This window comes from Allobosea sp. AAP35, from assembly GCF_001295925.1.
GTDB lineage: Bacteria > Pseudomonadota > Alphaproteobacteria > Rhizobiales > Beijerinckiaceae > Allobosea.
The window spans coordinates 57125-167654 of record NZ_LJHQ01000018.1 but is presented as its reverse complement, the minus strand read 5'-3'; the positions used below and the strand labels follow the sequence as shown (position 1 = coordinate 167654).

At 66.7% G+C, this 110530-nt stretch carries 111 protein-coding genes and 1 tRNA gene (1 of these 112 only partly in view); 54 read left to right on the top strand and 58 right to left on the bottom strand.

Annotated features, from left to right (window positions below):
• Positions 1-139: 139 nt before the first annotated feature.
• Positions 140-1720, top strand: coding sequence for a glucan biosynthesis protein D (locus tag IP69_RS07670; protein ID WP_248306751.1), 1581 nt, complete (start codon positions 140-142; stop codon positions 1718-1720).
• A gap of 7 nt (positions 1721-1727) precedes the next feature.
• Here the strand turns inward: IP69_RS07670 and IP69_RS07665 are convergent, their stop codons facing one another.
• Together IP69_RS07665 and IP69_RS21365 are read right to left on the bottom strand one after the other, a co-directional pair.
• On the bottom strand, positions 1728-1985 hold the full coding sequence (locus IP69_RS07665; protein ID WP_054142213.1) for a BrnA antitoxin family protein: 258 nt from the start codon (positions 1983-1985) through the stop codon (positions 1728-1730).
• Positions 1945-2235, bottom strand: coding sequence for a BrnT family toxin (locus IP69_RS21365; protein ID WP_349236290.1), 291 nt, complete (start codon positions 2233-2235; stop codon positions 1945-1947). The genes IP69_RS07665 and IP69_RS21365 overlap by 41 nt, the downstream gene beginning before the upstream one ends.
• Positions 2236-2324: 89 nt before the next feature.
• On the opposite strand from IP69_RS21365, the gene IP69_RS21785 reads away from it, so the two are divergent.
• The 8 genes from IP69_RS21785 (at position 2325) to IP69_RS07630 (ending at position 9242) form a co-directional block, all read left to right on the top strand.
• Positions 2325-2474 (top strand): hypothetical protein, encoded by a 150-nt coding sequence (locus IP69_RS21785; protein ID WP_156323338.1) that lies wholly within the window; start codon positions 2325-2327, stop codon positions 2472-2474.
• A 17-nt stretch (positions 2475-2491) separates the two neighbouring features.
• Positions 2492-3226 (top strand): zinc ABC transporter ATP-binding protein AztA, encoded by a 735-nt coding sequence (gene aztA / locus IP69_RS07660; RefSeq protein WP_054142282.1) that lies wholly within the window; start codon positions 2492-2494, stop codon positions 3224-3226.
• Between the two features lie 223 nt (positions 3227-3449).
• Positions 3450-4280, top strand: coding sequence for a metal ABC transporter permease (locus IP69_RS07655; RefSeq protein WP_054142281.1), 831 nt, complete (start codon positions 3450-3452; stop codon positions 4278-4280).
• 37 nt (positions 4281-4317) lie between these two features.
• Positions 4318-5262 (top strand): metal ABC transporter substrate-binding protein, encoded by a 945-nt coding sequence (locus tag IP69_RS07650; RefSeq protein ID WP_054142212.1) that lies wholly within the window; start codon positions 4318-4320, stop codon positions 5260-5262.
• A 195-nt stretch (positions 5263-5457) separates the two neighbouring features.
• The gene (locus IP69_RS07645; RefSeq protein WP_054142211.1) at positions 5458-6420 is read left to right on the top strand and encodes a GTP-binding protein; all 963 of its coding nucleotides are present in this window, start codon (positions 5458-5460) and stop codon (positions 6418-6420) included.
• A 126-nt stretch (positions 6421-6546) separates the two neighbouring features.
• Positions 6547-7557 (top strand): WD40 repeat domain-containing protein, encoded by a 1011-nt coding sequence (locus IP69_RS07640; RefSeq protein WP_054142210.1) that lies wholly within the window; start codon positions 6547-6549, stop codon positions 7555-7557.
• Between the two features lie 8 nt (positions 7558-7565).
• Positions 7566-7844 carry a hypothetical protein gene (locus tag IP69_RS07635; protein WP_054142209.1) on the top strand — a complete coding sequence of 93 codons (279 nt, stop codon included), beginning with the start codon at positions 7566-7568 and terminating at the stop codon, positions 7842-7844.
• Positions 7845-8090: 246 nt separating this feature from the next.
• Entirely contained in the window at positions 8091-9242 is a 1152-nt protein-coding gene (locus IP69_RS07630; protein WP_054142208.1) for a crosslink repair DNA glycosylase YcaQ family protein, read from the top strand.
• A 91-nt stretch (positions 9243-9333) separates the two neighbouring features.
• On the opposite strand, the gene rpoH is transcribed toward IP69_RS07630, so the two are convergent.
• The 4 genes from rpoH to IP69_RS07610 form a co-directional block, all read right to left on the bottom strand.
• Positions 9334-10230 carry an RNA polymerase sigma factor RpoH gene (rpoH, locus tag IP69_RS07625; protein ID WP_054142207.1) on the bottom strand — a complete coding sequence of 299 codons (897 nt, stop codon included), beginning with the start codon at positions 10228-10230 and terminating at the stop codon, positions 9334-9336.
• A 214-nt stretch (positions 10231-10444) separates the two neighbouring features.
• Positions 10445-11488, bottom strand: coding sequence for an RluA family pseudouridine synthase (locus tag IP69_RS07620; RefSeq protein WP_054142206.1), 1044 nt, complete (start codon positions 11486-11488; stop codon positions 10445-10447).
• 64 nt (positions 11489-11552) lie between these two features.
• Positions 11553-13391 carry a heme biosynthesis HemY N-terminal domain-containing protein gene (locus IP69_RS07615; protein WP_082359115.1) on the bottom strand — a complete coding sequence of 613 codons (1839 nt, stop codon included), beginning with the start codon at positions 13389-13391 and terminating at the stop codon, positions 11553-11555.
• A 16-nt stretch (positions 13392-13407) separates the two neighbouring features.
• The gene (locus tag IP69_RS07610; RefSeq protein ID WP_054142205.1) at positions 13408-15597 is read right to left on the bottom strand and encodes a uroporphyrinogen-III synthase; all 2190 of its coding nucleotides are present in this window, start codon (positions 15595-15597) and stop codon (positions 13408-13410) included.
• Between the two features lie 407 nt (positions 15598-16004).
• Here IP69_RS07610 and tsaD point away from each other — a divergent pair, with 407 nt between their 5' ends.
• The 4 genes from tsaD to IP69_RS07590 all read left to right on the top strand — a co-directional run bounded on the left by tsaD (position 16005) and on the right by IP69_RS07590 (position 18913).
• Positions 16005-17075: a tRNA (adenosine(37)-N6)-threonylcarbamoyltransferase complex transferase subunit TsaD gene (gene tsaD, locus IP69_RS07605; RefSeq protein WP_054142204.1), complete on the top strand. Its 1071-nt coding sequence runs from the start codon at positions 16005-16007 to the stop codon at positions 17073-17075.
• A complete protein-coding gene (locus tag IP69_RS07600; RefSeq protein ID WP_054142203.1) occupies positions 17076-18074 on the top strand; it encodes an NAD(P)H-dependent glycerol-3-phosphate dehydrogenase in 999 nt (332 codons plus the stop codon).
• 12 nt (positions 18075-18086) lie between these two features.
• On the top strand, positions 18087-18419 hold the full coding sequence (locus IP69_RS07595; protein WP_054142202.1) for a hypothetical protein: 333 nt from the start codon (positions 18087-18089) through the stop codon (positions 18417-18419).
• 86 nt (positions 18420-18505) lie between these two features.
• Positions 18506-18913, top strand: a complete 408-nt coding sequence (locus tag IP69_RS07590) for an EVE domain-containing protein (protein WP_054142201.1) — start codon at positions 18506-18508, stop codon at positions 18911-18913.
• 20 nt (positions 18914-18933) lie between these two features.
• Here IP69_RS07590 and IP69_RS07585 read toward each other — a convergent pair whose 3' ends face one another.
• Complete coding sequence (locus IP69_RS07585) at positions 18934-20049, bottom strand: DUF2235 domain-containing protein (RefSeq protein ID WP_054142200.1); 1116 nt, start codon at positions 20047-20049, stop codon at positions 18934-18936.
• A gap of 219 nt (positions 20050-20268) precedes the next feature.
• Between IP69_RS07585 and acs the strand changes: the two genes are divergently transcribed.
• On the top strand, positions 20269-22218 hold the full coding sequence (gene acs, locus IP69_RS07580) for an acetate--CoA ligase (RefSeq protein ID WP_054142199.1): 1950 nt from the start codon (positions 20269-20271) through the stop codon (positions 22216-22218).
• A 165-nt stretch (positions 22219-22383) separates the two neighbouring features.
• Here the strand turns inward: acs and IP69_RS07575 are convergent, their stop codons facing one another.
• Positions 22384-22827, bottom strand: coding sequence for a RidA family protein (locus tag IP69_RS07575; protein WP_082359112.1), 444 nt, complete (start codon positions 22825-22827; stop codon positions 22384-22386).
• Between the two features lie 204 nt (positions 22828-23031).
• On the opposite strand from IP69_RS07575, the gene IP69_RS21360 reads away from it, so the two are divergent.
• Positions 23032-23781: an AprI/Inh family metalloprotease inhibitor gene (locus IP69_RS21360; RefSeq protein WP_156323337.1), complete on the top strand. Its 750-nt coding sequence runs from the start codon at positions 23032-23034 to the stop codon at positions 23779-23781.
• A 30-nt stretch (positions 23782-23811) separates the two neighbouring features.
• Here IP69_RS21360 and IP69_RS07565 read toward each other — a convergent pair whose 3' ends face one another.
• From IP69_RS07565 to IP69_RS07555, 3 genes are all read right to left on the bottom strand, one after another.
• The gene (locus IP69_RS07565; RefSeq protein ID WP_054142198.1) at positions 23812-24426 is read right to left on the bottom strand and encodes a GNAT family N-acetyltransferase; all 615 of its coding nucleotides are present in this window, start codon (positions 24424-24426) and stop codon (positions 23812-23814) included.
• 179 nt (positions 24427-24605) lie between these two features.
• Entirely contained in the window at positions 24606-25214 is a 609-nt protein-coding gene (locus IP69_RS07560) for a glutathione S-transferase family protein (protein WP_054142197.1), read from the bottom strand.
• Positions 25215-25293: 79 nt separating this feature from the next.
• Positions 25294-26268 (bottom strand): LysR family transcriptional regulator, encoded by a 975-nt coding sequence (locus IP69_RS07555; RefSeq protein WP_054142196.1) that lies wholly within the window; start codon positions 26266-26268, stop codon positions 25294-25296.
• A 113-nt stretch (positions 26269-26381) separates the two neighbouring features.
• Here IP69_RS07555 and IP69_RS07550 point away from each other — a divergent pair, with 113 nt between their 5' ends.
• Positions 26382-26987 (top strand): FMN-dependent NADH-azoreductase, encoded by a 606-nt coding sequence (locus IP69_RS07550; protein ID WP_054142195.1) that lies wholly within the window; start codon positions 26382-26384, stop codon positions 26985-26987.
• 255 nt (positions 26988-27242) lie between these two features.
• On the opposite strand, the gene IP69_RS07545 is transcribed toward IP69_RS07550, so the two are convergent.
• On the bottom strand, positions 27243-27485 hold the full coding sequence (locus IP69_RS07545) for a DUF2312 domain-containing protein (RefSeq protein WP_054142194.1): 243 nt from the start codon (positions 27483-27485) through the stop codon (positions 27243-27245).
• A 286-nt stretch (positions 27486-27771) separates the two neighbouring features.
• On the opposite strand from IP69_RS07545, the gene IP69_RS07540 reads away from it, so the two are divergent.
• From IP69_RS07540 to pyk, 3 genes are read left to right on the top strand one after another with little or no spacing between them, the layout of a single operon-like run.
• Positions 27772-29052, top strand: coding sequence for a DUF4147 domain-containing protein (locus IP69_RS07540; protein ID WP_054142193.1), 1281 nt, complete (start codon positions 27772-27774; stop codon positions 29050-29052).
• Positions 29049-29492 (top strand): DUF1036 domain-containing protein, encoded by a 444-nt coding sequence (locus tag IP69_RS07535; protein WP_054142192.1) that lies wholly within the window; start codon positions 29049-29051, stop codon positions 29490-29492. Before IP69_RS07540 ends, IP69_RS07535 begins: the two co-directional genes overlap by 4 nt.
• A gap of 11 nt (positions 29493-29503) precedes the next feature.
• A complete protein-coding gene (gene pyk, locus IP69_RS07530; protein ID WP_054142191.1) occupies positions 29504-30943 on the top strand; it encodes a pyruvate kinase in 1440 nt (479 codons plus the stop codon).
• Positions 30944-30946: 3 nt separating this feature from the next.
• Here pyk and IP69_RS07525 read toward each other — a convergent pair whose 3' ends face one another.
• The 5 genes from IP69_RS07525 to ykgO all read right to left on the bottom strand — a co-directional run bounded on the left by IP69_RS07525 (position 30947) and on the right by ykgO (position 33508).
• Complete coding sequence (locus IP69_RS07525) at positions 30947-31228, bottom strand: BrnA antitoxin family protein (protein WP_054142190.1); 282 nt, start codon at positions 31226-31228, stop codon at positions 30947-30949.
• The gene (locus IP69_RS07520) at positions 31206-31511 is read right to left on the bottom strand and encodes a BrnT family toxin (RefSeq protein WP_054142189.1); all 306 of its coding nucleotides are present in this window, start codon (positions 31509-31511) and stop codon (positions 31206-31208) included. Before IP69_RS07520 ends, IP69_RS07525 begins: the two co-directional genes overlap by 23 nt.
• Before the next feature lie 63 nt (positions 31512-31574).
• Complete coding sequence (locus IP69_RS07515; RefSeq protein ID WP_082359107.1) at positions 31575-32549, bottom strand: alpha/beta hydrolase; 975 nt, start codon at positions 32547-32549, stop codon at positions 31575-31577.
• A gap of 34 nt (positions 32550-32583) precedes the next feature.
• Positions 32584-33222 (bottom strand): tetratricopeptide repeat protein, encoded by a 639-nt coding sequence (locus IP69_RS07510; protein WP_197279733.1) that lies wholly within the window; start codon positions 33220-33222, stop codon positions 32584-32586.
• Between the two features lie 160 nt (positions 33223-33382).
• Positions 33383-33508, bottom strand: a complete 126-nt coding sequence (gene ykgO / locus IP69_RS07505) for a type B 50S ribosomal protein L36 (protein WP_038363015.1) — start codon at positions 33506-33508, stop codon at positions 33383-33385.
• 303 nt (positions 33509-33811) lie between these two features.
• Between ykgO and IP69_RS07500 the strand changes: the two genes are divergently transcribed.
• Entirely contained in the window at positions 33812-34021 is a 210-nt protein-coding gene (locus IP69_RS07500) for a hypothetical protein (RefSeq protein ID WP_054142187.1), read from the top strand.
• Positions 34022-34045: 24 nt separating this feature from the next.
• Here the strand turns inward: IP69_RS07500 and obgE are convergent, their stop codons facing one another.
• Positions 34046-35089 (bottom strand): GTPase ObgE, encoded by a 1044-nt coding sequence (obgE, locus tag IP69_RS07495; protein ID WP_054142186.1) that lies wholly within the window; start codon positions 35087-35089, stop codon positions 34046-34048.
• Between the two features lie 126 nt (positions 35090-35215).
• Positions 35216-36082 carry a LysR family transcriptional regulator gene (locus IP69_RS07490; protein ID WP_054142185.1) on the bottom strand — a complete coding sequence of 289 codons (867 nt, stop codon included), beginning with the start codon at positions 36080-36082 and terminating at the stop codon, positions 35216-35218.
• A 172-nt stretch (positions 36083-36254) separates the two neighbouring features.
• Here IP69_RS07490 and IP69_RS07485 point away from each other — a divergent pair, with 172 nt between their 5' ends.
• The 4 genes from IP69_RS07485 (at position 36255) to IP69_RS07470 (ending at position 41854) form a co-directional block, all read left to right on the top strand.
• Positions 36255-37175: a DMT family transporter gene (locus IP69_RS07485; RefSeq protein WP_054142184.1), complete on the top strand. Its 921-nt coding sequence runs from the start codon at positions 36255-36257 to the stop codon at positions 37173-37175.
• Positions 37176-37288: 113 nt separating this feature from the next.
• Positions 37289-38215 (top strand): hypothetical protein, encoded by a 927-nt coding sequence (locus IP69_RS07480; protein WP_156323336.1) that lies wholly within the window; start codon positions 37289-37291, stop codon positions 38213-38215.
• Positions 38216-38414: 199 nt separating this feature from the next.
• On the top strand, positions 38415-40649 hold the full coding sequence (locus IP69_RS07475; RefSeq protein WP_054142182.1) for an EAL domain-containing protein: 2235 nt from the start codon (positions 38415-38417) through the stop codon (positions 40647-40649).
• Between the two features lie 149 nt (positions 40650-40798).
• Positions 40799-41854 carry an ATP-binding protein gene (locus IP69_RS07470; RefSeq protein WP_054142181.1) on the top strand — a complete coding sequence of 352 codons (1056 nt, stop codon included), beginning with the start codon at positions 40799-40801 and terminating at the stop codon, positions 41852-41854.
• 568 nt (positions 41855-42422) lie between these two features.
• On the opposite strand, the gene IP69_RS07465 is transcribed toward IP69_RS07470, so the two are convergent.
• From IP69_RS07465 to IP69_RS07455, 3 genes are read right to left on the bottom strand one after another with little or no spacing between them, the layout of a single operon-like run.
• On the bottom strand, positions 42423-45650 hold the full coding sequence (locus IP69_RS07465) for an efflux RND transporter permease subunit (RefSeq protein WP_054142180.1): 3228 nt from the start codon (positions 45648-45650) through the stop codon (positions 42423-42425).
• 14 nt (positions 45651-45664) lie between these two features.
• Entirely contained in the window at positions 45665-46852 is a 1188-nt protein-coding gene (locus IP69_RS07460) for an efflux RND transporter periplasmic adaptor subunit (RefSeq protein ID WP_197279732.1), read from the bottom strand.
• A gap of 56 nt (positions 46853-46908) precedes the next feature.
• Complete coding sequence (locus tag IP69_RS07455) at positions 46909-47538, bottom strand: TetR/AcrR family transcriptional regulator (RefSeq protein WP_197279731.1); 630 nt, start codon at positions 47536-47538, stop codon at positions 46909-46911.
• A gap of 263 nt (positions 47539-47801) precedes the next feature.
• Here IP69_RS07455 and IP69_RS07450 point away from each other — a divergent pair, with 263 nt between their 5' ends.
• Together IP69_RS07450 and IP69_RS07445 are read left to right on the top strand one after the other, a co-directional pair.
• The gene (locus IP69_RS07450) at positions 47802-48593 is read left to right on the top strand and encodes a glutamine amidotransferase (RefSeq protein ID WP_054142177.1); all 792 of its coding nucleotides are present in this window, start codon (positions 47802-47804) and stop codon (positions 48591-48593) included.
• Positions 48590-49831: an FAD-dependent oxidoreductase gene (locus IP69_RS07445; protein WP_082359102.1), complete on the top strand. Its 1242-nt coding sequence runs from the start codon at positions 48590-48592 to the stop codon at positions 49829-49831. Before IP69_RS07450 ends, IP69_RS07445 begins: the two co-directional genes overlap by 4 nt.
• A 120-nt stretch (positions 49832-49951) precedes the next feature.
• Here IP69_RS07445 and IP69_RS07440 read toward each other — a convergent pair whose 3' ends face one another.
• The 7 genes from IP69_RS07440 to secA form a co-directional block, all read right to left on the bottom strand.
• Complete coding sequence (locus IP69_RS07440; protein ID WP_054142176.1) at positions 49952-50737, bottom strand: succinate dehydrogenase iron-sulfur subunit; 786 nt, start codon at positions 50735-50737, stop codon at positions 49952-49954.
• Positions 50738-50741: 4 nt separating this feature from the next.
• A complete protein-coding gene (locus IP69_RS07435; RefSeq protein ID WP_197279730.1) occupies positions 50742-51053 on the bottom strand; it encodes a virulence factor in 312 nt (103 codons plus the stop codon).
• 135 nt (positions 51054-51188) lie between these two features.
• Positions 51189-53021, bottom strand: coding sequence for a succinate dehydrogenase flavoprotein subunit (gene sdhA / locus IP69_RS07430; RefSeq protein WP_054142175.1), 1833 nt, complete (start codon positions 53019-53021; stop codon positions 51189-51191).
• A 4-nt stretch (positions 53022-53025) separates the two neighbouring features.
• Entirely contained in the window at positions 53026-53418 is a 393-nt protein-coding gene (sdhD, locus tag IP69_RS07425; protein ID WP_054142174.1) for a succinate dehydrogenase, hydrophobic membrane anchor protein, read from the bottom strand.
• A gap of 11 nt (positions 53419-53429) precedes the next feature.
• Positions 53430-53825: a succinate dehydrogenase, cytochrome b556 subunit gene (gene sdhC / locus IP69_RS07420; RefSeq protein ID WP_054142173.1), complete on the bottom strand. Its 396-nt coding sequence runs from the start codon at positions 53823-53825 to the stop codon at positions 53430-53432.
• A gap of 153 nt (positions 53826-53978) precedes the next feature.
• Positions 53979-55052 carry a MaoC family dehydratase gene (locus tag IP69_RS07415; RefSeq protein WP_054142172.1) on the bottom strand — a complete coding sequence of 358 codons (1074 nt, stop codon included), beginning with the start codon at positions 55050-55052 and terminating at the stop codon, positions 53979-53981.
• A gap of 233 nt (positions 55053-55285) precedes the next feature.
• Positions 55286-58054 carry a preprotein translocase subunit SecA gene (gene secA / locus IP69_RS07410; protein WP_054142171.1) on the bottom strand — a complete coding sequence of 923 codons (2769 nt, stop codon included), beginning with the start codon at positions 58052-58054 and terminating at the stop codon, positions 55286-55288.
• A gap of 419 nt (positions 58055-58473) precedes the next feature.
• Here secA and IP69_RS07405 point away from each other — a divergent pair, with 419 nt between their 5' ends.
• On the top strand, positions 58474-59304 hold the full coding sequence (locus tag IP69_RS07405) for a peptidylprolyl isomerase (protein ID WP_248306756.1): 831 nt from the start codon (positions 58474-58476) through the stop codon (positions 59302-59304).
• A gap of 63 nt (positions 59305-59367) precedes the next feature.
• On the opposite strand, the gene IP69_RS07400 is transcribed toward IP69_RS07405, so the two are convergent.
• A complete protein-coding gene (locus tag IP69_RS07400; protein ID WP_054142169.1) occupies positions 59368-59739 on the bottom strand; it encodes a helix-turn-helix transcriptional regulator in 372 nt (123 codons plus the stop codon).
• A 12-nt stretch (positions 59740-59751) separates the two neighbouring features.
• Complete coding sequence (locus tag IP69_RS07395; protein WP_054142168.1) at positions 59752-60006, bottom strand: type II toxin-antitoxin system RelE/ParE family toxin; 255 nt, start codon at positions 60004-60006, stop codon at positions 59752-59754.
• A 121-nt stretch (positions 60007-60127) separates the two neighbouring features.
• On the opposite strand from IP69_RS07395, the gene argJ reads away from it, so the two are divergent.
• From argJ to IP69_RS07375, 4 genes are all read left to right on the top strand, one after another.
• The gene (gene argJ / locus IP69_RS07390) at positions 60128-61378 is read left to right on the top strand and encodes a bifunctional glutamate N-acetyltransferase/amino-acid acetyltransferase ArgJ (RefSeq protein WP_054142167.1); all 1251 of its coding nucleotides are present in this window, start codon (positions 60128-60130) and stop codon (positions 61376-61378) included.
• An 80-nt stretch (positions 61379-61458) separates the two neighbouring features.
• Positions 61459-62373: a DMT family transporter gene (locus IP69_RS07385; RefSeq protein ID WP_054142166.1), complete on the top strand. Its 915-nt coding sequence runs from the start codon at positions 61459-61461 to the stop codon at positions 62371-62373.
• A 13-nt stretch (positions 62374-62386) separates the two neighbouring features.
• Complete coding sequence (locus IP69_RS07380; protein ID WP_054142276.1) at positions 62387-62893, top strand: hypothetical protein; 507 nt, start codon at positions 62387-62389, stop codon at positions 62891-62893.
• Positions 62871-63311: a (deoxy)nucleoside triphosphate pyrophosphohydrolase gene (locus tag IP69_RS07375; RefSeq protein WP_054142165.1), complete on the top strand. Its 441-nt coding sequence runs from the start codon at positions 62871-62873 to the stop codon at positions 63309-63311. The genes IP69_RS07380 and IP69_RS07375 overlap by 23 nt, the downstream gene beginning before the upstream one ends.
• Positions 63312-63379: 68 nt before the next feature.
• Here IP69_RS07375 and IP69_RS07370 read toward each other — a convergent pair whose 3' ends face one another.
• Positions 63380-64432 carry a DUF2125 domain-containing protein gene (locus IP69_RS07370; RefSeq protein WP_054142164.1) on the bottom strand — a complete coding sequence of 351 codons (1053 nt, stop codon included), beginning with the start codon at positions 64430-64432 and terminating at the stop codon, positions 63380-63382.
• Between the two features lie 140 nt (positions 64433-64572).
• Here IP69_RS07370 and IP69_RS07365 point away from each other — a divergent pair, with 140 nt between their 5' ends.
• On the top strand, positions 64573-65133 hold the full coding sequence (locus tag IP69_RS07365) for a gamma-glutamylcyclotransferase (protein ID WP_054142163.1): 561 nt from the start codon (positions 64573-64575) through the stop codon (positions 65131-65133).
• A gap of 173 nt (positions 65134-65306) precedes the next feature.
• On the opposite strand, the gene IP69_RS07360 is transcribed toward IP69_RS07365, so the two are convergent.
• The 5 genes from IP69_RS07360 to ftsE all read right to left on the bottom strand — a co-directional run bounded on the left by IP69_RS07360 (position 65307) and on the right by ftsE (position 69341).
• Entirely contained in the window at positions 65307-65768 is a 462-nt protein-coding gene (locus tag IP69_RS07360) for a hypothetical protein (protein ID WP_054142162.1), read from the bottom strand.
• Positions 65769-65914: 146 nt separating this feature from the next.
• A complete protein-coding gene (locus tag IP69_RS07355) occupies positions 65915-66682 on the bottom strand; it encodes a lysophospholipid acyltransferase family protein (protein ID WP_054142161.1) in 768 nt (255 codons plus the stop codon).
• A gap of 50 nt (positions 66683-66732) precedes the next feature.
• Positions 66733-67515, bottom strand: coding sequence for a YdcF family protein (locus tag IP69_RS07350; RefSeq protein ID WP_197279729.1), 783 nt, complete (start codon positions 67513-67515; stop codon positions 66733-66735).
• A gap of 205 nt (positions 67516-67720) precedes the next feature.
• Complete coding sequence (locus IP69_RS07345) at positions 67721-68695, bottom strand: FtsX-like permease family protein (RefSeq protein WP_248306750.1); 975 nt, start codon at positions 68693-68695, stop codon at positions 67721-67723.
• Positions 68682-69341, bottom strand: a complete 660-nt coding sequence (ftsE, locus tag IP69_RS22325; RefSeq protein ID WP_054142160.1) for a cell division ATP-binding protein FtsE — start codon at positions 69339-69341, stop codon at positions 68682-68684. Before ftsE ends, IP69_RS07345 begins: the two co-directional genes overlap by 14 nt.
• Before the next feature lie 228 nt (positions 69342-69569).
• Here ftsE and IP69_RS07335 point away from each other — a divergent pair, with 228 nt between their 5' ends.
• The 3 genes from IP69_RS07335 to IP69_RS07325 all read left to right on the top strand — a co-directional run bounded on the left by IP69_RS07335 (position 69570) and on the right by IP69_RS07325 (position 71476).
• On the top strand, positions 69570-70379 hold the full coding sequence (locus tag IP69_RS07335; protein ID WP_054142159.1) for a DUF3426 domain-containing protein: 810 nt from the start codon (positions 69570-69572) through the stop codon (positions 70377-70379).
• Positions 70380-70536: 157 nt separating this feature from the next.
• Positions 70537-71097 carry a hypoxanthine phosphoribosyltransferase gene (gene hpt, locus IP69_RS07330; protein WP_054142158.1) on the top strand — a complete coding sequence of 187 codons (561 nt, stop codon included), beginning with the start codon at positions 70537-70539 and terminating at the stop codon, positions 71095-71097.
• 4 nt (positions 71098-71101) lie between these two features.
• A complete protein-coding gene (locus tag IP69_RS07325) occupies positions 71102-71476 on the top strand; it encodes a response regulator (protein WP_054142157.1) in 375 nt (124 codons plus the stop codon).
• 9 nt (positions 71477-71485) lie between these two features.
• Here IP69_RS07325 and IP69_RS07320 read toward each other — a convergent pair whose 3' ends face one another.
• The gene (locus IP69_RS07320; RefSeq protein ID WP_054142156.1) at positions 71486-72010 is read right to left on the bottom strand and encodes a TspO/MBR family protein; all 525 of its coding nucleotides are present in this window, start codon (positions 72008-72010) and stop codon (positions 71486-71488) included.
• Between the two features lie 140 nt (positions 72011-72150).
• On the opposite strand from IP69_RS07320, the gene IP69_RS07315 reads away from it, so the two are divergent.
• Positions 72151-73305, top strand: a complete 1155-nt coding sequence (locus IP69_RS07315; RefSeq protein ID WP_054142155.1) for an aminotransferase class V-fold PLP-dependent enzyme — start codon at positions 72151-72153, stop codon at positions 73303-73305.
• 110 nt (positions 73306-73415) lie between these two features.
• Here IP69_RS07315 and IP69_RS22110 read toward each other — a convergent pair whose 3' ends face one another.
• Both IP69_RS22110 and IP69_RS07305 read right to left on the bottom strand, forming a co-directional pair.
• A complete protein-coding gene (locus tag IP69_RS22110; protein WP_054142154.1) occupies positions 73416-74000 on the bottom strand; it encodes a glycoside hydrolase family 19 protein in 585 nt (194 codons plus the stop codon).
• 271 nt (positions 74001-74271) lie between these two features.
• Positions 74272-74793 carry a cysteine dioxygenase family protein gene (locus tag IP69_RS07305; RefSeq protein ID WP_054142153.1) on the bottom strand — a complete coding sequence of 174 codons (522 nt, stop codon included), beginning with the start codon at positions 74791-74793 and terminating at the stop codon, positions 74272-74274.
• 186 nt (positions 74794-74979) lie between these two features.
• On the opposite strand from IP69_RS07305, the gene IP69_RS07300 reads away from it, so the two are divergent.
• Entirely contained in the window at positions 74980-75459 is a 480-nt protein-coding gene (locus tag IP69_RS07300) for an Lrp/AsnC family transcriptional regulator (protein ID WP_054142152.1), read from the top strand.
• A 109-nt stretch (positions 75460-75568) separates the two neighbouring features.
• On the opposite strand, the gene IP69_RS07295 is transcribed toward IP69_RS07300, so the two are convergent.
• Together IP69_RS07295 and IP69_RS07290 are read right to left on the bottom strand one after the other, a co-directional pair.
• The gene (locus IP69_RS07295) at positions 75569-76255 is read right to left on the bottom strand and encodes an OmpW family protein (RefSeq protein WP_054142274.1); all 687 of its coding nucleotides are present in this window, start codon (positions 76253-76255) and stop codon (positions 75569-75571) included.
• A gap of 160 nt (positions 76256-76415) precedes the next feature.
• A complete protein-coding gene (locus IP69_RS07290; protein WP_054142151.1) occupies positions 76416-78041 on the bottom strand; it encodes a peptide chain release factor 3 in 1626 nt (541 codons plus the stop codon).
• Positions 78042-78194: 153 nt separating this feature from the next.
• Between IP69_RS07290 and IP69_RS07285 the strand changes: the two genes are divergently transcribed.
• The 3 genes from IP69_RS07285 (at position 78195) to IP69_RS07275 (ending at position 82281) form a co-directional block, all read left to right on the top strand.
• Entirely contained in the window at positions 78195-79877 is a 1683-nt protein-coding gene (locus IP69_RS07285; RefSeq protein WP_054142150.1) for a HAMP domain-containing methyl-accepting chemotaxis protein, read from the top strand.
• 140 nt (positions 79878-80017) lie between these two features.
• Positions 80018-81427, top strand: a complete 1410-nt coding sequence (locus IP69_RS07280) for an amino acid permease (protein WP_082359092.1) — start codon at positions 80018-80020, stop codon at positions 81425-81427.
• Positions 81427-82281: a class I SAM-dependent methyltransferase gene (locus tag IP69_RS07275; protein ID WP_248306749.1), complete on the top strand. Its 855-nt coding sequence runs from the start codon at positions 81427-81429 to the stop codon at positions 82279-82281. The genes IP69_RS07280 and IP69_RS07275 overlap by 1 nt, the downstream gene beginning before the upstream one ends.
• Before the next feature lie 34 nt (positions 82282-82315).
• Here IP69_RS07275 and IP69_RS07270 read toward each other — a convergent pair whose 3' ends face one another.
• The 3 genes from IP69_RS07270 to IP69_RS07260 form a co-directional block, all read right to left on the bottom strand.
• Positions 82316-83107 (bottom strand): ABC transporter permease, encoded by a 792-nt coding sequence (locus IP69_RS07270; protein ID WP_054142149.1) that lies wholly within the window; start codon positions 83105-83107, stop codon positions 82316-82318.
• Positions 83104-84030, bottom strand: coding sequence for an ABC transporter ATP-binding protein (locus tag IP69_RS07265; protein ID WP_054142148.1), 927 nt, complete (start codon positions 84028-84030; stop codon positions 83104-83106). Before IP69_RS07265 ends, IP69_RS07270 begins: the two co-directional genes overlap by 4 nt.
• Positions 84031-84364: 334 nt before the next feature.
• Positions 84365-85027 (bottom strand): hypothetical protein, encoded by a 663-nt coding sequence (locus tag IP69_RS07260; protein WP_054142147.1) that lies wholly within the window; start codon positions 85025-85027, stop codon positions 84365-84367.
• Positions 85028-85202: 175 nt separating this feature from the next.
• Between IP69_RS07260 and IP69_RS07255 the strand changes: the two genes are divergently transcribed.
• From IP69_RS07255 to IP69_RS07240, 4 genes are all read left to right on the top strand, one after another.
• Positions 85203-86498 (top strand): DUF3422 domain-containing protein, encoded by a 1296-nt coding sequence (locus IP69_RS07255; protein ID WP_054142146.1) that lies wholly within the window; start codon positions 85203-85205, stop codon positions 86496-86498.
• Between the two features lie 194 nt (positions 86499-86692).
• Positions 86693-87061, top strand: coding sequence for a transporter (locus IP69_RS07250; RefSeq protein WP_054142145.1), 369 nt, complete (start codon positions 86693-86695; stop codon positions 87059-87061).
• Between the two features lie 121 nt (positions 87062-87182).
• On the top strand, positions 87183-88187 hold the full coding sequence (locus IP69_RS07245; protein ID WP_054142144.1) for an NAD(P)-dependent oxidoreductase: 1005 nt from the start codon (positions 87183-87185) through the stop codon (positions 88185-88187).
• On the top strand, positions 88184-89635 hold the full coding sequence (locus tag IP69_RS07240; RefSeq protein WP_082359090.1) for an aminotransferase class III-fold pyridoxal phosphate-dependent enzyme: 1452 nt from the start codon (positions 88184-88186) through the stop codon (positions 89633-89635). The genes IP69_RS07245 and IP69_RS07240 overlap by 4 nt, the downstream gene beginning before the upstream one ends.
• Positions 89636-89819: 184 nt before the next feature.
• On the opposite strand, the gene IP69_RS07235 is transcribed toward IP69_RS07240, so the two are convergent.
• From IP69_RS07235 to IP69_RS07205, 7 genes are all read right to left on the bottom strand, one after another.
• Complete coding sequence (locus IP69_RS07235; protein ID WP_054142142.1) at positions 89820-90113, bottom strand: hypothetical protein; 294 nt, start codon at positions 90111-90113, stop codon at positions 89820-89822.
• A gap of 134 nt (positions 90114-90247) precedes the next feature.
• A complete protein-coding gene (locus IP69_RS07230) occupies positions 90248-91558 on the bottom strand; it encodes an FAD-binding oxidoreductase (protein ID WP_054142141.1) in 1311 nt (436 codons plus the stop codon).
• Complete coding sequence (locus IP69_RS07225; RefSeq protein ID WP_082359088.1) at positions 91558-92448, bottom strand: UbiA family prenyltransferase; 891 nt, start codon at positions 92446-92448, stop codon at positions 91558-91560. Before IP69_RS07225 ends, IP69_RS07230 begins: the two co-directional genes overlap by 1 nt.
• Before the next feature lie 300 nt (positions 92449-92748).
• Positions 92749-93648 carry a DUF533 domain-containing protein gene (locus tag IP69_RS07220; protein WP_054142139.1) on the bottom strand — a complete coding sequence of 300 codons (900 nt, stop codon included), beginning with the start codon at positions 93646-93648 and terminating at the stop codon, positions 92749-92751.
• A 151-nt stretch (positions 93649-93799) separates the two neighbouring features.
• Complete coding sequence (locus IP69_RS07215; RefSeq protein WP_054142138.1) at positions 93800-94594, bottom strand: AprI/Inh family metalloprotease inhibitor; 795 nt, start codon at positions 94592-94594, stop codon at positions 93800-93802.
• A gap of 2 nt (positions 94595-94596) precedes the next feature.
• Positions 94597-95565 (bottom strand): 2-hydroxyacid dehydrogenase, encoded by a 969-nt coding sequence (locus tag IP69_RS07210; protein ID WP_054142137.1) that lies wholly within the window; start codon positions 95563-95565, stop codon positions 94597-94599.
• A 186-nt stretch (positions 95566-95751) separates the two neighbouring features.
• Complete coding sequence (locus tag IP69_RS07205; protein WP_054142136.1) at positions 95752-96516, bottom strand: FadR/GntR family transcriptional regulator; 765 nt, start codon at positions 96514-96516, stop codon at positions 95752-95754.
• A gap of 262 nt (positions 96517-96778) precedes the next feature.
• Between IP69_RS07205 and ugpC the strand changes: the two genes are divergently transcribed.
• From ugpC to IP69_RS07180, 5 genes are all read left to right on the top strand, one after another.
• A complete protein-coding gene (gene ugpC / locus IP69_RS07200; RefSeq protein ID WP_054142135.1) occupies positions 96779-97852 on the top strand; it encodes a sn-glycerol-3-phosphate ABC transporter ATP-binding protein UgpC in 1074 nt (357 codons plus the stop codon).
• A 70-nt stretch (positions 97853-97922) separates the two neighbouring features.
• Positions 97923-99224, top strand: a complete 1302-nt coding sequence (locus tag IP69_RS07195; protein ID WP_054142134.1) for an ABC transporter substrate-binding protein — start codon at positions 97923-97925, stop codon at positions 99222-99224.
• Between the two features lie 130 nt (positions 99225-99354).
• Positions 99355-100317, top strand: a complete 963-nt coding sequence (locus IP69_RS07190; RefSeq protein WP_054142133.1) for a sugar ABC transporter permease — start codon at positions 99355-99357, stop codon at positions 100315-100317.
• The gene (locus tag IP69_RS07185) at positions 100310-101221 is read left to right on the top strand and encodes a carbohydrate ABC transporter permease (protein ID WP_054142132.1); all 912 of its coding nucleotides are present in this window, start codon (positions 100310-100312) and stop codon (positions 101219-101221) included. The genes IP69_RS07190 and IP69_RS07185 overlap by 8 nt, the downstream gene beginning before the upstream one ends.
• 166 nt (positions 101222-101387) lie before the next feature.
• Positions 101388-102281 carry an NAD(P)-dependent oxidoreductase gene (locus IP69_RS07180; protein WP_054142131.1) on the top strand — a complete coding sequence of 298 codons (894 nt, stop codon included), beginning with the start codon at positions 101388-101390 and terminating at the stop codon, positions 102279-102281.
• Positions 102282-102297: 16 nt separating this feature from the next.
• On the opposite strand, the gene IP69_RS07175 is transcribed toward IP69_RS07180, so the two are convergent.
• Positions 102298-103374 carry a LacI family DNA-binding transcriptional regulator gene (locus tag IP69_RS07175; RefSeq protein ID WP_082359085.1) on the bottom strand — a complete coding sequence of 359 codons (1077 nt, stop codon included), beginning with the start codon at positions 103372-103374 and terminating at the stop codon, positions 102298-102300.
• 104 nt (positions 103375-103478) lie between these two features.
• Here IP69_RS07175 and IP69_RS07170 point away from each other — a divergent pair, with 104 nt between their 5' ends.
• Positions 103479-104390: an NAD(P)-dependent oxidoreductase gene (locus IP69_RS07170; RefSeq protein WP_054142129.1), complete on the top strand. Its 912-nt coding sequence runs from the start codon at positions 103479-103481 to the stop codon at positions 104388-104390.
• Positions 104391-104417: 27 nt separating this feature from the next.
• Here IP69_RS07170 and IP69_RS07165 read toward each other — a convergent pair whose 3' ends face one another.
• On the bottom strand, positions 104418-105161 hold the full coding sequence (locus tag IP69_RS07165; protein ID WP_054142128.1) for an aspartate/glutamate racemase family protein: 744 nt from the start codon (positions 105159-105161) through the stop codon (positions 104418-104420).
• Between the two features lie 208 nt (positions 105162-105369).
• Here IP69_RS07165 and IP69_RS07160 point away from each other — a divergent pair, with 208 nt between their 5' ends.
• The 3 genes from IP69_RS07160 (at position 105370) to IP69_RS07155 (ending at position 106940) form a co-directional block, all read left to right on the top strand.
• A complete protein-coding gene (locus IP69_RS07160; protein WP_054142272.1) occupies positions 105370-106488 on the top strand; it encodes a PHB depolymerase family esterase in 1119 nt (372 codons plus the stop codon).
• Positions 106489-106584: 96 nt separating this feature from the next.
• Entirely contained in the window at positions 106585-106755 is a 171-nt protein-coding gene (locus tag IP69_RS21780) for a hypothetical protein (protein WP_156323334.1), read from the top strand.
• The gene (locus tag IP69_RS07155) at positions 106752-106940 is read left to right on the top strand and encodes a hypothetical protein (protein ID WP_054142127.1); all 189 of its coding nucleotides are present in this window, start codon (positions 106752-106754) and stop codon (positions 106938-106940) included. Before IP69_RS21780 ends, IP69_RS07155 begins: the two co-directional genes overlap by 4 nt.
• A gap of 39 nt (positions 106941-106979) precedes the next feature.
• On the opposite strand, the gene IP69_RS07150 is transcribed toward IP69_RS07155, so the two are convergent.
• Positions 106980-107064, bottom strand: a tRNA-Leu gene (locus tag IP69_RS07150).
• Between the two features lie 221 nt (positions 107065-107285).
• On the opposite strand from IP69_RS07150, the gene IP69_RS07145 reads away from it, so the two are divergent.
• Positions 107286-107810, top strand: a complete 525-nt coding sequence (locus IP69_RS07145; RefSeq protein ID WP_054142126.1) for a disulfide bond formation protein B — start codon at positions 107286-107288, stop codon at positions 107808-107810.
• 10 nt (positions 107811-107820) lie between these two features.
• Here IP69_RS07145 and IP69_RS07140 read toward each other — a convergent pair whose 3' ends face one another.
• The 3 genes from IP69_RS07140 to IP69_RS07130 all read right to left on the bottom strand — a co-directional run.
• On the bottom strand, positions 107821-108378 hold the full coding sequence (locus tag IP69_RS07140; RefSeq protein WP_054142271.1) for an HNH endonuclease: 558 nt from the start codon (positions 108376-108378) through the stop codon (positions 107821-107823).
• Positions 108379-108683: 305 nt separating this feature from the next.
• Positions 108684-109580, bottom strand: a complete 897-nt coding sequence (locus tag IP69_RS07135; protein ID WP_082359083.1) for a 3-hydroxybutyryl-CoA dehydrogenase — start codon at positions 109578-109580, stop codon at positions 108684-108686.
• 97 nt (positions 109581-109677) lie between these two features.
• Positions 109678-110530, bottom strand: partial view of an FAD-binding protein gene (locus tag IP69_RS07130; protein WP_054142125.1) — the 3' portion only. The gene runs 95 nt beyond the window's last position; 853 of the gene's 948 nt are visible here — the last part of the coding sequence; its start codon lies beyond the right edge, outside the window; the stop codon is at positions 109678-109680.

The following is a 110530-nucleotide window of genomic DNA, read 5'->3' as shown; positions in this document are numbered from 1 at the left end:
CACGACCCGTCCTTGCCGGTTGCCCTTGCCGCTGGGACAGGCTAGCCCGATTTCAGCCCTGACGGTGCCGCCGTCGCCAGCCCAGCGAGCCTCGCCCGCCATGCATCCTCGTGCCAGACCGCCCCGTCCCGACCGCCGCATGCTGCTGGCCGGCGCCAGCGCGACAGCCGCTTTGGCCGCGCTCGGCTTTTCTCCGGAGGCGCTGGCGCAGCAGGGTCTGCGGCTCGGCGCGACCGAGGCTTTCAGCTTCGATGCGCTGAAGGCGAGAGCACGTGATCTCGCAGCCCAGCCTTATCAGGCGCCGCCGAGCCCGCGCCCCGACGTGCTCGAGCGGATCGACTATGACGGTCATGGCAAGATCCGGTTCAAGCCCGAAATGGCGCTGTGGGCGGACGGGCCCTCGCCCTGGCCAGTGACCTTCTTCCATCTCGGTCGCTATTTCCAGAAGCCGGTGCGGATGCATGTGCTCGATGGCGGGCAGGCACGCGAGATCGTCTATGACGAAAGTTATTTCGAGATGCCGGCGGATTCGCCGGCGCGCGAACTGCCCGCTGGCGCGGGCTTCTCCGGCTTCCGTTTTCAGGAGAGCCGCACGGGACATCCCGGCCGCAAGGGCGAGAAGCTAGACTGGCAGAAGAACGATTGGGTCGCGTTTCTCGGGGCTTCCTATTTCCGCGCCATCGGCGAACTCTATCAGTATGGCCTCTCGGCGCGCGGACTGGCGATCGACCCGGCCGTCGGCGGCAAGGCGGAAGAGTTTCCCGACTTCACCCATATCTGGCTGGAGACGCCTGCGCCCGGGGCCGAGCATGTCATGGTCTATGCGCTGCTCTCGGGGCCGAGCGTGGCGGGCGCCTATCGCTTCCGCATGCATCGCGGCAAGGGCGTGACGATGGAGATCGAGACCGAGATCCATCTGCGCCGGGATGTCGAACGGCTGGGCATCGCACCCTTGACCTCGATGTACTGGTATTCGGAGAAGGCCAAGGCGACCGCCGTCGACTGGCGGCCCGAGGTGCATGATTCCGATGGTCTGGCGCTCTGGACCGGCACGGGCGAGCGTGCCCTTCGGCCGCTCAACAACCCTTCGCGGACGATGGCGTCCTCCTTCGTTGACGAAAACCCGCGCGGATTCGGGCTGATGCAGCGCGATCGCGAGGTGGCGCATTATCTCGACGGCGTGTTCTACGAGCGCCGGCCGAGCCTCTGGGTCGAGACGCAAGGCAACTGGGGCAAGGGCGCCGTCCAGCTCATCGAGATCCCGACCGACGACGAGATCCACGACAACATCGTCGCGATGTGGGTGCCGGCCGGGCCGGCTAAGGCCGGCGCTTCCTATGCCTTCCGCTACAGGCTCCACTGGCTTGCCGACGAGCCCTTCCCGACCCCGCTCGGCCGCGTCGTCGCAACGCGGCTGGGCAATGGCGGCCAGCCCGGGACAGTCCGGCCAAAGGGCGTGCGCAAGTTCATGGTCGAGTTCAGAGGGGCGGCGCTGGAGAATATTCCCTTCGGCGTTAAGCCCGAAGTCGTGCTCTCGGCCTCGCGTGGGACGTTCTCCTACATCTTCGCCGAAGCCGTCCCCAACGACGTGCCAGGCCACTGGCGGGCGCAGTTCGACCTCACTGTGGAGGGCAGTGACCCCGTCGAGATGCGCTGCTTCTTGAAGGCGGGCGACACGGTGCTGACCGAAACCTGGCTGTATCAGTACCTGCCGTTCTGAGGCGGGTTTACCCGGCCTTGCGCAGCGCCTCGTTGATCCGCGCTTGCCAGCCGGGGCCGGTCGCCCGGAAGCGTTCGATGATATCGGCATCGAGCCGCAAGGTGATCTGTTGCTTGGGTGTCGCGACCTTGGGCCTTCCCCGGCCACGACGGATCAGGACGCCGTTATCGTGAACATCAGCGTCATCGAACCATTCATCGGTCAATTCGGGCACGTCGTCGGGGTCAACCCAGGCGGCTTTGGTATCGCGCTTGTTCTCGCTCATTGGCTTTCCTCATACTGATGATGCGGCGCGCGTGGCCACGATCAGTCCAGACGATGACAACGATCCGGCCGTCGAGCCGACCGACTGTGATGAAGCGTTCCTCCCCATAATCGATCCAACGATCTGGCTGCGTGAACGTCCTGCCGGCGAAAACCTCGGCGGCTCTGGCGAAATCCAGCCCGCGCTCCTGTAGCGTTGTGTCCCGCTTGGTTCTGTCGAAGACGATGTCCACGAATATATGTAACTCCATTAAATGTTTTCGGCAAATTGCGTTACCGGTTTCCACACGCCGCCAGGCCGGACTTGCCCATCGGGCCGCGTAACATTATATCATCGCGTATGGCCCGGCCCCACACGCACCCGATCTCCCACGCCGTCCCGGTCGATCCGGGCTGGTCGCTGCTGCGCCTGTCGGCGCCGGCGCGCATCGGCCTGGCCGCTGGCATCGTCGCGCTGCTCTGGGTGGCGACCTTCGCCGTCATCCTGTGAAGAAGGTCGCCAACCCATTGTCCGCCATTCGTCTCACCGATCTGACGCTGGGTTATGACCGTCACCCTGCCGTGCATCACCTGTCGGGCGAGATCGCCACGGGCAGCCTGACGGCGATCGTCGGCCCCAATGGCGCCGGCAAATCCACCCTGCTGAAGGGCATTGCAGGCGCGCTCTCGCCGCTTGATGGGCAGATCGCCTTGGCTACGGGGCGGCGCCTGGCCTATCTGCCACAGCAGGCCGAACTCGACCGCTCCTTCCCGATCCATGTCTACGATCTCGTCGCCATGGGTTTGTGGAACCGGGCCGGCATCTTCGGCGGCATCGGGCGCGGCGCCGCGGCCAAGATCGAGGCGGCGATTGCCGCCGTCGGGCTCGCCGGTTTCGAGCGTCGTCCCATCGTAGCTTTGTCCGGCGGGCAGATGCAGCGGGCGCTGTTTGCGCGGCTTTTGCTGCAGGACGCTGACATCATCCTGCTCGACGAGCCCTTTACGGCGATCGACGCGCGCACCACCGCCGATCTCCTGGCCCTGGTCCAGCGCTGGCATGGCGAAAGCCGCACCGTGGTCGCCGTGCTGCATGATATCGAGACGGTGCGCCGCGCCTTCCCGCAGACGCTGCTGCTGGCGCGCGAGACGGTGGCCTGGGGCGAGACCGGCGAGGTGCTGACGGCGGCCAACCTGCTCAAGGCGCGCCGCATGGTCGAAGCCTTCGACAGCCACGCTGCACCCTGCGAGCGCGACGCGGCTTAGGTCTTTCTCTGACGTCCACCCTCGTTCAAGACAAGGACGCCGTCATTCCGGGCGCAGCGCAGCGGAGACCCGGGATCCATCATAGGGCAACGACGGCGCTCTAGGATGGCTTCCGGATCGGCGCCGCTTCGCGGCTTGTCCGGAATGACGGGGTCGGGAAACCACGCTGTTGATCGCGCTCCTCTACGACCTCTTCATCGGCCCCTTCGCCGAATTCGATTTCATGCGCCGGGCGCTGGTCGGCGTCGTCGCTCTGTCGGTGTCGGGCGGCGCGATCGGCGTGTTCCTGATGCTGCGGCGGATGAGCCTGACCGGCGATGCGATGGCGCATGCGATCCTGCCGGGCGCCGCGATCGGCTATCTCGTCGCCGGGTTCTCGCTACCGGCGATGACGTTGGGCGGGCTTGCCGCCGGCTTTGCCGTGGCGCTCGCGGCCGGCGCCGTGGCGCGCGTCACGGTGATCAAGGAGGATGCGTCGCTCGCCGCCTTCTACCTGATCTCGCTGGCGCTGGGCGTCACCATCGTCTCGCTGCGCGGCTCGGCGGTCGATCTTTTTCATGTCCTCTTCGGCAATGTGCTGGCGCTCGACGACGACGTGCTGATCCTGCTGTCGGGCGTCGCGACGGTGTCGCTGCTCAGCCTGGCGGCGCTCTATCGGCCGCTGGTGATGGAATGCGTCGATCCGGGCTTTTTGCGCTCGGTCAGCCGGTCGGGCGGCGTCGTGCATCTGACCTTCCTGGCGCTGGTGGTGCTCAATCTGGTCGCGGGCTTCCACGCACTGGGCACGCTGCTCGCGGTCGGCCTGATGATGCTGCCGGCGGCGGCGGCGCGGTTCTGGACCGCCGACATCACCCGGCTGATCCTGCTCGCCAGCGGCTTTGGCATGGTCGCTGGCTATGCCGGGCTGGTAGTGTCCTATTCGGCCGGCAGCAATCTCCCGGCGGGGCCGGCGATCATCCTGGCCGCGGGGGCGCTCTATCTCGGCTCGCTTCTGATCGGTTCGCAAGGCGGGTTGCTGCGACGGCTCTTGCCTCGGGCGCATCTTCGGGCGTAGTAATGTTATAGTGTTTCATAACTTGCCGGAGATACCCATGCCGAACCGTCGCGCGCTCCTCGGAGCCCTGGCCGCCGGGCTGCTCCTCGCCCAGGCCCCGCTCGCCGCCATCGCCCAGGACAAGCTGCCCGTCGTCGCCAGCTTCTCGATCCTCGGCGATTTCGTGAAGGAGGTCGGTGGCGATCGCGTTGCGCTGACCACGCTGGTCGGCCCCAATGGCGACGCCCATGTCTATTCGCCGACGCCCGCCGATGCGAAGGCGATGGCCGGCGCCAAACTGATCGTCGTCAACGGGCTGAAATTCGAGGGCTGGATGACCCGGCTGATCAAGTCATCGGGCGCCAAAGCGACCGTTGCGACCGCGACGTCCGGCGTCACCCCGCTCGAGACCGAGGACGACCATGGCCACGGCAAGAAGGACCATGCACATGGCCATGATCATGGTGGGGTCGATCCGCATGCCTGGCAGAGCGTCGCCAATGCCAGGATCTATGTCGCCAACATCCGCGACGCGCTGGTGAAGGCCGATCCCGCCGGCAAGGACACCTATGAAACCAATGCCACGCGCTATCTGGCGCAGCTCGAGACGCTCGATGGCGAGATCCGCGCGGCGATCGCGCGCATCCCTGAGGACCGGCGCAAGGCGATCACCTCGCATGACGCTTTCGGCTATTTCGTGAAGGCCTATGGCATCCAGTTCATCGCGCCGCAGGGCGTCTCGACCGAGGCCGAGGCCTCGGCGCGCGATGTCGGCCGCATCATCCGGCAGGTGAAGGCGCAGAAGGTGCCGGCCGTGTTCCTCGAAAATGTCACCAATCCGCGGCTCGTCGAGCAGATCGCGCGCGAGAGCGGCGCCAGGCTCGGCGGGCGGATCTATTCCGACGCGCTTTCCGATGCATCGGGCCCGGCCGGGACTTACATCGCGATGATGAAACACAATATAACGCAGATCGAAAAGGCGCTCGCCGCCGGCCCGGCCTGACCGCCGGCTCTCACATTCCAGCCCTCATCCTGAGGAGCCGCGAAGCGGCATCTCGAAGGATGGTCCAGAGCGCGCTGGAGCATCCTTCGAGACGAAGCCTTACGGCTTCTCCGCAGGATGAGGGCTGGAGGTGTCTCAAGCCGGGGCGCGAGGAGCGGCCCGGCACTGCCGTTTGAAGAACCAAGGGTCACACCCATGTCCGAGAAAATTCCCGTCACGGTGCTCACCGGCTATCTGGGCGCCGGCAAGACCACGCTTTTGAACCGCATCCTCACCGAAGATCACGGCAAGAAGTTCGCCGTCATCGTCAACGAGTTCGGCGAGGCCGGCATCGATGGCGACCTCGTCGTCGGCGCCGACGAAGAAATCTTCGAGATGAACAATGGCTGCATCTGCTGCACCGTGCGCGGCGATCTGATCCGCATTCTCGACGGGCTAATGAAGCGCAAGGGCAAGTTCGACGCGATCATCGTCGAGACAACAGGGCTGGCCGATCCGGCCCCGGTCGCGCAGACCTTCTTCGTCGACCAGGATGTCGGCGACGCCACCAAGCTCGATGCCGTCATCACGGTGACCGACGCGAAGTGGCTGAAGGACCGGCTGATGGATGCGCCCGAGGCCAAGAACCAGATCGCCTTTGCCGACGTCATCGTCCTCAACAAGGTCGATCTGGTGACGCCCGAAGAGCTCGCCTCGGTCGAGGCCGCGATCCGCGCCATCAACCCCTATGCCAAGCTGCACAAGACGACGCGCTGCGACGTTCCGATCGATCAGCTGCTCGACCGCAACGCGTTTGATCTCGACCGCATCCTCGACATCGAGCCGGATTTCCTCGAATCCGGGCATCACCATCATCATTCCGACGCCGTGCGCTCGATGTCCTTCACGATTCCCGGCGATGTCGACCCTGAGAAGTTCATGCCCTGGATCAATGATGTCAGCCAGGCGCAGGGGCCCAACATCCTGCGCTCCAAGGGTATCCTCGCCTTCAAGGACGAGCCGCGCCGCTTCGTCTTCCAGGGCGTGCACATGATCCTGGACGGCGATCTCCAGCGCGACTGGAAGGATGGCGAGACCCGCAGCTCGCGCCTCGTCTTCATTGGCCGCGACCTCAACGAGAACGAGCTGCGTCAGGGTTTTGAGGCCTGCGCGGCGTGAGCCGTCTACGTCATGCTTGGGCTTGACCCGAGCATCTCCTGCCAGAGATTCTCGGGTCTCCGCTTCGCTGCGCCCGAGAATGACGGTGCGGTTCCCATGACAAACAGGCTGCGCTAGACCCCGCCCATGAACACGACCACCGCCCCCGTCTCGCTGCGCGAGCATGTCGTCCCCGTCGAGGCCGGCGCGCATGTCGTCGGTGCTCATTGGCTCAAATCGACGCTCGCGCTCGCGCTGGCCGATGGGCGCGTGCTGCGCTGGACCGACGGAGTGCTCGACTCGGCCGAGGTCCATGCCGGCGGCATTCTCTGCACCTGCAGCGATGGCGAGCGGCTGATCACCGGCGGCGATGACGGGCGGGTGGTCGCGACGACGGCCGATGGCGCCTCCACTGAAATCGCCCGCGACGCGAAGCGGCGCTGGATCGACGCGGTGGCGCTCTCGGGCTCCGGCAGCCTCGCCTGGAACACCGGCAAGACCGTCCATGCCCGTGACGACAAGGGCAGGCTACGCTCGCTCGATGTCGGCACGACGCCCCAAGGCCTCGTCTTCGCGCCGAAGGGTTTTCGGCTGGCAATCGGCCAAATGAACGGGGTCAGCCTCTGGTATCCCGCGACCGAAGCCAAGCCGGAATTCCTGGAATGGAAGGGCGCCCATCTCGACGTGATGTGGTCGCCGGACGGGCGCTTCGTCGTCTCCTCGATGCCGGAGAACGCGCTGCATGGCTGGAAGCTCGGCGACAAGCCGACGCATATGCGGATGACCGGCTATCCGGCCAAGCCGCGCTCGCTGTCCTGGTCGCATGACGGCCTCTGGCTCGCTTCCAGCGGGGCGGATGCTGCGATCGTCTGGCCGTTTCAGGGTGAGGGCCCGCAGGGCAAGGCGCCGCGCGAATGCGGCGCCCGCCACGCCAAGGTCACCCGCGTCGCCTTCCACCCCCGGGCGCTGGTGCTGGCGGTCGGCTATGACGATGGCTGCATCCTGATGATCCGGCTGACCGATGCCTCGGAGCTCTTGGTGCGCCCGGCGCTGCGCGACAGCGGCATCACCGCCTTCGCCTGGGACAAGGGCGGCAAGCGCCTCGCCTTCGGCACGGAAGACGGCATGGCCGGCGTGCTGACGCTGCCGGCGGCGTAAGAACGGCGATGCGCTTCGGCCTCTTCGGCAAGGGCGGGCCCGACAAGGCGCAGGCCGCCGAGCAATCCGGACGGATCAAGGCGCTGATGCGGGAGATCGCCGGGCTGCCCGAGGCCGCCGCCATGGCGGTCAACGAAATCATCTGCGCGGATCCGGCCTGTCCCGGCACCGAGACGGTGATCCTGGTGATGAACCCGGGTGAGAAGACGAGGGCGTTCAAGCTGGCCATGGCGATGGCGGAGGTGACCCCCGAGGCGCTGCGGGAGGCGGTGTCGGGCGGCGCTTGATATGGTGGCGGCCGCCATCTGAGGATCTCGCACAACGGCGCCGTCATCCTGGGCGACCAAAGGGCGACCGGGATCCATCATGGGGCACCGTCGGGCCCTACGATGGATCCCGGCCTGCGCGGCTGCGTCGCTGGTCCAGGATGACATGAAGCCGTAACTGCCGCGAGGTCGCCAGCCTGCTGACAGAACGCTGGACGGTGCGGGTTAAACTCCGGCAGCATTCAAAAACGCCTCGGATCGCCCGCCATGCCACCCCGCCCACCCAAGACGATCACCCTCTCGCGAGACGAGGCGCGGCGTCTCTGGCTGCAGGCCCAGCGGCTCGATACCCGCGAACCCTTCGGCTCGGGGCCCGAGGCGACGAAGGCGGCTGTCGAGCATCTCGGCTATGTCCAGATCGACACGATCAACGTGATCGAGCGCTGCCACCATCATATCCTGTTCAGCCGCATCCCGACCTATGAGCGGGGCGATCTCGCGCAGGCGCAGTCCGTCGATAAGAGCGTCTTCGAATACTGGACGCATGCGCTCTCCTATGTGCCGGTGCGCGACATTCGCTTCCATCTCGGGGAGATGAAGGCGCATCGCGATGAGCCCAAGCGCTGGTCGGCGGTGGGCGGGAGGGAGGAGGCGCGTAAGCTGCTCGGCCGCATCCGCAGGGACGGGCCGCTGACCATCCGCGACATCGACAGCGATGTGCTGGTCGAGAAGGCGCATCTCTGGGCGAGCAAGAAACCCTCCAAGGGCCTGCTGGAGCGCGCCTTCTACGATGGCGACCTCGTGATTCCGGCCCGCGCCGGCATGCTCAAGACCTATGAGCTGACCGACCGGCATTTCGGCTGGGACAAGCGGCCGACGCCGGCCTCGGAGCGGCAGGTCACGGCCTACAGGCTCGACCGCGCGCTGCGAGCCCAAGGCGTCGTCAGCCTCGATTCAATCTGCCATCTCGATGCGCCCGGCAAGGCGGCGGTGGCGGAGCTGATCGAGGCGCGGGTGAAGCGCCGGGATCTGATGCCGGTCGCAATCGCGGACTCGATTGTGCCGCACTGGATGCCGCGTGAAGGGCGCGAGCCTGCCGCGCCGCAGCCCGATCTCGTCCACATCCTCTCGCCCTTCGATCCGCTGATCATCCAGCGCAAGCGGCTGAAACTGTTCTTCGGCTATGCCCACGCTTTCGAGGCCTATCTGCCGAAGGAAAAACGCATCTTCGGCTATTTCGGCCTGCCCGTGCTGATTGGCGACGCGGTCGTGGCGGTGCTCGACCTGAAAACCGACCGCCAGGCGGGGCGGCTCCTGATCCAGCAATGGAGCTGGCTGGAAGGGCAGGAGACGCCGGAGCGGAAGGCGTTGATCGAGGCGGAGCTGGAGCGTTTCGAGCGGTTTCAGCTGGCCCGCTGAAGCATTGACGCAGTCCACCCTGGGATCGCAGAACAGCAAAAAGGGCGCAGAAAACCGCGCCCTCCGTCGCTCGTTACGGGATGAAAACCGCTCAGGCCGCCGGCAGCGCTGCGCGCGGGGATTCGATCCGCGTCAGCGCCTTCTTGACCGCATCCTGAACCTTCTCGAAGGCGCGGACCTCGATCTGGCGGACACGCTCGCGCGACACCCCGAACTCCTCCGAAAGCTGCTCGAGCGTGATCGGATCATCGGCCAGGCGCCGTGCCTCGAAGATGCGCCGCTCGCGCGGGTTCAGCACATCGAGCGCCTCGCGCAGGGCCGAGTGGCGGTTGTCGGCCTCCTCGGAATCCGCGAGCCGACGCTCCTGGCTCTCGCTGTCATCGACCAGCCAGTCCTGCCATTCGCCCTCGCCATCCTCGCGCAGCGGCGTGTTCAGCGACGCGTCGCCGCCGAGACGGCGGTTCATGTCGATGACGTCCTGCTCGTTGACGCCAAGCTTGGTGGCGATGGTTTTGACCTGCTCGGGGCGCAGATCGCCTTCGCCCAGCGCCGAGATCTTGCTCTTGGCCTTGCGCAGGTTGAAAAACAGCTTCTTCTGGTTGGCGGTGGTGCCCATCTTGACCAGCGACCAGGAGCGCAGGATGTATTCCTGGATCGAGGCCTTGATCCACCACATCGCATAGGTCGCCAGCCTAAAGCCCTTGTCGGGTTCGAAGCGCTTGACCGCCTGCATCAGGCCGACATTGCCTTCCGAGACGACCTCGCCGATCGGCAGGCCGTAGCCGCGATAGCCCATGGCGATCTTGGCCACGAGCCGCAGATGGGAGGTCACGAGCTTGTGCGCCGCGTCACGGTCGCCATGTTCGCGCCAGCGCTTGGCCAGCATGAATTCCTGATTCGGTTCCAGCATCGGGAACTTGCGAATCTCGTCGAGGTAACGCGAAAGTCCGCCTTCGGCGGACAGCACGGGCAGCGAAGCACTCGCCATGCTCGTTCTCCTTCACGGGCCCCCGCATCGCGGCAGACCCACCGCGCGATCAACCTTCGCGCAGGTTCGGATGTCATGATCAGGCCTAACGCCGCAACCATCCATAAGGTTCGGTCGGGCCGATCACTTGCGGCGCCCCCTTGGCCATCCGCATCCGATCCTCAGTATATGCCAAGAGAGCTTGGCGGAAACTAGGCAGCGAGGCCAGATCCGCTCACAGAGCCGCGAGCGCAGCTTGCAGATTTGCAAACTCGGCCGGCAAATCCGACTCAAACAGCATCTCTTCGCCGGTGACCGGATGCTCGAAACCCAGCAGGGCGGCATGCAGGGCCTGGCGCCCGAGCGCCGTCAGCGCGTCGCGCGCCGTCTGCGGCAAGCGGCTCGACTTGGTCGCGAAGCCCGAGCCATAGAGCTGATCCCCAAGCAGGGGATGGCCGAGATGGCTCATATGAACGCGGATCTGATGCGTGCGGCCCGTTTCCAGCCGGCATTCGACCAGGCTCGCCAGCGGTTCGGTCTCCTCGCCGCCCTTGAGCAGCGGCGGATAGCGCTCGATTACGGTGAAATGCGTGATCGCCTCGCGCCCGCGATCCTCGCCGACGACCATCATCTTCTCGCGGTTCTTGTTCGAGCGCTCGATCTGCGTGGTGATCGTGCCATGCGGCCGGCGCGGAAAGCCCCAGACGATGGCGAGATAGGCCCGCTGCAGCGGCCCGGTGCGGCCATGATCGGCGAACTGCTTCGCCAGCCCCTGATGCGCCTTGTCGGTCTTGGCGACGACGAGCAGCCCGCTCGTGTCCTTGTCGAGGCGGTGGACGATGCCGGGCCGCCGCACGCCACCGATGCCCGAGAGGCTCATCCCGCAATGGGCGATCAGCGCGTTCACGAGCGTGCCGTCCTCGTGCCCCCCGGCAGGATGGACCACGAGACCGGCCGGCTTGTCGATGACGATGAGGTGGTCGTCCTCATAGACGACATCGAGCGGAATATCCTGCCCGACGGGGTCTGGCGGGCGCGCGGCCGGAATGACGAGCGCGATCTCGTCGCCCTCGACGACCTTGCGCTTGCCATCGGGAACGACGACGCCGTTGAGGCGCACCCCGCCTTCCTTGATCACCTGTTGCAGCCTTGCCCGCGAGATTTCGCTGGCGAGCATGGCGAGCGCCTTGTCGAGGCGTTCGCCGGCCTGTTCGGCGGCAACATGCAGGAGGGTTCCGGCGCCGATCGGCGCCGCTTCAGGGTTCGTCTCGGCTGTCATGCCCGACGCTATAGGCCGGGCGGGCGCTCGCCGCACGCGTTTTCACGTTCCAGCAGGCGCGGCCTCACCCGAACAGACGGAACTTGCCCTTCTTCTCCTCGACCGGCGGCGCCTCGTCGGGTCCCGGATCGTCTGGCGCGTGCGACACCGGGAAGATCACCGGTTTGGGCCGGGTATCGGGCACCGGCTCCGGATCGGGCATCCTGGATTCGGTCTTCGCCGGGGTTTTGGGGTCGATCTTGCTCTCAGTTTTGGTCTCAGTTTTTGTCTCGGTTCTTGGCTCGAGCTTGGGTTCGGGCTTCGCATCTGCTCCTGTCGCCGTACCGGCGACCGGATTGAGCCCGACCACCGGATCGGGTTCGGCGACCGGGGTGACGCTTGGCTTCGGCTCCTCCGGCGGATGAGCCGGGGCGGGCGGGGGCGATTGCGCAGCGACGGGCGGCATGGGTGCCGTGGGCTCCGGCGCGGGGGCAGGGGCAGGCGGCATTGCGGCGGGAGGCGGCGCGACGGCCGTGACGACAGCGGGCTCGGGTTCGGGCGGCTCTGCCCGCGCCTCGATCAGCGGGGTCGAATCGTCGAGATCGGCCAGAACGTCGTCGAGCGCCGGGGCATGGCTGCCCAGCGTCGCCGGCGGCACCGTCCAGACGAAAGCGTCGAGCCGGCCCGAGATCGGCGAGACCGGCATCCAGATGTCGGAGACCAAACCGTCAGCGACCCAGGCGGCATCGCGCGGCGCGCGCGTCGCCCGCGACAGCCATTCGCGCACACGGCCGGCTGCACCATGTTCGGCCTCTTCGAGTTCGGCCATCAGCAGACAGACCCGCACCGAGGCGCCGCCGGCCAGAAGCGGCTTCAGCGCCTGTCGCGCTTTCTGGAAATCGCGGGCATGGATCGCGGCGCCCGCCAGCGCCAGCACGCCTTCAGGATCGGAGGGGCGCAGCCGCGACAGGGTGGTCGCCCGGGCCAGCCGGTCCTGCGCGCTGTCGCCGGGGCGGACATCGAGATAGGCGGCGGCAAGATCGGGATGCGAGACCTCCTTCCAGGCGGTCTCCAGAAGCTTGACGGCCTTGCGGATGTCGCCGCGCTCGCTGAGCATCCGCCCGGCCAGCGTCGCCGCCGGCGTCAGGCCGGGAGCGAGCTTGACCGCCTCCAGAGCCGCGGCAAGCGCCTTCTCCGGCTCGCGCCCCCGTGCCTCCAGCGCCTCGGCGGCGAGCAGCACCGCGCGCTGGCGCTTGGCGTCGGCCTTGTCGGCGAGCCGAAGCGCGGCGCGGCGCTCGACCGCGGTGCGGGCCGCCGGCCAGTCCCCGGCGCTGGTGTGGAAATCGAGCAGAGCGTCATTGGCCCAGGCCAGCGAGGGCGAGCGCCGCACGGCATCATCGGCGAAGGCGCGCGCGGCGGCCATGTCGCCCCGGCGCTTGGCCTCGACGAACAGCCCGCGCAGGCCCAGAACCCGCGTCTCGGGCTTGTCGAGCATGGTCTTGAAAGCGGCTTCCGCGCGACCCCGATCGCCGGAGAGCTGGGCGGCCTGCGCCTCCAGCAGCAGCGTCAGCGGTTCGTTGCCGGCATAGCGGCGGGCATCGACGGCATGGCGGCCGGCCGCGATCGGATCGCCCGCGCCGATGGCAACCATGCCGCGCGAAACCGCCTCGAACCCGCGCGCCCGGCGACGCGCCCGCGAGGCGAAACTGAACGCGCTCGGCAGCCCGAGCACGAAACGCAGCAGACCCCAGCCCAGCATCGCCAGCAAGGCGAGCATGACCACGCCGATCGCGGCGATCGCAACGCTGGTCTCGACCCGGTAACCCTGCCAGAGCACGGAGACCTCGCCCGGCCGGTCGGCGAGCCAGACGGCGCCGATGGCGAGCGCGGCGAAAACGGTGAGATAGAGCAGTACGCGAACCATGAACCTCTATCCTCCGTCAGCCGGCCACGCCGAGCGCGGCCACCGCATCCTGTGCGATCTTCGAAATGGCAGCATCGGCCTCGCCCCGCTTGCGCAGGGCCTCGCCGAAATCGGCGCTGTCGCGCCGCGCCGGCTCGGGCAACTGCCCCCACAGCGCGGCCGCGGCGGCGTTGTCACCCCGCACGATCGCGTTTTCGAGCCGGATCGGCAATGTCGCGGCATCGTCCACGCGCGTCTCGCCGACCGGGCGGATGCTCACCACCCGGCTTGCGAGCCCCATCAGCCGCTCCTGCCAGCCGGCCGAGGCCGGCATCAGCTCGCGAGCAAACAGCGCCCGATGCGTGCGAAGTTGCGCCAGCAGCGCGTCTTTCGTCGGGGCGCCCGAAGCCGCCACCGCCTCCAGTGCCGCGACCTGTTGCGACGCGCCGCCGCCCTTGGCCAGTGCCGCGACATCGCTGGCGAAGGGCTGGCCCGATTCCAGCGCCACCCGGACACGCTGCGCCAGAACGACGCGCGCGGCGGCGAGCGCCTGCGGGCTCGGCGCAGCGGCGGCCTTGGCGAGGCTCTCGACCGTGCCGATCCGGGCTGAATTCTGCTCCAGCCTTTGGCCGATCGCGCTGGTGGCGGCTTCGGCCCGTTTGGCCTGTTCGCTGAGCCCCGCAATCGCACCCGCGTCGGGAGCCTGGGCGCGCGCGATCTCGCCGGCGCGCACTGTCGCGGCCTCGGCCGCTGAATTAGCCTTTGCCGCGGCCTGCGACGCGGCCGTGGCCTTCCGGTCGAGATCGGCGGTGCTGGTCTGCAGGGCATCGAGGCGGCTCTGCAATTGGGCGACCTGCTCGGGCGTGACGGACGGCGTGGCGCGGCTCATCGCGAACAGGACCACGCCGGCACCGACAAGACCGCCGACGAGACCCGCCAGCGCGAGCGACGGCAGCCGGGACCTGGACGGTTCGGGTTGAGGCGCGGGCTTCGGCTCGGAGCCGACACCGTCCGAGCGCGTCGCCCCGACAGATGGGGTCGATGTGGCAAGCCGGGTCTGCTCGGCTGCGGGCGTCGCCCCGGATGGCCCGGTCGACGCCAGGTGCTCGGTGGGAGAGGCCGATGCGTCCTGACCTGACCCGTCGCTCGGCCCACCGGCGAATTCCTGCGGCAGGGCTTCTGTCGGAAGCACCGCCTCGGGCGGGACGCCGGGGCCGATCTTGGGACCGGAGGCGCTGTCTGGGGTTGTCTGATCATCGGTGACCGGTGGCGTGGTGTCGTCCGTGGTCACCACATCTTGGGGGACCTCGTGCGCCGTCGCATCGATCGTCGGCGGGGTCCGGCCCGATCGGCCGGCGCGGCCCTTCGACGAGCCGCCCCGCCTGGTCCCGGAATCGGGGCGCGAAGAGGGGGCTGCACTGTCCTTCGGCGTCTCGGGATCGTTCATCGCATCCTTGTCCGTCTCGAGGCCAGCCGACGCAACCCCGCCTTTTGTAACATCCGCGCTCAAACGATGGCGAGCCGACACTTGGTCCAGCGCCGCCAGCAGCGCTGCCTCCTCGGGATATTCGGCCACCAGCACGGTGCTCGCGCCCGCCGAGATCAGCGGGCCCGCGACATCCGCCGAGAGCGTGACATGGGTGAGATCGAGCAGCGCCTCCGCGACGCCGGCTTCCCGCGCCAGTGCGAGGCATGTCCTGACGCCGCGCGTCGAATAATGCAGGGCTCCGTCGGCCCCGCCCTCGCGCAGGGCTTCCCGTGCTGCTTCCGGGAAGCTCGTGACAGCCTGCGCCTCATAGGCCACCCAGGTCGCGATCTCGAAGCCGGCCGCCGCCAGCCTGTCGCCGACATCGTCATGCCGGTCGCGTCCGACGATCAGCAGAAGCCGGGCGGGGGCGGCGAGATTGTCGCCGATCAAGGCAACCAGATCGTCGCGATTGCCTTTTGCGCTGTGCGCAGCGGCAAACCCAGCCTCGCGCGCCTTGGCGGCCGTGCGGTCGCCCACCGTGAAGACCGGCAGGTCGTGCCGGTCGACAGAAAGTTCGCCAAGCGCGGGCACCGCGTTGCCGCTGGTCAGCACGATTGCGGAAAACGACCCGTCGGGCGCCGGCTCCGGCAGACGAAGAATCTCGAACAGCGGGGCAACGATCGGCTCATGGCCATGGGCCCGGATTGCCGCTGCGGTGCGCTCGGACTCGGCCGGCGGGCGGAACACGAATATGCGCATGCGATCTCTCCTTGCCCTCCACCGGCTGCGCGGCAGCAACCTCGGCCACGCGCGCCCGACAGAGGACCTTGCTCGGCACCACCGCCGGTCGCGACAGTTCCTGGCGCATCAATCCCGCGTCAGGCGCCAAGGCGCAAGCCGGTGCGTGCGCGCAGCCTTGCAGCGAGGCGATCGACCTGAGTATGCCACCCCGTGACAAAGCCCCGACGCAAGCTTGTGTTCCCCGCGCGGATCAGCTGCCGCGTTGCGCAATCGACCGATCGGCCGGCCCGCTGCAGACCCAAGCCCCCATCCGCCCCTTGGCCTTCTGCGCGCGGGCGTTATAGGAAGGACGTCCCGGCGCAGGATCGCGGGCGATTGCGCTCTGGCTCCTGTCCCTCCCGCTCCCGAGACCTCATCGACCGATCATGCGCGTTTTGGGAATTGAGACGACCTGCGACGAGACCGCGGCCGCCATCGTGTCGGTCGAGCGCTCGGGCGAGGTCAAGATCCTCTCGAACGAGGTGCTGAGCCAGATCGCGGCCCATGCAGCTTATGGCGGCGTCGTGCCGGAAATCGCCGCGCGCGCCCATGTCGAGGCGATCGACCGCATCGTCGCCCGCGCCTTCGAAACCGCCGGCCTCAAGCCGGCCGAGATCGATGCCGTGGCGGCCGCAGCCGGCCCGGGCCTCGTCGGCGGCGTCATGGTCGGGCTGACGACGGCCAAGGCGATCGCGCTGGTCACGGGCAAGCCCTTTATCGCCATCAACCATCTCGAGGCCCATGCCCTGACGGCGCGGCTGACCGACGACCTCGCCTTTCCCTATCTGCTGCTGCTCGTCTCGGGCGGGCACACGCAGCTTCTCGCCGTGCGCGGCGTCGGCGATTATCTCAAGCTCGGCGGCACCATCGACGATGCTGTCGGCGAAGCCTTCGACAAGATCGCCAAGATGCTGGGCCTGCCCTATCCCGGCGGCCCTTCGGTGGAACGCGAGGCGCTGAAGGGCGATCCGGAGCGCTTCGACTTTCCTCGGCCGATGAACGGCCGGCCCAATCCCGATTTCTCGCTGTCGGGTCTCAAGACGGCGGTGCGGCTGGTGGCCGAGCGCATCGCGCCCTTGTCGGATCGCGATGTCGCCGATCTCTGCGCCTCCTTCCAGGCGGCGGTCGTCGATGTGCTGGTCGATCGCACCCGGGCGGGCCTGCGTGCGTGCGCTGCTGCGGGTATCACTCCCTCGACGCTGGTCGTCGCCGGCGGTGTCGCCGCCAATCAGCCGATCCGGCGCGGCCTGACGCGGCTTGCCACGCAGGCCGGGCTGCCGATGGTCGCACCGCCGCTGCCGCTCTGCGGCGACAATGGCGCGATGATCGCCTGGGCCGGGCTGGAGCGGCTGCGTCTCGGCATGATCGACGATATGAGCGCGCTCGCCCGCCCGCGCTGGCCGCTGGACGAATTGCGCCCGCAGGCGACCCCGCCCGCGTCCGCCCCCGTGTCGTAGATGACCGTCGCTGGCGATTTCGGCACGATCGGTCTTGTCGGCGCCGGGGCCTATGGCGCGGCGCTCGCTCTGGCCGCCGCGCGCGCGCGCCGCAAGGTCGTACTCTGGGCGCGCGATGCGGAGACGGTCGCGGCGATCGAACGGACCCGGGAGGCGCCCCGCCTGCCCGGCGTCGCGCTGCCCGAAGCCGTAACCGCGACGACCTCGCTGGCTGCCCTGGCGACGACCGATGCGCTCGTGGTGACCGTGCCGACCCAGAGCTTGCGCGAGGTCTGCGAAGCGTTGGCCGTTATCCTGCCGAGCGGCCTGCCGGTGGTTTCGGCGGCCAAGGGTATCGAGCAGTCGACCGGGCTGTTCACCACCCAGGTGATCGCGCAGGCCTGTCCGGGCGCGCGGCCCGCCATCCTCTCGGGGCCGAGCTTTGCGGTCGATATCGGCCAAGGTCTGCCCACGGCGGTGACGCTGGCCGCCACCGACCCCGATCTGGCGCGGGCGCTGGCCGAGGCGCTGAGTTCGCCGGCCTTCCGCATCTATCACAGCGCCGATCCGCGCGGCGTCGAGATCGGCGGCGCGGCCAAGAACGTGCTCGCCATCGCGGCGGGTATCACCATCGGCCTTGGGTATGGCGAAAGCGCGCGGGCCGCCCTGGTGGCGCGCGGCTTTTCGGAGCTGCGCCGCTTCGGCGAGGCCCATGGCGCCCAGGGCGAGACCCTGATGGGCCTGTCGGGGCTGGGCGACGTCGTGCTCAGCTGCGCCTCGCCGCAATCGCGCAACTTCGCCTTTGGTCTTGCGTTGGGGCAGGGACGCAATGTCGCGGATGCGGCCGGCGGCAAGCTGGCGGAAGGCGCCTTCACAGCCTCGATCCTCGCCAGCATGGCGCGTGAGCGCGGCATCGAGATGCCGATCGCGGAAGCGGTCGCCGGCATCATCGCCGGAGCGAGCGGCGTGCGCGAGGCGGTCACGGGCCTGCTCGCCCGGCCGCTGCGCGCGGAACTGTAGAGGGAGATAGCGATGGCAGGCGACTGGTCTGATCTGACGAAGCGCGTGGCGAAGGGCATCGCCGAGGTGCGCAAGACCACGGGCTCCGAACTGGTGGCCGAGAGCCTGCCGGTGGCGCTGGCGGGGCGCGTGCCGGCCGGCCCCGTGATCCAGCATCGTCGCCGCCGGGCGGAGGGCACGCACCGCTTCGTGCTGATCCTGCCCTTCGGCGAGGGTGAGGTCAGGGTCGAGCTCGAGCCGAAGGACTATGCCTCGCTGACCCGCGAGATGGTGCGCTTCTGGAACGAGCAGGGGCAGGAGGCGTCGAAGCCGCCGGTCGCGCAGGAAGAGGCGGGCGGCGAATAGCGAGTGGCGATAGGAGCCATCTTGCTTTTCCATTCGCCATTCGCCACTCGCTATTCGCCGTCTTCTTCCGATCATAGAGCGCACCCATGGCCCACTGGCTCGTCAAATCAGAACCCTCGAAATGGTCCTGGGAGCAGCAGGTTGCGGCCGGGCCTGAAGGCACGCACTGGGACGGGGTCAAGAACCACACCGCCAAGCTCAACCTGATGGCGATGAAGCTGGGCGAGCAGGTCTTCTTCTACCATTCCAACGAGGGCTTGGAGGTCGTCGGCATCGTCGAGGTGATCAAGGAAGCCTATAACTGGATTCCCGGCGAGCCCTGGGTGCTGGTCGATTTCAAGGCCGTGAAGCCGCTGCCCAAGCCCGTGACGCTGGCGCAGGTCAAGGCCGAGCCGAGCCTCGAGACCATGGCGCTGGTCAAATCCTTCCGGCTTTCGGTGCAGCCCGTCACCGACGCCGAATGGGATATCGTCTGCAAGATGGGCGGGCTCTGAAACGCCTCCGCGACCCATCCTTACAAGGTTGGATCAAAGTAATAATCAGCGACGCGCGGATGATCGCGTAGCGCCTCGGGGCGGTAGCGCGGGTGATGCGCTTCATACCGGCGTTCGATGTCGTCGCAGAGTCGGTCCCGGTCAGGGTGGAGCTTCAAGACGAAGCCGCTGCGGTCCCGCTTGAGCCAGAACCGGCCCCAGCCGGTGCGCTCGTCATGGTCCTGGCCCGTAACGGATGCCGCGAACCGATAGGCGCCGGGGTCGAACCGGATGCCGACCAGCGGTTGCGCGCACCGGTCGATCATCCAGGCCAGCGCCAGATCCGAAAGCGCCCGGTCCTCATAGCCGCCGCCGACATCCGAATGCGATCCCGGGAACCAGACCTGGTCGATGGTTTGCGCCGGGTGGCGCTCGTCCTCGTCCCAGGGCACGGGCGCGAAGATGCGGCGGTCCTCATCGACCGCCAGCGCCTGAAAGCCGAACGGAATCAGCGGGTTGAGCTTGGCGTCGTGGAAGCGGTGGCGCAGCGGGTTCAGCAGATCGACGACGCCGGGGAGCCCGAGTGCGGCGACCGTGTCGAAGACGCCCACGACATGCACCGGTGCATCGCGGCAGGCATAGCGCCCGCGAAAGGCCAGGGCCTTGGCGCGGCGCTCTTCCGCGCCCCGGGGACCGTAATGGGTCTGGTAGATGGCGATGGCCTCGTCGAGCAGCTTGGCCCGCAATGCCGTTGCCGCCGGCGTGTCCTGCGTGATGTCGAGCCCGTCCTGCACGCGGCCGGGAATGCCGCACAGCATCACCGCCGAGGCGAGACTGCGCACCGTATAGGCACCCCGGCTGAAGCCGAACACGGCGATGCGCGCATCGTCGCTCCAGTTGCGGACCAGAAAATCGTAGCACTCATGGATGTTGCGGGTGATGCCCAGGCCCGTGGCCTTGTCGACGAGGTTGCGCGCCCAAATCGCCCAGTCGAGCCGCTTTCCCGGCTCGGTGCCGACGCCGGGATCGTAGAAGCAAAGCTGTCCCGGGATTTCGCGCGCCCATTCGTAGAGCCTGAAGACATTGGTCGCTCCGTCTTCGATGCGGACCCCGCGCTGCCCCGTGCCGTCCGAAAAGATGCAGATGGTTCTTGCCATCACAGCCCCCTGCCTGGTGCGGCCAGCCTAACGCATGGCCGCAAAAATGCAATCATAGGTTGAGATATGGCGTCGGGGATGCTTGGCTCTCCCCCGAAAGTGCGAGGCCGCTCGGCTTGCTGCGGAGCGCCCGGGGCTTATGATGTCGCGAGCCAACAAGAGGGCGGGGCGCTTGCGTCGGAACCGTCCAAACGGCCCAAGTCTGGGGAAGCGCCTGCCATGACCGAGATCATCTACGATGTGCCCGCGAGTTGGGCCAAGACGGCCTGGGCGAGCGACGCCAGCTACAAGGAGATGTACGCCGCCTCGATCAACGACCCGGACGTCTTCTGGGGCGAGCAGGGCAAGAGGATCGACTGGTTCAAGCCCTACACCAAGGTGCGCAACGCCAGCTACAAGCCGGGCGAGGTCTCGATCAAATGGTTCGAGGACGGCACCACCAACGTCGCCTATAACTGCATCGACCGGCATCTTCCGACGCGCGCCCATCAGACCGCGATCATCTGGGAGGGCGACGACCCCTCCGAGTCGAAGGCGATCACCTATGGCGAGCTTTACACCGAGGTCTGCAAGTTCGCGAACGTGCTGAAGGCGCGCGGCGTCGAGAAGGGCGACCGCGTCACCATCTACCTGCCGATGATCCCGGAGGCGGCCTACGCGATGCTCGCCTGCGCCCGCATCGGCGCGATCCATTCGGTGGTGTTCGGCGGCTTCTCGCCGGATTCGCTGGCGAGCCGCATCGAGGATTCCGATTCGAAGATCGTCATCACCGCCGATGAGGGCCTGCGCGGCGGCCGCGCCGTTCCCCTGAAGAAGAACGTCGACGCCGCCGACGACAAGGTCAAGGGCGGCATCGGTACGGTGATCGTGGTCAGGCGCACCGGCGGCCACGTCACCATGCGGGAGGGGCGCGACGTCTGGTATCACGAGGAGGCGGCCAAGGCCTCGGGCCATTGCCCCCCTGTCGAGATGAACGCGGAGGACCCGCTCTTCCTGCTCTACACCTCGGGCTCGACAGGCAAGCCCAAGGGCGTGCTGCACACCACCGCAGGCTATCTCGTCTACACTTCGATCACCCACCAGTATGTCTTCGACTACCATGATGGCGAGGTCTACTGGTGCACGGCCGATGTCGGCTGGGTGACCGGCCACAGCTACATTCTCTACGGCCCGCTCGCCAACGGCGCGACGACGCTGATGTTCGAGGGCATCCCGACCTATCCGACGAATTCGCGATTCTGGGAGGTCATCGACAAGCACAAGGTCAACACCTTCTACACCGCCCCCACCGCGATCCGCTCGCTGATGGGCGCCGGCGAGGAGCCGGTGAAGAAGACCAGCCGCGATTCCCTGCGCCTGCTCGGCTCGGTCGGCGAGCCGATCAATCCGGAAGCCTGGGAGTGGTATCACCGCGTCGTCGGAGACCGCCGCTGCCCGATCGTCGACACCTGGTGGCAGACCGAGACCGGCGGCATCCTGATCACGCCGCTCCCGGGCGCGACGAAGCTCAAGCCCGGCTCGGCGACGCGGCCGTTCTTCGGCGTCAAGCCGGAGATCGTCGATGCCGAGGGCAAAGTGCTGGAGGGGGCCTGCGAGGGCAATCTCGTCATCGCTGAGAGCTGGCCCGGCCAGATGCGCACGGTCTATGGCGACCACAAGCGCTTTGAAGAAACCTATTTCGCGACCTATCCGAACAAGTATTTCACCGGCGATGGCTGCCGGCGCGATGCCGACGGCTATTACTGGATCACCGGCCGCGTCGACGACGTCATCAACGTCTCGGGCCACCGCATGGGCACGGCCGAGGTCGAATCGGCGCTGGTCGCGCATCCGTCGGTCTCGGAGGCCGCCGTTGTCGGCTATCCCCACGACATCAAGGGCCAGGGCATCTACGCCTATGTCACGCTGATGACCGGCGAGCAGCCGAGCGAGGCCCTGCGCAAGGATCTCGTCGCCTATGTCCGCAAGGAAATCGGCCCGATCGCCTCGCCGGATCTGATCCAGTTCGCGCCGGGCCTGCCCAAGACCCGCTCCGGCAAGATCATGCGCCGCATCCTGCGCAAGATCGCCGAGGACGAGTTCGGCACGCTGGGCGACACCTCGACGCTGGCCGACCCCGCCGTGGTCGAGGATCTGATCGAAAACCGCCAGAACAAGCGGGCGGGGTGATACCCGCCGGATCTCCTGCGCCGTCATCCTGGGCAAGCCGCGCAGCGGCGCAGCCCGGGATCCATCATAGGGCTCCGTCGCTGCCTTATGATGGATCCCGGGACGACCTGCGGTCGCCCAGGATGACGGGGTGGGAACTGGCAGGTTGTGTGACCGAGCCGCTCCTCACATCGCCGCTGCCAGCACCTCGATCTCGACCTTGAAGGCCGGCAGGGTGAAGCCCGAGACGATCATCAGCGTCGAGGCGGGGGGCGGCGTCGCGACATGGGCGTCGCGGGATTCCATATAGCCCTTCATATGGGCGCGGTCGGTGACATAGGCGTTGATCCTGATGATGTCGGAAAGGCCCATGCCGGCTTCCGCCAGGATCGCGGCGATATTGGCGAAGCACATATCGGCCTGGGCGCGCACATCCTCGGGGATCGTGCCGTCGACCGCCACGCCGAGTTGTCCCGAGCAGGCGACCAGCCGATACCCCGCCGGCACCGCCATGCCGTGGCTGTAACGCGCGAAGGGCGCGGCGATGGACGCCGGAGCGAGCGGGCTCAGGCCGGACGGATGTGCGGCGGGCGGATCTGAGACGAGCGGATCTGAAACGAACGGATTCATGGGCGATCTCCTGCAAGGTCGCGACTATGCCCCGCCGCTTCGCGCGGAACCAGATCGCGCCCGGCGGGTTCGCAACCCGATCGGCCTGCGCTAGGAAGGTGCGGGCCGATCATGCTCATGTCACGTTCACGAGGATGGGCTAAAAGCACAATCGGCCACGAAACCGTCAGGCCGCACCGCAGGATCGATCGGAACAGAGGCTTCATGACCAAGCAGACCACCACCCTGGCCATGACCCTGAAGGCCGCAGGCCTGCTGCCGCTGCTGGCGCTCACGGCCTGCGCCGGTTCGCAGCGCTTCGTCGGTGGGCCGGGCCCTGGCCCGGGCCAGGGCTCCGGCTATGGCCAGCCGACGCTGCCATCCGCGCCGCCGATCAGCTCCGCCCCGGTGACCTCCGAGCCGCTGCCGCCGCCGGGTGGCTACCCGCAGACGGGTGGCTATCCTCAGACAGGGGCCTATCCGCAAACCGGCGGCTATCCCGTCGCCTCTGCCCAGCCCGGTGCACTGCCGCCGCCGCAGGACCCCTATTACAACCCCTCGGCCCCGGGCATGCCGCAGGAGACGCCGGCCCCGGTGGCACCGCAGCCCAGCGAGATCCCGACCCTGCGCGGCGGCGGCGGCCAGATCGCCACGCTCGGCGCTGGCACGAACACGGCCCGGCCTGCCGTGTCCTCGCGCGATGGCGTCATCGGCAACTGGACGGCCAAAGAAGCGACCGGCAGTTCCTGCCGCATTCAGCTGTCGAGTTCGCCCGCGCTCGATCTCTACCGGGCCAATGCCGCCGGCTGCGCCAACCGCGACCTGCAGCGCGTCACGGCCTGGGATTATCGCGACGGCGAGGTCTATCTCTACCAGCAGGGCGGCACTGTGGTCGCACGTTTGCGCACCAGCGGCGGCGGGGCGATGGACGGCGCCGTGACGAAATCGGGCGCCGCGCTTTCGCTCAGCCGGTAAGGCAACTCACAGCCTGCCGCACATTCGGGCTCACGCTCCCGGGGCGCGTCCCAGGAAGGCGGGGCGCCAGAAGCGGCGCTGCATCGCAACCGCCATCGCGGCAAAGCCGCGTGCGGTGTCGATCGCCTCGTCGAGGATGGTGAAGGGTGTCGCGGCGCCTGTGGCGATGACGCCTTCGACATCGGCATAGCCGCCGGCGAGATCGGCCTCGAACTTGCGCGCCATGCGCCGCATCGCAGCGTTTTCCGGCAGGCAGGTCATGTAGAGCGTGCGAATGCCGCGGTTGCGGGCTGCGGTGATCAGACGTTGGAATAAGGCTGCGCCGATCCCGCGCCGGCGCCAGTCGCGCTCGACGCTGAAGGCGGCCTCGCCCGTCTGCGCGACGATATCTTCGAGCCCACGCAACTCGGCCGCGCCACGAACGTCGCCATTCTCGATATAGGCGTAGACCAGCCCGCCGACACCGAAGGTCGTCGTGGCATAGGTCTCGAGAAAGTCGTCATTCACCGCAGTGCCAAAGCGTTCGCGACGGGTCGCGTCGTCGAGCCTCAGCAGATGGGCCTTGAAGAGGTCGCGTTCCGTGGGCCAGAGCCGGCGGACTTCGCCCTGACCGGTCGTCGCGCCGGCCTTCTTTAAAGATGTCACTGTATCATCTCCTGCGAACAGCGCTGGATGCGCGCGGCCGACCAGGAGGCGAATCGTCCCTAACTCGCCTGCAAATTGGCGCTTTACCCCTGAATTGCAAGAGGGCGGGCGCAGGGCGCAGCAGCATCTGTGGGCAGGGTGACGAGTCAGACGCTCCACGTGCCTTCGGTGAACGGACGCTATTGGCGGTCGATCGGCCAGGCCTTGAACACGTCGAGCGCTTCGCAGGCCTGCGCCTGGGCGGCCAGAGCCGGCCAGCGCACCGTCGGCGCAAAGTCTGGAATGACGAAGCGGCAGAAACCCCAGGCGATGGCGGCGGCGATGTCGCAGGGCAGAAGCTCCGGCCCGGCCGTCAGTTCGCTTCGCCCGGCCGCCGCATCGAGCAGATCGAGCGCGGTGTGAAGCTGGGCGACGATGCGCTCCTGCCAGGGCGCGTAGCGCTGCGCTTCCGGCCGCTTGCGCTCGTATTCGATGGCGACGGCCTTGTCGGCGGCAATAATGCCGATGCCGGTGAGCGCCAGATCGCGCGTGCGCGCGCCATGATCGACAGGGCGCAGCGAACGGCCGGCGATATCCTCGAAATGCTGGATGATCAGCAGGGATTCGCTGATCGCGGTGCCGTCATCGGCCACCAGAGTCGGCGCCTTGATCAGCGGGTTGATCGCGCGGAACTCATCCATATGCCGAAAGACCGAGACCGAGCGGTGCTCGAACTCAAGACCGAGAAGCGTGCCGGTCACGGCGGCGCGGCGAACATAAGGGCTGTCGAGCATTCCAACGAGCAGCATCGGTCATCTCCATGGCGGGCTGACGGAAAAGTGCCGGCAACTGCGCGCAAAGCCACGCCAAATCGCGTGATGGCGAGGATCACGCCGGTTGATGCGCGCTTTGCTCAAGGGGCGACGAGCCGCCTGTGAGGCCATGCTCCCGCAGCGCGATCTGGCAGGGGTCCCAATAGGGCGCGCCGCCGAAGCGCTCGACCAGAAGATCGATCAGCACCCTGACCTTGCCCGGCACATAGGCGCCGGGCGGGCGCACCACATAGAGCCCGTGTTCGGTCATGGGGTATTGCCACAGCAGCGGCTCGAGAGAGCCATCGCGGATCGCGTCGCTGGCGATGAAGGTCGGCAATTGCACGAGGCCGAGACCGGCCTTCGCCCATTCCAGCAAAGTCTCGCCGCTGTCCGCGCGCAGCCGCCCCTCCGGACGAACCGAAACCCGGCGCTTGCCGGCCTGGAAGGTCCAATCAAGGGAACTGGTTCCGGTGTAGAGCAGGCATTCATGCCGGGTGATGTCGGCGGGGCTGAGCGGTCGCCCCTTCCTTGCCAGATAGTCGATGCTCGCCAGGATGACGGCGTGAACCGGCGCGATCTTGCGCGCGACGAGGCTGGAATCCTTCAGTGTGCCGATCCGGATCGCGGCGTCGAAACGCTCGCCGATCAGATCGACATAGCGGTCGCTGGCCTCGACATCGATCTCCAAGAGAGCATGGCGGGAGGCAAGTTCGCCCAGCAACGGCGCGACATGCCGGTTGCCGAAGGTCAGCGGCATCGACAGGCGCAGACGACCCGCGACCCCGCCCGCCGCCTGCGCGATGGATTCGCGTGCCTCGACGAGATCGGCGAGGATGCGCTCGCCGCGCGCCTTGAATTCGAGCCCGGCCTCGGTCGCCACCACGCCGCGCGTCGTCCGGCTCAGCAGCCTCGTGCCGAGATCGGCCTCGAGCCGCGCGATCCGGCGGCTGACGACCGATTTGGCCAGGCCGAGATGATCGGCGGCACGGCCGAAGCCACCGCTCTCGACCACGGCGATGAAGCTGCGAATGTCGTCGAGCTCCGACATTGCGTTCCCCTGAGAGCAACAGTCTGGTGCGATTTATAGCGGTTCTGTTGCTGAAGTCGAACCTCCATCTTGCCCGCTATCGAGCCCCTTTCAAGATTTTGAGGTCAGTCATCATGTCCAGCCTTCTCGTCATCAACAGCAGCGCCTCGGGCGCCGCCTCCGTCTCCAAGCAGCTCATCGATGAGACGGTCGCCCGGCTGCGCGGCCAGAACCCGGCGCTGACGGTCGTCGAGCGCGATCTCGGCACCAGCCCGGTGCCGCATCTCGACGCCGATTCCACCGCCGCCATCCGCGGGGCCGAGCCCGCCAACCCGGCCCAGGCGGCGGCGAAGCAGCTTTCCGACACGCTGGTGGCCGAGTTGAAGGCAGCCGACGTGATCGTCATCGGCGCGCCCATGTATAATTTCGGCATTCCCTCGACGCTGAAGGCCTGGTTCGACCATGTGCTGCGCGCCGGCGTGACCTTCAAATATGGCGAAGCCGGCCCGGAAGGGCTGCTCACGGGCAAGCGCGCCATCGTCGTCGAAAGCCGCGGCGGGCTCTACAGCTCGGGCCCGGCCCAGCCGATGGACTCGCAGGAGCCGCATCTGCGCACGCTGCTGCGCTTCATCGGCATCGCCGACATCACCTTCGTGCGCGCCGAGAAGCTGGGCTTCGGCCCCGAGGCGCGCCAGCAGGCGATCAACGACGCGCAGGCCGAGCTCGCCAAGGTCGCCTGAGCGCCGCACTGCCTTCCCGAACGAAAACGCCCGCCCGGAAAACCGGAGCGGGCGTTTTGATGTTCACGTCCCACATCCAGACCGTCATTCCGGACAAGCCGCCCCCGGGTCCTGCCTTCGGCAGGCGCGAGGACAGGCTCTGCGGCGCCGCTCCCGAATCCATCCTAGAGTACCGCCGGTGCCCCATGATGGATTCCGGGCCTGCGCTTCGCTTGCCCGGAATGACGGTAGAGGATGCTCGTTCGGCGGATGCCCTCAGGCGCTCTCGCCGACGGCCTGCAGATAGAGGTCGAGGATCGCCTCCTCCTCGGCGCGCTCATTGGCGTCGCGCTTGCGGATGGCGATGACCTTGCGCAGCACCTTGACGTCGTAGCCATTGCCCTTGGCCTCGGCATAGACCTCCTTGATGTCGTCGGCGATGGTCTTCTTCTCTTCCTCGAGCCGCTCGATGCGCTCCACGATGCTCTTGAGCTGGTCGCCCTGAACCGGTTCGTCCATCTGATATCCTTCTCGGTGATGGCGTTGAAATGTCTGGATGGGGAGATTTGGCCGCAGGGTTCGCACCGGGCGGGCGTCGCCGTCAAGCCGCGACCGGGCGGTGGCAACATCTCTCAACAGCCGCGTGCCGCCGAGCGACAGGAGCCGCACCGGGCAGGCGACGAAAGCCTGATGACGCGCGGCGCCCCCGCGCCTAGAACGAGTCACGCGGTCGAAACGATCGACGAAGACAACCACCGGGCAAAACGGGGCGGCCTTGCAGCGATCCAACGACCAGACGCAGCGGATGCGCACAGAGGCACGCACGATCTTCGACGCCGCCGTGGCGAGGGCCCACCCGGCCGGCTGCCTGCCGGGCCATCTGCCACCTCCGCCCGCGCGCGGCCGCCTGATTCTGCTGGCAGCCGGCAAGGCCGCCGGCAGCATGACCGCGCTGGCTGAAGCGCATTATCTCGATGCGGGTTTTCCGGCCGAGCGGCTCGTCGGGCACGCGGTGGCGCGGCACGGCTACGAGACGGCCACGCGCCAGATCCCGATGGTCGCGGCAGGCCACCCCGTGCCCGACCAGGCCAGCCTCGACAGCGCGACGCGCGCGCTCGAACTGGCGGCCTCCGCCACGACTGAGGATCTCGTGCTAGTGCTGCTCTCGGGTGGCGGCTCGGCCAATTGGGTCGCGCCGGCCGGCGGCCTCACGCTCGCCGAAAAACAGGCGGTCAACAAGGCGCTGCTGCGCTGCGGCGCGCCGATCGGCGAGATGAACATCGTGCGCAAGCGCCTGTCGCGCATCAAGGGCGGGCGGCTGGCGCTGGCGGCGGCGCCGGCCCGGCTTCTGACGCTGGCCATCTCCGACGTGCCCCATGACGAGCCGACGGCGATCGCGTCCGGCCCCACCGTCCCCGACCCCACGACGATGAGCCAGGCCCGCGCCATCGTCTCGCGCTATGGTCTCGCTCTGCCCACGGCGGCAAGCGCGCTGCTGGACGACGACGCCAGCGAGACGCCCAAGCCCGGGCACTCCGCCTTCGCCGGCAGCGAGTTCCGCATCATCGCGCGGCCGCGCGATGCGATCGCGGCGGCTCATGATGCGGCCGTTGCGGCAGGCTACGAGGTCCATGATCTCGGGCCTGACCTCGAGGGCGAGGCGCGCGACGTCGCCGCCAGCCATGCAACGCTGGCTCTGGCGCTGAAGCGCGAGGGCCGTCGCGTTGCGATCCTGTCGGGGGGCGAATTCACCGTGACCTTGCGCGGCACCGGTCGGGGCGGGCCCAATCAGGAGTATGCCCTGGCGCTCGCCATTGCCCTTGGCGCCGAGCCCGGCATCGTCGCGCTTTCGGGCGACACCGACGGCACCGATGGCGGCGGCGGCGAAGCGACCGATCCCGCCGGCGCGATCATCGACGACACCACGCTGGCGCGCGCCGCGGCGCTTGGCCTTGATCCTGCCAGATGCCTCGCCGACAACGATTCGACCGGTTTCTTCGCCCCGCTGGGCGATCTGCTGGAAACCGGCCCGACCCTGACCAATGTCAATGATTGCCGCGTGATCCTGATCGAACCCCAGCCATGAACGCCATCCAACGATCGCTCCTGCGAATCGCCCTGCCGCTCGCCGGGCTGCTGGCGGGTGCGGCTCCCGCCCTTGCGGATCTGCGCATGTGCAACACCACGCCCAGCCGTGTCGGTGTGGCGATCGGCTATCGCGACGCCCAGGGTTGGACCACCGAGGGCTGGTGGAACATCGGGCCGCGCGCCTGCGAGACCCTGCTGCGCGGCACGCTGGCGGCGCGGTTCTATTACGTCCACGCCGTGGATTACGACCGTGGTGGCGAATGGACCGGCAAATCCGTCATGTGTACCCGCAACAAGGAATTCACGATTCGCGGGATAGAGGACTGTCTGGCGCGCGGCTATGAGCGCGCCGGCTTCTTCGAGGTCGACACCGGCGAGCAGAAAAGCTGGACGATCCAGCTCACCGACACCACCGGCGGCGCGCCCGCGCGGCCCTGAGGGATAGTGACATGAAGCGCGAACGCCGCATCAAGATCATCGCCACGCTGGGACCCGCCTCGGCGACGTCCGAGATGTGCGGCAAGCTGTTTCAGGCCGGCGTCGATGTCTTCCGCATCAATATGAGCCATACCGCGCGCGAGACGCTGCCCGAGAAGGTCGCCATGCTGCGGGCGCTGGAGACGCAGTTTCGCCGCCCGGTCGGCATCCTGGCCGATCTCCAGGGCCCCAAGCTGCGCGTCGGTGCCTTCGGCGGCGATGGCGGGGTGACGCTGGAGAACGGCGCCCGCTTCACGCTCGATTCCGATCCCGCGCCCGGCACGATCGAGCGCGTCCATTTGCCCCATCCCGAGATTCTGAGCGCGCTCGAACCCGGCCACACGCTGATCCTCGACGATGGCAAGCTGCGCCTCACGGTCGAGACAGCCAGCCCGACGCAAGCCCTGACCCGCGTCGTCATCGGCGGCCGGCTGTCCTCGCGCAAGGGCGTCAGCCTGCCCGACACCACCATCGCCGTCTCGGCCATGACCGATAAGGACCGCTCCGATGCCGAGGCCGCCGCCGAGGCCGGGGTCGACTGGATCGCCTTGTCGTTCGTGCAGCGGCCGGAGGACATGGCCGATCTGCGCAGAATCGTGCGCGGGCGGGCGCTGGCGCTGGCCAAGATCGAGAAGCCGCAGGCACTGCTGCGGCTTGAGGAGATCATCGACGCCTCGGACGCGATCATGGTGGCGCGCGGCGATCTCGGCGTCGAGATGCCGCTGGAGAAGGTGCCGGGTACGCAAAAGCGGATCACCCGGATGTGCCGCCGCAAGGGCAAGCCCGTCGTCGTCGCCACGCAGATGCTGGAGAGCATGATCACCAGCCCCGTGCCGACGCGCGCCGAGGTCTCCGACGTCGCCACCGCCGTGTTCGAAGGCGCCGATGCGGTGATGCTCTCGGCCGAAAGCGCGGCCGGCCAGTTCCCGATCGAGGCGGTCTCGATGATGAACCGCATCGCCGAGGAGGTCGAAGCTGAGTCCGTCTACCGCTCGATCCTGGAGGCGCAGCGCGCCGAGCCGGAGGCGACCGGCGCCGACGCCATCGCCAAGGCGGCCCACGAGATCGCCGACACGCTGAAGCTCAAGGTCATTGCCGCCTGGACCTCCTCGGGCTCGACGGCCTCCCGCATCGCCCGCGAGCGGCCGAACTCGACCGTGATCGCGCTCACACCCAACCGCGCCACGGCCCGCCAGCTCACGCTCGTCTGGGGGGTGCATTCCGTGGTGACCAAGGATGCCAGCGACAATGACGACATGGCCTCGCGCGCCTGCAAATTCGCCGTGCGCGAGAAATTCGCCAAGCTCGGCGATCGCATCATCGTCGTCGCCGGCGTGCCGTTTGGAACTCCGGGCGCCACCAATATGGTCCGCATCGCCTTCGTGGCGAAGGAGCATGTCGAGAAGGCGTGAGCGTCAGGCTGTTTTTTTGCCTTCTCGCGCCAGAGCGTTCTCGAGCGTCCGCCGGATGAAGCTCTGATAGGGAATGCCTTCGCGGCCGGCGCGCGACTTCACGGCGTCGAGTAGGTCCTGCGGCACGCGCATGCTGATCGTCGCCGTCTTCGCCTTGAACTCGAAGCGAACGGGCTCGAAGGATGACAGATCGTATTCCGTGAGATCGGCGTGATCGACAAAGTCTTCTGCCTCCTGATCGGTGGCAAAAACCGGGAAGGGCTTAAGCGCCTTTGGTGCTGTCATAGTACTGCACCTTCTTTGCGTGCATGGGGCAGGCAGAGATAGGCCGAATGCGGGTGCCCGCAGGTGTGATGCGAAGGGTAAAGACGATGAAAGCGTATCGGCTCGCCAGGGTGCGCCCGATCGCGGCATAACGTGTCTCCGCCGTGGCGGCTCGCGTCGGAATGACCACCGGCGTCGCGGCGAAAACCGATTCAATGTCCTCCCGCGACAGGCCGTGCTTGGCACATTTCGGCCAGTTGCCGGCGTTCCATTCGAAATCCAGAAACTGCAAATCCTGCAGCATCACATTCTCGGAACGTCATGACAAACCAAGCGATCGTCCTTGGTGTGACAAGACCTCTGTCCCTCAGTTCAGCGCCAGCCCCGACCTTGGCCCGACCATCTGGTCGATCGCCTCCACAACGATTTCCGGCGCGGCATGATGGGGCATGTGGCCGACGCCGGGCAGCAGCACGAAGCGGCCCTGCGGCGCCTCGCGCGCGATCGCGGCCGAGTGGATGATCGGCGAGACGATGGCGTCGCTATCGCCGCTGATCGCCACCACCGGAACGCGCAGGCCGCGATAGCGCGGCATCTGGGCGCTGACGAAGGCGTGTGTCGCGGCGATGTCCTGCGAATTCGCCCGGAAGGTCTGCGGCCGCAGCAGCAATGCGATCTCGCCACGCTCGAGATAGCCTGGCGCAACCGGGCGCGGCGCAAAAACGCTCTGCGCACCGGCATCGAGCAGCTGGCTTGCCGCGGGCACCCCGACGAGATGCGCAAAGACCGGACCGGTCAACGGCCACACCCCCAGGTGATGATACCAGTCGATGCCACCGGGCCAGGGATGGGTCACGGCGCCCAGCAGAACCAGCCCCCGCAACCGCTCCGGATGATCGAGCGCGATCTTCGTCGCGGCGGCCCCTCCAAGCGAATGCGCGACCAGCACGAAGCGCTCGGGCACGATCGCATCGATGCCCTGCATCAGGATGGCGGCCTGGCGCCCCGGATCGGCCATGGCGTCGCCCGCGATCCGGTCGCTCCAGCCATGGCCTGGCCGGTCGAGCGCCACAACGCGGTAATGCGACAGATCGGGACCCAGCGTGGCCAGCAGATCGGCATGGTTCGAGGAGGCGCCATGGATCAGGACGACGGTGCCGCGCGCCTCGGCCGTGGGCCGGGTCTCGCGGTAATGCAGCCGCCCTCCGGTGACGGCAACGAAGCTGCCGGTCGGCGGATGGCGCTTCGAGGCCTCAGCCCCCAGCCATTGCGACCAGAGGGCGAGCCCGGCAAGAACGAGGATCACAACCAGAACAAGCGCGCGGAACAGCATGCTGCGCATACGCGGAAAGGCCGGTCTCGGTTCTGTCAGGCCGTCAGGTGTCGCGACCGTCAACCTCGATCTTGAGCGAATCGACCGCGCTCTTCACCGCTTCCAGCTGCGGGTAGATCTCGAGTGCCCGCCTGAAGGCGACCATGGCGCGCTTGTCGTCGCCCTGCTGGCGCAGGATCGTCCCCAGCCCCATCATCGCGCCGTAATGGCGCGGCTCGCGCTTCAGCGCCTCGCCGATGTCGTAGATCGAGCGGATCGGGTCGCCGGCGAGGAAGAGCGCATTGGCGCGCTGGTTCCAGCCTTCGGCCCAGTCCGGCTCCAGGGTGATCACGCGGTCGAGCAATTCGATGGCGAGTTCGATCTGCTTGCCCTTCATCGCCGTCTGGGCGCGGGTCATCAGCAGATCGGCCGTTGGGGAGTTTGACCGGGCCCAACGCCGCTGGATCAGATTGGCGACGCCTCGGGCCTCCTCCGGCGTTTTGGCCGCGGCCAGGCGCTCGAAGAGCTTTTCGAGGGTCGCAGCCGGCCCGCGCATCGGGCCGGGCGTCGCGACGGGATTATCGTCCCTGTCGCCGGGAGCGACTGCGCCTGGTCGCTGCGGCGGTGCATCGGGCGTCTGAGCGACGCCAGCCGCCGTGGCGGAACCCCACAGAAAGGCGGCGAAAAACGTGCGAGCGATCATCATGGCGCCAAGTGTAGACGCGCGCCAAGACAGGTCAATTCCCCGGCGATCACATCCCGGCGATAAGGACGCCACGCAAAAAAGCGGGCGCGCCCGAGGGCGCCCGCTCTGCCTTCATCTGCTGGTGAGACGAGGCGGCCCTGTCGGGGCCGCAGCAACCTCAGCCCTGGCGCGCCTTGAAGCGCTTCTGGACCTTGTTGATGATGTAGACGCGGCCCTTGCGGCGCACGAGCTGGTTGTCGCGGTGACGGGCGCGCAGCGACTTCAGCGAATTGCGGATCTTCATGGTCTCAACTCCATCGATCCGCCCTTTCAGGAACGAACCGGTCAAAAACAAAACCTGTCGAAAACGCCTTCAGCGACGCGAACCGGAGAACCGGCCCTCATCGACCACGCGAATGGTGCGGCTGATGCGATGCCGGCTGTATAAGGAATTCTACGAAGATCGCAAGGCCGAAGACCCGTCACGCCACGAAAAACCGTGATGGCGGCGCTACGCTGACGACAGGCCGACCCAGTTGGTGCCAAACGGAACTTCAACCGAAGCGGTGCGTTATCGTCTCACTTCAACCGCTGGGATAGCATCATCATGAAATTGACCACCTTGGGCCTGCTGGCCGCCTGCACGATCGCGCTCGGCGCCTGCGGTAGCACGACTGACCAGCGCATTGGCGGGGCGGCTGCCGGCGCCGGAACCGGCGCGCTCGTCGCAGGGCCTGTCGGCGCCGTTGTTGGCGGTGCGGTGGGGGCGGTCAGCGCACCGACCGTCGTGCGCAGCACGCGCCGCGCGACGCGCTGACGATCAGGGCATCGGCAGGCGGCCTCACGGTCGCCAGCCGATATCCTCCACGGGTGCGTTCTCGCGCGCCTCGTCCTTGCGGGCTTCCTCAACATAGGAAAACAGCGCCCGCAGCGCAGCTTCCACGCCTTCACCCGAAGCCGACGACAGCACGATCGGCATCCGCTTGCAGGCCCGCTTCAGCCGCGCGATTTGCTCCTTGAGCAGTTCCGGCGAGAGCGCATCGACCTTCGACAGCGCCACGATCTCCGGCTTCTCGGCCAGCCCCTCGCCATAGAGCGCCAACTCGTTGCGCACGGTCTTGTAGGCCTTCCCCGCATGTTCGCAGGTGCCCTCGACGAGGTGCAGCAGCACGCGGCAGCGCTCGACATGGCCCAGGAACCGGTCGCCGAGCCCATGGCCTTCATGGGCGCCCTCGATCAGACCGGGAATATCCGCCAGCACCATCTCGCGCGCATCGACCCTCACGACGCCGAGCCCCGGATGCAAGGTGGTGAAGGGATAGTCGGCGATCTTCGGCTTGGCGGCGGTGACGGTCGCGAGGAAGGTCGACTTGCCGGCGTTGGGCAGGCCGATCAGCCCGGCATCGGCGATCAGTTTCAGACGCAGCCAGACCCAGCGCTCCTCGCCGATCAGGCCGGGATTGGCGTGGCGCGGCGCCTGGTTGGTCGCGGTCTTGAAATAGGCGTTGCCGAAGCCGCCATTGCCGCCCTTGCACAGCACGAAGCGCTGGCCGGGCTCGGTCAGGTCGGCGACCAGTGTCTCGCCATCCTCGTCGAAGACCTGCGTGCCCGGCGGCACCTTCAGCACCTTGGTCTCGCCATTGGCGCCGTGACGGTCGGCGCCCATGCCGTGCCCGCCGATCTTGGCCTTGAAATGCTGCTGGAAGCGAAAATCGATCAGGGTGTTGAGCCCCTGCACGCATTCGATGATGACATCGCCGCCGCGTCCGCCGTCGCCGCCATTGGGCCCGCCGAACTCGATGAACTTTTCACGGCGAAAGGAGACGCAGCCGGCGCCGCCATCTCCCGCCTTTACATAGATCTTGGCCTGGTCGAGGAATTTCATGGCTTCTCAGTAGTGATCGCGGGGGCAAAGGGCAATGAGAAGCGTCATGCTCGGGCGCAGACCCGAGCATCTCTTCGTGGAGATTCTCGGGTCTGCGCTGCGCTTCGCCCGAGAATGACGGCCCCCTCAAGCCGCCAGCCTCGGCGCCGCCATCTCCTCGCGCAGCGCATCGGCGAAGCGGCGCGCCGCCAGCCCCGGCTGCGGACCCATGATCAGCCCGACGGAGAGCTCGAACAGCGAAGGCAGGCCCTCCGCCGGCCCGAGCCGCCGCGCCGCCGGCGGCACCGCACTCTCGGTGACGGCCGTGACGCAGAACCCCGCCTCGACCGCAGACAGCATGCCCGAGGTATGCGAGCAGGAGAACACCAGGCGATACGCCTTCTCCGCATCCGCCAGCGCAGCCAGCAAACGCGGCCGCACCCGGCAGCCCTCCGAGAACAGCGCCAGCGGCAATGTCTCCTGCAATTCGGGCCGATGCCCGCGCGCCGCGATCCAGACCACAGGCTCGCGCCGGATCACCTCGCCGACCGGGCGCCTGGGGTCCTGCGTCACGACGGCGAGATCGAATTCCCCCGCCGCCACAGCAGGCTCGATCCGCTTCGACAGGTCGCAATGCAGTTCCAGTTCAACCTTGGGGTGCTCGGCTGCAAAACGCGCGATCAGCGGCCGCAGGAAGGCATCGACATAATCGTCGGGAATGCCGATTCGCAGTCGCCCCGAGGCGCTGCTGCCGCCGAGATCGTCGAGCGCCTCGCGCTGGATCGCCAGCAGCCGGCGCGCATGGGCGATCAGCCGCTCGCCGGCATGGGTCGGCACCACGCCCCGGCGCGAGCGTTCCAGCAGCTTGTGGCCGAGCTGGTTTTCGAGATCCTGGATGCGGACCGAGATCGCCGATTGCGTCCGCCCCAGCCGCGCGCTGGCTGCCGTGAAGCCGCCGCTTTCGACGACCGCCACCAGCATATCGAGCGCCGCCAGATCGAAATGCGCGGACATGGCACAGCCTCCATCGATCGCTTTTAAGAATGGTTAAATCAGAATAATCCGTTTTTCCGATGGAAGGAAGAGGGGTAAACCGTGATCCACTGAGCATGCGAACCTCCGCGTCATCCCGGCGCAAGCCCGGGATGACGCGGAGGTTCATGAGCCCGTATTCTGAAAGCACGTCATGTCCGCTCCCGCCTTATCCCCCTCGGCCGCGCTGCCCAGCCCGACCGCGCCCGCGCTCGCGATGTTCCTCGCCCTGCTCGCCGGCGCGACCTGCATCGGTTTTTCGGGCGTGTTCGTGCGCTTCGCCGATGTCGGTCCGGCGGCCGCCGGCTTCTGGCGCATGGCCTTCGCGCTGCCGGTGCTCGGCCTCTGGATGGGGCTGGAACAGCGTCGGCCGGGGCGCCCCGCCGCTGCGGCCGGCGCCTTGCTGCCGATCGCGCTCGCCGGCCTCGCCTTCGGTGTCGACGTTGTGCTCTACAACGCCGCGCTCGGCTTCACGACCATCGCCAACGCCTCGCTGCTGGGCAATCTCTCGCCGGTGGCCGTCGTGTTCGGCGGCTGGCTGCTCTTCGCCGAACGGCCCAGCCGGCGCATACTAGGCGCGCTGTCGCTGGCGCTGGGCGGCGCTGCCATGCTGGTGCTGCCGAAATTTGCCGGCACAGCCACGCCTGCGGCCGGCGGCCTGTTCGGAGACAGCCTCGCCATCGGCGCCGCCTTCTCCTATGCCGCCTACATCATGGCCGTGCGCCGCGCGCGCGACCGCACTGATGCCGGCCGGCTCAGCCTGATCTCGAGCGCGATCTGCGCCGTCTTCTGCCTGGTCACCGCTTTTGCGCTGGGCGAGACGATCATCCCCGCAAGCCTCCAGGGCTGGCTCGCGGTGATCGCGCTAGGCCTCGTCTCCCACGCCATGGGCCAGGGCCTGATCACGCTTTCGCTCGGCCATTACGGCGCCAGCGCCGCCTCGCTGGTCATGGTCTGGCCGGCACTCGTCAGCGTGCTGGCGGCCTGGGCCATTTTCGGCGAACAGCCCTCTGCTGCCCAGGCCTTCGGCGGCATCGCGATCCTGGCCGCCGTGCTGATGGTGCGGAAGGGCTGACAGCCCCGCAGGATTGCCAGCTAAGAAACCCGCTGGGATCTGCTCCGATCGTCCGGGATTGCGATATCGAGCACCAGGCGTCATCCTTGGCGCCTTGATGAGGCGAGGTGAGCATGGTGCGGGGATGTGTTCTGGCTTGCGCCATGCTGCTGGCGCCGATGGCGCAGGCGGCGGGCCCCTTCGGCAAGATCGTCGTCGGCAACTGGACCGGCGGCGCCTACACCAACGACGCCACGGGGGCCTTCTCGCATTGCGCCGTCAATGCCGGCTATCGCAACGGCACGCGGATGCTGACCTCGATCACGGCCGATTTCAAATGGCTGATCGGCTTTGCCCATCCGAACTGGAAGCTGAAGCCCGGCAGCACTCTCAAGCTGCAGCTGGTTTTTGACAGCCAGTCGCGCATTGATGTCGTGGCTTCCGTCAAGACTGCAAACCTGCTGACCATCGCGATGCCGGCCGATTCCCAGCTGATCAACGCCTTCCGCCATGGTCGCCTTCTCGAACTCGTCGCCAACGACCAGCGCCTGAGCTTCGCCTTGACCTCGACCGGCGAGATGCTGCCCGCGCTCGTCGAATGCGCCAAGCAGAGCGCCAGCCTGCGGGGGCCGGTCAATCCAAACGCGCGGCCCGATGGGGCCGCCGCGCCCAGCCAGGCCGAGATCCAGGCCAAGGCCGAGAAGAAGGCGGTGCTGGAGAAAACCCGCGACCTGATCCGCACCCGCATGCTGACCTGCATCGGTCGCGAAGGCGGCCCGATGCTGGCGACCGACGAGAAGGCGGAGGTCGTCGCCAAGGCCGCGATGATCTTCTGCAGGGCCGATGTCGATGCGCTCGCCCAGGCGATCATCGAGATCCAGGAGCATGACGGCACAAGGCGCGTCGATCGCGAGGCCGTGCGCCGCGCCGCGACGCAGCGCGTGCAGGATGTCGTCGTCGCCCAGATCGTCAAATCCCGCGGCGAGATGCTCAACCGCCGCAACCAGCCCCCAGCGGCCCCGCCCACAGGCAATGCGCGGCCGATTTCGCCGTCCTTGTAATGACGCATCGCGCAGCCGAGCGCGACCTCACTCTTGCCGAACTTCACCAGGCCGGATCTGCCTGTGCGGACATCAGCCTTTTCTGATCACGAAGCGCTGCCGGGATCACCAATCGTTAACCGCCGCAGGCCCTAACTGAAGGACGGCTCCTTGGTCGGCCGGGCGACAAGCCCGGTTCACGCGCTCCCCGGAGTTCAACGTGCAGGTTGACGACCACCGAAACCATGAGCTGGCGCGTCTGGCGGCCGTGCAAGCGCTGCAGTTGCTCGACACGCCCGCCGATCCGTCGTTCGATGCGATCGCCGCCCTGGTCGCCCAGCACTTTTCCTGTCCCATGGGTCTCGTCACGCTGGTCGATCACGACCGGCAGTGGTTCAAGGCGCGCTGCGGTCTCCAGGTCACGCAGACCCCGCGCGACGTTGCCTTCTGCAATGTGACAATCCAGTCGCCGGAGCTGACGGTGGTGGAGGACGCCATGCAGGATGCCCGGTTCAGCGACAATCCGCTGGTGACGGGGGCGCCCCATATCCGTTTCTATGCCGGCTATCCGCTGTCGATCGACGGCGAGAACCGGCTCGGCTCGCTGTGCATCATCGACACCGTGCCGCGTTCCTTCACGCAGGCCCAGCGCAGCGCCCTGGCGCGTTTCGGTCGGCTGGTGGAGGATCTTGTTCGCCTTCATGCCACGGGTTTGGCGCTCAAGGCGGCCGCGAAGGAGCAGATCGCGAAAAACCGTGAACTCGAATCGAAGAACCGGCTCCTCCTGCAGATCGAGCGGATGGCCGCCATCGGGGCCTGGTCAGTCGATCTGGACACAAAGCAGTCAACCTGGTCCGACGAGCTTTTCCGGTTGCACGATCTGCCCGTGGGGACCGCTCCGTCGCTCGATGGCTCGTTTGAATACTATACGCCGGAGTCCCGCCCGAAGGTGCAGTCACGCATTGCCGAAGCGGTGCAGACCGGCGAACCCTTCGAGTTCGCGGGCGACTTCATCACCGCCACGGGCCGCCGGCGGCGTGTCCGTTCGGCCGGCCAGATCGAGGTTGTCGACGGCGCCCCGGCTCGGCTGATCGGCGTGTTCCAGGACATCACCGCGCAGCATGAAGCGCAGCAGCGGCTCTGGCATGCCGCCAATATGGATTTCATGACGGATCTCGCCAACCGGGCCCATTTCGAGAAGTCGCTCATCGCCAGTCTCGCGGAGGCGGAAGCCGCGCAATCGACGGTCACGCTGTTCCTGATCGATCTCGACGGCTTCAAGGAAATCAACGACACGCGCGGCCATCAGGGCGGTGACGACGTGCTGAAGGCGGTCGCCGGATTGTTGACGCAGCGCGCTCCGCCCAACAGCACGGTCGCCCGCCTGGGCGGCGACGAATTCGCGGTCATCGTGCCGGGCATGGCTGGGCGGTCGCGGCATCGGGCGATTGCTCGCAAGCTGCTCGGCGCGCTGAAGCAGCCCATCATCGCCATGGGCGAGAGCATCGTGGTGTCGGCGACGGTCGGCGTGGCGAATTATCCGGAGGATGCCCAGCACTGGAAGGAACTGCTGCACTGCGCGGACATCGCGCTCTATAACGGCAAGCGGCGGGAGCGCGGCGCGGTCGGCTTCTATGTGCCCGAAATCAGCATGCTGTTCGACAAGCGCCGCCTGGCCATCGAGAAGGTCGAGCGGGCCATCGTCGGCAACCGCCTGCTGCCCTTCTACCAACCCTTCGTCCATTTGTCGGACCGGTCGATCTACGGCTACGAGGCGCTGGCGCGCATCCGCAACCGTGACGGATCGATCAGCGCGGCGGGAGATTTCTCCGAGGCCTTCTCGGACCAGCGCTCATGCCGGCGCATCGGCGAACGCATGATGAACCTGGTCACCGCCGACATCGCCGGTTTGCGGGCGAGCGGCATCAACCCCGGCATCATCAGCCTGAACGCGACGGAAGCCGAACTGCATTCGCCCGAATTCACCAGCCGGCTGCTGAAGCGCCTCGATGATTGCGCGATCGACCCCTCGACCATCAAGCTGGAAGTCACGGAGACGCTGTTTCTGGGCAACGACACCAGCGCGATCCGCACCGAACTGAAACGGCTGAGTGCCGAAGGCGTGCTGATCGCGCTCGATGATTTCGGGACCGGCTATTCATCCCTCACCCATCTGCGTGACTTCCCGATCGACCAGATCAAGATCGACAGGTCGTTCGTCTCCGGGCTCGGTCCCAACACCGAAAGTCAATCGATCATCAAGGCCCTGGTCGATCTGGCCCATGCCCTGGACATGACCGTCTTGGCGGAAGGCATCGAGACCGAGGCGCAATATGATCTGCTGCGCGCGATCGGATGCGATTCCGGGCAAGGCTATCTCTTTGGCAAGGCAAACCCGGTGGCCTTCGTCAGGGGCGGGCGCCGCCGGGCGCACAGGATCAAGTCGGCGGCGTGAGCCTCTCGGCGCCCGACAGTGTTGAGGTCGCCGCCGACGCGGCGTTGCCAGCGACAGATGGATTAACCTGTTCGGGATATGCTAAAGCGGCGTTCGAAACGCGTTTGAGCTTTCGCCCCGAGAGCCGTCGAAAGCAGCAGAGCCCGGTCATGGACGATTCCATCAAGTCAGCGACTGCGGAGATGGCTGTGGACCTCGCCTTGGCGGTGATCTCTTCATCCGACTCGCCGCTGCTGCTGCTGAATGACCGGTTGCAGATCATCGCGGCCAGCCGGTCGTTCTACCGGGCCTATGCGCTCAAGCCGGCGACCGTCGTGGGCCATACGATGGCCGAACTCGGGGCGGGCGAATGGGACATTCCCCAGCTGGCCTCCCTGCTCAAGGCCACGGCGTCTGGTTTCGCCGAGGTCGAGGCGTTCGAGATCAATCTGCAACGGGGCGACCGCAGCCCCCGCCGCTTGATCGTCAACGCGCAGAAGCTCGAATATGAGAATGAAGGCGCGATGCGCATCCTTCTCTCCGTGCTCGATGTCACCGAAGCGCGACGCAGCGAGAGACAGAAGAACGAACTGCTGCGCGAGAAGGCGATCCTGCTTCACGATGTTCAGAACCGCGTCGCCAACAGCCTGCAGATCATCGCCAGCATCCTGATGCAGAGTGCCCGCAAGGTGCAGGCGGACGAGACACGCGCCCCTTCGGAGGGGGAACACCCGCTGGAGCCGATCGCCACCCTGCAGCAGCAGCTCGCCACGTCGCAGATCGGCGAGGTCGCGCTGCGCTCCTATCTCACGACCCTGTGCGGCGGCCTCGAAGCCTCGATGATCCATGATCGCGATCTGATCGTGCTCGATGTCGACATCGATGACAGCGTCGTCGATGCGGACTGGTCGATCAGCATCGGCCTGATCGTCACCGAACTCGTGATCAATGCGCTCAAGCATGGCTATCCCGGACAGAGCGGGGGCAAGATCACGGTGAGCTTCAGCAAGACCGGCTGGGACTGGACGCTGGCCGTGGCCGATGACGGCATCGGCATGCCAAAGGCCGAAGACGCCAAGGCGGGCCTGGGCACGGGCATCATCGAGGCGCTGGCCGGTCAGCTGGGCGCCGAAGTCTCCGTGACCGATGCCCGCCCGGGGACGATCGTCACCTTGTCGCATGTCGCGGGCGAGGACACATCCGAGACCGCGCAGCCCGACCCGTGAACGATCCGGGCTGACACTGGCGCCTTCCGCCCGCGTCACGGCAGCACCGCGCCTGGTGATGAGCGCGCTGGCCGCAAAGCGGGGATAGGCGGCCAGGTTGTCCCCGCCTGCTGCGCCCATGCCTATTCTCCCCCCGTTCCGCCCGACCAAGGGGGCTGTCGCGAGGCGTCGTGCGGCCGGGCGGAATGCGGTGTTCGGGAGGAGCGGCCCTCGCAGGGCCGGCCGCCCGGAGGGGCTGCTCGTCGCCGGGGCCTTCAACCATCCCGGTCGAGACCGACCTTAATGGGCGGCGGGCGAAACCACAGAGAACCGCGCGCGGAGCCGGACGGCGGGTAGCCCCCGCCGCTTCGACATTCGACATCGACATCGACATCGGCACGCGGCCAAAGCCGCCGCGCCATCCGGCTCCGCGCACCCCTCGGGGGATGTGACTGAAGCGAAACCCCGCGGCGGGAGCCGGTCGGGGGATTTGGTGTGGGCGGCGTAGCGCAATGAAGTTGCCGGCTTGGCCAGCCCGGTCAGGGCCGACCGCGCGCAACTCGGCAATACGGCTACCGGGCCCTTACCCTCACTCCGCCGCCAACCGCGGCGGCGGCAGCGGCAGCTTCATCTGCGCTGCTCCGGCATCGACCTTGCCGTGCCCTTCCTCGGGCATCGGCTCCCAGAGGCTCTCATCCTCGGCCTTGCTGAAGAAGCGGCCGAAGAGCCAGGAGGTGCCCTTCGAGAGATCGTCCATCACCGCGTAGAAGGACGGCACGAAGACGAGGCTGAGCACGGTCGAGACCAGGAGCCCGCCGATCACCGCGATCGCCATCGGCGCGCGGAACTCGCCGCCATCGCCGACGCCGTAGGCTGAAGGGGCCATGCCCGCCGCCATCGCGATCGTCGTCATCACGATCGGGCGGGCCCGCTTGCGCCCGGCTTCCAGCAGGGCGGTGCGGCGGTCCTTGCCGCGGCCCTCCTCCTCCACCGCGAAATCGACCAGCATGATCGCGTTCTTGGTGACGATGCCCATCAGCATCAGCAGGCCGATATAGACCGGCATCGAGACCGGCTTGCCTGTCGCCAGCAGCGCGATGACCACGCCGCCGAAGGAGAGCGGCAGCGAGAGCAGGATCGTGATCGGCTGGAAGACCGAGCCGAAGAGCAGGATCAGCACCGCCAGCACCAGCATCAGCCCGGTCGTCATCGCCTGGATGAAGCCGGCGACGACCTCTCCTTGAATCTCCGCATCGCCGGTGGCGGCGATCCAGACGCCGGGCGGCAGCCCGACCTCTTTGACGATCTGGTTGAAGGTCTCCTGCGCCGTGCCGAGCTCGAAGCCGCGCTTGAGATCGGCGCCGATCGCGGCGCGGCGGACACGGTCATAGCGGTCGATCGATGACGGCCCCTCGCCAAAGCCGATATCGGCCACCGCCGTCAGCGGGATCGAGACGCCGCTGGTGTTGGTGACCCGCAGCGCCGCGATGTTGCGGATGTCGGCGCGGGCCGCCTCGTCGAGCTGCACGCGGATCGGCACCAGCCGGTCGCCGGCGTTGAACTTGGCGAGATTGGCGCCGACATCGCCGATCGTGGCGACGCGCACCGCCTCCGAGATCGCCTCGGGCGTCACGCCGAGGCTGGCGGCCGCTTCCAGCTTGGGCCGCACCGTCAGTTCGGGGCGCGACAGAGATCCCGAGGTCGCGACGTTGAGATAGCCGTCGACCTGGCGCATCCGGCTTTCGATCCGCGCCACCGCCTCGTCGAGCGCAGCCCCATCCCTGGACAGGATCGAGAATGCCATCTCGCGCTCGCCGCGCTCGTTGACATACCAGGCGCGGACATCGGGCACGCTGGCGAGCTTTTGCGCGATGACGACCTTGAGGTCCTTCTGCCGCGCGGTGCGCTCGGATTTGGGCTTGAGCTTGATGGTGACGGCGGCGCGCCGCACCTCGCGCTGGCCGGTCGGCGAGGAGCCGCCGAGCACAAAGACCTGCGTCACCTCGGGAATGGTGCGCAGCGCGTCGACGATTTTGTCGGTGGTGACGCGCGTGTCCTCCAGCGTCGAGCCGGGCGGCAATTCGACCGAGGCCACGACGCGCGCGGTGTCCTCGTCGGGGATGAAACCGGTCGGCAGCAGCGTCGTGGCGTGGATCGAGCCCCAGAGGAAGGCGAAGCCCAGCACCAGCGTGACATAGGACATGTTGAAGGGAATGCTGCGCCAGCGCCCGCTGCCGTCGAAGCGCGGCCAAAATGGCAGCCGCCGCGAGGCGGTCGTCGCCTTGAGCAAGCCGACATAGCCGCGCATGACGACGCCGTCCTTGGCCTCCTCATGCTTCACCGGTTTCATCAGATAGGCCGCCATCATCGGCGTGATCAGCCGCGCGACCAGCAGCGAGAACAAAACCGCGACCGCGACCGTCAGCCCGAACTGGCGGAAATACTGGCCGGCCACGCCGCCCATGAACGACACGGGTGCAAAGATCGCCACGATCGTCAGCGTGATCGCGATGACGGCGAGCCCGATCTCGTCGGCGGCCTCCATCGCGGCGCGATAGGGCGATTTGCCCATCTTCATGTGCCGGACGATGTTCTCGATCTCGACGATGGCGTCATCGACGAGAATGCCGGTGACCAGCGTGATGCCGAGCAGGCTGACGAGGTTGAGCGAGAAGCCCATCAGCTCCATCGCCCAGAATGTGGGAATCGCCGAGAGCGGCAGCGCGATCGCGGTGATCAGCGTCGCCCGCCAGTTCTTCAGGAAGAGAAAGACGACGAGCACGGCCAGCGCCGCACCCTCCAGCAGCGTCGTCATCGCCGCCTTGTAGTTGCCATAGGTGTAGGCGACCGCGTCGTCGATGGGCCTCAGCGTGATGTCGGGGAAGCGCGTGTTGAGCTCGTCGATACGCGCCGCGACGACGTCCTTGACCGAAAGCTCGCTCGAGCCCTTCGCGCGGAAGACCGAGAAGGAGACGACCGGGCTCTTGTCGAGCCGGCCGAAGGAGCGCGGCTCTGAATTGCTGTCCTCGACGCGGCCGAGCTCCTTCAGCCTGACCTCGCGGCCGCCGCCCAGGATGATCTTGGTCTCGGCCAGTTCGGCGACGGTTCGCGCGCCGGCGAGCGTCCGGATCGCCTGTTCCTGCCCGCCGACCTCGCCGCGCCCGCCGGCGAGATCGACATTGGTCGCGCGGATCTGGCGGTTGACCTCGCCGGCCGTGGTGCCGAGCGCCAGCAGCCGGTCGGGATCGAGCGAGATCCGGATCTCGCGATCGACGCCGCCATAGCGATCGACCCGGCCGACGCCCTTCAACCCCTGCAATTCGCGCGCGACGACATCGTCCACATGCCAGGAGAGCTGTTCCAGCGTCATGCCCGCCGAGAAGGCGCCATAGCTGAGGATCGACTGACCCTCGACATCAATGCGCTGGATGATCGGTTCGTCGATCGTGCGCGGCAGGTCGGCGCGGACCTTGGCGATCGCATCCTTGACGTCGTTGACGGCGCGGTCGGTGTTGGTTTCGAGCCGGAACTCGATGACGGTCGACGACTGCCCGTCGGTCAGCGTCGACATCACATGCTTGACGCCGGTGATGTTGGCGACCGCGTCCTCGACGCGCTTGCTGACCTGGCTCTCGAGCTCGGACGGCGCCGCGCCCGACTGGGTGATCGTGACCGAGACCAGCGGCACGTCGATATTGGGAAAGCGCGTCACCGGCAGCTTCGAGAAGGACAGAAGGCCCAGCACGCAGAGCACGACGAAGAGCAGGATCGAGGGAACCGGCTTGCGGATCGACCAGGCTGAGAAATTGATGTCCATGGACGTCGCTCCGCTCAGTTCGTCGCGACGGGCGTGATGACGTCGCCATCGCGCACGAAGGTGCCGGCGCGCGCCACGACCGTCTCGCCCTCGGTGATTCCCGAGACGATCTCGGCCCGCCCGTCGCCGGCGAGCCCGAGCTTGACGGTCTTGGTCTTGACCTTGCCGTCGCTGACGCTCTGCACGGTCGCGCCCGAGCGGGCATAGGTGATCGCCGACAGCGGCAGGGTGACGACGGTGTTGCGGCCGGTCTCGATCACGCCGCGCGCAAACGAGCCGATCGCGACCGGCGGATTGCCGGTCAGCGCGACGCGCACGCGGCCCAGCCTGGAGGCCTTGTCGACCTCGGGCGCGATCAGCCGGATGGTGCCGGCCAGGGCTTGCGTCGCGCCTGCCGGCGTCACCGCCACAGGCTGGCCGAGCTTCAACCCCGGCAGTTCGACCTCGGCCACCTCGGCTTCGAGCTCGACCGCGCCATCGGCGATGATGCGAAACAGCGGCTCCGTGGCGGACATCGACGCGGTCGCGCCGAGCTTGGCGCTGCGCCGGCTGACGATGCCGCCCTGCGGTGCCTTGATCTCGGTACGCCCGAGCTTGACGGCGACGTCGCGGCCCTGCGCGGTGGCGAGAGCCAGATCGGCGGTGGCGATGGCCAGCGCCTGCTTCGAGGCGTTCAGCTTTGCTGCCGCCGCGCGGGCCACCGCGTCGCGCTGGTCATAGACCTCGTTGGAGACGTTGCCGCTGCTGCGCAGGGCCTTGGTCCGGTCGAAATTATTGGTGGCGGCGACGAGATTGGCCTGCGCTTCGGCGATCTGGGCATTGGCCTGGGCGATCGAGGCCTCGGCGCGCGCGATATTCGCCTCGTTCTGGCTGAGCTGGACCTCCAGCGTCGTGCGCGAGAGCCGCGCCAGCACCTGACCCGTCGAGACGCGGTCGCCTTCCTCGGCCAGGATCGCGACGATCGACAGCGCATCGACCTCGGGCTGAACCAGCACCTCGTCGCGGGCGATGATCGAGCCGGAGACGACGACGCTCTGGACGATTTCCGAGACGATGGCCTTGGTCACGGTGACCGAGGGGCCGGCCGCGGGCGCTGCCGCAGCAGGGGCAGTCGGTGTCTGGGCCCGAACCTGCCCGGCGGCAAGGCCCATCGCCAGCAACGATACAACCACAAGGCGCATGCTGGCTGGGGCAGGGGACATTGGGCGGGATTCCAGATGGGGGGCGTGTAGCGGGGTCGGCATGAACGTGTACATGGCTATACGCTCCCGGCTTCGGGTTGGAGCAGCACCTGGGCAAGTCCGCGCATCGCCTTGAACAAGGTTTCGGCCGCCATGGCAGGATCGAACTGAGGATCGGTGGCGCGGCGGCAGAAAAAACCGTCGGCCATCATGAAGACCGCCTGGAGGAAGCGCGCATCGTCGAGATTGGCCGGAAGCTCGCCATTGGCCTTGGCCCCGGCGATGGCCAGCGCAAGTCCGCCGACGAGCGTGCCGTCAATGGCGGCGCACATCTGCGCCATCACCGGGTTGCGCGCCGCTTCCGCCCAGATCTGCAGCGCGATGATCGATTTTTCGCGAGGCTCCTCGACGAGGTGCCGACGTCCCAGCGCCTCGAGCTGGTCGAGAACGCTACCCTTGGCCGGGTCGAGTTCGGCGAAATCGGCCGCGATGAGCGAGCGGTCGCGCTCGGCCATGCCGGCGATGATCGCGTCCTTGGAAGCGAAATAGCGATAGAGGTTGCCCGGGCTCATGCCGGCCTCGGCCGCCACGTCCTGCATCGTCGCGGCATGGAAGCCGGCGCGCGCAAACACGCTCTCGGCCGCATCGAGGATACGCGTCTGGCGTTCGGAGGGCACGCGCTCCGGTGCGGCTGTGGCGGTTGTCACGTAAAACCTTGCAGGCATGAGAATGAACGTTCATTCTCATGCCTGTGTCGGCGCGTCGAGTCAAGCTGGAGTGGGAGGACGCTGCTCAAAGGTGCAGGCGCAAGTCACGCAGCGGATCTGTCATGCGTGTCGGGCGGCCCAGCGATACCGGCGCAGGCCCATAAATTGCTTGCTACCCCCCTGCTACCAACACATTCTGAGCCTATGCACTCCGTCCTTGCCAATTTCCCTGACCGAGGCTTACCGGCGTTCCTGATCTCGCAATGAACCACCACGCCCTCCCGGCCCGCCCGCTGCGCCGGCTCCGCGCCCCCCGGCGCCCCCGCCTGCCCGTGCTGAAGCCCGTGCTGATCGTTCTGCATCAGGAGCACTCGACGCCCGGGCGCGTCGGGCGCCTGCTCCAGGCCCGCGGACATGCGCTCGACATCCGCAAGCCGCGCTATGGCGATCCACTGCCCCAGACAATGCGCGAGCATGCCGGGGCGGTGATCTTCGGCGGGCCCATGTCGGCCAACGACCCCGATGATTTCGTCAAGGCCGAGATCGACTGGATCAATGTCTGTTTGAAGGAGGAAGCGCCCTATCTCGGCATCTGCCTGGGCGCACAGATGCTCGCCCGGACGCTGGGCGGCACGGTCTACACCCATCCCGAAGGGCGCGCCGAAGTTGGCTATTACGGCCTCGACCTCACCGACCATGGCCGCGACCACGCTGTCGAGGCCGGCTTCGCCTGGCCGCGGATCGTCTATCAATGGCATCGCGAGGGTTTCGACTGTCCGCACGGCGCGCAATGCCTGGCGACGGGCGGCGATTTTCCGGTACAGGTGATCCGCTCCGGTCCGAAGGCCTATGGCGTCCAGTTCCACCCCGAAGTGACGCCGGCCATGATGTGCCGCTGGTCGGTTCGCGGCCATGAGCGCACGCTGATGCCCGGTGCCCAGCTGCGCCATCTGCATCTCGAAGGCTGGTACCAGCACGACCCGGCTATCCGGCTCTGGCTCGATGGCTTCCTCGACCATTGGCTGAAAGCCCCGGCGGAGACTGAATCCGCGTGACCCGTTCGGCCATCGTCCTCGGCGCCGGCATGGTCGGCGTTTCCTGCGCGCTTGCGCTCCAGAAGCGCGGCTTCGCTGTGACGCTGATCGACCGGCGCGAGCCCGGCCGCGAGACGTCCTATGGCAATGCCGGGGTGCTCGCCCGCTCCTCGATCGTGCCGCTCAACAACCCCGGGCTGTTTGCCAAGCTGACGAGCTATCTCGGCAATCGCCACCCCGCGCTGAACCTGAACTGGAAGCGGGCGCTGACGCGGCCCGGCTGGCTGTTGCGCTTCCTGTGGGAAGCGCGACCTTCGCAGGCCGCCGCACGGGTCGCAGCGCTCGAGTCCCTGACGTCGAGCACCGTCGAGCGCCACCGCGTGCTCATGGCAGAGGCTGGTGTTCCCCATCGTCTGCGTGAGACCGGCACACTCAAGCTCTGGCGAACTGAAGCCGGGCACGCGGCGGCGCAGGCCGAACATGATTTCCTGGCGGCGCATGGCATCGCCTCGCAGGTGCTCGATCGCCAGGGGATTTCCGGTGTCGAACCGGCGCTGAATCCGATCTTCCCTGCCGGCCTGCTCTGCCTGGAGAATGCGTCGGTGGATTCGCCCGGTGCGGTGACGCAGGCCTATGCCGAACTTTTCGTGCAGCGGGGCGGGCGGATCGAGCAGGCGCAGGTCGAGAGCCTGACCCGCATAGAGGCCGGTTGGCGCGTGCAGGCCGGAGCGGGTGTCTTCCAGGCGCAGAACGTCGTCGTCGCGCTCGGGCCCTGGAGCATGGACCTGCTGGCGCGGCTTGGAATCGACGCCAAGCTCGATGTCGAGCGCGGCTATCACCGCCATCTGCAGGCGGAAGCGGGCGCACGCCTCTCCCGCCCGGTCTACGATGTCGATGCCGCCTATTTCATGGCGCCGATGGAGCAGGGCTACCGCATCACCAGCGGCGTCGATCTCAGCCACCGCGACGCGCCCGACAACCACCGCCAGATCGACCAGGCGACCGCCAGCGCGCGCGAAGCCTTTCCGCTGGCCCCATTCAGCGGCGAAACCTGGCGCGGCGCGCGGCCGACCCTGCCGGACTCGTTGCCGATGATCGGGGCGGTGCCGCGCCACCCCGGTCTCTGGCTCGCCTTCGGCCACCAGCATATCGGCTTTTCGACCGGGCCGATCACGGGAGAGATCGTCGCGGCGCTGGTCTGCAGGGAAGCACCACCGGTCGATCCGACGCCGTTCGCGCCGGGGCGGTATATCGCCTGAGCGGGCAGCACCACATCATGGTCGGGCTTGACCCGACCATCTCGGAAACCCGCGTCTTGCTGGTCCCCGAGATTTTCGGGTCTGCGCTTCGCTCCGACCGAGAATGACGCTGTGGCCGTCTCAGACCTGGCGGCTGACCATCATCTTTTTGACCTCCGCGATCGCCTTGGCGGGGTTGAGACCCTTCGGGCAGGCATTCGCGCAATTCATGATGGTGTGGCAGCGATAGAGCCGGAAGGGGTCTTCCAGATTGTCGAGCCGATCGCCGGTGGCCTCGTCACGGCTGTCGATCAGCCAGCGATAGGCCTGCAGCAGCGCGGCGGGACCAAGATAGCGGTCGCCGTTCCACCAGTAGCTCGGGCAGGACGTCGTGCAGCAGGCGCACAGGATGCATTCATAGAGCCCATCGAGCTTCTCGCGGTCCTCTTTACCTTGCGCCCATTCCTTCTCGGGGGATGGGGTCGTGGTCTTGAGCCAGGGCTCGATCGAGGCATGCTGGGCATAGAAGGTGGTCAGATCGGGAACGAGGTCCTTGATCACCGGCATATGCGGCAGCGGATAGATCGCGACCCGCCCCTTGGTTGCGCATTCGTCGATGCCCGTGGTGCAGGCAAGCCCGTTCTTGCCGTCGAGATTCATCGCGCAGGAGCCGCAGATGCCCTCGCGGCAGGAGCGGCGGAAGGTCAGCGTCGGGTCGATTTTTGACTTGATCCAGATCAGCGCGTCCAGAACCATCGGCCCGCAATCCTCGCGGTCGACGAAGTAAGTGTCGGTGCGCGGGTTCTCGGTGTCGTCGGGGCTCCAGCGATAGACCTTGAACTCGGTCAGCTTCGTGGCCCCGGCGGGCTTGGGCCAGGTCTTGCCCTCGACGAGGCGAGAGTTCTTGGGGAGATTGAATTCGGCCATTGTCTCAACGCGCCTTCATCTGCATCGCTAGCTCTACAGCCGGCATGAGGTCATTGTTGTCTTCGATACGAAGCATGCGGATATCGCTCACCGATGGGCCAAACCAAGGATAGGTCATCGTCAATTTTTGGACTGCCATCTGGCATCTGACGACATCCACATCGTCGTTGCCGAAATAGACGCTGCCCTGCCGGCGGTCGAAGCCTTCGTCTCGCAGGAACCGCTCGATGTCCTTGTACGCGTTCTGCCACGACGGTGTGGGGTAGCTTTCCTCCAGCACTTTTGTGTCGAGATCGAACGTGATCGCATAGGTCACCGGAGGTCTCCCGCGTCTCCTGTTGTCGCCCATGGCCGCAACGCGAAGCGCAGGCGCCGTGCGATTTGCGTCGCCGCTCCGAGTCTTCAGATGCATGAAGCGGCTTGCCATCAGTTCCTGCCTATTCCGCAGCCCTCAATACACCCGAGCCTTGGGCTTGATGTACTCAATGTCGTTCGAGAGCGTGTAGGTGTGCACCGGGCGGTCGTCGAGTGAGACGGTGCGGGCCGTGTCGTCGATCCAGGACAGGGTGTGCTTCATCCAGTCCTTGTCGTCGCGGTTGGGATAGTCCTCGCGGGCATGGGCGCCGCGGCTCTCGGGCCGGTTCAGCGCCGAGTCCATCGTCACCACGGCCTGGGTGATCAGATTGTCGAATTCGAGCGTCTCGATCAGGTCCGAATTCCAGATCAGCGAGCGGTCGGTGGTGCCGATATCGGTGATGCCGCCCCAGATCTCGTGGATCTGCTTGTGGCCCTCTTCAAGTGTCTCGCCGGTGCGGTAGACCGCGCAATTATCCTGCATGGTCTTCTGCATGCGCCCGCGCAATTCGGCGGTCGAGGTGCTGCCGGCCGCGTTGCGGTAGCGGTCGAGCCGGGTCAGCGCCAGATCGGCCGAGTTCTTCGGCAGTTCCGGCTGGCTCTCGCCGGCGGTGACCGTGTCGGCGCAGCGCAGGCCGGCCGCGCGGCCGAAGACCACGAGGTCGATCAGCGAGTTCGAGCCCAGGCGGTTGGCGCCGTGAACCGACACGCAGGCAGCCTCGCCGATGGCCATCAGGCCTGGGACCACGGTGTCGGCATTGCCGTCGACCTTGGTCAGGACCTCGCCATGGAAGTTCGTCGGGATGCCGCCCATGTTGTAATGCACCGTCGGCAGCACGGGAATCGGCTCGCGCGTCACGTCGACGCCAGCGAAGATCTTGGCGCTCTCGGAGATGCCAGGCAGGCGCTCATGCAGGATCTTCGGGTCAAGATGGTCGAGATGCAGGTAGATGTGGTCCTTGTTCTTGCCGACGCCGCGCCCGCCGCGGATTTCCATCGTCATCGAGCGTGAGACGACGTCGCGCGAGGCAAGATCCTTGGCGGACGGCGCATAGCGCTCCATGAAGCGCTCGCCTTCGGAATTGGTCAGATAGCCGCCCTCGCCGCGCGCGCCCTCGGTGATCAGGCAGCCGGCGCCGTAGATGCCGGTCGGGTGGAACTGCACGAACTCCATATCCTGCAGGGGCAGGCCGGCGCGCAGCACCATGCCGCCGCCGTCGCCGGTGCAGGTATGGGCCGAGGTCGCCGAGAAATAGGCGCGGCCATAGCCGCCGGTCGCCAGGATCGTCTGCTGCGAGCGGAAGCGGTGGAGCGTGCCGTCATCCATCTTGAGCGCGATCACGCCGCGGCAATGGCCGTCCTCGTCCATGATCAGGTCGATGGCGAAGTATTCAATGAAGAACTCGGTGTTGTAGCGCAGCGCCTGGCCGTAGAGCGTGTGCAGCATGGCATGGCCGGTGCGGTCGGCCGCCGCGCAGGTGCGCTGGGCCGGGGGGCCCTCGCCATATTCGGTGGTCATGCCGCCGAAGGGGCGCTGGTAGATCTTGCCGTCCTCGGTGCGCGAGAACGGCACGCCCCAATGTTCGAGCTCATAGACGGCAGCCGGCGCGTTGCGGACGAGATACTCGATGGCGTCCTGATCGCCCAGCCAGTCCGACCCCTTGACGGTGTCGTACATGTGCCACTGCCAGCTGTCCTTGCCCATATTGCCGAGCGAGGCGGCCACGCCACCCTGGGCCGCCACGGTGTGCGAACGCGTCGGGAACACCTTGGAAATGCAGGCCGTGCGCAAGCCGGCCTGGGAGCAGCCGACCGTGGCGCGCAATCCGGCGCCGCCGGCGCCCACCACCACCACGTCGAAGGTATGGTCGGTGATCGCATAGGCCTGACCGGTATAGGCCGGGACCTGACGTGACTTGGTGATCGCCATCGGATCAGCCTCCAAAAGAGAGCTTCAGCACCGCGAAGGCGCAGGCCGCGCCGACAGCGATCGCGAAGAAGGTGTTGGCCATCACGGCCGCGATCTTGAGGCCCTCACCATGGATGTAATCCTCGATGATGACCTGCATGCCAATCCGCATGTGCACGCAACCCGATACGACGAAGAGCAGCATCAGGATCGCCACCAGCGGGTGCGACAGAATGGCCAGCGCCGCCGGATAGGGCTTGCCGACCAGCGCGATCGCAACGCCGAGGAAAACCACGGTCAGAACCAGGTTGGCGACCGCAGTGACGCGCTGCAGCCAGAAGTGTCCGGTGCCCGATTTGGCGGAGCCGAGGCCACGGACGCGGGACAGCGGCGTGCGCATCGATGAGTTGGAGTGCATGATCTCGCTCCTCAACGAACGGCGTAGGCGACGAGCCAGACGAGCAAGGTCAGCCCACCAGACGCCACAATGCTGTACTTGGCCATGTTCATCCGGGTCTGGGGATCATAGCCATGACCCATGTCCCAGACGAAGTGGCGCAAGCCCCCCATCATATGGTGCAGCAGAACGAAGGAATACAGAAACAGAACGAGGCGGCCGAGCAGCGAGCCCGCGATCCACTGCGCCGTGTCGAACGCCGCCGGGCCCGAAGCCGCTGCGACGAGCCAGGCGGCGATCAGCACAGTGCCGGCATACAGCGCCACGCCGGTGGCGCGATGCGCGATCGACATCGCCATGGTCCAGGACCAGCGATAGATCTGCAGATGCGGCGACAGCGGGCGCGCCGCCTGTTTGACCTCGGCCAAGATCGTTCTCCGACTCGCGCGGCCCGGACAAGGGCCCACCCATTTGGGATTGTTCTAGAGTGTCTGGGTCTGTAACGAAACCGGAACGCTGCTGCAATGCGGCATGGCGACAGCGAAGTGACAGAAGACATAATCTGTCATTCGTAACGAGCGTTAGCGCGGGAGTAGCGCCCAGTAGTCGAGATCGAGGATGACGTCGGCCGCATAGTGATCACCCGATTTCAGCGGGTGATCGGAGCAGGGTCGGTTCTTGGTCGCGACGAGCCGTAGCCGCAGCGCCCCGACATCGTTCCGCCCGACCAGTTCCGCAGCTTCCAGGACTTCGCTCCAGGCAAAGACCGTGTCGCCGGCAAAGAGCGGCGCAACATGGCGCCCGCCATTGATCGCGGCGATGTGAAAAGCGTTGCCGAGCCCGTTGAACGACAACGCCCGGGCGAGGCTGATGACATGGCCGCCATAGATCAGCCGTTTGCCGAAGCGGGTCTCGCGGGCGCCATGCCCGTCGAAATGCACCTTGGCGGTGTTCTGGTAGAGCCGCGTCGCGATCTGGTGCTCGGCCTCCTCCACGGTCATGCCGTCGACATGGTCGATGCGCTCGCCCGCCGTATAGTGGCTCCAGCGGAAGGCCGAACCGGCCAGAGCGTCGTCATAAGCGGCGAGATCGAGCGCCGGGCAGCCCTCACCGAGCTCCTCCACTGCAACCACCTTGGGCAGTTCGGGCACCTGCTCGGCATGGGCCGGGGTGCCTGGCTGGCGCTTGCGCACCAGAACCCAGCGCACATAGCTCAGCACGATCTCGCCATGCTGATTGCGGCCGATCGAGCGGACATAGACGATGCCGCTGTCGCCGGCGGAGGTCTGCTTCAGCCCGATCACCTCCGAGGTGGTCGAGAGCGTGTCGCCCGGGAAAACCGGCTTGAGGAAACGCCCGTCCGCATAGCCGAGATTGGCGACGGCGTTCAGCGAGATGTCGGGAACGGTCTTGCCGAAGACGATGTGGAAGACCAGCAGATCGTCCACCGGCGCGGCGGGATAGCCGATCGCGTGGGCGAAGGCGTCCGAGGACTGGACCGCGAAACGCGGGCCGTAAAGCGCTGTGTAGAGCGAAACGTCACCGACTGTGACCGTGCGCGGGGTCGCGTGGACGATATGCTCGCCGAGATGGAAGTCCTCGAAGAAGCGGCCGGCGCTGGTCTTGGGCACGGGATGATGGGTCGATCCGGGCATGGGCTTGCTCGCGATGGGCTGCTGCGAGTGTGCGCTGCACGACACGGCAGCGTAAAGCCCCGGCGGAATGCGACGAAGGATCAGGCACGGACTTGCAAGCCCTCGCCATCACTCCGGGCGAGCGCAGCGAAGACCCGGAATCCATCATAGGGCACGACGGCACTTGACGATGGATTCCGGATCGGCGCCGCTTCGCGGCTTGTCCGGAATGACGGTGCGGAGAGGCAGAGCCCTCAGACGTACTGTCCGTGGCAGTGCTTGAACTTCTTGCCGGAGCCGCAGGGGCAGGCTTCGTTGCGGCCGACCTTGCCCCAGGTCGAGGGATCGGCCGGGTCGCGGTCGAGGACGGCGGTGTCGCCTTCCAGCGCTGCGAACTGCAGGCCACCGGCGCCGTAATCGCCGAAGGGCGAGGGCAGGGCGTCCTGCGGCGGGGCTGTCTCCTCGGGCGCCTCGAAGCGGACCTCGATGCGCATCAGATTGCCGGTGACCTGCTCGCGCAGCCGCCCGATCAGCGAATCGAACAGGTCGAAGGCCTCCTGCTTGTATTCCTGGAGCGGATCGCGCTGGGCATAGCCGCGCCAGCCGATGACCTGGCGCAGATGATCGAGCGTGACGAGATGCTCGCGCCAGAGCGTGTCGAGCGTCTGCAGCAACACCTGCTTCTCGACATAGAGCATCACCTCCTCGGTGTTGCGCTCGATCCGCGCCGCGTAATCCTCGTCGGCGAGCTTGCGGATGCGCTCGCGCAGTTCGGCATCGGCGATGCCCTCTTCCTTGGCCCACTCCTCGATCGGCAGATCGAGATTGAGGAACTGCATCACGCCTTCCTTCAGCGCGGCGGTGTCCCACTGCTCGGGATAGGCCTCGGGCGGGATGTGGCGCGTCACCAGATCATCGGCGACACCCTGGCGCATGTCATCGATCGTCTCGCGCACGCTGGCCTGGCGCATGAAGTCGCGGCGCTGCTCGAACACGACCTTGCGCTGGTCGTTCATGACGTCGTCGTATTTCAGGATGTTCTTGCGGATGTCGAAGTTGCGCGCCTCGACCTTCCCTTGAGCCTTCTCGACCGCCTTGTTGATCCAGGGATGGACGATCGCCTCGTCCTCCTTCAGGCCGAGCTTGGTCAGCATGCCGTCCATGCGGTCGGAGCCGAAGATCCGCATCAGATCGTCCTGCAGCGACAGGAAGAATTTCGACCGGCCGGGATCGCCCTGGCGGCCGGCGCGGCCACGCAGCTGGTTGTCGATGCGGCGGCTCTCATGGCGTTCGGTGCCGACGATGTAGAGCCCGCCGGCCTTGATCACGCGCTGCTTGAAGTCGACGACCTCGGCGCGGATCTCCGCCTCGCGCCGCGTGCGCTCCTCGCCCTCGGGCATGTCGCCGAGATCGTGCTTGATGCGCATGTCGGCATTGCCGCCGAGCTGGATGTCGGTGCCGCGACCGGCCATGTTGGTGGCGATGGTGATGACGCCTGGCGCACCGGCCTGGGCGACGATATAGGCCTCCTGCTCGTGGAAGCGGGCATTCAGCACGGCGAAATAGTTCGACGGCTTGCCCTGCCGCGCGGCGGCGTAGATCGGCTCCAGCGCGTTGGGCGCCGAGAAGTCGATCTGCTGGAAGCCGTCCTTCTGCAGCATCTCGGCGACGAGTTCGGAGCGCTCGATCGAGGTCGTGCCGACCAGCATGGGCTGCCCGAGCTTCTGGGCTTCCTTGATCTCGCGGATGACGCCGCGGACCTTCTCCTCGAAGGTGCGGTAGACCTCGTCATCCTCGTCCTTGCGCGAGACCGGCAGATTCGTCGGGATCTCGACGACCTCGAGCTTGTAGATCTGGAAGAACTCGTCGGCTTCGGTGGCCGCCGTGCCGGTCATGCCGGCGAGCTTGGAGTAGAGCCGGAAATAGTTCTGGAAGGTGATCGAGGCCAAAGTCGCGTTCTCGGGCTGGACGGTGACGCCCTCCTTGGCCTCGAGCGCCTGATGCAGCCCTTCCGAATAGCGCCGACCCGGCATCATGCGGCCGGTGAACTCGTCGATGATCACGACCTCGTCGCCACGGACGATATAGTCCTTGTCGCGGGTGAACAGCGAATGCGCCCGCAGCGCCTGGTTGACGTGGTGGACCAGCGTGACGTTGTGCGCGTCGTAGAGGTCGCCTTCCTTGAGCAGGCCGGCTTCGCGCAGCAGTTCCTCGATATGCTCGTTGCCGGCTTCCGTCAGCGAGACGGCGCGCTGCTTCTCATCGACCTCGTAATCGCCCTTGACCAGCCCCGGCAGCACCTTGTCGATCGAGACATAGAGGTCCGACTTGTCGTCGAGCGGGCCCGAGATGATCAGCGGCGTGCGCGCTTCGTCGACCAGGATCGAGTCGACCTCGTCGACGATCGCGAAATGGTGGCCTCGCTGCGACATCTGCGAGACCTCGTATTTCATGTTGTCGCGCAGGTAGTCGAAGCCGAATTCGTTGTTGGTGCCGTAGGTGATGTCGCAGGCATAGGCGCGCTGGCGCTCCTCGTCGTCGATGCCGTGGACGATGATGCCGACGCTCAGGCCAAGGAAGTTGTAGAGCCGGGCCATCCACTCCGCGTCGCGGCGGGCAAGGTAGTCGTTGACCGTGACGACATGCACGCCCTGGCCCGCGAGCGCGTTGAGATAGGTCGGCAGGGTGCCGACAAGCGTCTTGCCCTCGCCGGTCTTCATCTCGGCGATGGAGCCTTCATGCAGCACCATGCCGCCGATCAGCTGGACGTCGTAGGGGCGCTGGCCGAGCACACGCTTGGCCGCCTCGCGAACGGTGGCGAAGGCGGGAACCAGCAGGTCATCGAGCTTGGCGCCAGCCGCGATCTGCTCGCGAAAGGCTGTGGTGCGCGCCTGCAGCGCCTCGTCGCTGAGCGCAGCGACTTCCTTTTCCAGCGCATTGATCGCCGCGACCCGGGGGCCATAGCCCTTGACGCGCCGGTCGTTCGACGAGCCGAAGAGTTTCTTTGCGAGCGCGCCAAGCATGTTGGGCCTTTCGGTGGTATGGTCTTGAATGCCGCGCAGCCTTGCATGCCGCGAGCAGCCGAAAACCTGAATTCTCAATGCGACCGCGTGTTTAGACGCGTGCGGGGGCGGGGTCCAGCACTGCCTTGCAACGCTTAGCGCCTGTCGCGGCACGCGCGGCCTGAAGCCACCGGATTTCGCAGGATGTAGGGTTTCCCCACTCCGCTTCCAAGCCCGCAGGAAGCCGCGCGCCTGGGGCGCCCGGCGCGCGCTCCCGGCTTGGCCATGCCCGCGCGGTGCAAAGCTTCGTGATGGGCCCTGTCGTGCGGCTTGCGCGCCTTGCCTTTGCCGCGTTCAACTGGCAGTGCAGCCGCGATCTTTTTGTTTGCGGCTCTGTTGTTGAAAAAGGGCATTCCCCCATGAAGTTGTCTCGTCTTGGCATGCTCTCGCTTGGCCTTGCGCTCGTCGCGACGCCCGTCTTCGCTCAGGCCGACAAGGTCGTCGCCCGGGTCGATGGCATTGCCATCACCGAGCGCGAGATTTCGCTCGCCACCGAGGATCTCGGCGAGCGCCTCGCCCAGCTGCCCGACGAGCGCAAGCGCGACGAGGTCATCAACTACCTCGTCGACCTGAAGCTCGGCGCCCGGGCTGCGGCCGCAGCCAAGACCGCCGACGCCCCGGACTTCGCCGCCCGTCTCGCCTATTTCCGCGAGAAGGTCCTGCTCGACCAGTACCTGACCGCCGAGGCCAAGAAGGCCGCGACGCCGGAAGCGGCGCGCAAGCTCTATGACGAGACCACCAAGGCGATGGCGCCGGAGGAGGAGGTCAATGCCCGCCACATCCTCGTCGAGGAGGAGGCGCAGGCCAAGGCCGTCGCCGAGCGGCTGAAGAAGGGCGAGGATTTCGCCAAGGTCGCCGCCGAACTCTCCAAGGATCCGGGCTCCGGCAAGGAAGGCGGCTCGCTCGGCTGGTTCACCAAGGACCGCATGGTGCCGGAATTCGCCGACGTCGCCTTCAAGCTGAACAAGGGCCAGGTCTCCGACCCGGTGAAGAGCCAGTTCGGCTGGCACGTCATCAAGCTCGAGGACAAGCGCAGCAAGCCGCTGCCGGATTTCGCGACGGTGAAGCCGCAGATCGACCAGTATCTCGAGCGCAAGGCCCAGCAGGACATCATCGTGGCGCTGCGCGAGAAGGCCAAGGTCGAACGTCTCGACCAGCCGGCCGCGCCCGCGACGCCGGCTCCTGCGCCGGCCGAGACGAAGAAGCCCTGAGCGGCCGCTGACAGACGACTGACGATTTGCCATGGCCCGCGCTCGATGCGGGCCATGTGCGTTTCAGACGAGATCGTCGAGCTTCACGCGCAGCGCATCGGCGATCTTCTTCATCGTCTGCAGCGTGCCCTCGCGCTTGCCGGTCTCGATCTGCGAGAGATAGGGCTGGGCGATGCCGGCCATTTCCGCCAGCGCGCTGACGGTCAGCCCGCGATGCTCGCGCCAGACACGCACGAGATTCTCGCCCGCAAGAATGCGGTCCACCATGGCAGAGGGGACGAACTCTTCTTCGTCCGCGGCGAGGCGCTGCTCGAAGCGGGCGATGGCTGCGGAGTCGGCCGCATCCTCGGCCGCCTCGACCAGACGGTCATAGGCATCCCGCGACAGCGCGACGAAGGCCTCGCCGTCGATCATCAACTCGAGTCGCTCCTTCATGGCAGGCTCCTCTCAGTCATAGGCAGACCCGCGCGGCGCGACGCGGACGATCAGCACGACCGAGCCATCCTCGCGGAAGATGACCCGCCAGTCTCCGACGCGGAGCCTCAGATAGCGCTTGTCGCCCTGCAACGCCTTGACGTTGTTGGCTTGTGAGGCAGGGTCGGCGACATATTGCTCGATCTTGCTGCGGATGCGATCGGCGACATTCGTCGGCAGGCCCCGCAAGGTCTTCAGTGCGTCTCTGCTGTAGATCGCCACCTTCACAAAATGAATATAGCATAATGCAATGCCGCGTCGAGAGCGCCATAGCGATCCGAGGAGGAGGCCGACCTTGCCTTCGCGACGCCCCTGCGGCACACCGGCCTCCCGCACAGGAGACGCCACCATGGCCGGCAAGGATGTTCCCGTTTCCCCGCTCGCGCCCAAGCGCCAGCCCAAAGTGCCGCCGGTTCCGGGCGTGCGTTTCGCCACCGGCGAGGCCGGCATCAAGTACAAGGGCCGCACCGATGTCTGGCTGGCGCTGCTCGACGAGGGCACGCAAGTCGCGGGCGTCTTCACCCGTTCGAAATGCCCCTCAGCCCCGGTTGACTGGTGCCGCGAAAACCTGCAGCAGGGCTCGGCCCGGGCCGTGGTCGTCAATTCCGGTAACGCCAATGCTTTCACTGGCCTGAAAGGCCGCGAGACCGTCGCGCTCACGGCGAAAATCGCGGCCAAGGCGGCCGGCTGCAAGCCCCACGAGGTCTTCATCGCCTCGACCGGCGTGATCGGCGAGCCGCTCGATGCCACCAAGTTCGAGGGCGTGCTCGAGGATTGCGCCAAACGCGTCGCCGACGGCCCCTGGATCGACGCCGCCAAGGCGATCATGACAACCGACACCTTCCCCAAGGCACTGACGCGCAAGGCCAAGATCGACGGCCACGAGGTGGTGCTCGCCGGCATCGCCAAGGGCGCCGGCATGATCGCGCCCGACATGGCGACGATGCTCTCCTTCGTCTTCACCGACGCGCCGATCGCCGCCCCCGTGCTGCAGGCGCTGCTGTCGAAGGGCGTCAAGGGCTCGTTCAACGCGGTCACCGTCGACAGCGACACCTCGACCTCCGACACGCTGATGCTGTTTGCGACGGCTAAGGCACGCGCGAGGGGCGTACCTGCCATCACCGAAATCGGCGATCCCCGCCTCTCGGGCTTCAAACGCGCGCTGAATTCGCTGTTGCTCGAACTCGCCCATCTCGTCTGCAAGGATGGCGAAGGCGCGCGCAAATTCGTCGAGGTCAGGGTCGCGGGCGCCGCCTCCTCGCGCTCGGCCAAGCGCGTCGCGCTGTCGATCGCCAATTCGCCGCTGGTCAAGACCGCGATCGCCGGCGAGGACGCCAATTGGGGCCGCATCGTCATGGCCGTCGGCAAGGCTGGCGAACCGGCCGACCGCGACACGCTCGACATCTCCTTCGGCGACATCATGGTGGCGCAGCAGGGCGCCCGCGCGCCGTCCTATGACGAAGAGGCCGTCTCGACCTATATGCAGGGCGAGCACATCGTCATCACCGCCGATCTCGGCATCGGCCGCGGCAAATCCACGGTCTGGACCTGCGACCTGACCAAGGCCTATGTCGAGATCAACGGCGACTACCGGTCCTAGATGACTCACCGTCATTGCGAGCGCAGCGAAGCCATCCAGGCGTTTGCGCGATCCCTCTGGATTGCTTCGCTGCGCTCGCAATGACGGAGCAGGCCCGCCCCAGCCCCAGCCGCGCCTTCGTCGCCGGGCATCTGCTGGTCTGCTCGTTCTTCTGGGGCTCGAGCTTCCTGTTCATCAAGCTGACGGGTGGCGCAATCTCGCCGCTGGCGCTGGCCGCCTCGCGCGGGCTGATCGGGGCGGCGGCGCTCGCAGCCTATGTCGTCTGGCTCGGCCAGAGCCCGATCCCGCGCCGCGACGAGATCTGGCACTGGCTCGTGCTCGGCACCACCAATGGCTGGGTGCCCAATGTGCTCGTCGCCTATGCGCTGGTGCAGCTGGCGAGCGGCCCGGCCGCGATGATCCAGGCCGGCGGGCCGCTGGTGACTGCGGTGTTCGCGCATTTTCTGTTCTCCGAAGAGCGCATGGGTCTCCGGCGGCTCGCCGGCATCCTGCTCGGCATGGCCGGCGTCGCGCTGCTGATCGGCCCACGCCTGGTCGAGGGCGGCGGCACGGCGCTCGGCGTGCTCGCCATGGTCGGCGTCATGCTGGGCTACAGCGGCGGCAACCTTTATGCGCGCGCGGTGCCCGCTTCGGCGGGCGATCCGGCCAGGCTCGCGCTCGGTCAGCAGGTCGTCTCCGGCCTCGTCGCGCTTGTCCTGACGCTGGTCTTCGCCGGCCCCGCCGCCTTCGCGCCGGTGGCCGATCATGTGCCTGCCATGCTGGCGCTGGGCCTGCTTGCGACCGCGATCCCGATGGCGGTGTTCATGCGGCTCATCCGCGCCGCGGGGCCGACGCGCGCCGCGATGACGGGCTATCTCGTGCCGAGCGTCGCGACGATCCTCGGCATCGTCGTGCTTGGCGAAACGCTGGAGTTGCGGCAGGTCGTCGGAGGCTGCATCATCCTGGCCGGCGTCTTCCTGGTGACGACGTCGCGGCGTGCGGCCAAGTCTGCATGAGAGGATGGGCGGCATGAAGGTCCGGGTCATCATCTGCGTGGCCTTGGCGCTGTCGGCCTGCGTCGAGCGTAAGCCCGCGACCGTCGCCTTCTCCGTCGAGGAGGCCGCCTTCATCAAAAAGCCCGGCACCACGACAATCACCGGCCATGCCTTTCGGACCAAGCCGAACGGAGCGGTGGTGAATGCCGCGGGCGAGGTGGTGCGGCTGGTGCCGGCCACGGCTTACGCCCGCGAGCGCTTCGCGAACCTCTACGGGAAGCGCAGATATGTGCCCCATCGCGACTATCCCCGTGACAACACTCCAGACCCCGCCTATGGCGAGTACACCCGCACCACCAAGGCGGAATCGAACGGACGCTTCATCTTCCAGAACGTCGCAGCCGGCGCCTATTTCGTGACGACCCAGGTGATCTGGGGCGACGAGGACGCCTTCTCTCGAGAGGGCGGCTCGGTCTATGACAGCGTCACCGTGACGGGCCGGGAAACCGAACCCCTCCATGTCATCCTCTCCGGAAATTGAGCCGTTAATCCCCGTGAAGCTTCTCCTCGTCGTCGCCTGCGCCCTGATCGATGCCGACAACCGCGTGCTCGTGGCGCAGCGTCCCGAGGGCAAGGCGCTGGCGGGACTGTGGGAGTTCCCCGGCGGCAAGCTCGAACAGGACGAACGGCCCGAGCCGGCGCTGATCCGCGAATTGTCGGAAGAGCTCGGTATCACGGTCAGGGAAGAGTGCCTGGCGCCGCTGACCTTCGCCAGCTTCGCCTATCCCGAGTTCCACCTGCTGATGCCGCTCTATATCTGCCGGCGCTGGGAGGGAACGGTCGCCTCGCGCGAGGCGCAGGCGCTCAAATGGGTCCGTCCCGGCAAGCTGCGGGATCTTGCCATGCCCCCCGCCGACGAGCCGCTGATCCCGCATCTGATCGATCTATTAGGCGCGTAAGCCAGGCTTCGCGCATTTGCTGATCCCTCAGGGATGCTGTTTCCCGGGGGACCATTTGGCATCAGGCATCAGTAGAGGGCCGGCAGCGGCTGCAGCGGCAGGCGGATCGGTCCCAGATAAACGCGCCCCTCGCGCAGCACGATCGGCGGGAGTGCGTTCAGACCGGGAGCCGCGCCCGGCAGCTGTGCGCTCAGGCGCCCGCCCAAGAGGCCGCCGAGCCCGGCTGCCAGGCCGCCGACCGGTATGCCGGCAATCTGGCGGATGCCGGCCAGCGAGGCCTGGAGCTGGCCGGCCGGCCGGTGGGTCTGGTCGATCAGGAACTGGCCGGTCGCTTCGATGCGGGCAGGGCCCTTGACCGATACAAGCCGCGTCAACTCGACCTGGCCGCCGACATTGCGCCAGGCTTCCAGCGCATCGGGGTTGAGGCCGATGCGGAAGGCCTCTGTCTGTGTCAGCGTCGCCTGGATATCGACATCACCGGGTTCGTTCGTGCCCAGCAACGCATCGAGCGCCGGCAGGACCGAGCCCTTGGCAGCGATGGCGAGATCGACCGCCTGGTCGGTTGCGGGGCGGGTCGGGTTGCGGCGCAGATGCGCTTCCAGCGAGGCGGCCTGCCAGGTCTCGGCGGTGAGGCCCGGCGCAGTCAGGCTCGCGGTCGGTGCGCTGATCACCAGCGAAAGGCGCTCGGGGTCGCCACTGGCGTGCGTCAGGCTGGCTTCGAGCCGCGTCCAGCCGAGATCGAGCCTGCGACCCTCCGGCAGCGTCGCCTGCAGCGGACCCGTGATCTGAGCGATGACCAGATTGGGGGTATAGATCTGGCCGACGGCGACCGCCGGCCCGGTCTGGACGCGGACCTCCTCGCCCCAGCGGGCAGAGGCCAGCGCCAGCGCGCCGCAGCGCAGTTCGACGCGGAAGGGAAAGCCCGTGACGGCGCGGTCGGTGCAGGTCCAGCTGCGGCCGAGCCCGGCTTCCCGGGCGAGCGCGGTATCGACGGCGTCGACGACCCGCGCGCGCACGATGAACCAGAAGCCGGTCCAGCCCGCGGCGACAAGCGCCAGCGCCATGAAGGGGGCGTAGAGCCAGGCGCGGCTGCTGCGGCGGCGGGGAGCGGGATCGGTCATGCGGGACAGTCCATTGCGCTGATGCGGCGGGATTGTTAGCTGCCGCGGGAGACGGACGCCAGCCGAACGGTCGAGGCCGGCATCCTCATCAAGCAGGCGGGCACGGCCAAATTATGGGATACCCACGGGATGGAGCGGGCATGACCTCGGCCTTCGGGGATGGCGAGCTTTGGGTCTTCGGCTACGGCTCGCTGATCTGGCGGCCGGGCTTTGCCTTCGAGGAAAGCGTTCCCGCGCGGCTCCACGGCTATCACCGCTCGCTGTGCATCTTCTCGCATGTGCATCGCGGCACGCCGGAGCGGCCCGGGCTGGTGCTGGGCCTCGACCGGGGTGGAATCTGCCGGGGGCTCGCCTTTCGCGTGGCGGCCGCGCAGGCGCAGGAGACGGTGGATTACCTGCGGGCCCGCGAGCAGGCGACGGCGGTCTATCTGGAGCGCCGGATGCCGGTCCGGCTGGAGGATGGCCGCGCCGTCACGGCGCTGGTCTATGTCGCCGACCGCCGGCACCTGCAATATGCCGGGCGGCTGTCGCATGAGCAGCAGCTCGACCTGGTGCGCCACGGCCGGGGCAGCTCTGGCGAGAACCCCGATTACGTGCTGCTCACCGACGAGTCGCTGCGCAAGATGGGCATCTTCGATCCCGTTCTGGGCGGGTTGGCGCAGGCGCTGGCGTCGGGCGCCGCGCCGTGGCCGAAGGTTTAGATCAGGTCCGAGTGCTTGCAATCGAAACCACGTCATCCTGGCCAAGCCGCGAAGCCGCGCAGGCCGGGATCCATCATAGAGCTTCGTCGCTGCCCTATGATGGATCCCGGTCGACCTGCGGCCGCCCAGGATGACGGCGTGGTTTCCTCATGACATCCGTTCGCGTCGCGCGCTCACACCTCCGGCATCAGGTCGAGCAGGGCGGCGCGGCGGCTGAGGCCGTCCTCGGCCAGCAGATGCACGTGGATCTCGCTGGCGCCGGCGAGCGCAACCGATTGCTGCCAGCGTGTCAGCGCGGCCTCGACGCCGAAGGGGCCGCTGTCGCGGGCCGCCACGATGCGCCGGTCGGGCGATACCGCCACCAGCACCGCATCGGTGAAGCCCAGCGCATGCTCGTCGCCGATGGCGAAGATCGAGGCGACATAGCGCCGGCCCGAGCGGCCGCGCCAGGCGGTGAAGCGGCGCTCGCCAAGGCCGGCCGCGCTGCGCATCGGCAGTTCCTGCGCCGTCTTGGCGCGATTCTCGACCTGGGTGTCCTGAGCCATCAGGTCCTGCCGGAACAGATCGCGCTGGCGCTGGTCGAAAGCGGGGCGGGCGTGACGCGAGATCGGCTGGCGATAGGCGAGAGCGGCCATGACGTTCCTCCTTTGTTCTGAAAACAAAATGAGAACAGCGGGGCGTCAAGTCAAGGCTTGCCGAGTGGGGGGATAGGGACTGCTGCCGCAATATGTCAGGAGCTGTCGGGCTGGTTGCGTCTGCGGGCTGGTGGCCGACGCGGGACTCAGGAGGCGGTCTTGGCGAGCGGATCGAGCCCGAGGAGCGCCAGTTCGGCGCGTCCTTGCGCCAGCAGACGGTCGCTCGCGGTCTCGATCTGCTCCTGCAGCAGCGCCTGGAACGTGGCCTTGTCGAGACCCGGCGCGATCGGCGGCAGGATCTCGAGCCGGATCGTGCCGGGACGACGCAGGAACTTCCGGCGCGGCCAGTACAGGCCGGAATTGAGCGCCACCGGCACACAAGGAAGTTTGAGCTCGCCATAGAGATGGGCGACGCCGAACTTGTAGGCGGGCGGTGCCCCGGCGGGGCGGCGCGTGCCTTCGGGGAAGATCAGCAACTGGCGGTGATTGTCGCGCAGCTCCACCTTGGCGCGGCGGGTGACCTGGGCCAACGCGCGGGCGCGGCCGCCGCGATCGACCGGGATCATCTTGAACTTGCTCAGGCACCAGCCGAAGAACGGGACCCAGATCAATTCGCGCTTGAGGATGAAGATCGGGTCCTTGAACAGCATCATCATCACGAAGGTTTCCCAGAAGGACTGGTGCTTCGAGGCGACGATGAGCCCGCCCGGGGGGATGTTCTCGCGTCCGGTGATCTCGTAGCGCGTGCCGGCGATGACCCGCATCAGCCAGAGTGCGGTGTGAGCCCAGGCCACCGTGACCCCGAGCAGCGCGCGCCGCGGCAGCAGGAGGGCGGGCATGGCGGCAAAAACCAGCCAGAGCGCCAGGTTCACATAAAACAGGACGTTGAAGACGAGGGAGCGCAGGACGAGCATGGCGCGCAAAGAGCTTGCCGCCCTGCCGCCGTCAAGCGTCGTGGCGGGCGTCAGCCGTCGATACCGCCGTTTTTCAGCTGGCTGCGTCTTTCCTGCTCCGGCCCCATCAGCTCCGCCGGCTTCGACGAGACCGGCTTGCGGCCGCCGATGATGATCGACAGTCGCGACGTCTCGGGATCGTCCTCGAAGAGGCTGCGCAGGCGGGCGGCGATGTATTTGGCATATTCGGGCGCCAGCACCCGGATCGTGCTCCAGCGCGTCCACCAGCCGCCGGTGTCGATCTGGTCGGTCACGACCGGATGCGGCACGAGGCGGATGTCGGGCATCGCATGGGCGAATTCGGCGATGGTGCGCGGCATGTGATAATTCGAAGTCACAACCAGAAGCGAACCGAAACCATGCTTGCGCTGCCAGCGCCGCGCCTCGATGGCGTTGCCGATGGTGTTGCGGGCGCGATAGTCGAGATCGACGCAGCAGCCCAGGAGCTCCCGCGCCGAGGGGTTGAGCTTGGCCAGCTCATCGCGGCCGGTCTTTTCGTTGACGCCGCTGATCAGCAGGCGCGAGCCCCGATCGGCACCAAGCAGGCCGATGGCGTCGCCGACGCGTTGCGATCCGCCGGTGACCACGACGATGGCATCCGTACGCGGCACCGCCACCGGCTCGTGCCCCGCGATTCCGGAGGCGAAGCGGATATAGCCGAGGCCGAATGCAAGGCAGACGACAGAGGTCAGGATGGCGAACCAGAAAGTGACCCGCCTCAGCGTGAAGCGACGGTTGCCTCGATCTACAGCAGGCGCTGCATCGGTCCCGACGGCGACCGCGCGGTGACGCACCGGCCGACCTTCGTCCGCCCGCCTTTGATGGGCTCGCTGCCGGGCGAGCTGTTCGTGGCTGCTGCCGATCATCGCCATGACGTTTGAAACCTAGCGCGCCAATCGGGCGTAAGCACGGCAGCGAGCTTGCTGCCGGGCCGATAGGACCGGCGGCTGCGCATCAAGAGCCGAAGCAAGCCCGCATATCGATCCGCACCGCTTCGCATCACGCCGTCCCCCCGGCCAGCACACGCAGATGATGCCTGACGGTGACGCGCGAGACGAGGCCTGAAATCGCGGCCACAACCACGGCGACGAGGATCACCGCGACATAGCCCGACCAGCCGATCTCGAAGGCCCCAAACATCGCCTGGAGCTGCTCTGCCTCCGGCGCCGTCCTCCAGCGCGAGGACAGGAAGCCCAGGAGTCCGATGACGAGGATGGCCGCAGCGCCGCCGATGGCGCCGCCTCTTAGCCCAAGCCTGACGAATCGGCTCTGGAATTCGCGCGCGATGAAGGCATCGTCGGCACCGACGAGATGCAGCACCTCGACACTGTCGCGGCTGCCGGCCATGGCGCCACGCGTCGCAAACGCCACCGCCAGCGCCGCCGCCGTCAGCACCAGCAGCACCACCGCCGCGCCCGACAGGATGATGGTGCTGGCCATGGTCGAGAGCCTGCGGACCCAGAGGCGGTGGTCGTCGAGGATGGCGGTGGGCACCTCGCGCCGCAGCGCCGCGCCGAAGGCGGTGAGATCGGGGCCGGCGCCCGCGCGCAGTTTCAGGACGATCAACCGGGGCACCGGCAGCTCGACGAGGTCCAGCCCCGCACCGAGCCAGGGTTCGAGCAGCTTGTCCGATTCGGCCCGGGGAACGGCGCGCACCGACTCGATGCCGTCGATCGCCTGCGCCATCGCCACGGCACGGCCGATGTCGCCTTCGATGTCGCGGCGCGAATCCGGCCTGATCTGGATCGTCATTTCGTTGGCGACGGCGCCGCGCCACTGCTCTGATGCGCGCGCGGCGAGAACGGCGGCGCCGGCGCTCAACGCCGCCAGAAAGGTCAGGATCGCGATCACCGCCATCAGGGCCCGGGCCGCGACCGTATCGATGGGCACGAGCGGCTGGTCGCGCCGCAGATTGCTCGGCAGCGGCCGGTCCTCGGGCTCGAAATCCGCATTGCCGGGGTCAGGCATCGACATGGAGATGACCATCGGCGAGGACGAGGCGTGGCGCGTCGTAAAGCTCCATCAAGGCGAGATCATGCGTCGCGATCACAACCGCCGTGCCCAGCGACTGCAGTTCCATGAACAGCCGCAGCAGCCGCCGGCCGAGCGCGGGATCGACATTGCCGGTGGGCTCGTCGGCGAGAACCAGCTCGGGCCGCCCGATGACCGCCCGGGCAATGGCGGCGCGCTGCTTTTCGCCGCCCGAGAGGACGGAGGGCACGGCGTGCATGCGTTCGCCCAGCCCGACCCAGCGCAGCAGCTCGACGACCTCGGCACGATAGCTTGATTCCTCCTTGCCGAGCACCCGCAGGGGCAGGGCGACGTTTTCATAAAGGGTCAGATGATCGAGCAGGCGGAAATCCTGGAAGACGATGCCCATGCGGCGACGGAAGGCGGTCAGGGTCGCAGCATCGAGCCGCGAGACATCCTGTCCGAACAGGTTGACGAGGCCGCGCGTCGGCTGCAGCGCCATCAGGACAAGGCGCATCAGGGTCGTCTTGCCGGCGCCCGACGGCCCGGTGAGATACTGGAACGAGCGCGGCGCGATGCTGAAGTTGATGTCCTTCAGCACCTCCGGGCCCATGCCATATCTCAGGCCGACATTCTCGAACCGAACCAATTCCGTTTCCTCAAGCCCTGCTTGCCGACGCGAAACCCGAGCATGGCGCCAGAGTTCTTCACGGGACGTTAACCATGAACCGCGCCAATTGAGAGACGCAGCCAGCGACGCGCGCTGCCGACGCTTGAACCGGCTGCCTGTCTGTCGGAAAGCTGACGGCGACCGTCCGGCAAAATGCGCCAGACGAAGGCGCCCGTCCAACACGCATAGGAGCCGCTGGCCCCCGCCATGCTGATCGTCTGCCCCTCCTGCGCCAGCCGCTACGAACTCGACGGAGCCAAGCTCGGCACCGAGGGCCGCAAGGTGCGCTGCGCCAGTTGCCAGACGCTTTGGCATGTCATGCCGGAGCCGGATCTGCCCGAGGTTCCCAGCGCCGAAGAGACGCAGGCGCTTCTGAACGAGGAGCTGCAGCAGGCGGCTGCGATCGAGGCGCAGGTCTCGGCGGTCGAGGCCGAAGCGGCGCTGGCAGCCGCCGCCGCCGCGCCGCCGCCGCCGGCCCCCGACACATCCGACAACGCCCGACCGGACCGCAAGCGCAGCGGCAAGGCGTCCGGGCCGAAATCAAGGAAGGTCAAGACGGCACGGCTTCCCGCTGCTCCGGTTGCCGGGGCCGTGGCCCTGGTCGGGCTCGCCCTGCTGGGCCTGCTGGTGTGGCAGCGGGATCATGCGGTGCGGGCTGCACCGCAGCTTGCATCCACCTTCGAGATGCTGGGCTTGCCCATCAATGTGCGGGGCCTGAAGCTGAGCGCTGTGGAAAGCGGGCTGATCGACGATGCGGGCGGGCGCTTTCTCGTGGTCGAGGGCGATGTGACGAACATCGCCAGGGGAAATACCCCGGTGCCTTCGATCGAGGTCTCGGTCAAGGACGCCGCCGGGCAGGTTCTCTACAGCTGGAAGACCGACCCACCGCGCCCGGCACTGGAACCCTCCGAACTGATGCGCTTCCGGGCGCGGCTCGCAGCGCCGCCCGCTGCGGGACAATCCGTGCAGGTGCGCTTCGCCGATGCCGGCCCCGTCGCCGCCGCAAACGTTCGTTGACGCCACACCGAGCGGGCGTGCGGCGGGCGCAGTACGATCGGGCTATCCAGGTGCGGCCAGGCGCACTAAATCTCCGACAGAACCAAATCTCATGAGCCACGCCATCACTCCAACCGTAGCAGGGGGAATCGAGCCGGGGCGCGAAAGGACGACGACCATGCCTGAGCCGAAACGCATCAGGGTGCTTTACGATGAAGCCGCGATCGCGCGCCGCAACGAAGAAATGGCGACGGCCATCGCGGCGACCGCGCCGGCCGATCTGCTCGTCGTGGCGGTGCTCAAGGGCAGCTTCATGTTCGTCGCGGATCTGATCCGCGCCATGCACCGCGTCGGCATGACGCCGCAGGTCGAATTCGTGCATCTGTCGAGCTATCGCGCCGCGACCGTGTCTTCGGGCCAGGTCGAGATCCTGCGCGATGTTCAAAGCGATGTCCGGGGCCGCGAGGTGCTGCTGGTCGACGACATCCTCGAATCGGGTCGGACGCTCGCCTTCGCCAAGGATCTGCTGGCGGCGCGCGGGGCCTCAAAAGTGTCCTCGGTCGTGCTTCTGGAAAAACCCGGCAAGCGAGCGGTAAACATCGTTCCCGATTATGTCGGGTTCGAGTGCCCCGATTATTTCGTCGTCGGCTACGGCATGGACGTGGCCCATTCCTACCGCCAGCTGCCCTTCGTCGGCGTCATCGAGACGGCCGACCAGGCCGGCCTGCCGGGGATCTGAGGCGATGTCGCGCATTCTGGTCGTCGATGACGAGGAGCCGCTGCGGACGCTGGTGGCGCGGGGGCTGACGATGGACGGCCATTCCTGCCTGATGGCGGCCGACGGGGCCGAGGCGCTCGACACGCTGATGGCCGAGCAGGGCCGCTTCGACCTGCTGCTCACCGATATCCGCATGCCGCTGATGGACGGGATTGCGCTGGCGCTGGCCGCCAAGCAGGCCTTTCCCGACCTGCCGATCATCCTGATGACGGGCTATGCGGAACAACGCGAACGGGCCCGCAGCCTCGATGCCATCGTCTCAGAGGTGATGACCAAGCCCTTCACCATCGCGGATCTGCGCAGCACGGTGCTGAACGTGATCGAACGCTCGATCGGGTGAGCCGCCGCCTCAGCGATTGAGCCACCAGATCGAGATGGTGAGCAGCGTCGCGAAGGAGACCCAGGCGACATAGGGCCATTGCAGATGGGCCGCGAGCCGGTCGAGCCTGGCAAACAGCGCGATGGTGACGAGGATCATCGCCAGGAAGGGCAGGATCACCAGCATGCCGCCGAGCGGGCTGTTGAGCCCGAAGAAGACGCAGGACCAGGCCAGGTTGAGCGCCAGCTGCACGTGATAGGCGACAAGCGCCGGGGTCTTGCCGGGCGTGCCGGCGGGTACTCGCAAAATGCGGTAGACGCCATAGGCCATCAAAGCAAAGAGCGTCGTCCAGACCGGCCCGAACACCCAGTTGGGCGGGTTGAAGGGCGGTTTGGCGATGGTCGGGTACCAGGTCATCACCTGCGGAATGGTGACGGCGTTGCCGAGCACCGAGACGGCGACCACCGGGATCACCGCGATCAGCGCATCGACCCAGACCGGTCTTGGCGCCGAGCCTGCGGGGGATGACGATGGGTTGGACGATGGTGCGCTCATGCCTTTGACATGGAGCCAATCTGCGCGCGAGGCAAGCGTGCAGGGCTGCTTCCCCCCTTGCGCCCCGGCCTGCGCCTGCGCCAGATGCGTCGGCTTACCTTCGTCGTTTTAGTCCCTCTTGGAACTGTCTCGGATTTCCCATGCCCCAGCGCCCGCTTCACCCCCGCTCCCTCGCCGCGCAGGCGATGGGCAAGATCGACCCGCTGACCAAGGGCGTGGTGCCGCCGATTCATGTCTCGACCACCTATATCCGGGACGAAGACAACGGCTATTCCGGCGGATTCGTCTATGGCCGGCCCGATAACGAGACCACGCGCGAGGCCGAAAGCGTGCTCGCCATGCTGGAGCAGGCCAAGGCTGGCGCGCTGCTGTTCGGCTCAGGCATGGCGGCGGCGACCGCCGTCTTCCAGGCGCTGTCGCCGGGCGACCATGTCGTGGCCTCCAAGGTGATGTACTGGGCGCTGCGCTCCTGGCTTTTGACGGAGGCGACGCGCTGGGGTCTCGTCATCGACTTCGTCGAGACCGACGACCTCGCCGCGCTTGCCGCCGCCGTGAAGCCCGGCAAGACCAAGCTGGTCTGGGCCGAGACGCCGTCCAACCCGCTCTGGACGATCACCGACATCGCGGCCGCCGCCGAGATCGCCCACAAGGCCGGCGCCAAGCTCGCGGTCGATTCGACCTGCGCCTCGCCGGTGCATACGCGACCGCTTTCGCTCGGCGCCGACATCGTGATGCATGCCGCGACCAAGGTGCTGAACGGCCATTCCGACGTGGTCGCAGGCGCGCTCTGCGCCCGCGAGGACGATGAATTCTGGAACCGCATCAAGACCGTGCGCAAGGGCCAGGGCGGGATTTTGGGCCCGTTCGAGGCCTATCTGCTGATGCGCGGCATGCGCACGCTCCATGTCCGGCAGGAGCGCCAGAGTGCCTCGGCCATGGCGCTGGCGCAGCGTCTCTCGGCCCATCCGCTGGTGGCCCGCGTGCTGTATCCCGGCCTGCCGCAGCATCCGGGCCACGACATTGCGGCGCGCCAGATGGAAGGCGGCTTCGGCTACATGCTCTCGGTGCAGGTGGTCGGCGGCGAGGCGGCGGCGGTGAAGGCTGCAGCCCATGTCGAACTCTACAAGCGCGCGACCTCGCTCGGCGGTGTCGAGAGCCTGATCGAGCATCGCGCTTCGATCGAGGGCGCGGGCTCGCCCTGCCCGCCCGATCTGCTGCGGCTCTCGACCGGCATCGAGGATCTCGAGGATCTCTATGCCGATCTCGACCAGGCGCTGAAGGCCGGGCACGCGTAAGCCTGTCAGCACGTCATGGTCGGGCTTGACCCGACCATCTCGGAAACCAGAGAGACGGGTCACGAGATTCTCGGGTCTGCGCTTCGCTCCGCCCGAGAATGACGCAGATCTCACACCCAGATCGTCTTGGCCAGCGCCAGCAGCTGCGTGCGCTGCGCCAATCCGTTGCGGCCGCCATTGATCAGCTTGGTCACGGCCACGACGTCGTTGGCATCGGCGGCGACATTGATCTTGCGCTCGCGCCAATAGGCGAAGGCGATGGACAGCGAGATCGCGGGCTGCATCGCGCGATCGGGGTCGGCTTCGAGATCGATGCCGATCAGTCCCCCGAAGCGGCGGTAGTTGAAGCGCCCGGTGAGCTGGAAGATGCCGCGGCCATGGTAACGGGCGCCGTCGCCGGCCTGCGTGTTGCCGAGGTCGCGCCGCCCGTCATAGCGGGCGAAATAGGCCGGACCGCCATATTCCTCCAGCGTGCGAAACCGGTCTGTCTCATGGGCGGCCTGCGCCAGGAAATGGCAGATGCGCAGGCGTGTGGTGATCCCGGCTGCTGGCGCCAGCGCGTCGAAATCGGCGGCGATGCCCTCGACGATCGCGCGTTTGCCGAGTGGGGTCAGGCGCATCAGGCGCGCAGTGGTGACGGACAGGGCCGACGGCTGCGCCGGCGCGGCGTTTGCGGCTGATCCGCGCATCGACATGGCTGGCTCCCTCGTGACAGGGGGGCCATCATCGCGGCGGGCGGGCCAGCGGGGATTGGCGGGGCGGGTTGTCCCCGGCGGTAAAGGCGTGCACGTCAGACGTGGGAGCCGTTGATCAAGCCCCGTGTCATTCCGGCCGAGCGCAGCGAAGACCCGGAATCCATCATAGGGCGCTGCCGGTACCCGTCTGGCTCTATGATCGATTCCGGATCGGCGCCGCTTCGCGGCTTGTCCGGAATGACGGCGTATTTGTGTGTGACGTTGCTGGCCCTCAACCCTCGACGGCGGTGTATTGCGTCTCGATCGAGGAGGCATGGGCCTCGTGGTCGAAACCGTAGATGTGGATCGAAATGGCGTCCTGCGTGCCGAGATTGCGCATGCGGTGGATGTTGGGGCCGGTCGGCAGCATGCAGGCGACATAGCCGGCCGCGCGGTCATGCTGCTCGGTGGCAATGGCGCGCTGTGCGTCGATGGCGCGGTACCATGTCTCGGTGACGGTGCCGCTGACGACGCCGAAGCAGCAGGAGCAGTGATGGTCGTGGATGCAGGTGGTCGCGCCTTCCGCCCAGACGATCGCCCAGACGCTGACGGCGTCGTTGCCGGCCAGCAGGTTGCGGCTGTAGCCGCCGGGTTTGCGGTCGAGCGGCAGGCGCGCGACGAGGTCGGGCATCGCGACGAGTTCGCGCAGGACGGTGCGGGCAGCAGCCAGATAGTCGCGCGAGAGCGTGCCCTCATCCGTCCGCAGGCTGCGCAGCACAGCCCCGCGCCGCTCCGCGTTCAGAAAACCCTGCATGCCGCCGCTCCAACTCGGTTCCATCGTTGGCTAAAAGCATAAGCGGAGAGGGGTGGAAGGGGTTTGCGTTCTGGCGGGCAAACCCGCCGCATGAGAAATTTGATAGCGTCACTGGGCATGTTTTGAGAATTGGATTGCCTGTTCTAAAAATAGGGCAACATTCTGTTTTCGATTTTCGAGGTTTTGATGTCCAAGCTCGACGCCTTCGATCTGCGCATCCTGGCCTGCCTTCAGGAGGATGCCAGCCTGCCGCTGGCGGCGCTCGCCGAGCGGGTCGGCCTGTCGGCGACGCCCTGCTGGCGGCGGGTGCAGAAGCTGGAAGCGGCGGGGTATATCCGCAAGCGGGTGGCGCTGCTGGACCGCGCCAAGCTGCAGGCCGGGGTTACGGTGTTCATCGCGGTGAAGACAGCCCGGCACTCGATGGAATGGCTGGAGCGCTTCCATGCCGCCGTGCACGACCTGCCCGAGATCGTCGATTTCTACCGGATGAGCGGCGAGATCGATTATCTGCTCAAGGCCTGCGTGCCCGATATCGCGGCCTATGACGTGCTCTACAAGAAGCTGATTTCGCGCATCGATCTCAACGACGTGACGTCGATGTTCGCGATGGAGGAGCTGAAGTCGACCACCGCGATCCCGCTCGGCTTCGCGGCGAACGGTGCCTAGCGCGGCGACGAAAAAGGGGAGCGGCGAACCGCTCCCCTCCCCCGCCAGGCGGCTTTGCCCCCCAGCCCTGGCCCCCAGCCGAACGCTTGAATCTCTTCGCAGTCCTTGATCAGAAGCGGTAGGTGACGCCGGTGCCGATCATCCAGGGGTCGATCTTGACCTTGCCGGTGATGAGGCCGTTGTTGACCTTCACCTTGGGCTCGAGGAAGACCTTCTTGACGTCGAAGTTGATGCCCCAGTTCTTGTCGATCATGTAGTCGAAGCCGACCTGAAGGGCGAGGCCGAAGCTGTCCTGAAGGTCGAAGCTGGTGAACCCGCCCTTGGCCTTCTCGTCGAAGAAGATGGTGTAGTTAACGCCGACGCCGACATAGGGCTTGAAGGCACCGAGATCGGTGAAGTGATACTGCAGCATCAGGGTTGGCGGCAGCAGCCAGGCCGAACCGATGCGCGCGCCTGCGAGCGTGCCGGCACCCTTCACATTATGAGGGGTCACGCCGAGAACGAGCTCGACGGCGATGTTCCTGGTGAAGAAATAGCTGATGTCGAGTTCGGGAACGACCGAGTTCGAGATGTCGAGATCGCCACCGGCGATCGGCGCGCCGCCAATCCTGAGCTTGGCGCTTTCCTGCGGAATCACGAACAGGGCGCGGCCGCGGATCATCCACGGGCTCCACTGGGTCATGATCGGCGCGAGCGGCGCCATCTTGGCGGACGGCAGATCGGCAGCCTGCGCCGCGGTCAGGGCTGTGCCGGCCAGCAGCGCGGTGCAGAGGGAAAGACGGAGAATGCGTGACATGGCGATAAGCCCCCAGGGATGCTTGAGCGCGAGGCGCCAAGGCGCGCCGCAGCTCATGTCCCCACCAGCCCCAATCCCGCCGCATTGCGATTGACCGAGATCAAAACAAAGCCGGCTGTCCTGCGCCTGTGGCTTTCGCATCACTTGCACGCTCAGGGCATCAGCCCTTGCCGACCTTCTGATAGTCCTTGATGTCGGAGAAGGTGACCTCGGGCGCGCGCTCGGCATCGTATTTGAGCGTGAACTGGCTTGAGGCCATGAAGACCGGGTCGCCGTCGAGGTCGTCGGCCATCGAGGACGGCTTCAGACCGACGAATTTCTGCAGAGCCACCTTGTCGGGCGAGGAGACCCAGCGGGCGATGGCGAACTGGCAGGGCTCGAAATCGACGGGAAGCGAATACTCGGCCTCCATCCGCTCCTTGAGGACGTCAAGCTGCAGCGCGCCGACGACGCCGACGATCGCGGGCGCGCCGTCATGGGGCAGGAAGATCTGGACGACGCCCTCCTCGGCCATCTGCTGCAGGGCTTCGCGCAGCTTCTTGGCCTTCATCGCGTCCTTCAGCTTGACGCGACGCAGGATTTCCGGGGCGAAGCTCGGCACGCCCTTGAACACGACGTCCTCGCCCTCGGTCAGCGTGTCGCCGATGCGCAAGGTGCCATGATTGGGCAGGCCGACGATGTCGCCGGCATAGGCTTCCTCGGCGATCGAGCGGTCGCGGGCGAAGAAGAACTGCGGGGCGTTCAGCGGCATCGGCTTGCCGGTGCGGACGAGCTTGGCCTTCATGCCGCGCGAAAGCTTGCCCGAGCAGACCCGCATGAAGGCGATGCGGTCGCGATGGTTGGGGTCCATGTTCGCCTGGATCTTGAATACGAAGCCGCTCATCTTCGGCTCTCCGGCCTGGATCGTGCGCTTGTCGGCGATCTGGGCGCGGGGGCTTGGCGCCAATGCGCCGAGCGCGTCGATCAGATCACGCACGCCATAATCGCGCAGCGCGGCGCCGAAATAGAGCGGCGTCAGATGGCCCTCGCGAAAGGATTCGAGATCAAAGGGCTTCAGCCCCTCGGCTGCCAGGAACACCTCCTCGCGCCAGATGTCTGCTGCGCCGTTCGGCAGCAATTCGTCGAAGAGCTTGTCGTCGGGGCCTGAGACCGCGAGGTCCTGGGCGCTCTCGTCGCCCTTCTGATTGCGCCGAAAGCTGTTGGCCTTGAGGTCATAGGTGCCGACGAATTCGCGCCCGCGCCCGACCGGCCAGGTCATCGGCGCGACGTCGAGCGCCAGCGTGGTCTCGATCTCGTTGATCAGGTCGAACAGGTCGCGCGTCTCGCGGTCGACCTTGTTGATGAAGGTGACGATGGGAATGTCGCGCAGGCGGCAGACCTCGAACAGCTTCTTGGTGCGCGCCTCGATGCCCTTGGCGGCGTCGATCACCATCACGGCCGAATCGACCGCCGTGAGCGTGCGGTAGGTGTCTTCGGAGAAGTCCTCATGGCCCGGCGTGTCGAGCAGGTTGAAGACATGCCCGCCATATTCGAAGGTCATCACCGAGGTGACGACGGAGATGCCGCGCTGGCGCTCGATTTTCATCCAGTCGGACGAGGTCTGGCGGCGTCCCTGCTTGGCGCGCACCTCGCCGGCGAGCTGAATCGCGCCGCCAAAATAGAGCAGCTTCTCGGTCAGCGTCGTCTTGCCGGCGTCGGGGTGGGAGATGATCGCGAAGGTGCGCCGGCGCGCATGCGGGGCGGCGGCGTCTTCCGCCGGCGCATCGGAGATCTGAAGATCGGTCATGGCGTGTGAGAACAGGATGAGGCTCGTGAAGTCAATCGGGCGAGGAGGGGCGTGTCGGTCAAGCCGGCCTGGTTAGGCGCTCTTAAACCCTTTGCACCCATGCTTTCGCCCAATCGGGGATCGGATAGGCCCCGGCCGTGAAAGCTCAATGCGATGTTCGGTTCGCGCAAAATCTCGACACAGATCTTCGGCGCCTTCGCCGTGTTTGCGCTCGCAGCCTGTCTCGCGGTCGCCGTCGGCGTGCAGACGCTGTCGCGCTATGCCGCGATGACGACCGATATGGAGATGGTTTCACACCGCACCCTGCTGGCGGAGCGGGTGAACGGCCTGGTCAATGGCGTCGTGATGGAATCGCGCGGCATCTACATGAGTTCGGACGCGCAGGACAGCGAACGGTTCATCAGCCCGCTGCTGACCAGTCTCGACGAGATCAAGGCTCTGGTGAGCGAGTGGCGCGGGTTGAACCGGTCTGGCGATCATGATGCGTTCGCATCCGTCGCGAGCCAGCTGGAGACCTTCATCCGCTTCCGCACCGATCTGGTCGCGATCGCGCGTGCGAAGGGCCCTGCAGCCGCCGATGAGTTCGGCAACAACGAGCCCAACCGCAACAACCGCAAGGCCCTGAACGGCGCGCTGAAGAATGCCGCCATGCTCCATGAGAGCCGGGCCGCCGTCACGGATTCGGAGCGCGCCGTGCTGCAGCGCTACAGCCTTTGGCTGCAGGCGGTTGGTGGCGGCCTGTTGATCCTGCTGGGGCTCGCCACCGCGCTGGCGCTGATCCATTTCCGCGTCAGCCGCCCCTTGCGACGCCTCGCCGCGACGATGCATCGCCTGGCGCAGGGCGAGGATGCCGCCGCCATTCCTTGCGTTGCACAGCGCGACGAGATCGGCGACATGGCGCGCTCGGTGGTCGTGTTTCGTGAAAATGCGCAGGCCCGCGAGATGCTGGAGCTTGATGCCAAGGTGGCTGAGAGCGCGCGGACTCTCCGCCATGCCCGGCGGGAGCAGCTGACCGCGGACTTCAACGTCCAGATCGATGCCGTGCTCGACAGCGTCCACAACAGTGCCGACCACATGGAAGAGACGGCGCGCAGCCTGAATGCAGTGGCCACCAGTGCCACATCACAAGCCAACGAGGCCCGTTCCGCCGTCCTCGACGCGTCCGATAATATCCGCTCCATCGCATCGGCATCCGAGCAGCTCTCGGAATCGATTGCCGATATCGCCGATCGAATCGGCCAGACCAACAGCGTGGTCAGGACGGCAGCCGGGGATGCCGCCCGCGCCCGGGCGAATGTCGCCAATCTGCTTGGGGCCGCCGACAGCATCGCCCGCGTCGTCGGTCTGATCCGCGACATCGCGGCCCAGACCAATCTGCTGGCGCTCAACGCGACGATCGAGGCAGCGCGCGCAGGCGAGGCCGGCCGGGGCTTTGCCGTCGTGGCAGGCGAGGTTAAGCTTCTCGCCAGCCGGACCGCCCAGGCAACCGACGAAATCGCCGAGCGGATCGCCGTGTTCGAGAGCGAGACGCATGGAGCGGTCGCGGCCATCGAGACGATCGCGAGCGTGATGGGCGAAGTGGCCCAGCACACGGTCGCCATCGCGGGTGCCACGGCCCAGCAGATGGTCGCGACCTCCGAAATCGCCAGCAGCGCCCAGGCGACAGCGTCGGGCACCGCAAGCGTCGCGCGCCAGATGGAGGACGTCACGGCGACCTCGCAGGCGGCGATGCTGTCTGCGCATCGGGCGCTGGCTACAGCTGAAAACCTCGCCCATGAGGCACAGGCTCTGCGTGGTTCTGTCGGCACCTTCTTCGCCGATATGCGGGCTGCCTGAGCGAAGAGACGCCGCAGATCGGTCCAGCCCTGCGGTGCACTGTTCACGTTTCCGTGATTCAACGGCTTCGTGAGGCCTTCCGAGGTGTCCACCGACGTCGTCATGCGTTCCCTTCACTGCGATTTCGCAGAGGGGGTAGGATGACACATCGCAACAAGGCCGATCCGCAGCCGACTTTGTCGGTTTTCGACGCGGTCACGATCATGGTCGGCATCGTCGTCGGCGTCGGCATTTTCAAGACACCGGCCCTCGTGGCCGGCAATGTGGGCAGCGAGGCCGCCTTCCTGGGCGTCTGGGTCGCCGGCGGCGTGATCACGCTGATCGGCGCGCTCTGCTATGCCGAGCTGGCTGCGGCCCATCCCCACGCCGGTGGCGAGTATCACTTCCTGGGCCGCGCCTATGGCCGGCCGATGGCGGTGCTGTTTGGCTGGGCGCGCGGTTCGGTGATCCAGACCGGCGCGATCGCGGCCGTGGCCTTCGTGCTCGGCGACTATGCGCAGCAGATCGCGCCGCTGGGGCCCTATGGACCGGCGATCTATGCCGCCTTGTCGATCGTCGCGCTCACCGCGCTCAACGTCGCGGGCACGGTCCAGAGCAAGACGCTCCAGATCGGCGTGACCTTCGTCGAGGTCGGCCTCATTGCCGCGATCATCGTCTGGGGATTCTTCGGCAGTGCCGGCGTGGTCTCCGCACCGCCACCGGTGTCGACGACGCCCGAATCGGCAGCGATCGGGCTGGCGATGATCTTCGTGCTGCTGACCTATGGCGGCTGGAACGAGGCTGCCTATCTCTCCGGCGAATTGCGCGATCCCAGCCGCAACATGGCGCGCGTGCTGGTCATCGGCACGGCGGTGCTGGTCGCATTGTATCTGACGGCCAATGCGGCGCTGCTCGCCATCCTGGGGCTGGACGGGTTGCGCGGCTCACAGGCCGTCGCCACCGACATGATGCGGCTTGTCGCGGGCGATGCGGGTGCGTTCATCGTCAGCCTTGCGATTGTGGTCGCCGCGCTGTCGACGCTGAACGCCACGATTTTCACCGGGGCCCGCGTCTATTTCGCGATGGCTCGCGACATCACCCTGCTGCCGCGCGTCGGCGAATGGGACGATCGCGGCCGGGCGCCAGCCAATGGGCTGATCGCGCAGGGCGCGGTCGCGCTGCTTCTGGTGGCGTTGGGGGCTGCGAGCCGCGACGGCTTTCAGGCCATGGTGGATTACAGCGCTCCGGTGTTCTGGGCCTTCCTGCTGCTGGTTGCGCTTGCCCTGCCGATTTTGCGCTGGCGGGAGCCTGATCGGGTCCTGCCGTTCCGCGTTCCGCTCTACCCGCTGACGCCGGCGCTGTTTGCCCTGACCTGCGTCTACATGCTGCATGCGAGCCTTGCCTATACCGGCACCGGCGCGCTGATCGGTCTCGGCGTGGTGCTGGCCGGTCTGCCGCTGCTGCTGTTCCAGAGCCGCCCCGACCCGCTTCCGGAGGCGGCGGCGCCTGTGGATGCCCCGGTGCGGGTCGCACCGCCCGAACCGATCCTCGTTCAACAAGGAGAGAGATGATGATGAGATTCCGCACGCTCGCCGCAGCTTGTGCCATTTCGGTCTTCGCGCTGGGAGCCGTTCAATCGCATGCGCAGCCCGCCCAAGCGGGGAAGGCGACGGCGACCACCCCCGATTACGTTCCGCAATCGGGACAGGCGGGCAAGGATGTCGTCTGGGTGCCGACGCAGGATGCACTGGTGCAGCGCATGCTCGACATGGCCAAGGTCACCAAGGAGGACAAGCTGGTCGATCTCGGCTCCGGGGACGGGCGGACCGTCATCGCCGCCGCCAAGCGCGGCCTCAATGCGCGCGGCATCGAATACAACCCCGATCTTGTGGCCTTGTCGAAGCGCAATGCCCAGGCCGAGGGCGTCAGCGACAAGGTGCGCTTCGAGCAGGGCGACATCTTCGAGTCGGATTTCTCGGAAGCGACCGTGGTCACGCTGTTCCTGCTGCCGACACTCAACGTCAAGCTGCGCCCGACCCTGCTCGACATGAAGCCCGGGACCCGCGTCGTCTCCAACAGCTTCACCATGGAAGAGTGGACGCCCGACGAGACGGCGGTGTTGGCGGAGAACTGCGCGAGCTTCTGCCGCGCGCATTTCTGGATCGTGCCCGCGAAGGTCGCCGGAACCTGGCGCCTGGGCGAGGGTGAACTGCGGCTGACGCAGACCTTCCAGATGCTCGACGGCACGCTGACCCGCGACGGCAAGGCGATGCCGATCTCGGAGGCGAAGATGCAGGGCAGCGAGATCGTCTTCGTCGCCGATGGGCGGCGCTACACCGGAACCGTGACCGATGGGCGCATCACCGGCCGCAGCGAGGCCGGCGGCCAGAGCCAGGACTGGCAGGCGACGCGCAACGCCAGCTGAGCTTGACGGGCAAGAATGAAGACCGGCGGCCGTGTCAGTTCTTGAGGCGGTAGCCGGTCTTGAAGATCCAGCCGGTCGCGACGATGCAGATCACCAGGAACAGCAGCGTCATGCCGAGGCTGACGGCGACACCGACATCGGCGACGCCAAAGAAGCTCCAGCGGAAGCCGCTGATCAGATAGACGACCGGGTTGAACAGCGCCACGGTGCGCCAGAGCGGCGGCAGCATCTCGATCGAATAAAACGAGCCGCCGAGGAAGGCCAAAGGCGTCACCACCAGAAGCGGGATGACCTGCAGCTTCTCGAAGCCGTCGGCCCAGATGCCGACGATGAAGCCGAACAGGCTGAAGGTCACCGCCGTCAGAACCAGAAAGAGCAGCATCCAGAATGGATGCTCGATCCGGATCGGCACGAAGAAGGTCGCGGTGAGCAGGATGATCAGCCCGAGCACGATCGATTTCGTCGCGGCGGCGCCGACATAGCCCAGCACCACTTCCCACCAGGCGACCGGCGCGGAGAGCAGTTCGTAGATCGTGCCGGTGAACTTCGGGAAATAGATCGCAAAGGAGGCGTTGGCGATGCTCTGGGTGAGCAGGGTCAGCATCATCAGGCCTGGCACGATGAAGGCGCCATAGGCGATGCCGTCGATCGCCTCCATGCGCGAGCCGATGGCCGCGCCGAAGACCACGAAATACAAGGAGGTCGAGAGCACCGGCGAAACCACGCTCTGCAAGGGCGTGCGCAGGGTGCGGGCCATCTCGAACCGGTAGATCGCGACGATGGCCTGCCAGTTGAACACCGGCGTGCTCCGAGCGAGCGTTTTCATGGGCGGTCCCTGACCAGGCTGACGAAGATATCCTCGAGCGAACTCTGGCTCGTGCGCAGGTCGGTGAAGCGGATGCCGGCTTCGCCCAGGCTCTGCAGAAGGGCGGTGATGCCGGTGCGCTCGGCCTTGGTGTCGTAGGTGAAGACGATCTCGGCGCCGTCCTCCGCCAAGGCCAGATCGTAACCGGCCAGCGCCGTGGGCAAGGCCTGCAACGGTGTCTGCAGCGTCAAGGTCAGCTGCTTGCGGCCGAGCTTGCGCATCAGCTCGACCTTGTCCTCGACCAGGATGATCTCGCCCTTGCTGATCACGCCGACCCGGTCGGCCATCTCCTCAGCCTCCTCGATGTAATGCGTGGTCAGGATGATGGTGACGCCGTTGTCACGCAGCTTGCGGACGAGCTGCCACATGTCCTGACGCAGTTCGACATCGACGCCCGCGGTCGGCTCATCGAGGAAGAGGATGCGGGGTTCGTGGGCGAGCGCCTTGGCGATCATGACGCGGCGCTTCATGCCGCCCGACAAGGTGCGGATCTGCGCATCGCGCTTGTCCCAGAGCGACAGGTCCCTCAGCACCTGCTCGACCAAAGCCGGATTCTTGCGCTTGCCGAACAGGCCACGACTGAAGGCAACGGTCGCCCGGACCGTCTCGAAGGCGTCGGTGTTCAGCTCCTGCGGCACGAGCCCGATGGTGGCGCGGGCGGCGCGATAATCGGAGACGATATCATGGCCGTCGGCGCGCACCGTACCCGTGCTCGGATTGACCAGGCCGCAGATGATGCTGATCAGCGTGGTCTTGCCGGCGCCATTTGGGCCGAGCAGCGCGAAAATTTCGCCCTGTCGGATATCGAGATCGACCGACTTCAGGGCCTGGAAGCCGGAAGCATAGGTTTTGGACAGGCCGGCGATGGAAATGATCGGTGTCATGGCGAGGCATATAGGCCCGTTCCCACGACGAAGCGATGGCAGCAAAGCGCAATGCTGCAATGCGCTGTCAGTTCCAAACGAGTTTGGCCGGGGCGAGCCCCGGCCAAATCACAAAACCAATGAGCAAAGGTCAGCTCATGAAGAACCAAAGCAAGATGATGATCGGAATCGGAATGCCGAGCAGCCACAGAGCAATCGAACGCATTGGAACACCCCCAGTTTAATGGTGACGATAATGCCGGAGCAACGCCGCGCCGACGGCGATTGTTCCGTCGAAGACAAGGCGATCGGCGCGTCCAAGGGGGCAGATGCACTTGAGGAGTCGCTGGATTTGTTATGTCGAGGGTACAAGGCAAGCATCGACAGGCGAAGGTCCTGCGATCGCGGCTGCGCTGGGATGCCAGAGCGGTGTATAGCCATGCGCCAGGGCGGCGAGCGAGGCAGGGGGCGTGAGCACGCTGACGACGCCTGTGGGACGCCGTTCGACGGCGTCGTAGCCGTCGGGCGTCCAGACCAGCGCCCCAGTGCCGCGTATGGCAAGCAAGCGCAGGCCGCAGGAGACCATTGCGCCATCGGGTAATGCATCAGCAGCAAGAGAATGAACGCGTTTGATCTGGCTGCGGCGTCTTTGCCCGTCAAGCAGCCGGTCGATCTCCGGGAAGGAGGGCGCGACGCGAAGCCCTTCGCCGCGCATCAGGGCGGCGCGATAGGCCAGCGCATCCGCCCGCCGGCACTCCATGCAGGGGCGGTGGCCGGCCGCGAGCGCCGTCACCTCGTCGCAGAAGAACAGTTCTGTATAGCCGCGTCCCCAGACCGGCCGGTGCCGACCCTTGAAGGCCAGAAGGCAGCAGATCCATTGCCGGCTTGCATAGAGCCGCCGCGGCAGGGCAAGCGTCTGCGGGTCGTGAAAGCGCCCGCCGCGATTGCCCAGCAGCAGGCCCCGTGCCGCATGGGCAAACAGGCGTCCATCGGGGCCGACGCGGTTGGGCAGAGGCATCGGCTCAATCCCGCAAAACAAGGCGGCGACAGTCTAGATCGATCGTTGCGGGAGCGCGACGGCGTGCTGGCGATGGGGGCTGGCTGCGGCGCTGTGGGGGCTGGCCGGCTGCGCGCGGATGACGCATGTTTGTCCCTGCGAGCAAGGCCGAATGGCCAGCCGTGGAGGAGGGGGCATGACCGGACCGACATTCGACGAGACGACAAGTCTCGTTCCCCATCCGGAACGGGGGGCCATTCTCGGCGAGGTGCATGCCCGGCCGTTTGCCCCGCTCGAGACACCACGACGCCTGCTGCATTTCGCCTTCATGACCGATGCGCGCCAGGCGCTGGCCGATCGCGCGGCGCTTGGCCGGTTCTGCGCCGAGCGCGGCGTGCCCCCGCCGCTCGACGATGCCAAGCACCACCGCGCCCGTTTCGGCGAGACCTCGCTGCGCTGGGAGCAACACAGCGAATTCACGACCTATAGCTGGGAGCTTCCAGGCACGGAGGCGACGCCGTTCCTGCCGCCGACGGGGGCGCTACCTCATGGCATGCGCGGTCTGGCGCAGCCGGGGCCGCATCTGGTCTCCGCCGATCTCCATCTGATGCCTGATCGCGAAGGTCTGGAACTCGGCGCCCTGTTCGACCCCGCAAGCCTCGCCTCGTCGCTGGTCGATAATGGCGGCGCGGTTGCGGCGACCGATTTTCGGGCTGGCGCCGACGGCTTCGTGCGTATCCTGTTGCTCGACCGCGGGCTGACGCCGGCCCGCGCCGGCGCGCTGGTGCAGCGGCTTTTGGAGATCGAGACCTACCGCACGCTGGCGCTGCTCGGCATGCCGGAGTCGCAGCGCATCGGGCCGTCCGTCCGTGGCGCCGAGGAAACGCTGGTGCGCATCGCCGGCACCATGACGCAGACCGGCGGTCTGGCCGCCGACCATGCGCTGCTCGACGAAATGACCGGGTTGGCGTCGAAGCTCGAGGCGGAGGCCGCGTCCTCCAACTACCGTTTCGGCGCGAGCCGCGCCTATGACAACATCGTCCAGCAGCGGCTGGTCGCGATCGGCGAACAGGCGCATGGCGGTTGGCCGACCATCGCCGCCTTCCTGGCGCGGCGCATGGCGCCGGCGATGCGCACCTGCCAGATGCTGCAGGAACGCCAGGCCGATCTCGCCACCAAGCTTGCGCGCGCCGCCAATCTGCTGCGCACCCGCGTCGATGTCGCGCTCGAGCAGCAGAACCGCGACCTGCTGGCGGCGATGAACGAGCGCACGCGGCTGCAGCTGCGCCTGCAGCAGACGGTCGAGGGGCTGTCGGTCGCGGCCATCGCCTATTACATCGTCAGCCTGTTCGGCTATCTCGCCAAGGGTGCCAAGGATGCCGGAATCCTGCGGATCGATCCCGGGCTGGCGACCGCGCTGTTCGTGCCGGTGGCATTGCTCGGCGTCTGGGCCGCCGTGCGGCGCATCCGGCGGGGCCATGGCGAGGGCTGAGCAGTGACCGGCTCTGGGGGGCAATCGCGATCCAGGGGCTTTTGGACTGCAGTTTCTGCAGCCTCATCAGCATCATCTTAACGTTACGCCGAGGTAAGACCCACAGCGCAACGCATTTGAAGTATTTTCCGCGTCATCCAGAGGCCCCGACGATCCGTCCGACGCCCGATGACTTTGGAAAAGCTGCCGCGCCGATGAACGCCTATATCCCCCTGATCCTGTTCACGGTGCTGACCAACGCCGCGGCGCAGCTGATGCTGAAACGCGGCATGACCGGCGTGGGGGCGCTCGACATCGCCGGCGACGGGCTGATTTCGACCGTCTTCCGCGTGGTCTTCAACCCCTTCGTCTTCGCGGGGCTGTGTACTTTCGTCATCAGCATGGCCTCGCATCTGGTCGTGCTGTCGAAGGTGCAGATCTCCTACGCCTACCCTTTTCTCAGCCTCGCCTATGTCGTGGTCGCGGCCTACGCCTATTTCGTCTTCAACGAGGACATGAGCGCGGCCCGCATCGCGGGCATCGGCTTCATCGTGCTCGGCACCATTTTCATCGCACAAAGCTGAGGGCCATCATGGATTTGATCGTTCGCCTGTTCCTGCGCCTTGGCGCCCTGCTCGCGCCCCAGACGGTTCCTGTGCCTGTACCGGTGCGCGCCCAGCGGCCGCGTCGCGACGGAGAGCGTGCATGAAGCACATCATCATCGGCGGCGACGGCTTCGTCGGTTCGCATCTGGCGGCGGATCTCCACGCCATGGGCGAGGAGGTGCTGGTCGCCGACATCGTCAAGAGCGGCCATGCCCATTACGCCTCGGTGCCGTTCCACCGCATCGACGTGACGGATGCGCAGAGCGTCGCCGGCATCCCGCTCGCTCAGGACGACCTGGTCTACAACCTCTCGGCCAAGATGCTTTCGCCGATCGTGACGCGGGCGGAGCGGCATGATTTCTTCTGGCCGGTGAATTATCACGGCACGCAGAACATCCTGTCCTGGATGGAGAAGGCGGGCGCCAACAAGCTCGTCCATTTCACCACCGACATGATCTATGGCCATTCGGTGACGGTGCCTCAGGACGAGACGCACCCCGCCAAGCCGCTGGGCGAATATGGCGAGAGCAAGCTCGCCACCGAGACGCTCGCCCAGAGCTATCGCGACAAGGGCTTCCAGATCCCGATCTTCCGGCCGCGCCTGATCATCGGGCCCGGGCGGCTCGGCATCCTGGTCAAGCTGTTCAAGCTGATCGACATGAACCTGCCGGTGCCGATGATCGGTTCGGGCAAGAACCCCTACCAGTTCATCTCCGTGTTCGACTGCGCCAGCGCCTGCGTCGCGGCCTGGAAGGCGGACTTCCCCAACAGCGCCTATAATCTCGGCTCGGACGATCCGCCGCCGGTTCGCAAGCTGCTCGGCGATCTGATCAGGCATGCCGGCTCGAAGTCGATCCTGCTGCCGACCCCGGGCTCGCTGGTGAAGCTGACGCTGAACGCGCTCGATGCGGTCAACATGCCGATCATGGACCCCGAGCAGTACATGATCGCCGACGAGATCTGCATTCTCGACACCTCCAAGGCCAAGCGCGAGCTTGGCTGGAAGCCGATGCATCGCGACGAGGACATGCTGCTCGCCGCCTACACCGAATATCGCCGGGCCAAAGCGCCCTCGCATGAAGCTCGCAGGAGTGTCGCCGCATGAGCATGCCCGCTTTCAAGTCCGAAGATGCCGCGATGACCGCGCCCGCCCGGCCGAAGCTCTACAGCGTCGAGGATGCCAAGAATCTCGATGTGCAGACGGTGAAGGAGCTCTTCACCAGCCACATTAATCCGGGCCAGGTGCATTTCCTCAAGCTGCTCGGCTTCGACAAGATCCTCGTCGATCGCGCCGAGGGCATGCACTACATCACCAAGGACGGCCGCAAGATCCTCGATTTCTTCGGCGGGTTCTGCTCGGTCGCCTTCGGCCACAACCATCCGCGCATCGTCGCGGCGCGCAAGAAATTCCAGGACGAGAACCGCCATGAGATCTGCATGGCGTTCATGTCGCAATATGCCTCCGCACTCGCGGCCAATCTTGCCGCGATCTCGCCGGGCGATCTCGACATGGTTTTCCTCGGCTCGACCGGCTCGGAGGCGATGGAGGCCGCGCTGAAGGTCGCCGAGCAGGCGCAGGGTCCGGCCAAGTCCAAGATCCTGCATGCCGCGAACTCCTTCCACGGCAAGACCAAGGGCGTGCTCTCGGTCACGGATTCCACGCTCTACCAGTCGCAGTTCAAGCTGGTCGAGAACCGGGTCAAGGTACCGTTCGGCGACATCGAGGCGGTGCGCCGGGCGCTTGAAAGCGACCCGACCATCGGCATCGTCGTGATGGAAACGATCCAGGGCGGTGGCGGCATCATCGAGGCGCCGCTCGGCTTCTGGCGCGAGCTGCGCGCGCTTTGCGACAAGCATGGCGTGCTCTGGGTCGCCGACGAGGTGCAGTGCGGCCTCGGACGCACCGGGCAGTTCTTCGCCTTCGAGCGCGACGGCGTGGTGCCGGACGTCACCGCGCTCGCCAAGGCGCTGGGAGGCTCCAAGGCCGCGATGGGCGCGATGATCGCGCGTCGCGAGCTCTACATGAAGGCCTATGGCAAGCCCAAGACCGCGCTGATCCATGCGCAGGCGACCTTCGGGGGCATGGGCGAGGCCTGCATCTCGGCGATCGAGGGGCTGAACGTGCTCTATGAGGAAGACCTCATGGGCAATGCCCAGCGCCAGGGCGACTATCTGATCGAGCGGCTGAACGCGCTGCGGGTCAAGCATCCGAGCCTGCTCAAGGAGATCCGTGGGCGCGGCCTGATGATCGGCGTCGAGTTCCAGGACATCAGCGAGACCATGCCCTTTGGGCTCAAGCACATGGTCGCGCTGCTCGACGACAAGCTGAAGGGTTCGCTCTGCGGCTTCATCGGCGCACTGCTCCTGAAGGATTACGACGTGCTCGTCGCCTTCACCGAATACAACCGCAACGTCATCCGGCTCGAGCCGCCGCTGATCGCGACGCGCGAGGATTGCGACACCTTCATCACTGCGCTGGACGACCTGCTGTCGCGCGGCATCACCCGCATCGTCACGGATTACCTGCGCAAGGTCGCGGTGTCGAAAGGCTGAGGCGTTCCTCGGACGTCTGCTTTGGAAAGGGCCGGTTCGCCGGCCCTTTTTCATGCGCTGAAGTCAAAGCGAAACGGCCCCCCGGGAGGATCGGGGAGCCGCTCTGAAGGGTCTGCGAGTTCCGGCGTCATGCCGAGATGTCTGGTGACGGCCCTGCGGGTTCCTGGCCCCGGGCCGACCTCACTCAGTAGTACCCGCAGACGCGGCGCCAGCCGACGATCTCGCCATAGCGGTTGATGCGCTCGACCATGTCGCAGCGGCGGACCGGGCCGTAGGCGTAGTAGCCGCCATAGGCCGGGCGGGACGCGGCGGCGGCGAGCAGCCCGCCGACGGCGAGCGCACCGACGATGCCGGCGCCATAGCCATAGCCGCGATGGCCCCAATGACGCGGACGTGCTTCGGCGGCGGTGGCCGCGAGCGTGGTGGCGAGCGTGAGAGCGGCAAGCGTGGCGGTCGCGATCTTCCTGAAGCGGGTCATCGTCTTGATCTCCCTGAAGGCTTTCGGGAGCGAACCATTCGCCCTCCATGACCGTTGGTCGCGGCGGATGGCGGGGCGGTTCAAAGGACGCGCAGATTTTTTTTGACCGCCGAAGCCAAAGCCCGGTGCGGCGCTTAGCCAGCCGTCACCCGCCGCCAGAAGCTCGACGAAAAGCCGGGGTCGATATGTTGCGCGAAATCGCGCCATTGCGGGAAGGAGGCCCGAAAGGTCGCAGGCGACATCCGGGCGTCCTTGTAGGGGTTGACGCGACCGCCTGCCTCGAGAGCGATCCGGTCGAGTGCGGTCAGCAGCCTCTCCGTCCGCGCCCCCCGGTTGGGAAAGTCGAGCGTGAGCGTCGCCCCGGCGACAGGGAAGGACATCATCCCGGGCGAGGGGACATCGCCGAAGAGCTTGAGCACGGTCAGGAAGGAGGCCTCGCCGGAAGCCAGCGTCAGCCGCAGCATCGCCTCGACCGCGTCGCGGGCATCGGCCATGGGGATTGCGCATTGGAACTGGCGCAGGCCGTTGGGGCCATAGGCGCGGTTCCAGTTGCGCACCCGGTCGAGCGGATAGAAGAACGGGCGATAGGCGATGCGGCGTGGATCAGGCGAGCGTGGCTGCATCGTACGATAGAGCAGGTTGAAGGCGCGCAGCGTCAGGCCGTTGATGAGCGGGATCGGCGGCTTGATCGGAAACGGCAGGCTGCGCCGGGGTCGGCTCGGCGACGTGTTGGCAGCCGGCGCGTGGTTGGCGCGGAAGAAGACGCCGCGCCCGAAGCTTGAGCCGCTGGCGAGCGCGTCGATCCAGGCGACGGTATAGTCATGCGTCGCGTCGGATTGAGCCGCGATGGCGAAGAAGCGGTCGAGACCGTCGAAATGGATCGTCTCCTGCATCATCTCGCCGGAGGCCACCGGCATGAGCTGCAGCGTGACCTGCGTGATCAGGCCGGTGAGGCCCATGCCCCCAATGGTCGCGGCAAAGAGGCCGGCATTGATGTCGGGCGCGCAGGTAAGCCGCTGCCCATCCGAGCGGACGAGTTCGAAGGCCAGGACATGGCGGCCGAAGGTCCCGGCGCGGTGGTGGTTCTTGCCATGAACGTCGTTGGCAAGCGCTCCGCCGATCGTCACGAAACAGGTGCCCGGCGTGACGGGCGGAAACCAGCCCGCTGGCACGACCAGCTTCAACAGGTCGTCGAGCAGGACCCCGGCCTCGCAGGAGACGACGCCGTTCTCGCGGTCGAAAGCGAGGACGCGATCGAGCCCGCGTGCCATGATCAGCCGCCCGCCATCGTTGAGGCAGGAATCGCCATAGGAGCGGCCATTGCCGTGGGCCAGCACCGGCCCCTGCTCCGGCGAGGGATGGGCCATCCAGGCCTCGGGCGCGAGCGTGGCACTATCCTTCGCCTTCAGGCCGCCCCAGGAGCCGATCTCGGACCGCGCTTTCATCACGGCCACAATGTCGCGGCGACCATGATCACGACGACGGCCGCGCCCGTCACCTGGCTGCGCCAATCACGGATCATGAACACCAGCGGATCGTCGGGCATGTGCCCACGCCGTGCCAGGAACCAGATGCGCGCCATCTGATACAGGATGATCGGGCAGACCAGCCAGATCAGTTCGGGGCGGCGATAGAGTTCCTTGACGGCGGCGCTGTCGACATAGAGCGCCATGATCAGCGCGCAGGTGCAGCCCGAGGCCATGCCGAGCTGCGACAGCGCCTCGATGTCCTCGGCATGGTAGCCGCGGCCGGCCTTTTTGAGGCCCGACTGGTCCTGCGTGATCCGCAGTTCGGCATAGCGCTTCACCAGCGCCAGGCTCAGGAACAGGAACATCGAGAAGGCGAGCAACCAGGAGGAGATCGGAATCGCGGCGGCGGCATTGCCGGCGAGGATCCGCAAGGTGTGCAGGGCAGCCAGGCCCAGCACATCGACCAGCAGCTTGCGCTTGAGGACGAAGAGATAGGCCAGCGCCAAAGCGAGATAGGCGGCGAGCGCCATCAGGAAGAGGCGAGGCTGCGGCAGCAGCCAGGACAGCGCGAAGGACGATGCCAGCAGCAGCGGCACCGCAGCGTATGCCTGACGCTCGGTGATCTCGCCTGCCGCAAGCGGGCGCTTGCATTTGGTCGGGTGGCGCCGATCGGCCTCGACATCGATGATGTCGTTGAGGAGGTAGATCGAGGACGCCATCAGGCTGAAGGCTATGAACGCGACGACGCCATGCCCGATCGCGGAAATGTCGAAGACGTCATGGTTAAGAAGAATCGGAACGAAGACGAGCCCATTCTTCAGCCAGTGATGCGGTCGCATCGCCCTGATCATCGCAGGCAAAGACATGTCCTTGTCTCTTTCTCCCGTGCGCCGGTCTTCCGCTCGGGCGCCGAATGACAGGGCCCGGGCGAGCGTTTGTTTGCAGTCGGCCGTTTCTGGCCTCTGCCTTACTCTCCTAAAATTCCTAAACCTGGGTGGATGACCGGCGCGCGCGGCGACTATTCAGCTGCGATGATTAACGGGGCGCTGAAGTTTTCCGCGCGATTGCGCGTGACGCGTATGAGATGGGCGCGCGGCGCCGGCCGCCGCGCGTGAGAACCGCCGCCATGGAGGGCGGGCGGCGAGATGACGATCAGTGGGCGCGCGTCAGACCTTGGCGGCGCTGGCGGCGATATCAATATTGGAGACGAGCTCGGCATCGAGCCCGAGCGATGCCGCCAGGCCGGCCAGGAAATCCTTTTCCCTAGGCGTGTCGGGATTGATGGCGATACGCGCGGCGGTGTAGATCTGCGCCGCGACCTCAGGGCTTTCCGCCCCCTCGACCAGAGCTTCGACCGAAGCCGGATTGGCCATTTCCTTAGCCAGCCATTCATTCGCCTCCTGGTCGAAACCGGCTTCGCGCAGGCCGCCGAGAATGACGGTCCGCTCGTCGGCGTCGATGTCGCCATCGGCTGCTGCGGCGGCGATCATGGCGCGGATGAAGACCAGAGCGGTCGCCTGGCTGGCGGCTTCGGGCTCGAAGCCGGTGCCCGCGGGCGCGGGCAGAAGGTCCGGGCTGGCGAGATCAAGCAGCGGCTTGCCCGATTGATGGTTCTGATAGGCCTTGTAGGCCAACCCGCCGATCAGGGCCATGCCGCCGAGGCGGGCCGCGGACCCGACGACGGCCCGGCCGGTCGATGAGCCGAAGACCAGCGCGCCGAGGCCGCCGAGCACGGCTGTCGCCATCGCCGGGTTCTTGTCGAACATCGCCTTGGCCTGGGCCAGCACATCCTGGGCGGAGCGACCGCCGGTGACCTGACCCAGCGCATCGCCAGCCTTCTGCTGCACGCCGGTCTGGCGGGCGGCGTCGCCGACGCCCTGCTGGGCCTGGGTCAGGATCTGGCCTGCCATGCCGGCGAGCCCGCCGATGCCGCCGCTCTGCTGGACCTTCTCGGCCAGCCCGCCCAGGATCGAGCCCAGGGTTCCGGTCTGGCCTTGTCCGCCCGGTTTTCCAGCCTGCGTTCCGGCGCTGACGAGTGCATCAAGGAGAGATTTGGCGTTGAACATTCCGCAATCCTTTTGTTTGCGCCATGTTCAGGCGCCTGACGCCGATCTAGGAACGATCATGCCCAGCCGCCAGCACGATCTCGATGAAATCGCGGTAACCTAGCGTCAGGAATCGCGGCGAACAACCGGCCGCAACATGTCGGACTGGCCGTTAGGGCGAGAGCCGGCGCATCAGGAGCGGCGCGCCGACGGCCGGGTCCTTGCGCCAATGGCCGTTCTCGAAAACGAGATCGACGCTGTGGCCCTTGCGCGCCACGAGCGAAAGACGGCCGGCGTTGTAGCGCCAGCCGGCTGGATCGAAGATGGTCAGGCCGGTATCGGTGCAGGACCCTTCGAAGGCGGCAGGCGCGCCGGCCTGGGGGCCAGTGCTCAGCACCAGGCGGCAGGCCTCGCGGTTCAGCTGGCGCATCAGGACGTAGCGCCCCGGCACCGTGTCGGCGGCCGGGGCGCGGCCCGGATCGACGAGGGTCGGGCGTTGGGCCGCTGTTGCGGTCTGCGTCGCGGCGTTCGAAGGCGCCTTGACGCTGCGGGGGTAGGATTTGGGGTCGAGACGATAGTCCTGGCCATCATCGGCCTTTGCCCGCAGCGCGGCCGACGGCCCGGTGCCATCGAAGCCGAGCAAGGCCTTCCCCTGCGCATCCGCCAGAAGCGGCAGACCCTTGGCGGTCACGGTCCAGTTGGAGACGGTGGCGAGGATCGGGATGGCCCGGCGGCAGGTCGCGGGAAAGCGCACCTGCCGGCCATGGGCTGCGGCTTCAGCACCCAGGATGATCGTGCAGCGGCGCGGTTGATCCACCACCTCCAGATCCCAGGCGCCCAGAAGCGGGCGAAGGGCGTCTGGGGCCTGGTCCGCGCCGCGGGGCGGCATCGTCGTCTGCGCGACGGCAGGGTGCAGCGACAAGCCGATGCCTGCCGCGACCACGCCCAGGCGGAGACGACGCCGCATCGTCAGCCCTTCCAGGGGGTTTCGGGCACGGGCGTCAGGGGGCCCTTGCCTTCGAACCAGGAAAAGAGGTTGTCGACGACGAGCTGGCCCATCTGCTCGCGGGTGTGGACCGAGGCCGAACCGACATGGGGCAGCAGCACGGCATGCTCGATCGCGATCAGCGCGGCGGGCACGCGCGGCTCGTCCTCGAAGACGTCGAGACCGGCCGAGAGAATGGTCTTGTTCTGCAGGGCTTCGATCAGCGCCTGCTCGTCGATCACGGTGCCGCGGCCGACATTGATGACGACGCCGTTGGGGCCGAGTGCCTTCAGCACCTCGGCATTGATGATGTGGTGCGTCGAGGCGCCGCCAGGTGCGACCGAGATCAGCGTGTCGACATCGGCCGCCATCTCGACCAGCGAGGGATAATAGCGATAGGGCACGTCTTCCTGGCGGGAGCGGCCGTGATAGGCGATCGGCAGGCCGAACGCCTCGACCCGGTGCGCCACCGCCTTGCCGATGCGGCCCAGCCCGACGATGCCGACCTTGCGCTTGCGCAGCGAGGTGGTCAGCGGATAGGGCGCCTTGAGCCATTTGCCCTCGCGCAGATAACGGTCGACCTGCGGCAGCTGCCGAACGGTTGAGATCAGCAGACCGATGGCGAGATCGGCGACTTCGTCGGTCAGGACGTCAGGTGTGTTGGAGACGACGAGCCCGCGACGGCCGGCCTCCGCCGCGTCGACATTGTCATAGCCGACGCCGAAATTGGCGATCATCTCGAGCTTGGGCAGCGCGTCGAACAGCGCGCCGTCGATGCGGATATGGCCGCCGCCGGCGATGCCGCGCACGCGACCGGAGATCTCGCGCAGGAAGGCGGCCTTGTCCGGCGCATTCCAGAGTTCGTGGACGGTGAATTTCGCCTTCAGCTGGTCGGCGGCATAGGCCATCAGCGGGCCGGTCATGAGGATTTCGGGGGCGTCGGGCCGTGTCATGGGGCGCGTTTTCCGTAGGCTGCGAGTGATGGGCGGGCGGCTTGATCAGGCGAATGTGAATCGATTAGATGGCCGATATCGCGGCTGCAGGGAAGCCGTCCGCTCGCCGGCGCTCGATCAAGGACCATCCCACCATGTGGGGCGTCCCCGCGAAAGCGCCGCTGGCGCATAAGTAATATGACTTATTCATGCGGTTTTCTGGAGCAGCGGCGTTGCTGCTGCCGGCGTCAGCATGGCCAAAGTCGTGTCGAGACTGTCGATGACGAGCGCGGTCATCCGCGCCGAGGCGAGATCCCCGTCGCGCTGGACGATCGCCTCGAGGATGCGCTCGTGATCGGTCAGCGAGGCGAGGAAGAAGTCGCGGCCGTCGATCGATTTCAGCAGCAGGGACCACTGCACGGTCGCCGCGACGGCGCTCGCCAGGCACATCAGCGTGGCATTGTGCGAGGCGGCGAAAACCGCCTCGTGGAAGGCGAGATCGGCCCGGATCGTGGCATCCGCATAGGGCTGGTTGTCGGACATGCCACGGAAGGCGGCCTCGATGCGCGCGATGTCGGCCGGCGTGCGGCGCTGCGCTGCCAGCCTGGCCGCCGCTGGCTCGGCGAAGCGGCGCAACTCGAAGAGATCGCGGATGAATTTCTCGTTCGGGTCGGCCTCGAAATGCCAGGCGAGGACATCGGGGTCGAGCAGGTTCCAGCTGTCGCGCGGTGCTGCCCTGGTGCCGCTCTTGGGTCTGGCCTCGACCAGCCCCTTGGCGGTGAGCACCTTGACGGCCTCGCGATAGGCGGTGCGCGACACCGAGATGTCGGCGCGCAGATCATCCGCGTTGGGAAGCAGTTCGCCGGCCCTGACAGCGCCGGTGATGATGGCGACGGCAAGCTTCTGGGCGACCTGACCGAAGAGGCGGTCGGGGTTGAGCGTCGTCGGTCGCGAATAGTCGCGTACCCGCATCTTCCTGCGCCTCCCCCGCTGCTGCGACTTGGCTCGGGCCTCGCCGCCCCCGGCGCTTGACACGCCTGTCTGTATGGTATGACTTTATCGCAGATGAACTGCGGCGCAAGTGACCGTCCTCCTCCGGAAGAGGCGCGGTCCTTAGCCGACAGCAACCTTCATCGATCGGTCGCAACAGGCCGATACACGATGCGACCCGGACTTCGCGCGACAAGCGCGGACCACCGGGTCCACGGGGAAACGAAGTTAGGAGAGGGCCCACATGGCCTCAGTCCAGATTGCCGACGTGCGCAAGGCGTACGGCACGACACAGGTGATTCACGGCGTCGATATCGACATCGACGACGGCGAGTTCGTGATTCTGGTCGGCCCTTCCGGCTGCGGAAAATCCACCCTGCTGCGCATGATTGCCGGGCTTGAAAATATCTCCGGCGGCGAGATCCGGATCGGACCCCGCGTCGTCAACGACGTGCCGCCGAAAGAGCGCGACATCGCCATGGTGTTCCAGAACTATGCGCTCTACCCGCATATGACGGTCGCCGCCAACATGGCCTTCTCGATGAAGCTGCGGAAGGCGCCCAAGGCCGAGATCGACGAGCGCGTCGGCAAGGCGGCCGGCATTCTGGGCCTCGACAAGCTGCTTGACCGCTATCCGCGCCAGCTTTCGGGCGGCCAGCGCCAGCGCGTCGCCATGGGCCGCGCCATCGTGCGCGATCCGCAGGTCTTCCTGTTCGACGAGCCACTCTCCAATCTCGACGCCAAGCTGCGGGTGCAGATGCGCACCGAGATCAAGGAGCTGCATCAGCGGCTCAAGACCACGACCGTCTACGTCACCCACGACCAGATCGAGGCCATGACCATGGCCGACAAGATCGTGGTGATGCATGACGGCATCGTCGAGCAAATGGGCGCGCCGCTCGAGCTCTATGACCGGCCTGCCAATCTGTTCGTGGCGGCCTTCATCGGCTCGCCCTCGATGAACCTGCTCAAGGGCACGATCACGGCCGGCGGTTTCGAGACCGATGGCGGGGCGGGACAGCCCAAGGTGGTCTGGCCGATCGGCAACCGGCCGGCCGGATCCGACGGCAAGGCCGCCGTGTTCGGCATTCGCCCCGAGCATATCCAGCTCGATGACAACGGCCTCCAGGCCGAGGTGGTGGTGGTCGAGCCGATGGGTTCGGAAACCCAGGTGGTGGTGCGTTGCGGGGGGCAGAGCCTGACCTGCGTTTTCCGCGAGCGCATCATGGCCAAACCAGGCGAGTTCATCCGCATCACACCCGATACCAACGTGACACATCTCTTCGACGCCGGCACGGGGAAGAGAATCGTGACCTGACATCGGCCGGACCACCGGTTCAAAAACGGCCGCTCAATGAGCCGTCGAACCATATCCAGGGAGGATAAACATGAACTTCGATCGCAGAACATTGCTCAAGGGCGGCGCCGCGCTCGGGCTTGGCGGCAGCACAAACCTGCTCGCCTATGCCAAGGCCTGGGCTCAGGCCTCGCCCTTCAAGGTCGAGCCGAATGCCCGCATCAATCTGATGCGCTGGAAGCGCTTCGTCGAAGCCGAAGACGTGGCGTTCATGCAGTTGGTCAGCGCCTTCGAGGCCGCGACCGGCGCCAAGGTCAACGTCACCAACGAATCCTATGACGATCTGCAGCCCAAGGCCTCGGTCGTCGCCAACACCGGACAGGGTCTCGACCTCGTCTGGGGCCTGTATTCGCTGCCGCATCTGTTCCCGCAGAAATGCATGGATCTCAGCGATGTCGCGAAATATCTCGGCGATAAGCATGGCGGCTGGGCGCCCTCGGCGGAGTCCTATGGCAAGCTCGGCGGCAAGTGGATCGGCGTTCCGATCGCGGCCAGCGGCGCCTTGATGAACTACCGCATCTCGTCGATGAACAAGGCGGGCTTCAAGGAATTCCCCAAGGATACCGCGGGCTTCCTCGAGCTCTGCAAGGGGCTGAAGGCCAACAACACCCCGGCCGGCATGGCCTTCGGCCACGCCTCGGGCGATGCCAACACCTGGGTCCACTGGATGCTCTGGAGCCATGGCGGCAACCTCGTCGACAAGGACAACAAGGTCATCATCAACTCGCCGGAGACGGCCAAGGCGCTGGAATACAGCAAGGCGCTCTACGACACCTTCATTCCCGGCACGGCCTCGTGGAACGATTCCTCGAACAACAAGGCCTTCCTCGCGGGTGAACTGCACACCACCGTCAACGGCATCTCGGTCTATGTCGCGGCCAAGAAGGAAAAGCCCGAGATGGCGGCCGATATGGACCATGCCTACATGCCGATCGGCCCTGTCGGCCGGCCGACCGAACTGCATCTGCCCTTCACGATGCTGGCCTTCCAGTTCACGAAGGTTCCCAATGCCTGCAAGGCCTTCATCGCCTTCATGCTCGATGCCCCGCAGTACAACCCCTGGATCACCGCGGCGCAGGGCTACCTGTCGCATTTCCTGAACGAATACGACAAGAACCCGGTCTGGACCGCCGATCCGAAGACGACGGTGTTCCGCGACATCGCCAAGCGCACGCTGACCCCTGCGGGGCTGGGTACGCTGGGCGAGAACGCGGCGGCGGCCATCGCCGACTTCGTCGTCGTCGACATGTTCGCCAACTACGTGACGGGTCGCGAGGACATCAAGGGCGCCATGGCCGGCGCCGAGCGGCAGGCCAAGCGGATCTATCGCTGACGCCTTTCCCAAGCCTGACGGACGGCCTGCTGCTGCGGGCCGTCCGCTCTGATCGCGTCCCATTTCGCGACCCGACCCGCAGTCCGGCCCATGAGGCCGGACCGATGTCCCGCATGACCCCGGACCCGCGATGGCCAATTCCGCAATCGAGATGCCGGCCCGCCTGACGCCTGCCCGAAGCGAGCGCACAGCCTGGCAAAAGCTCAAGGTCAGTTCCGGCTGGCTCGGTTTCTGGTACATGATGCCGGCTGCCGCGATCCTGATCCTGTTCCTGGCCTATCCGCTGGGTCTGGGCGTCTGGCTGTCCTTCACCGACACCAAGATCGGCCGCGCGGGCGTCTTCATCGGGCTGGAAAACTACATCTGGCTCTGGGAGGACCGGGTCTTCTGGACCTCGGTGTTCAACACCATCCTCTACACGACCGTCGCCAGCGCCGCGAAATTCGTGATCGGATTGTATCTGGCGCTGCTGCTCAACAAGCATCTGCCGTTCAAGGCGCTGATCCGCGCCGCCGTGCTGATCCCCTTCATCGTCCCCACCGTGCTGTCGGCGATCGCGTTCTGGTGGATCTATGACGCGCAGTTCTCGATCATCTCCTGGTCGCTGCGGCAGCTCGGCTGGATCGACTACAACATCAATTTTCTGGGCGATGTCTGGAACGCGCGCTGGTCGACGATCTTCGCCAATGTCTGGCGCGGCGTTCCCTTCATCGCGATCACGCTGCTGGCCGGCCTGCAGACTGTGTCGCCCTCGCTCTACGAGGCTGCGACGCTCGACGGCGCCACGCCCTGGCAGCGCTTCCGTCACATCACCTATCCGCTGCTGACGCCGATCATCGCGGTGGTGATGACCTTCTCGGTCTTGTTCACCTTCACCGATTTCCAGCTGATCTGGGCTTTGACCCGCGGCGGACCGGTGAACGCGACCCATCTGATGGCGACGCTGTCCTATCAGCGCGCGATCATCGCCGGGCAGCTCGGCGAGGGCGCGGCGATCTCGACGGCGATGATTCCCTTCCTGCTCGCGGCGATCGGCATCGCCTGGTACGGGCTCCAGACACGCAAATGGCAGCAGGGTGGCAGCAATGAGTAACGTCGGAGCCATTCAGGACAGCGCCGGTCGCCAGGGCACAGCCGATCACAGCGAGGGCATGGGCTATCTCGAGACGTTGCCGCGCCGCGTCGTCACCACCTATATCCCGCTGATCCTGATCCTGATCGTGCTGCTGTTCCCGTTCTACTGGATGGCGCTGACGGCGGTGAAGCCCGATCATCAGCTGATCGAGATGGACAAGGTCAGCCCGTTCTGGACCTGGGAGCCGACCTTCAAGCACATCCACAAGCTGCTGTTCGAGAGCGAATACCCACGCTGGCTCTGGAACACCATGTTCATCGCGACCTGCGCGACCTTCATCTCGCTGGTCGCCAGCGTGCTCGCCGCCTATGCGATCGTCCGCCTGCGCTTCAAGGGCGCGGTCACGGTCGGCGCGCTGATCTTCCTGGCCTATCTGGTGCCGCCCTCGATCCTGTTCATTCCGCTTGCCACCGTGATCTACAAGGTCGGCCTGTTCGACACGCCGCTGGCGCTGATCCTGGTCTATCCGACGATCCTGATCCCGTTCTCGACCTGGCTGCTGATGGGCTATTTCAAGACGATTCCCTATGAGCTCGAGGAATGCGCGCTGATCGACGGCGCTTCGCGGACGCAGATCCTGATCCAGATCATCCTGCCCCTGGCGGTGCCCGGGCTGATCTCCGCCTTCATCTTCTCCTTCACGCTGTGCTGGAACGAGTTCATCTACGCACTGACCTTCCTGTCCTCGACGCAGAACAAGACGGTGCCGGTGGCGATCGTGAACGAGTTCGTCGATGGCGACATCTATCGCTGGGGCTCGCTGATGGCGGGCGCGCTGGCCGGCTCCCTGCCGCTGGTCATCCTCTACGCCTTCTTCGTCGAGCATTACGTGTCGGCGATGACGGGGGCTGTGAAGGAATAGACCATCCGGATCTCTGCCTTCGTCCATCGACACATGCGCCGTCATCCCGGACAAGCGGCGCTGCCGCGCCGATCCGCGATCCATTCCTGACCCGTTCCGGAATGGATTTCGGCTCTGCGCTTCGCTCCGGCCGGGATGACGGCGGAGCTTGGAAAGCCCCAGCGAGATGACAACCTCCATCGCCTTCATCGGGCTCGGCGCCATGGGCGCGCCGATGGCTGAAAACCTCGTCAAGCGCCAGTTCCGCGTCACCGGCTTCGACATGCGCGCGAGCGCTCGCGAGGCGCTGGTCGCGGCTGGTGGGCATGCCGCCGGTAGCGCGGCCGAGGCAGCGACCGGTGCTGATGTTCTGGTGCTGATGGTGGTGAATGCCGCTCAGGCGCGCTCTGTGCTGTTCGAGGCCGGGGCGCTGGCGGCGCTGGCGCCTGGCGCGCTGGTCGTGCTGATGGCGACCTGCCCGCCGGGCGAGGTCGAGGCGATCGCGGCAGAGGTCGCGGCAGCGGGGCGGCATCTCGTCGATGCGCCGGTCTCGGGTGGCGTCAACGGCGCGCGCGGCGCGACGCTGACGATCATGGTCGGCGCAGCCCAGCCGAGCTTCGACCGGGCCCGGCCGGTGCTGGAGGCGCTCGGCGACAAGGTCTTCCATGTCGGCCAGACGCCGGGACAGGGCGCGACGGTGAAGACCGTCAACCAGCTGCTTTGTGGCGTGCATATCGCCGTTGCGGCCGAGGCGCTCTCTCTGGCGGAGAAGGCCGGCATCGACGGCAAGCTGCTGTTCGAGATCATGGGCGGCTCGGCGGCCTCCTCCTGGATGCTGCGCGACCGCGGCCCACGCATGCAGGAGTCGGACCCTGCGGTGGCGAGCGCGGTCGATATCTTCGTCAAGGATCTGAGCATCGTGCTCGATGCCGGACGTGCCGCCAAAACCGCATTGCCGCTGGCGGCGGCGGCCCACCAGATGTTCCTGGCGTCGTCAGGGCTCGGCCATGGCGGGCGCGACGATTCGCAGGTGGTGCGCGCCTATCGCGCGCTCAACGCCAAGCCGGCCAACGATGCCTGAGCCGGAAGCGGCCGCCTCAGAGGCGCGGCGGGCTGGTCGTGCCGCGGATGACGAGGGCCGGCGTCAGCAGCAGGCGGCGGGGCGGGGCGTGCGGCTCGGCGATGCGGCTGATCAGGAATTCGGCCGATTTGCGCCCCATCTCGTCCTGGAAATTGCGGATCGTCGTCAGGGCCGGATACCATTGCGCCGCCTCCTGGACGTCGTCGCAGCCGACGATCGAGAAATCGGTGCCGGCTTCGCGGCCGCGATGGCGCAGGCCCAGCATGGCCCCGAAGGCCGAGAGGTCGTTCATGCAGACGGCCGCCGTCGGCGGGTCCGGCGCATCGAGCACGGCCTGGATACCCTTCGATCCGTTTTCGCGCGTGGCATGGGCGGCATAGACCAACGCGGGATCGACCGTGATGCCGTGACGACCCAGAGCCTCGCAATAGCCGCGATAGCGGTTCGCGCCGGTCGAGATGCGCTGGTTATGGCCGATAAAGGCAATTCGGCGATGCCCGAGGCCGAGCAGATGCTCCATCGCCAGAGTGGTGCCGTGCCGGTCGTCGGAGCCGACGAAATCCAGCTCGGCCGTGATCTCGCGCGACAGCTGGACAAGGGGGACGCCGGCTGCGATCAGATGGGCGAAGGTCTCCGGCGTCGAGCCGCCGGCGGCACACACAATCATGCCGTCGGGGCGGTATTCCTTCAGCGTGTTGAGAACCCGGTCCTGCCGCTCCAGATCCTCGCCATAGGTTCCCAGCAGGATCGAGCGGCCATGAGCCGTCGTCGTTTCCTCGATCGCGGCGAGCAGTTCGGCGAAATAGGGGTTGGTGATGTCGTGAAAGCCGACGCCGAGAATGTTGGTGCGGTCGGTCCTCAGCGAAGCGGCGCTGCGGTTGTAGCTGTAGCCCATCTCGCGGGCCATCTGCTGGACGCGGATGCGCGTCCCCTCGGCCACCAGCGGCGAGCCGCGCAGGGCCAGCGACACGGTCGCGGTCGAGACCGAGAGCCGGTCGGCGATGATCTGCAGGGTCACCCGTCCGCGCGGGACGGCAAGCCCCGCCGGCGGCTTGACGGGAGACCCGGCACTAACGGGGCCGCTGCTTGTCATAAGGCGGTTCTCCGGCGCCGGAAACACGACATCTCGACCAGATCCCGGCCCGACGTTCCGTCACATCCTTCTAGTCAATCTCATATAAACAGGAGAAGTTGAAGATGACTGCAACCAAAGAATCCATCGGCTTCATCGGCGTCGGCCTGATGGGCCAGGGCATGGCGCAAAGCCTGCTCAACAAGGGCTTCGCCCTGACCGTCATGGGCCACCGCAACCGCAAGCCGGTGGAGACCCTCGTCGCCGGTGGCGCCAAGGAAGCCAAGACCCCCAAGGCACTGGCTGAGAATGCCACGATCATCTTCCTCTGTGTGACCGGCTCCGCCCAGGTCGAGGCGGTGGTGAACGGGCCGGACGGCATCGCGGCCGGCGCCAAGCCCGGCACGGTGATCATCGACTGCTCGACCTCCGACCCGACGGTGACGGTGCGGATCGCGCAGGAACTGGAAGCCAAGGGTCTGCATCTGGCGGACGCCCCGCTCGGCGGCACGCCGGCGCAAGCCGCGCTCGGCCAGCTCTCGGCCATGGTCGGCACGACGCCGGAGATCTTCGCGCGGATCAAGCCGGCGATCGAGGCCTGGGCGCAGAAGGTGGTGCATCTCGGCCCGGTCGGCGACGGCCACAAGATGAAGCTCCTGAACAACTTCCTCTCGATGGGCTATGCCGCGATCTATGCCGAGGCACTGACCCTGGCCGCGAAGATCGACATCACGCCGCAGACCTTCGACAGCGTGCTGCGCGGCAGCCGGATGGATTGCGGCTTCTACCAGACCTTCATGCAGTATGTGCTCGAGCGCGATCGCGACGCGCACAAGTTCACGCTGGTCAACGCACTGAAGGATGTCCGCTATCTCGAAAGCGTGGCGAACGCGGCTGGCGTCCCCAACCCGATCGGGAACGCGGTGAAGAACAGCTTCGCCACCGCGGTGGCGGCCGGCAAGGGCGACGATTACGTGCCGATGCTGTCGGACTGGGTCGCCTCGCAGAACGGCATCTCGCTCGCCACGAAGGGCTGAGCAGAGCTTTGCGTGGAAGGCCCGTCCTCAGGGACGGGCCAGCAACGCGGCCAGGCTCTCGCCAAGACCAACGCTGGCGATCGGCGCCGGCAAGGCGAGATCGCCTTTGGCGGGCTTGGTGGGCGGATCGCGCAGCGCCGCCAGCACAGCCTGCAGTCCGGCCTCCACCGAACAGATCACGGGGATCTCGAGATGGGGCTGGATGCGGGCGGCCAGCCCCGCCAGCCCTGCCCCGCCGAGAATGATCGCGCCGACGCCGTCGCGTTGTGCCGCCTGCCGGCAGGCTTGCGTCAGCAGGGCGATGGCGGCGTCGGGGTCGCGGGCGATCTCGGCCCCGGTCGGTGCCACGGTCTCGATCCCGGCAAGCCGCTCGCCGAGGCCCAGTGTCGTCACGAACTCCCGCAGCATCGGCCCCCAGCGCTCGCCACCGGTGACGATCGAAAAGCGGTCCGTCCGTGCCGCCGCGGCATGGCAGCTCGCCTCCGCCATGCCGATGACGGGAATGCGCGCCAGCTCCTTCAGCGCCAGCAGGCCCGGATCGCCGAAACAGGCCAGATAGACGGCGTCGCAGCCCTGCCCATATTCCGCATAGGCGTCGATCGCGGCATGGCCGGCGATGGCCGCAGCCGCCCGGCTGGCGATATAGCGTGCGCCGAAGCGCCCGGTGACGGGAATCAGCGTGACGCCTGTCGGCAGCTGCGGCTCCAGCACCCGCGCCATCAGGGCGGTGACCTCCCCCGTCGTGTTCGGATTGATCATCAGGATACGCAAGACGGCCTCGGGGTTGGCGTTTGGACAGCGCGCGACGGTTCAAGCCAGCTTCCACGATCGGCCAGGGGCATTGCAATGCCTTCGCGTCTGATCAGGCACCGGCGACATATTGCGCTCGGCATGATGTTGCATCGCAACAAAATCGGTTATGACAACGTTCAAGGGATGTGTCGGTGCCATCATGGGCTGGCCAGCGCAGGAGCGCATCATGCCCAGTTTGTCCGAGACGATCGCCCGCCTGGCCGCCACGCGCGGCATGGGACGGGCTGCTTCCGCCCCCTCCCGCCTGTCCGAAGTCACATCTTTCGGATCGAACCCCGGCGCGCTCAGGGCGCATGCCTATCTGCCCGATGTGCTGCCGCGAAACGCGCCGCTGGTCGTCGTGCTGCATGGCTGCACGCAGAGCGCGGCCGATTACGACCATGGTTCCGGCTGGTCGCAGCTCGCCGACCGGCATGGCTTTGCGCTTCTGTTTCCCGAACAGCAGCGGGAAAACAATCCCAATCTCTGCTTCAACTGGTTTCTGCCCAACGATATCGGCCGCGATGGCGGCGAGGCCGCCTCGATCGCGCAGATGATCGCGGCCCTTGTCGATGCCCATGCGCTCGATCGGCGGCGGGTCTTCATCACCGGATTGTCGGCCGGCGGCGCGATGGCGGTGGCCATGCTGGCGAGCTACCCGGAGGTTTTCGCGAGCGGGGCGATCCTGGCGGGGCTGCCCTTCGGCTGCGCCGCGACCGTGCCCGAAGCGCTGCAGCGCATGCGCGGGCAGGGGCTGCCGTCCGAAGCGGCACTGGTTGGCGCGGTCAAGGGCGCCTCGTCCCATCGGGGAGAATGGCCGACGATCTCCGTCTGGCACGGTCTGCAGGACCACACTGTCGTCCCCACCAATGGCGAGGCGATCGTCTCGCAATGGCTCGGGGTTCACGGGTTGGATGCCGCGCCGTCGGAGACGCTCCAGGTGAGCGGCCATGACCGGCGCATCTGGCGCGACCGCAAGGGCGTTGCCAAGGTCGAGGCCTTCGCGATCGAACGGGCCGGCCATGGCACACCGCTCGACGGCGCCGACGGCATCGGCGTTTCGGGAGCCTTCATGCTCGACGCGGGCATCTCCTCAACGCGCCACATCGCGGCATTCTGGCAGATCGCCGAGCCGGTCGAGGTCACCGCTGCCGAGCCACGCAGGCCCGCAGCCGCGGCGAAGGCCCCGACGCCGAGTTCGCTGCTCGATCTTCTGCCGAAACGGCTGAAACCGGGGAAGGCGGCCGCGTCAGGTCCGGGCAAGATCATCGAGGATGCGCTGAAGGCGGCAGGGCTGATGCGCTGACCAGGCCGGCGACACAGGCTGCGAGATCGCCCGCGCGGAACGAATTCTGGCGTCATCCGTTGGGGTCCCGTGACAAACGCAGCCGAGCCCAACATCATGACCATCGAGACCAGCGACGATTACGACGCCGCGATCACCCGATTGGGCGCTCTCGGCGACAATCCCGTCGATGGGCCCGACGAGGATGAATTTCTCGCGATCAGCGCTGCGATGCTCGCCTACGAAACACGCAACCATCCCGCGCTGGAGCAGGAGGACGGCGGATGATCGAGGTCAAGAAGGCGATTGTCCGCTGTCCGGACGATTACCAGCGCGCCGTCGAACGCGTCGCGGAACTGGGAACGCCGGCTCCCGGTTCGCCGGAGGAAGCCGAATTGTTCGGTCTCGTCGACGCGATCGAGAAATGGGAAGCCCGTCACGACGAGGATGAAGACGGCGAAGGCTGGGGCTGAGAGGCGGCCTGATCGGTCGCATCGCCTGAGCGAGAAGGATGGTGCCCCTGGCCGGAATCGAACCAGCACTCCTTGCGGAACTCGATTTTGAGTCGAGCGCGTCTACCAATTCCGCCACAGGGGCCCCTTACGGGCGGGCCGGACTATAGCGATCGACTGCGGCGGGTCAATCTGTTGTCTGTCGCGAGCGCTGTCTCCGCGCGAGGGGCAGGGCGATCGAGCGGGCCATTTCGGCGCTTCGTCTCACAAACCGAGTATGGGTGCTGCAGCAACGTCAATCATGCTGTATTTCGGCCGCAAGCCGGTTGCAGCCTCGCGCCGGTCGTCCCCCGCGAGCACCCCTTGATGACAGTCTCCCCCACAATCGTGCCAACTCTGTCAGACCCGCGGTCGCGCCTGATCCTTCTTGTGGGGCTTTGCTGTCTGGCGCTGATCGCCGGGGCCTGGTTCTTCGAGCTCGTCTGGGGATTGCGGCCCTGCAAGCTCTGCCTCGAGCAGCGCCTGCCGCATTATGCCGCGATCGGGCTGGCGGCGGCCGGTTTCTTTCTGGCGCGGTCGGCGCTGCTGCAGACGCTCGTGCTGCTCGGGCTCGCCCTGCTGATGGCCTGGAGCACCGGGCTCGGCGTCTACCATTCAGGTGTCGAATGGGGCTGGTTTGCCGGACCCAATGATTGCGGCGGCGCGGCTGCACCGGTGGCGGCGGGCGTGCAGGACTTCATGAAGCAGCTTCAGACCACGCGCGTCGTCGCCTGTTCGGAAGCGGCGTGGCGCCTGCTGGGATTGTCGCTCGCCGGCTGGAACGCGCTGGCGTCTCTGGCGCTGCTGGGCCTGGCGCTGCTGGGTCTCGGCCGGCGGCCGCGCACGCATTGATCGCGAAGCCTCACGGCTCCAGTTCGGAATCCCAGTAGAGATAGTCCAGCCAGCTCTCATGCAGATAGTTCGGCGGGAAAAGCTTGCCGTTGCGGTGCAGGTCGTTGACCGTCGGCGCGTAGGCCTTCTGCATCGGGAACATCTCGACGGTCGCCGGCATCTTGTCGCCCTTGCGCAGATTGCAGGGCGAGCAGGCCGCGACGACGTTCTCCCAGGTCGTCAGGCCGCCCTTCGAGCGCGGGATGACATGGTCGAAGGTCAGATCGTCGCGCGTGCCGCAATACTGGCAGGAGAAGCGGTCGCGCAGGAAGACGTTGAAGCGGGTGAAGGCCGGCGTGCGCGAAGGCTTGATATAGGTCTTCAGCGAAACCACCGAGGGCAGCCGCATGTCAAAGCTCGGACTGCGGACAACCGTGTCGTATTCGGAGACGATGTTCACGCGGTCCATGAAGACCGCCTTGATCGCATCCTGCCAACTCCACAAGGAGAGGGGATAATAGCTCAGGGGCCGAAAATCGGCATTAAGGACCAGCGCCGGACAACTGTCCGGGGAGGCCATCGGATGCATCACATGCGCCGTCAAACCCGCCGCACCTCCGCTTCATCGAGCGGGACTCAACCCGCGCACCATCAATGTAAGCGCGGGACGACAGGAATGTGAAGGGGTGCGGCGATTGAGCCGTCGGGATATGGCGCGGCCAACGCCGCGCGACGACAAACCACGCTGTCATCCCGGAAAAGCGGCGCAGCCGCGCCGATCCGGGATCCATTCCGGAACGCAGCTCGGAGAGGTTCAGGAATGGATCCCGGGTCTCCGCTTCGCTTCGCCCGGGATGACGGCGCGTTCTGCGAGAAGGAGAACCTGCTCCGAATTCAGCGCGTCGGGACCGGCTTTTCGCCGCGATAATCGTAGAAGCCGCGCTTTGTCTTGCGGCCGAGCCAGCCGGCCTCGACATATTTCACCAGCAGCGGGCAGGGGCGGTATTTGGAGTCGGCCAGGCCGTCATGCAGCACCTGCATCACCGAAAGGCAGGTATCCAGCCCGATGAAGTCGGCAAGCTGGAGCGGGCCCATGGGGTGGTTGGCGCCGAGCTTCATCGCGGTGTCGATCGCCTCGACCGAGCCGACGCCCTCATAGAGCGTGTAGACCGCCTCGTTGATCATCGGCAGCAGGATGCGGTTGACGATGAAGGCCGGAAAATCCTCCGAGACCGAGACGGTCTTGTGCAGCTTGCCGACGAACTCCTTGGCGAGCTCGAAGGTCTGGTCGTCGGTGGCGATGCCGCGGATCAGCTCGACGAGCTGCATCAGCGGCACGGGGTTCATGAAATGGATGCCGATGAAGCGCTCGGGCCGGTCGGTGGCCGCGGCCAGCCGGGTGATCGAGATCGAGGAGGTGTTCGAGGCCAGCATCGTCTCGGGCTTGATGTGCTGGCAGACGGCGGTGAAGATCTTGCGCTTGGTTTCCTCGCTCTCGGTCGCCGCTTCGATGACGAGGTCGCAATCGGCGAGGCCCTCCAGCCCCGGGGCCGCGACGATCTTGGCCATGGCATCGCGACGGATCTCGTCGCCGATCGCGCCCTTGGCAACCTGGCGGGCCATGTTGCCGTCGATCGTCGCCAGAGCCGCCTTGATTCGCTCCTCGGCGAGGTCATGCAGCCGGACCTCGAAGCCGGCCACCGCCGCCACATGGGCGATGCCATTGCCCATCTGGCCCGCGCCGATAATGCCGATCGTCCTGATCGCCTGAGCCGACATGGTCTGTTCCATCTCCGGTGTCACCGCCCCCATTCTCGGAAGCGGATACGGGCTGCCGCGAACGGCAGCCCCTTCATATATCAGCGGGACGCGGGGAGCGCACCAAGCTTTACTTGCCGATCTTGGCGAGTTCGGCGTCGAGTTCGGGCAGGATGGTGAAGAGATCGCCGACGAGGCCGTAATCGGCGACCTGGAAGATCGGCGCCTCTTCGTCCTTGTTGATCGCGACGATGACCTTGCTATCCTTCATGCCGGCAAGATGCTGGATCGCGCCGGAGATACCGACCGCGATGTAAAGGTCCGGCGCCACGACCTTGCCGGTCTGACCGACCTGCCAGTCATTGGGGGCGTAACCGGCATCGACGGCGGCGCGCGAGGCGCCCATCGCGGCCCCGAGCTTGTCGGCCACGGGCTCAATGACCTTGGTGAAGTTTTCCGACGAGGCGAGCGCGCGGCCACCGGAGATGATGATCTTGGCCGAGGCGAGCTCCGGACGATCTGATTTGGCGACCTCCTCGCCCTTGAAGCTCGACAGGCCGTCATGGCCGGCGGTTGCGACCGCTTCGACAGGGGCGGTGGCGCTGCCGTCGGCTGTCGCCTGGAACGAGGCGCCGCGCACGGTGATGACCTTCTTGGCGTCGGTCGCCTGAACGGTCTGGATGGCGTTGCCGGCATAGATCGGCCGCTCGAAGGTATCGGGCGAGACGACCTTGGTGATCTCGGAGACCTGCATCACGTCGAGCAGGGCGGCGACACGCGGCATCACGTTCTTGCCGGTGGTGGTGCCGGGCGCCACGATCGCGTCATAGGCGCCGGCCAGCGAGACGATCAGCGCGGCCAGTGGCTCGGCCAGGCGATGCTCATAGGCCGCATCATCGGCGAGCAGAACCTTCTCGACGCCGTCGAGTTTGGCGGCGGCATCGGCCACCGCCTTGGCGTTGTGACCGGCGACGAGGACATGC

Coding starts and splice junctions, on each gene's coding strand:
- IP69_RS07490 (WP_054142185.1), bottom strand. CDS start 36,082: ATGTCCGCGCATTTCGATCTGGCGGCGCTCGATATGCTGGTGGCGGTC.
- IP69_RS07320 (WP_054142156.1), bottom strand. CDS start 72,010: ATGAGCGCACCATCGTCCAACCCATCGTCATCCCCCGCAGGCTCGGCG.
- IP69_RS07520 (WP_054142189.1), bottom strand. CDS start 31,511: ATGCTGCAGGATTTGCAGTTTCTGGATTTCGAATGGAACGCCGGCAAC.
- IP69_RS07220 (WP_054142139.1), bottom strand. CDS start 93,648: ATGTTCAACGCCAAATCTCTCCTTGATGCACTCGTCAGCGCCGGAACG.
- IP69_RS07315 (WP_054142155.1), top strand. CDS start 72,151: ATGCCCCAGCGCCCGCTTCACCCCCGCTCCCTCGCCGCGCAGGCGATG.
- IP69_RS07615 (WP_082359115.1), bottom strand. CDS start 13,391: ATGGTTCGCGTACTGCTCTATCTCACCGTTTTCGCCGCGCTCGCCATC.
- IP69_RS07635 (WP_054142209.1), top strand. CDS start 7,566: ATGCGCTTCGGCCTCTTCGGCAAGGGCGGGCCCGACAAGGCGCAGGCC.
- IP69_RS07270 (WP_054142149.1), bottom strand. CDS start 83,107: ATGAAAACGCTCGCTCGGAGCACGCCGGTGTTCAACTGGCAGGCCATC.
- IP69_RS07355 (WP_054142161.1), bottom strand. CDS start 66,682: ATGCTCGTCCTGCGCTCCCTCGTCTTCAACGTCCTGTTTTATGTGAAC.
- IP69_RS07655 (WP_054142281.1), top strand. CDS start 3,450: ATGCGCCGGGCGCTGGTCGGCGTCGTCGCTCTGTCGGTGTCGGGCGGC.
- IP69_RS07380 (WP_054142276.1), top strand. CDS start 62,387: ATGAAGGTCCGGGTCATCATCTGCGTGGCCTTGGCGCTGTCGGCCTGC.
- IP69_RS07295 (WP_054142274.1), bottom strand. CDS start 76,255: ATGTCACGCATTCTCCGTCTTTCCCTCTGCACCGCGCTGCTGGCCGGC.
- IP69_RS07630 (WP_054142208.1), top strand. CDS start 8,091: ATGCCACCCCGCCCACCCAAGACGATCACCCTCTCGCGAGACGAGGCG.
- IP69_RS07360 (WP_054142162.1), bottom strand. CDS start 65,768: ATGGCCGCTCTCGCCTATCGCCAGCCGATCTCGCGTCACGCCCGCCCC.
- IP69_RS07210 (WP_054142137.1), bottom strand. CDS start 95,565: ATGACACGGCCCGACGCCCCCGAAATCCTCATGACCGGCCCGCTGATG.
- IP69_RS07575 (WP_082359112.1), bottom strand. CDS start 22,827: ATGAATCCGTTCGTTTCAGATCCGCTCGTCTCAGATCCGCCCGCCGCA.
- IP69_RS07610 (WP_054142205.1), bottom strand. CDS start 15,597: ATGCGCATATTCGTGTTCCGCCCGCCGGCCGAGTCCGAGCGCACCGCA.
- IP69_RS07170 (WP_054142129.1), top strand. CDS start 103,479: ATGACTGCAACCAAAGAATCCATCGGCTTCATCGGCGTCGGCCTGATG.
- IP69_RS21780 (WP_156323334.1), top strand. CDS start 106,585: ATGACCATCGAGACCAGCGACGATTACGACGCCGCGATCACCCGATTG.
- IP69_RS07375 (WP_054142165.1), top strand. CDS start 62,871: ATGTCATCCTCTCCGGAAATTGAGCCGTTAATCCCCGTGAAGCTTCTC.
- hpt (WP_054142158.1), top strand. CDS start 70,537: ATGCCTGAGCCGAAACGCATCAGGGTGCTTTACGATGAAGCCGCGATC.
- IP69_RS07550 (WP_054142195.1), top strand. CDS start 26,382: ATGTCCAGCCTTCTCGTCATCAACAGCAGCGCCTCGGGCGCCGCCTCC.
- IP69_RS07645 (WP_054142211.1), top strand. CDS start 5,458: ATGTCCGAGAAAATTCCCGTCACGGTGCTCACCGGCTATCTGGGCGCC.
- IP69_RS07250 (WP_054142145.1), top strand. CDS start 86,693: ATGAACGCCTATATCCCCCTGATCCTGTTCACGGTGCTGACCAACGCC.
- IP69_RS07185 (WP_054142132.1), top strand. CDS start 100,310: ATGAGTAACGTCGGAGCCATTCAGGACAGCGCCGGTCGCCAGGGCACA.
- IP69_RS07230 (WP_054142141.1), bottom strand. CDS start 91,558: ATGAAAGCGCGGTCCGAGATCGGCTCCTGGGGCGGCCTGAAGGCGAAG.
- IP69_RS21785 (WP_156323338.1), top strand. CDS start 2,325: ATGGCCCGGCCCCACACGCACCCGATCTCCCACGCCGTCCCGGTCGAT.
- IP69_RS07345 (WP_248306750.1), bottom strand. CDS start 68,695: ATGTCGATGCCTGACCCCGGCAATGCGGATTTCGAGCCCGAGGACCGG.
- IP69_RS07135 (WP_082359083.1), bottom strand. CDS start 109,580: ATGGAACAGACCATGTCGGCTCAGGCGATCAGGACGATCGGCATTATC.
- IP69_RS07670 (WP_248306751.1), top strand. CDS start 140: ATGCTGCTGGCCGGCGCCAGCGCGACAGCCGCTTTGGCCGCGCTCGGC.
- sdhD (WP_054142174.1), bottom strand. CDS start 53,418: ATGCACTCCAACTCATCGATGCGCACGCCGCTGTCCCGCGTCCGTGGC.
- IP69_RS07145 (WP_054142126.1), top strand. CDS start 107,286: ATGACAGTCTCCCCCACAATCGTGCCAACTCTGTCAGACCCGCGGTCG.
- IP69_RS07385 (WP_054142166.1), top strand. CDS start 61,459: ATGACGGAGCAGGCCCGCCCCAGCCCCAGCCGCGCCTTCGTCGCCGGG.
- IP69_RS22110 (WP_054142154.1), bottom strand. CDS start 74,000: ATGTCGATGCGCGGATCAGCCGCAAACGCCGCGCCGGCGCAGCCGTCG.
- IP69_RS07485 (WP_054142184.1), top strand. CDS start 36,255: ATGTCCGCTCCCGCCTTATCCCCCTCGGCCGCGCTGCCCAGCCCGACC.
- IP69_RS07290 (WP_054142151.1), bottom strand. CDS start 78,041: ATGACCGATCTTCAGATCTCCGATGCGCCGGCGGAAGACGCCGCCGCC.
- IP69_RS07600 (WP_054142203.1), top strand. CDS start 17,076: ATGACCGTCGCTGGCGATTTCGGCACGATCGGTCTTGTCGGCGCCGGG.
- IP69_RS07365 (WP_054142163.1), top strand. CDS start 64,573: ATGACCTCGGCCTTCGGGGATGGCGAGCTTTGGGTCTTCGGCTACGGC.
- IP69_RS07300 (WP_054142152.1), top strand. CDS start 74,980: ATGTCCAAGCTCGACGCCTTCGATCTGCGCATCCTGGCCTGCCTTCAG.
- IP69_RS07240 (WP_082359090.1), top strand. CDS start 88,184: ATGAGCATGCCCGCTTTCAAGTCCGAAGATGCCGCGATGACCGCGCCC.
- IP69_RS07555 (WP_054142196.1), bottom strand. CDS start 26,268: ATGTCGGAGCTCGACGACATTCGCAGCTTCATCGCCGTGGTCGAGAGC.
- IP69_RS07155 (WP_054142127.1), top strand. CDS start 106,752: ATGATCGAGGTCAAGAAGGCGATTGTCCGCTGTCCGGACGATTACCAG.
- IP69_RS07640 (WP_054142210.1), top strand. CDS start 6,547: ATGAACACGACCACCGCCCCCGTCTCGCTGCGCGAGCATGTCGTCCCC.
- IP69_RS07450 (WP_054142177.1), top strand. CDS start 47,802: ATGAACCACCACGCCCTCCCGGCCCGCCCGCTGCGCCGGCTCCGCGCC.
- IP69_RS07510 (WP_197279733.1), bottom strand. CDS start 33,222: ATGATCGCTCGCACGTTTTTCGCCGCCTTTCTGTGGGGTTCCGCCACG.
- IP69_RS07465 (WP_054142180.1), bottom strand. CDS start 45,650: ATGGACATCAATTTCTCAGCCTGGTCGATCCGCAAGCCGGTTCCCTCG.
- IP69_RS07215 (WP_054142138.1), bottom strand. CDS start 94,594: ATGCGGCGTCGTCTCCGCCTGGGCGTGGTCGCGGCAGGCATCGGCTTG.
- argJ (WP_054142167.1), top strand. CDS start 60,128: ATGGCCGGCAAGGATGTTCCCGTTTCCCCGCTCGCGCCCAAGCGCCAG.
- IP69_RS07620 (WP_054142206.1), bottom strand. CDS start 11,488: ATGACAGCCGAGACGAACCCTGAAGCGGCGCCGATCGGCGCCGGAACC.
- IP69_RS07280 (WP_082359092.1), top strand. CDS start 80,018: ATGACACATCGCAACAAGGCCGATCCGCAGCCGACTTTGTCGGTTTTC.
- IP69_RS07585 (WP_054142200.1), bottom strand. CDS start 20,049: ATGGCAAGAACCATCTGCATCTTTTCGGACGGCACGGGGCAGCGCGGG.
- IP69_RS07500 (WP_054142187.1), top strand. CDS start 33,812: ATGAAATTGACCACCTTGGGCCTGCTGGCCGCCTGCACGATCGCGCTC.
- IP69_RS07160 (WP_054142272.1), top strand. CDS start 105,370: ATGCCCAGTTTGTCCGAGACGATCGCCCGCCTGGCCGCCACGCGCGGC.
- IP69_RS07400 (WP_054142169.1), bottom strand. CDS start 59,739: ATGAAGGAGCGACTCGAGTTGATGATCGACGGCGAGGCCTTCGTCGCG.
- IP69_RS07560 (WP_054142197.1), bottom strand. CDS start 25,214: ATGCTGCTCGTTGGAATGCTCGACAGCCCTTATGTTCGCCGCGCCGCC.
- IP69_RS07180 (WP_054142131.1), top strand. CDS start 101,388: ATGACAACCTCCATCGCCTTCATCGGGCTCGGCGCCATGGGCGCGCCG.
- ugpC (WP_054142135.1), top strand. CDS start 96,779: ATGGCCTCAGTCCAGATTGCCGACGTGCGCAAGGCGTACGGCACGACA.
- ykgO (WP_038363015.1), bottom strand. CDS start 33,508: ATGAAGATCCGCAATTCGCTGAAGTCGCTGCGCGCCCGTCACCGCGAC.
- pyk (WP_054142191.1), top strand. CDS start 29,504: ATGAAGCGCGAACGCCGCATCAAGATCATCGCCACGCTGGGACCCGCC.
- IP69_RS07545 (WP_054142194.1), bottom strand. CDS start 27,485: ATGGACGAACCGGTTCAGGGCGACCAGCTCAAGAGCATCGTGGAGCGC.
- IP69_RS07405 (WP_248306756.1), top strand. CDS start 58,474: ATGCTCTCGCTTGGCCTTGCGCTCGTCGCGACGCCCGTCTTCGCTCAG.
- IP69_RS07190 (WP_054142133.1), top strand. CDS start 99,355: ATGGCCAATTCCGCAATCGAGATGCCGGCCCGCCTGACGCCTGCCCGA.
- IP69_RS07265 (WP_054142148.1), bottom strand. CDS start 84,030: ATGACACCGATCATTTCCATCGCCGGCCTGTCCAAAACCTATGCTTCC.
- acs (WP_054142199.1), top strand. CDS start 20,269: ATGACCGAGATCATCTACGATGTGCCCGCGAGTTGGGCCAAGACGGCC.
- IP69_RS07175 (WP_082359085.1), bottom strand. CDS start 103,374: ATGACAAGCAGCGGCCCCGTTAGTGCCGGGTCTCCCGTCAAGCCGCCG.
- IP69_RS07195 (WP_054142134.1), top strand. CDS start 97,923: ATGAACTTCGATCGCAGAACATTGCTCAAGGGCGGCGCCGCGCTCGGG.
- IP69_RS07415 (WP_054142172.1), bottom strand. CDS start 55,052: ATGCCCGGATCGACCCATCATCCCGTGCCCAAGACCAGCGCCGGCCGC.
- sdhA (WP_054142175.1), bottom strand. CDS start 53,021: ATGGCGATCACCAAGTCACGTCAGGTCCCGGCCTATACCGGTCAGGCC.
- IP69_RS07335 (WP_054142159.1), top strand. CDS start 69,570: ATGCTGATCGTCTGCCCCTCCTGCGCCAGCCGCTACGAACTCGACGGA.
- IP69_RS21360 (WP_156323337.1), top strand. CDS start 23,032: ATGACCAAGCAGACCACCACCCTGGCCATGACCCTGAAGGCCGCAGGC.
- obgE (WP_054142186.1), bottom strand. CDS start 35,089: ATGAAATTCCTCGACCAGGCCAAGATCTATGTAAAGGCGGGAGATGGC.
- secA (WP_054142171.1), bottom strand. CDS start 58,054: ATGCTTGGCGCGCTCGCAAAGAAACTCTTCGGCTCGTCGAACGACCGG.
- IP69_RS07325 (WP_054142157.1), top strand. CDS start 71,102: ATGTCGCGCATTCTGGTCGTCGATGACGAGGAGCCGCTGCGGACGCTG.
- rpoH (WP_054142207.1), bottom strand. CDS start 10,230: ATGGCGAGTGCTTCGCTGCCCGTGCTGTCCGCCGAAGGCGGACTTTCG.
- IP69_RS07235 (WP_054142142.1), bottom strand. CDS start 90,113: ATGACCCGCTTCAGGAAGATCGCGACCGCCACGCTTGCCGCTCTCACG.
- IP69_RS07285 (WP_054142150.1), top strand. CDS start 78,195: ATGTTCGGTTCGCGCAAAATCTCGACACAGATCTTCGGCGCCTTCGCC.
- IP69_RS07275 (WP_248306749.1), top strand. CDS start 81,427: ATGATGAGATTCCGCACGCTCGCCGCAGCTTGTGCCATTTCGGTCTTC.
- IP69_RS07590 (WP_054142201.1), top strand. CDS start 18,506: ATGGCCCACTGGCTCGTCAAATCAGAACCCTCGAAATGGTCCTGGGAG.
- IP69_RS07535 (WP_054142192.1), top strand. CDS start 29,049: ATGAACGCCATCCAACGATCGCTCCTGCGAATCGCCCTGCCGCTCGCC.
- IP69_RS07650 (WP_054142212.1), top strand. CDS start 4,318: ATGCCGAACCGTCGCGCGCTCCTCGGAGCCCTGGCCGCCGGGCTGCTC.
- IP69_RS07470 (WP_054142181.1), top strand. CDS start 40,799: ATGGACGATTCCATCAAGTCAGCGACTGCGGAGATGGCTGTGGACCTC.
- tsaD (WP_054142204.1), top strand. CDS start 16,005: ATGCGCGTTTTGGGAATTGAGACGACCTGCGACGAGACCGCGGCCGCC.
- IP69_RS07205 (WP_054142136.1), bottom strand. CDS start 96,516: ATGCGGGTACGCGACTATTCGCGACCGACGACGCTCAACCCCGACCGC.
- IP69_RS07665 (WP_054142213.1), bottom strand. CDS start 1,985: ATGAGCGAGAACAAGCGCGATACCAAAGCCGCCTGGGTTGACCCCGAC.
- IP69_RS07440 (WP_054142176.1), bottom strand. CDS start 50,737: ATGGCCGAATTCAATCTCCCCAAGAACTCTCGCCTCGTCGAGGGCAAG.
- IP69_RS07260 (WP_054142147.1), bottom strand. CDS start 85,027: ATGCCTCTGCCCAACCGCGTCGGCCCCGATGGACGCCTGTTTGCCCAT.
- IP69_RS07225 (WP_082359088.1), bottom strand. CDS start 92,448: ATGTCTTTGCCTGCGATGATCAGGGCGATGCGACCGCATCACTGGCTG.
- IP69_RS07245 (WP_054142144.1), top strand. CDS start 87,183: ATGAAGCACATCATCATCGGCGGCGACGGCTTCGTCGGTTCGCATCTG.
- IP69_RS07255 (WP_054142146.1), top strand. CDS start 85,203: ATGACCGGACCGACATTCGACGAGACGACAAGTCTCGTTCCCCATCCG.
- IP69_RS21365 (WP_349236290.1), bottom strand. CDS start 2,235: ATGGAGTTACATATATTCGTGGACATCGTCTTCGACAGAACCAAGCGG.
- IP69_RS07305 (WP_054142153.1), bottom strand. CDS start 74,793: ATGCAGGGTTTTCTGAACGCGGAGCGGCGCGGGGCTGTGCTGCGCAGC.
- IP69_RS07525 (WP_054142190.1), bottom strand. CDS start 31,228: ATGACAGCACCAAAGGCGCTTAAGCCCTTCCCGGTTTTTGCCACCGAT.
- IP69_RS07460 (WP_197279732.1), bottom strand. CDS start 46,852: ATGTCCCCTGCCCCAGCCAGCATGCGCCTTGTGGTTGTATCGTTGCTG.
- IP69_RS07540 (WP_054142193.1), top strand. CDS start 27,772: ATGCGCACAGAGGCACGCACGATCTTCGACGCCGCCGTGGCGAGGGCC.
- IP69_RS07595 (WP_054142202.1), top strand. CDS start 18,087: ATGGCAGGCGACTGGTCTGATCTGACGAAGCGCGTGGCGAAGGGCATC.
- IP69_RS07370 (WP_054142164.1), bottom strand. CDS start 64,432: ATGACCGATCCCGCTCCCCGCCGCCGCAGCAGCCGCGCCTGGCTCTAC.
- IP69_RS07480 (WP_156323336.1), top strand. CDS start 37,289: ATGGTGCGGGGATGTGTTCTGGCTTGCGCCATGCTGCTGGCGCCGATG.
- IP69_RS07515 (WP_082359107.1), bottom strand. CDS start 32,549: ATGCGCAGCATGCTGTTCCGCGCGCTTGTTCTGGTTGTGATCCTCGTT.
- IP69_RS07140 (WP_054142271.1), bottom strand. CDS start 108,378: ATGCATCCGATGGCCTCCCCGGACAGTTGTCCGGCGCTGGTCCTTAAT.